This window comes from Blautia luti (assembly GCF_013304735.1).
GTDB lineage: Bacteria > Bacillota > Clostridia > Lachnospirales > Lachnospiraceae > Blautia_A.
Map to the genome: position 1 here is coordinate 115344 of NZ_JAAITI010000002.1, position 115343 is coordinate 230686.

The window sequence follows — 115343 nt, forward strand, 5'->3', positions numbered from 1 at the left end:
GACGGATAAGACAGACCACCTGTGGCAACTACCACCGCATCAGCCTCAAAAAAAGTTTCGTCACTGAGTAGTACACCTGTAACTTTTTCATCCTGCGTACATACTTCTTTCACTTCTGTATGAAGATGGATCTGCGCTCCGGCTTTTTTAAGCTCCCGCTCCAAAGCCCGGATAATATCTGATGAATGATCAGATACCGGAAAAACACGGTTTCCACGCTCTGTTTTCAGCGGCACACCTGCCTTCTCAAAAAACTCCATCACATCTCTGCTTCCATAGGTGTAGAAAGCGCTGTAAAGAAATTTGCGGTTTGACATCACTGCCGGAAAAAGTTCTTCTGTATCTGAATCATTGGTGACATTGCACCGTCCCTTTCCTGTGATGAAAAGCTTCTTTCCAAGTTTCTCATTTTTTTCCAGTATGTGAACCTGATGTCCTCTGCGTGCAGCATATACGCCGCAGAGCATTCCGGCGGCACCCCCGCCTATGATCGCAACTTTGGACATTACCTGTTATCCTGCCTTTTTATCTTTTTTATGCACAAAAGGAGCCTGCATACAGCAAGCTCCTTTTGTTATATTGAAATGCATCTGCATTCCTGTGTGTGCTTTATACCGGGTATGCGCCGTTCTTTGTATCAGCTACAGTCTCGTCAACCTTGGTTTTCTGAGCCTGACGATATTTAAAGAAGTCCATGGCAACCTGTGGGAACAGTGCATATGTCAGAACATCCTCATCCTGCTCCTTGTACTGTGCCATCTCACTCTCAAGCTTATCAAGCTCGTCCTCCAGAAGATCTGCCGGGCGGCATGTGATCGGCTCTACATCACCGATACACTTCTTCTGCACTTCCGGGTTAAACGGTCTGGCTGTTGCGCCATACTTACCGCTTAATACGTCTCTTGTCTCTTTTGTCACAACTTTGTAACGCTCGCCCATGATCACGTTAAATACAGCCTGTGTACCAACGATCTGAGAGGACGGTGTAACAAGTGGCGGCTCACCAAGGTCTTTACGAACACGCGGAACTTCCTCGAGTACTTCGTAGAATTTATCCTCAGCATGCTGCTCTTTCAGCTGTGATGTCAGGTTAGAAAGCATTCCACCTGGTACCTGGTACAGAAGAGTCTTGATGTTTACACCAAGGTTCTTCGGATTCAGAAGGCCTGTATCAAGAGCCTCATCACGCATCGGACGGAAGTAGTCAGCAATCTCAGCAAGGAGCTGCTGATCAAATCCTGTATCATATGGTGTTCCCTTGAATGTCTCAACCATAACCTCTGTTGCCGGCTGGGATGTTCCAAGAGCAAATGGAGACATAGCTGTGTCGATGATATCAACGCCAGCCTCTACTGCTTTCATGTATGTCATGGAAGCAACACCGGATGTATAGTGAGAATGAAGATCGATTGGGATCTTTACAGTCTCTTTCAGGGCCTGAACAAGCTCCGTAGCCTTGTACGGAACAAGAAGACCTGCCATATCTTTGATACAGATAGAATCTGCACCCATATCCTCGATACGTTTTGCAAGGTCTGTCCAGTAATCAAGTGTGTAAGCATCTCCAAGTGTGTAAGCCATTGCAACCTGTGCATGTGCTTTTTCCTTGTTTGCTGCTTTTACAGCTGTCTGAAGATTACGAAGGTCATTCATACAGTCAAAGATACGAATGATATCGATACCGTTAGCTGCGGATTTCTGTACAAAATATTCTACTACATCATCTGCATATGGACGATATCCAAGGATATTCTGTCCACGGAACAGCATCTGAAGTTTTGTATTTTTGAAGCCGTCGCGGAGTTTACGAAGTCTTTCCCACGGATCCTCTTTCAGGAAACGTAAGGAAGCATCGAAAGTAGCACCGCCCCAGCACTCTACTGCATAGTAGCCGACTTTATCAAGCTTCTCAATGATCGGAAGCATCTGCTCTGTGCTCATACGTGTAGCGATCAGGGACTGATGAGCGTCACGCAGGATCGTTTCCACAACTTTCACAGGTTTTTTCTCTATTTCTGCCATAATTATTCTCCTTACAAAATTTTATAAGACAATGGGTTAGACGCCAAAGATCGCCATGAATGTACCGGCAGCAACTGCTGTACCGATAACACCTGCAACGTTCGGTCCCATCGCATGCATCAGCAGGAAGTTTGTAGGATCTGCCTCAGCACCAACCTTCTGGGATACACGGGCTGCCATAGGAACGGCAGAAACACCGGCTGATCCGATCAGAGGATTGATCTTTCCGTGAGTAACCTTGCAGAGAAGCTTACCAAGCATAACACCACCAAAAGTACCGCAGGCAAAGGCAACAAGACCAAGAACTACGATCTTCAGTGTATCTACGTTCAGGAACGCCTCAGCACTTGTGGAAGCACCTACAGATGTTCCGAGAAGGATTACTACGATGTACATAAGAGCGTTGGAAGCTGTTTCAGAAAGCTGTTTAACAACTCCGGACTCACGGAACAGGTTTCCGAGCATCAGCATACCAACAAGGGGAGCTGTTGTCGGAAGGATCAGGCAAACAACGATTGTGATAACGATCGGGAAAAGGATCTTCTCAAGTTTTGTAACAGGACGGAGCTGCGCCATTTTGATCTTACGCTCTTCCTCTGTTGTGAACGCCTTCATGATCGGAGGCTGGATGATCGGTACCAGGGACATATAGGAATATGCTGCCACTGCGATCGGTCCCATAAGAGAAGACTGTCCAAGCTTACCTGCAAGGAAAATGGAAGTCGGGCCGTCAGCACCACCAATGATAGAGATCGCTGCTGCTGCTTTACCATTAAATCCAAGGAAAATTGCAAGGAAGTATGCAAGGTAAATACCAAGCTGTGCAGCTGCTCCCATCAGGAAGCTGATCGGGTTTGCGATCAGCGGACCGAAGTCTGTCATCGCACCGACACCCAGGAAGATCAGTGAAGGAAGAATACTCCACTCATCCATTAAGTAAAAATAATGAAGAAGTCCGCCAACGCCATTGGATGAATCCTCAATGCTCAGCATAATGTCCGGATAAATATTTACCAGAAGCATACCAAAAGCGATCGGAACCAACAGCAGCGGCTCAAAACCATGTTTAATGGCAAGATATAAGAACACACATGCCACTGCGATCATCAGGTAGTTTCCCCAGGTAAGGTTGAAAAATGCTGTCTGATGGATCAGGTTTGACAGGGTATTTGTTACATAAGACATTTGTCTACCTCCTGTTTAGTTCATTGTTGCAAGAGTATCTCCATTTTCAACGGCAGCACCCTCTGCAACATCGATGCTGGCGATTGTTCCGTCCTGAGGAGCAACAACCGGGATCTCCATCTTCATGGACTCAACGATCACTACGCTGTCACCAGCTTTTACGCTCTGTCCAACAGATGCAACGATTTTTACAACTTTTCCAGGAACGGCTGCGGAAACCTTAACAGAACCTGCGCCTGCTGCCGGAGCTGCTGCCTTTGGTGCTGCCGGAGCTGCCTTAGGAGCCGGAGCTGCTGCTTTTGGTGCTGCTGCAACTGGAGCTGCTGCGTTTCCGTTCTCTTCTACAGTAACTTCATATGCTGTTCCGTTAACAGTAATTGTATAACTCTTCATTTTAAAATCCTCCTAAATAATGATTATCTTTTTCTGCGGTTGACTTTGCGGATGGAACGTACTACGAATCCGTCTGTGCTTGTTTTGCCTTCAGAAGCAGCGATAGCTGCAGCGATCACGGCAATAAGCTCACCATCATCTGTCACATCCTCAACAGCAGGCTCAGCAACTGGTGCTGCAACCGGAGCCGGTGCTGCGGCTGCCGGAGCCGGTTTGCTCTCTTTTTTCTTTCCTTCCACAAGTCCGGGAATATATTTGAAAAGAGAGATCACGAAGATCAGGAATACCAGGATCACAAATACTGTTCCGAGACCCATCACTGTATTCATCGCTGCCTTCTCCATGTTCTGTGCCAGTGTATAATTCACATCAACTGTAAGAGAAGTCGGGGTTCCTGATTTATCAAATACATAAGTGAAATTCGCTTTGTTTTTCTCGAAGGATACCGGAACAACAACGGTATACTGATCATCGGAATACTCCACTGTGATATCTTTCTCCTCGATATCACCTTTTTTCTCACCAAGCTCTTCTCTGGAGCCATCCCATGCACTTGCAGCACTCTGTGTGAAAGCATCCTCTGATTCCAGATATCCCTGGATATCATCCTCGGACATTGCGATGATCGCATCCGTCAGGCCCTTGGTTGTTGTGACAAGCTGACTCTTTATAGAATCATCAATCTCATCAGCAGCCCATGCAGTAGCTGTGCATCCGATCAGAAGTGCAGCTATGCAAAGAAGTGCCATGCAGACAGAAGAGATCTTTTTATAAAACTGTCTCATACGCTCACCTCACTTAGACTGTTCCATGCTTTTTGGATGGACGGTCTTCCCTTTTTGTGAACAGCATCTCAAAAGCACCGATTACATATTTTCTTGTATCCTCTGCTTTGATCACAGTATCCACATATCCTCTTGCTGCTGCAGATGCGATACCATTCTGGAGTTCTTTGTACTCAGCTGCCTTCTCATTCAGTGTAGAAGCGTCAGCTCCCTCATACATGATCTTTGCTGCAAGGGAAGCATCCATCATACCGATCTCAGCTGTATCCCATGCATAAACCATATCTGCTCCGACAGATTTGCTGTTCATGGCAACGTATGCAGTTCCGTATGCTTTACCAATTACAACATTTACCTTCGGTACAGTCGCAGATGCAAAAGCATGTACCATCTCACCTACAGATTTAGCCATCATCTTCTCATTGCAGAGTGTAGCTTTAAATCCTGTTACATTAGTAAGAGTAAGTACCGGAATCTCAAAAGCATCACAGAATTTTACGAAGTCTGCTGCTTTTCTTGCACCTCTTGCAGAAAGAGTTCCGTCGGAAATCTCTGTCTTATTGCCATCAGCATCGTAAGATTCGCTTCTGTTTGCAACAGCGCCAACGGTAGCTCCGTTCAGACGAAGGAAGCCTGTTACGACATCCTGGCCGTAAGCTGCCTTTGTTTCAAAAAACTCACCATTATCAGCGATTCTTGAAAGCGCAATAGCTGTGTCGCCTATGCAGCCTGCAATATCATCACATACTCTGTTCAGGTCATCTGTGCATTCCTTGAAGCTGTCATTGTCTTCATTATTCTCCGGAAGCATGCTGACCAGTGTACGGATCTGTCCAAGGATCTCCTCTTCTGTTCCGATGCCGTCAACAAGTCCTGTCTCCTCACTCTGGAACTGTGCGGAAGCTGAATCGCATTTTTCCACTCTGTTTCCTTCCAGCGCATTTGGAGTGTTTACAAACAGTCTGCCCTTCTTCTCCTCTACAAATGTAAAGTCTGTAAGAGCCGGTACAACTGCCATTCCACCGCCGCATGTTCCGAAAACAGCAGTGATCTGTGGAATAACACCGGATGCCAGTGTCTGTTTCAGATAGATCTCACCAAATGCCTCAAGTGCATCGGTAGCCTCCTGAAGACGAAGTCCCGCACAGTCTACAAGACCGATAACAGGTGCTCCAACTTTCAGAGCGAGATCATAAATTTTGGCGATCTTTTTGGCATGCATCTCACCAACTGTTCCGTTCAGTACAGATGCATCCTGGCTGTATACATACACCAGACTGCCGTCAATCACACCATATCCGGTGATCACACCGTCTGAAGGTGCTTTTTTTTCAGTCATGTTGAAATCTGTAGCTCTGGCTGTAACAGCCTGTCCGATCTCAACAAAACTGTTGGCGTCAAGCAGGGAATTAATCCTTGCAGCCGCTACGCTTTGTGTCGCATTACTCATTATACTATGCCCTCCATTTTTTTATTAATATAACCAAAAATTCAGCCGAGTATAATTGTACCTTTTTTTAACCGAAAATTCAATACTTTTCGTCATGAATGTTAAAAAATTAACCCCTGACAGATGCCAGGGGTTGACGGATTAGTGAAAATAATCCTGAAAAACCTTATTTACATACCATTTATAGGTAATCCTGCCGATTTTCTCATTCGCTGTCACAGAACAGGAAGTTATTTCTTTTCCATTCAGCACTGCTCGAAGTGTACCGATCTTCTGGTTTTCCCTCACTGGTGCCGCTATTTTATCTGGGAGATCTGTTTTCCAGATAATTGTTTCTGTTTTTTTCAGAAGATATCTTTTCACCTGCTCCTTTTCCGGCAGAGACACATGTACTTTTAATCTCCTATATATTTCCGAATATCCTGACCCTTTCTTTTTTTCCGGGTATGGACTGTTTTCCTCCGGCACGGCATCTGTCACTGTAATTTCCGGCAGATCCGGCAGATCCGGCAGCAGCACATAACTGTAATTTTCCCTGCCATAAGATAACAGTTTTTTTGTATCAGACCATTTATAATTTTTGTTTCCAGGCCAGCCACATCCCAGCAGTGCCACGACAAACAATTTTTCATCCTGCCGTACAGCGCAGACATAACAGTAACCGGCATTTCCGGTAAAGCCGGTTTTTCCGGAAATCACGCCGGTCTCCATATCCAGAAAAGCATTGGTATTATGAACCGAATAATGTTCCTTTCCGGAAATATCCGAAAATGTATAATCTCTGGTCTGCGTGATATGAACAAAGGTCTCATTTTTTATGGCATACGCCATAATCAGCGCCAGATCCCTGGCAGTCGTGTGATGAATTCCCCCTTCATCTTCTGCATCCAGACCATTCGGTGTCACAAAATGTGTATCTTTGCATCCCAGCACCTTTGCTTTTTCGTTCATCAAAACTGCAAACTTTTCCACAGAACCACCGATATGTTCTGCAATAGCCACCGCTGTATCATTATGACTCTTCAACATCAGCGAATACAGAAGGTCTTCCAGATAAAACTGCTGACCTTCCCGCATCCCCAGGTGCGTCTGTGGCTGTGATGCCGCATTCCTGGAGACCTGTACATAATCATCTCCGGAGGCCATCTCAAGAGCCAAAATACAGGTCATGACTTTTGTAGTGCTGGCATTTGGCCGTCCTTTATAAGCCTCTTTTCCATACAGTACCCGTCCAGTCTCTCCATCCATAAGAACTGCCGAAAGCGCATAAAGCTGCTCTTCTTTCGCCCAGACAGGAAATATCTGCAGAATAATAAGGACCGCTGTCATCAGCACGACAGCGGCCATACGCCTGTTTTTCATACTATCACCCCGCATACATTTCTATAGTTGTTTGCAGCAACCACTATATTTTTAATTTTATGCAGGAGTATCCCAGTGATATAACTTTCTCTTTTTATCCGTCAAATTCATTATCCATTAAAGGTCAAATTCCATCGTTCAGAAAGATGTCCCGGACGAACTGCCAGCGCAGAGAGTTCTTCAAGCATATCCGGTGCTTTTTCCAAAGCTTCTTCCATAAGGCTGTCCAGTTTCAGAAGTTCTTTTCTGCAGTCCACCTCCGGTTCCGGGCTCATAAAAAACTCTGTGATAAAAGCAGCCCGTTTCCGGCCCGCCGGAGAAAGCGCATGCTCGGAAAGACGTTTTTTTCTTCCTCCATCATCACATACCAGAATGCAGGTGAAAATTTTCATCATTTTCAGGGAAAGGTAAATATTCCATGTACGGATCAGTGGAAGCACCTGATGAATGGTTCTGGCACTGTAAAAGCTGGCACGGATACCATGCGACGGATAAAAACGTAAGGGATTTTTTCCGGTTTCATACATCAGCATACGGTCAAATTCCTTTTCCAGAAGCGTATGGGAGATTTTTCCCTCTGCCGCCACCTGATTTACATAAGGATGGCAGGTGGAATCCAAAATATAATGGCAGCCAAATCCCAGCATATATGCCATAAGTGCAGGATTTTTCTCCTCCCGGACTTTTTTCATTCCTTTTTCAAAGAAATCCCTGGCCTTCTGGCCATGCATACGCACTCCGTACTGCGTCACCGGATTTTTGGATATGAAATAATAAAACAGAATATCCGGTCCATGCTGTCCAATTCGGTACAGATTTCCGTTGCTTCGAATCAGGTGCTGCAATTTTGCAGGAAGCTTCCGATAAACCCTTTTTCCAAAAAGATCATGTGTATATGTCGTAGGCATTTTCTGTTCCTCCTCTTCTGTTCCCATAGATCTGTCCGGCCGTTCCCGATGTTCTGGTATCTGTCAGTGTTTTCCTTTATACATCCAGTTTCAGCTGAATTTCTTCCTCTGCTTCTGCCTTGAAATCTTCCAGCTGAACAGGATCCATTTCCGGAAGTTCATCCAGGCCCTGAACACCAAAGCAGCGCAGAAATTCTTCTGTGGTGCCAAGCAGAATCGGACGTCCCGGCGCATCCAGTCGGCCCAGTTCCCGCACCAGATCATAATCCATCAGTTTGTTAATGGCATGGTCACATTTCACTCCTCTGATTTTCTCAATCTCTGCTTTTGTAACCGGCTGTTTGTAAGCAATAATAGAAAGAGTCTCAAGCATAACATCCGTTAATGTCGGTTTTTTGGGCTGTGCGGCAATTCTTATAAGAGAATCATAATATTCTTTTTTTGTACAGAGCTGAAAAGAATTTTCAAGTTCAATAATCTGAATTCCCCGATCCTCTTCCTGATAACGAATCATCATATTTCGAATGATGTTTTCCGTTATAGTCATATCCTGCTGAATTGCTTTGGCAATACGGCTTAACTCCACAGCCTCACCCATTGCAAAAAGAATGGCCTCTATCTCTCCTTCAATTCGTTTAATTTCCACTTGTTATCCTCATTCCTGCTGTATTATTCGTCTGCAAACTCTGTCAGATTCTTCCATGTTTCCGGATCTGTAACTACTTCTACATGAATGTCATCAAAAAGATCTGCCTGCTGTGCATGGACATGTCCCATTTTCATAAGTTCCAGAATTGCCAGAAAAGTAACAATCAGCTGTATCTTTGAATGCTGGTTTTCCATCAGCTGGCGAAAGCTGAACTTTCGGTTAGTCTTGGCATACTCCCACATCTCAAGAAGCTTATCTGACAGGGATATTTCTTCCTTTTCAATCCGCCCGAATTTACTTCGAATCGGATCGATTTTATTTTCCTGTCTGCGAATCAGTGCCTGATAAATCGCACTCATTTTTTCCAGTGTCAGTCCTCGAAGAAGTTCCTGTGGATCTGCCGGCGGCGTATACTGCATCACTTCCTCTGGAAGATCCTGTTTCCGGTAATAAACTCCTGCCGCGTCTCCAAGCCGGTCTCTCAGCTCATAGGACATATATTTATACATTTTATACTCCAGAAGTTTCTGCACCAGTTCTGCTCTCGGATCTTCCTCTTCTCCTTCTTCGTTGATCTCTTTTGGAAGAAGCATCCTGCACTTGATATCCAGAAGTGTCGCCGCCATAACCAGAAATTCGCTCATAACACCAAGATCCTCTTTTTCCATGGAATGCAGATACTCCATATACTGGTCGGTAATCTCTACAATAGGAATATCATAAATATCTATTTTATTCTTGTCAATCAGATGAAGCAGAAGATCCAACGGACCTTCAAATACATTCAGCTTAACAGATATTGCCATATGGTTTCCTCATTTCGTTTTTTCGAAAGGTTTCACATCGATTACCAGCAGTTCTCTGGGATTATGAATCCGCAGAGGAATCGTGTGTTCCCCAAGCCCGGCACTGACAAACATATGCTGCTCTCCCTTATGAAAATCTCCGCAGCAAAAAGGAGGCAGCACCAGGTACTGTGGAGAGGAAAGACCGTGATGCTCACTTAAGCGGACAACCCCTCCATGATAATGTCCTGACAGGATGATATCTGCTCCCCAGTCAAAATATGTTTTTCCATATTTGGGATTATGGGCCAGAAGAATCTGCATTCCATTTTTTCCGGATTTTCCAATCAGTTCTTCCATCATTTCTGTCTTAAGTTTCGGAGATTTGGGTTTGTGATAATACTCAATGGGAAGTTCAAGACCCCAGAAGCAGAAATGTTCTCCCTTAAAAATTGCGTGCTCATGGGTATTTCTCAGGATATGCACGCCTGCCGCTTTCAGCATTTTTTCATATTTTTCATAATATCCCCGATATTCCTCCGAAAGAGCCATTTTATACTCATGATTTCCCAGTGCATAATATACCGGAAAATCATGTTCCAGTTTTTTCAGTAATTTGCATGCCGTGACAAGCGTATCAGGCTGCGTACGCACAGCCATATCACCGACAGAGAGTACCCCATCCGGATTGAGCCTGCGGATTGTTTCCACAAGTCGTATATTGTCCCTCCCATAGGAAATCCCATGAAGATCTGCCAGCAATACGAAACGCACACCTTCCGGATTTTGAATCTTGTCTGTATGAATCTGATATTTTTTAACTCTGAAATCTTTCATCCTATTTTCCAAATCCGCAATTGGGGAATGTACATACCGGACAGTTCAGGCACAGTCCGCCTTCTCCCAGTGACGCAATTTCCTCTGCCTTTATTTCATCATCCGCCATCACCCTTGGCAAAACCAGGTCAAACACTGTTCTCTTTGCATACATAACACATCCTGGAAGTCCAAGAACAGGTATGGTCTTTTCATTTCTTTTAAGATATGAAACCAGAAGCATTGCCCCCGGAAGTACCGGTGCTCCGTACGTCACAATTTCGGCTCCTGTATCACGAATTCCTCCAGGTGTACGGTCATCCGGATCCACACTCATCCCACCAGTACAGACAATCAGGTCCGCTCCCCTGTCCGCAAAAGAAAGAATTTCCGCTGTAATCTGTTCTTTATCATCTCCTGGCATTACCTGACCCAGAATCTCTGTTGGAAACTCGGAAAGCTTTTCTTCTAATACTGGAGTAAAAGTGTCCTGTATCAGCCCCTTTTTAATTTCGCTTCCAGTTGTGACAATTCCCACTTTCTTTTTCTGATAGGGCAGAATATCAAAAATCGGCGTTTCTCCTGCTGCTGCCTTTGCAGCATCCATTTTTTCTTTTTCAATTACAAGCGGAATAATTCTGGTTCCTGCAATTTTTTCTTCTTTTTTTACCGGAAAATCCCCATGCCTGGATGCAATCATCATCTCTCCCAGAGAATTCACTGCCATAAGTGCTTTTCGGCGAATTTTCAGAACACCGTCTATTTTTGATATTACTTCAATCTTACCCTCTTTAATATCAGTTCCATGTACTTTGGAAGAATTTCCCGCACAGATCTTATAAAGAATCTCCGCCGCTTCATTTTCATGAAGAATTCCCTCTTTTTTCTCCCACACAAAAAGGTGTTCTTTTCCTACAGAGAGCAGAAGTGGAATATCTTCTTCTTTTACTACATGCCCTTTTTTGAAAAGAACGCCTTTTTTTTCATCTTTTATGATCTGCGTGATATCATGGCATAAAATATGTCCTACCGCATCTTCTGTTCTGATTTCTTTCATCCAAAATCCCTTCTCTGCGCTGTTATTTCTTCAATCTGTTATATTATACATCCTGAGATACCTCTTTGTCAAAATATGTGTGTCAGCAAGGTGTCTATTCACAACAAATTTTCACAGCAAAACTGCCTGCACGGTCCGCTTCAGCCAGTCATAATATCCTGCTCTTTTTACGGTTTCCCCATACAGAATATCAATGCTCCCTAGCTTTTTTCCATCCTGATAATATTCCTGTTCTCCGGCTTTTTCTCCTTTTATCACCGGAGCAGTATGTTCTTTCGGAAGAATCACTTTCTTTTTTACATGATCTGGTTTTGTTCCATCTGTGCTGAGATATCGAAATTTATTTTTGTATACAAGCGTCACCTCCTGTTTTACTCCTCTTCGAATTTTCTGGGGTTTTAATGGTTCCAGCGCCTCATCCAGATATAAGGTACATTTTGAAAAGCCATAATTCAAAAGTGCCGCTGCATCCCGGAATCTTGTTTTGGGATCCGGTGCCGCCATCACAGCTGCAATCAATGTAATCCCATTTTTCTCTGCCACCGCACTGAGACAGTATTTTGCGAGACTGGTACTTCCTGTTTTCAGCCCCTTGCAGCCATCATAACTACGTAACAGTTTATTGGTGTTCGTCAATGTAAATGTGGAAGAACCTTTTCTGGTAACATGAGTGATATCCTCCATCCATACGGATGAATATGTAAGGATCTCCGGATATCGAAAAATCAGTTCCCGGCTCATGAGCGCAATATCGTAAGGGGTTGTATAATGTTCTTCCGATTCTGTCAGTCCGCAGCAATCCACAAAGTGGGTATTTTTCATCCCCAGCCCTTTTGCCCTCTCATTCATCTGCTCTACAAAAGCCTGCTCCGTTCCCGCAAGATGTTCGGCCATAGCCACGCTGGCATCATTTCCGGAAGCTATCACAATGCACTTGATCATGGTTTCCGCTTTCTGGGTTTCCCCTTCTTCCAGAAAAACCTGGGAGCCTCCCATGGATTTTGCATAAGCACTGGTTGTTATGGTATCCTCCAGATGCAGTTTTCCGCTCTGTATTGCATCAAAAATCAGAATTAATGTCATAATTTTCGTAATACTGGCCGGACTTCTTCTGGTATCCGGATCTTTTGAGTAAATCACAGTTCCCGTTTCTTTTTCCATCAGTACAGCTCCTGGTGCCTCCACAAGATCCTGCTGTACTTTTTCCTGATTTTCTGTGATTTCTCCCCATGTTTTCTGCGGAGCAAAAACAAAACAAAAAATCATAATCCAGACCAAAATATTTCTTCGAACTTTTCTGATGTCCATAGACCCACTCCTGACCTGTTTCTCTCTGTTCTATTGTAAAAAGTTTTTCTCTGAAATATACCTGAAATCCCAAAACAGACCGGAAAGGACAGAATCTGCTTTCTGTCTTCCGGTCTGTTTTATCAGGAAAATAACAACGGGATTGTGTTTTTTATACAGTCCGTATGAGAAAATTTGTCGTATCTGGCTTTTTCATTTAAAAAAGTAAGCGCTGCGTCCGGTTTTTCCACCGTTAATGCTGCAGTTCCCACTGCTGTCTCCTTTGGATCTTTTCCATAAGCCGCTTCTGCTTTTTTTGTGATCCGTACATTTTCTGTATCTGCCCACACATCTTTCAGATAATATCTGAGAACTGGTTTCTCCCAGATTGTATACTGTCCCAGCGGAATATTTCGAAGTGTAACAGAAACTGTTGCATAGCCGTTACCATCTGTTTCATAGTTATCCGGCACAAAAGTCACATAATCCTCATAACGATGAGCAGCTCCCGACAGATCGGTTCCCTCTGCTACAAAGAAAAAGGTCGGATTTCCATGAGCCCATGTAATATCATTTTCTTTTATTTTTTTGGTTACAGTTATTGTTCCCAGTGGTAATATCATTGGGGTATTTTCTGCCTGAAGCAGAATTTCGTCTATATCCGTATCCGCTTTTTTCTGAAAAACAACATCTTTTTCATATTTTCCTGTATAATTTGCAGGATTTCTGGTTTCTATAATCCGGAACTTTCCAAGATTTTCATCTGTGATCATCAAAGCCTCCGTATAATAATAGCCGTCTTCTCTATCATATTTCAAAAGTCTTTTTTCACCCAGATTATCTTCATAAAATCCTTTCCTACGGTTCCACTGATATACGGTAAACTCCGCATCTTCCAGAGATTTTCCTGTATAAACATCTGTTTTTTTCAGACGTATCCGGCCTTTATACTCCGGCAATGGTCTGTTGGTTACATGAAATGCAAGACTTTCATTTTTGTCTGTGATATCAATTTCCTGTTCCCAGCTACCCTCATAGCCCGTCGGAATTTTGGTTTCCACAATTTTAAATTTTCCATTATTGTCCGAAGTTACCAGAAGTTCCTCACTGACATAAATCTGACTTTCTTCTTCATATTTCAGTACAATCCCTTCTGCCTTGTAACCATTTTGAGAAATACTGTACTCATACAGTGTAAACTGTGCATCTTTCAGAACATCCCCCGTATTTTCGTCTGTTTTCCGAATTTCTATCCTGCGTTTATCTGCCTGATAATTCAGAACTTCAAAGGAATATTTTTTATGCGTACCGGGTTCTGTAAGCTGAAAATCTTTCTGCCAGTTTCCTGTATAATTTGCGGGAGCTTTTGTTTCACGAATCCTGAATTTTCCCTGATTGTCTTCTGTATAAAAAAATTCTCCCGACTCATATACCCGATTCTGGCTGTTGTATGTAAGGAGCGTTCCTGTCTTTCCATAACTTCCGGTCTTTTTGCTCCACTCATACAACGTAAATTCCGCACCGGCAAGAGGATCACCAGTATCTCCGTCTTTTTTTGTAATAACTGCCGTTCCGCTTATATTCATAATATCTGTCACTGCAACAGATGCTGTCTTACTAGCAGTTACCGTAACATTTTTTATTACTGTGCTCAGTACATAACCAGAAGGGGCTTTTATCTCCTTTACATAATACTGTCCCGGCGGCAATTTCAGATATGTGATTTCTCCATTCTGATCCGTAATTCCGGTTTCAATTCTCTGATCTTTTTTGTACATAACACGATAACCAGATTTCACATCCTCCCCTGCATAGATTGCGTATTTGGCATTTGCAACTTTTTTTCCTGTATTTGCTTCTGTTTTTACCAGTTTGACACTTCCATATGTAGAAGGTTTTACCGTAAAATCAACCTTTCCTCTTGTCCCCTGGTATACATATGCCCCAAAATCCTGCATTCCGTCTTTTCCGGACTGTGCTTTTCCATCTACAAGAATATATGATACCGGCTGGAGCAGCATTTTACATGAAAATTTTCTGGATGCTGTCGTATTCAGAGGAAAAATCAGATACAAATACGCACCTTCTTTTAAACTAAGACTGGTTCCTGTCATCATTTTGGGGCTGGTTCTCTGGGAATTATACTCTGACGCGCTTGTCCAGTAAGCCAGCTGCCATTTTTCTGTGGAATTCCTGGTTATGGTAATCCCGTTCCCGGCCTTTGCACCATCGGTAACTCTCATAAGGTTGCTCATCTGAAAGCCGTCTTTCATGCTGTCCGGTATATAAGGAAGTGTATCCGGCCTGGAACGGTACACGCTCAAAGGAACCGTCTGTCCTACTGCAGACACCCATCCGTTTTCACCTTTCACAGACACAGATGCCTTGTTTCTCGCAGGGATTGTCAGTGTTTTTATCTTGTCGATGAGGCGGTTAATTCCCACATGTTCCACTTCCGCTTCTGTTGCATATCCACGGTCATTGAAATAAGCTATGGAAAGGGCGATATGTGTAAAAACATATCGGTTTTGCCATTTTGACCAGCTTATATGGCTGCAGGATGGATCATACCCCGTTCCAAGATCTCCGGGACCACCATATCCAAAGTAAAGAAGCTTTTGAATCACAGCATTTTTCAATACTTTAACTGCTTCATCTTTCAGCATGGTACTATCCATACCATCTTTGGTTGCCTTCAGGCAGTACAGCGGAGAAACTTTTTCTGTTCCTGTATCATCAATATAATGTACCGAACGATAAGTACATCCCATACGAGTTTTGTTTCCGTTTCCTATAAAATCATTTGCCTCTGTCCAAACCTCATCACAATAAACTCTCGTCCAGACATCCAGATAATACTGTGAAGGGTCTAAGGCTGTGGTGGAAAGGTTTTCTTCATCAGAAGCAGACACTGTAACACTTTCTGATCCTGTAAAACTTTCCGGAAGTGCCGGAGAAAGTGCAAAAACTTCTCCGTTTTCAATTTCCTGAATCAGCTGATCAGCTTCTTCGCTGTCACCTGTCAGTATTTCCGCGTTCTCCTCAGAAAACAAAGTAAATTCAGGCTCTTCCTCCACATCTGTTTCCTCATCATAAGAAAAAATCTCTTCATCCAGAACACTTTCTGATCCTGTCCCTTCCGAAAACTCTTCCTCCACATCTGTATTGCCGGAATCTGTCTCAACATTTTCCTGACTGTTTTGATCTTCATCTTCTTCCAGAAACATGCTTTCTGAATGTTCTGCCGCTTCATTTTCCAGAGCACTTCCCATTGTGGAACTGTCTGACACTGCAAGGGAGGAAGCCAGAATCAGCAGTGACATCACAGCCCCTGTCATTCTTTTTTTCAAATTTTTCTTCCTCCTTTCCTAAGCACCAGAATTGCTGTAAAAAACGCTGTACTTCCTATAAACAGGAAAAACAGAATTCCGGTCTCGTCTCCGGTTTTTACAGGAGCTGACTTTTCTGAGGAAATGTTTTTTTGTGAATCACCTCTGTCAGACTTTTCTTTTTTTTCAGTCTGTCCGGGCGTTGGAGATAAAATTGTGTTTTCTTTTTCTTCTTCATTTACAGAAAAAATCCATTTTACATCTCCGTCACGAAGAGCATATGTATTATCAAGTTCTTTGGGAACTGTAACCTGAAATTTCATGCTTTCTCCTTTTCCGGACTTAATTTTTCCGAGCGAAACCGGCTTATTTAAGGATGCTGCAAGAAGATCACCCGAATACAGTTTCTTTTCACCTACGGATATTTCCAGTTTCAATTTTTTCAGAAATTCCTGGTCCTTCACAGATTTACACTCCGGTGCTGTTCGAAAATAGATCTCTGCTGTATGTTCCGTAGTATTTCGTATTTCTACGGAATCCTCAAATACATCTCCTGGCATAGCTGCGGAAAATCCGGCAAAAAAATCCTCCGGCGCCGCAATCAGTTTATGTGCATTTCCCTCAAATTCCACATTCAATTTTACCGGTTTCTTTTTTTGTACAATCCGTCCACTGGTATCATGAATACATCTTAATATTTTCTGATTTCCCCATGGAGTCATATCTTTAAAATCCGGCGAAAAGTTTGCCGCCTGCACGGCATCTGCAACAATTGTAATTCCCAGTTTCTTTTCCTGATATGGCTGCTCCCATTCTTCCGGAACCGAAATCCCTGTAAAAACGTCTATGCTGTCTCCCTGTTCAAGTTTTCTGGTGCAGTAAAAATATTTTCCTTTTTTTATCCAGTATTTTGACATGCCGGTAAGATTACTGTCGTCAAGCCCTTTCCTGTTTTCCAGATTATCTGTATATGTAATCTTTACCCTTATCCAGCAGGGCTCCGACTGATTGGTAATTCTTGGGATTTTGGATATTTTATCTCCGGGAAGGATTGTTTTATTATCCTGATAGACAATTTCTCTGCCATTCTTTTTCTCCAGTTCTTTTAATGAGATATTGATATCTCCCGTGGAGATATGATTGGTTACCGTTACAGAATCTGAAAATTTTCCGTAGGCAACAGCACAGACTGCGATACTCCCAGCTGCAAACATTCCCGCAAGCAGAACTTTAAGAACTCTTTTCAACCATTCCTCCCCTTTCTGCATTTCCAGATATCGGATTATCAAAATATCTCCATGCACTTTTAAAATCCTCAAATCCTTCTGCCTGTACAGATTCTTCGTATATATTGATTGCAAAATCTGAAAGACTATTTTTATATGTATCATCAATTTTTGCTGAATCAATCCGAAAACCTGTACATAAGGGCGTCGTCTTTTCTCCTTCCGCAACCACATTACGGTAGTAATAATAGCCATCCTCATTGCTGTACACCCAGTTTACTGTATCCATTCCCAGAATTTCTACTCCTCTTCCTATATCATCATCAGAGTAGGAAACCATCATCCTTACATAACAGTCTGCGTTAAATCCTTTTTCACTGCTGGAAAAATTTCCTGTCCAGATTTCTTTTCTGTAAGATGGATTATTCTCCATTGGTGTGGGGGTAGGGTCCGGAAAATTTTCTTCAATTTCTGTTGTCACAGTTCCCACAGCAACTTCATTTATCCTATTATCGGAATCCGAAAAATATGCCGCTGTCCCTGCTGCACAGATAGTTCCGGCTATAAAAAGAAACAGCACCGGATTTTTCAGCTTTCTCATTTAGTGACACCACCAGCCTGTCCTTTGTTCTGATTTACATATTTCTGATAAGCAGCTTTGGCCTGTTCCAGAACAGTTGTACTGCCGTCTCCTGTATTGGTAGCCTGAATTGCATAGGCTCTTACAGGCATATCCAACTGCTGCATATCCAGCTGCCCTTCAATAATATTGGCAAATGTTACAGTGTCAAACAGTGTTGTTGTTTTTTCCCCGGGATTCAGAATATGATTATAGGCATATGTATACACCATATTCTGTCCGATTTCTTTTCTCTCCATCTGTGTCCAGTCACTGTTCTTGGAATAACTGAACAACTCCGTTTTTTCCAGATTATTTCTGGTTCCATCTGCGGCTGCGGTAATGATTTCTCTCACAGGAACAGATACTTCCAGGTATACAAAAGCTTCATTTACTCCTTTGTTTTCCACATAAGGATCTTTTTTGATTACCTGAGTAGGTACAATCTTGGTGTTTTCTTCCGGTTTCCATCCAGGTTCTTCCAAAGCAATATCTACTTTTCCTACGGTAAAACTGTTGGTAGCAGTTTCAAAATCTGTAAGATAAGCCGCAGTTCCTCCTGCTGCCAGTGCTGCGATCATTGCTCCAAGTGCGATTCCTTTTACCATTTTTTTATTTTTCATCATAATTTAATCCTCCAGATATTTCTTTTTTAATTTTTTTAGGGGTATATGCCAGATCAGAGATCACTGACAGACCTGCCGCAATACATACGGCAGCAAACGGAATCCGGGCTTTCAGAAAATAAAGTACATAGCCCAGATAAGGCAGGCAAAAGACTACCCGCCCGATAATCTGCGACTCTTCCACAGGGACAGGGTCCGCAGTTTTGTTCGCATCACCTTTTGTGATCCAGGTACCGTTTTGTTTCTTTACCACTCTGTGCGTGATAACGGTATCCCTGTTGCGAAACGTAATAATATCTCCTTTTTCAGGAGATAACTTCTCCACCTTTGTGAAAACAACAGCTCCTGTTTGGATTTCCGGCTCCATGGAACCGGAATAGACCACATATGGCCGAATTCCAAAAAGACCTGGAAAGAGAAGAATGAATGCAGTCACAAACATTATTCCCAGAGCCGTGTTAAAAATACAGCGAAAAAATTTTTTCATGATAATGACTTCCATTTTTACGGAAAAAGAGTATCTTGATTTCTGCCCGTCTCCAAATGGTGGCGATCTGCTCCCAACATAGCAGTACATAAAAAATCCTCTTTCTTTTTCAAATACAGATAATAAATGGTTACTTAATAATAAATCAGGAATTTTATGGAACGGAACCGTTCCGGAATGTCCGCCTGGTAAAGACGGTATAGAAAATTTAAAAGATCTTTTTCAGATGTTGTCATTATAAAACTTGTTTCAGGAGAAGTCAATGAAATTCGTCCGACAGAATTCGACATTCCCCAAATCCGCCGCAAACTGTGAGATCTGTTTGCGGCGGATTTCTTTATTGTGTAAGAGAATAAATATATTCTAATGGAAGCAGCATCAGTTCCTGTATTTCCATTTTCTCCTCTTCCCGGTTTTTCCCTGTAACAGGAATTTCGATCCGGAATGCCGGCTGATGAATAATCTCTCCATAAAACTGTTCCGGTCTTCCAGTACTTCTTTTTTCATTCTCTGTATGAAACCGCTCCAATTTTCCATCTGTGCATTTCTTCAAATGTCTGGCAAGACGATGACATCGTGGTCCTGTGGAAAATTTCTGGTCCTGTCGATAATACACAATTTTTTTCCCTGATCCGCAAAAAACAAGCAGCCCTCTGCCTCCATATTCCTGAAAAATCCTTATCAAAGCTCTGGTTTCATTTTCACTTGCCGGCTGCTGATGAATCTTTTTTCTGCTGCTGAAACTGGTTGGGAAATTTAAAACCGGATTCATTCCTCTTGCATTGCACACAAACTCATCACATGGAATATCCTGCATTTTTAACATTTGACGGAAAATTGGATTCCGCACAGCACCATATCCTCTGCGACAGATTTCATAACCATCCGGATTTACTACCGGAATGATACATAACCTTGTCGTATCCAGAAGTTTTTTTACTTCATAAAACTCCTTTACCATCCAACCACATTCGTAATTCCTGCAAAGTTCCATTGTCACCTCTGTTAGCCTGTCCGACATCATCCAATCTACACCCGAAAAACCGGCCACACAAAAAATGCAGGTATCTCCTGTTCCTATTTCCAGCATGGGAATCATTCTGTCGTCATGGCTTTTTCCAATTACACGAAATTGTGTAAAAGTTTTATATCGCTGTGACAATTCCCATAGCTGATAATAAATGCTCTCGTAGGTTTTCTCCTGTATCATATCCATTTTCTTTCCTCCGATCCATAAAGCCGCAGTTGGATATTTTTTCTTTTTTCCATTTCCGTACTGCCATTCTATTATCTATGTATGCGGAAACACATAAAAAAAGAACCGGCTCAGCACCGATTCCTTTTATTTACGAAATAATTCAATATTCCTCCACCGACAATAATTATCAATGCAACTGCAACCACTCTTTTTGCAGCTTCCTGGGGCAGCTGTCCTTTTGATCCGATGGAATCTTCATAAAAAGTCAGCGTATAATTAATCTCATGAGGTGCTCCCATCGCCAGCGTATCCGCAATTACTTCCATTTTATCATCCAGCACCGTGATCGGTACTGTAAAAACAGAATTTCTGCCTTCTTCGCTTTCATTGAGAAATTTCTCACCATCTACAATCATATAATCATAATTGGAACTGCTCCACTGAAGCTCTGCATACATTCTGCCATCTTTCACCAGCATCAGTGTCGGTGAAGAGACACTGGCTTTACCACTTCCGCCTTCCAGATCTACCTGTATGGAATATTCTCCATTCGTAAGATCTGTTTTCACTCCGCTTATCCCTTCTGCCGCCAGTATCTGTGCCGGACATAACAGCATCACCGCCAGCATCACAAGCGTCAGCATTCTTATTCCTGTTCTGTATTTCATCTCTCATTCCATCTCCCATAAGTCATTTTGTACAACTATATCACACCGGCTGTTTTCTGTAAAGAACCCACCAGGGTTGTTGAAATATCCTTTTCTTTCAAGTATAATAGAGAGAAATTTGTATACAAACGAAAGGAAATGAACAGAGATGATCGAAACCAAAAATCTCACCAAAAAATTCGACAATTTCACTGCTGTGGATTCTCTGAATCTTCGTATAGAAACCGGCGAATTTTTTGGACTTCTGGGCCCCAACGGTGCAGGAAAAACCACTACGATCAGTCTGCTTTCCACTTTGCTTCTGCCCACGGAAGGAGAAATCCAGATTGACGGGCAGACACTTGGACGCAACCGACCGGATCTGAAACGCAAAATCAGTGTCATCACGCAGGAGTATTCCATGCGTCAGGACATGAACATGGATGAAATTATGGAATATCAGGGCCGTCTGTATTTTATGCCCCGGAAGGAAATCAAGGCAAAAACCGAGGAACTTCTTGATTTCTGCGGGCTTCTTCCTTTCCGGAAACGAACGGTGCGTAAACTTTCCGGTGGTATGAAACGTAAACTTATGGTATGCCGCGCACTTCTCACCAGCCCGGAAATTCTTCTTCTTGATGAACCGACTGCAGGAATGGATGCCCTTTCCAGACGACAGATGTGGAATCTTCTTCGTCAGCTTAACGGGAAAAATCTCACAATCCTTCTTACTACCCACTATATGGAGGAAGCCCAGTCTCTCTGCAACCGGGTTGCTCTTATGGACCATGGCAAACTGGAAGAAATTAATACTCCATCCGGTCTGATCGAAAGTCTTGGAAAATATACCGTTGATCAGGAAACTTCTTCGGGAGCCAAAAGCCATTATTTCCATAGCAGAGAAGAAGCTATTACATTCCTGTCCGCTCTGGACGGACAGTGCACACTTCGCGAAACAACTCTGGAAGATGTTTTTGTGGAACGGGCAGGCAGACATCTGATGCAACGATAACATACTTATATACAATTTAATAGAATGGACGATGAATTATCATGGGTATACTTACTATTTTATGGGAAAAATGGGTCGAATTTCGAAGAGATTTCTATAAGATCACACTGGCTGCCATGATTGCACCTCTGATGTATCTTATTGTCTTTGGGATGGGAATTCAGACTTCTTCGCACGGAGAACCTTATCTGAACTTTCTGATCCCCGGTGTGGTTTCACTGACTACCATGAACGGAAGTTTCAATGCAATTGCACAGAATCTGAATGTGCAACGTCTGTATGAAAAAGCCTTTGATCAGGTTATGATCTCACCTACACCTCTCTGGCAGTTTATTGCCGGACAGATTATCGGCGGCAGCCTTCGTGGACTTTATGCAGGTGGCATTATTCTTCTTCTGACTATGCCTATCGGAACAGGCCTTGTATTTAACGGATGGTCTTTTCTGGTAATGTTCCTGAATGGAGCTGTCTTTTCCGCTATTGGAGTGGTCGTTTCCTTCCTTGCAAAAAACCATGCTGATGTACCACGTTTTTCCAACTATATCATTATGCCAATGGCATTTTTATGTAATACTTTCTTTTCTACGGAAAAGATTCCGGGAATTCTTGGAAACTTTGTGGCAGCACTTCCCCTGTCACAGACCAGCCATTTAATCCGGACTATCGCTTCCGGAGGAGCCGTCAATTACCTCAGTATTCTGATACTGTTTGTTTATCTTGCTGCTTTCAGTGTGGCAGCATCCTGGTTTATCTATAAGAAAAAAAATCTGTAAAAAACATTTGCATTCATTTCATAAAAAATCACCGGTTTCCCTGAAATACAAGAAACCGGTGATTTTCTTTTATCTTTTTATGCTATTCTGGCTATTGTGCAATCAATTCTCTTTTTTTCTTCTTCTGACAAGTACATAACCTCCTGCAAGAAGGGATGCGCCTGCAAGTGCAGCCATGGTTCCAATCGGTGAATTATCTGCTGTGGATACTGCATTTCTGGAGCTGGTTCCATCACCATTGGCAGAAGTTGCGGATGCCTCTCCTGTTACCGTTGCATCCGGATCAGAACCGGTCTGTCCGCCGCTTCCATCTGTTCCGTCTGCTCCCGGAGTTCCGGATGGCGTCAGTGTTGCGGATTTAAACTGGTATACTGCGGATTCTACCGTATCCATTGCGTTCCACTGGCCACCTGTATAAATATATTTCTGGAAGAAGATATACAGATTATAAGTAGCCTCTTTATTGATTCCGGATGTGGAACCAATCTTCCATGCAGTATGCTGCTGTTTGGAAGTTGGATTTGCAACCGTGCTCCAGTAAATCGGAACCCATTTTACATCTCCCTCATTAGGATTCTCGTTAGTTGTTCCTGCACCGATAACAGTAAACTCATAGAATGTATTCGGATAGAACTGTAATGCATCGTCAAGTCCCTGTACGACACTTTCTTTGACATCCGGTACATAGGCATCCGGCACATTTGTCGGAGACGGAGTCGGAATCGCCGGTCTGCTGCTTTCAGATAACGTAATCTTAAAGGATTTCGCAGTTTTTACAACGCCGTTAATGGTCGGCTGTAACAAAATGTCATTTCCTTTGGAATCTTTTGCTGTAATATACAGCTCAATTTCTTTATCTGGAAGATTATTCAGCTCAATGGCAAAAGACTTATCCTTTTTCATGCTTACTTTTCCACTTCCGCCATCTTTATTGGAGTCTTTTTCCTTCCAGGTATAATTACAGGTACCATCTGCTCCGATAATCAGATTAACAGTTGCAGAAGAGTGATCTCTCCAGCTGAAGCCTGTCCAGCGAAGGGACGCTTTTGTCTGCGTTTCTGCCTTCGGACGTCTGGACTCATTCAATTTTATCTGCTTGGAAACTTCCTGTCCGTCATTGTCTACAAACCATACCCACAGATCAATGGCGCTGTTTGCATCAAGATTTTCCAGAGTAACTTTGAAATTACCAGCCTTGCTGACAGAAACTTTATTCTTCTTATCGTTCTTGGCTGAAGCATTACGTTTCACCCATTTATAATAGCAGGTACCGGCCTTGGTGGAATTCAGTGTTACAGTTACATGTGTACGGCTTGCCCATTTGGAGGTAACTGCCTTAATCACCGGTTTGACTACCGGATCTGCTGCTTTTGTGATGGTTGTCTTTGCAGGTTCTGCGTTTACTGCACCATCATCCGTTTTTACCCATACATACAGATCAATGGCACTGTCTGTAAGATTATCAAGTTTAATTGTGGCTGTTCCATTGGCATCCACGTGTCCGCCTTCGGTACTGTTCTCAATAGATGGAGCTGCCGCGCCCTTCTTGACATACGCATAACAGTATGTACCTGCCTTATCAGAACTGATGGTTGCCGTTGCAGTGGCTGCACCGCTCTTCCACTCTGTCGCTGTAATCTGAACAGTCGGTCTGTTGGAAACCAGTTTTCCTTCGGAATCGACTTTATAGTTCTTATCTCCCTCATACTGGGATGCCAGAATTGTAAGTGCACTGGCAAAATCACTGTCTGATACATCGTCTGCTTTTGCAACTGCCACATAATTCTCAGCCACATTTTCAACAGAAAAACCAATCTGTGGGGAGGTAAGCGCTCCACTTACAACGATCTTTCCATCGGTACCTGCCAGAACAATGTTCGCCGGAGTCTGTCCGTCTGTCATTGTATTTCCGGTAACAGCAGGCTCTGTATCCGCTGCTCCGTCACCTTTTTTTACAAAGATGGAACCAGTGCTGTAAATGGCACCTTTATCAGATTTATTGCCTGTAATGGTACCACCTGTAATCTGAACAATTCCGCCTTCATTGAAAACAGCCGCACCAGATGCGGAAGTTGTATTATTGATAAGTTTGATTCCTGTTGTCATGGAAAACTTCGCACCGGCAGCTACATGAATCAGGGAGCCTGCCACCTGTGTCGAATCTCCAACAGATCCATCAACAGAAAGAGTTCCTGCACTTTCGGTTTCTGTTGCGTCTTTTTTTGCCATATAAAGGGCACCATTTACAGCAAAAAGATCACCGGCAAATCCATCTGCACGATTAATCTGGGCATTCTCATCTGCACCTAAAATCACAATTCCCTTTCCTGCCGGAACTGTAATTGTATTGGTAATCGAAATGGTCCCGCTGACAACAATTTTGGTAAGGTCTGCTTCAGCAGCGTTATTTGGATCTTCCAGATTGGCTGCAGAATTAATGGCAGCAACCAGTCCGGCTTCGTCTGTAACAACATTTCCTTCCGCAGCTGTCTGCTCCTGCTGAACTTCTTCCTGGGTCTGTGCAGCTTCTTCCACTGCGGCCTGCTCTTCCGCCTGGGCCTGTTCCTCCGAAGCGGTCTGCTCGCCGGCATCACTCTGTGCCTGTGTATCTTCTGAAGGAGTTTCTTCTGCAGCCTGTTCTCCTGCATCTGCTCCTTCTGCAGCTTCTGTATTATCATCTGCAGTCTGCTGTGCTTCCGTAACTGCTGTATCTTCAGCAGCAAAGGCAGCGGCCGGTGCCATTCCCACTGTCATGGAACCGGCAAGCAGAACTGCAAAAAGTTGCTTTTTTTTCATTTATATGTCCTCCTGTTTGAGTTAGTCTCTCTCTCAACCCCCAGTTAACTGGGAAAAGTATAGCACAACACTTCAAAAAAGTAAAGCGGACGCAACAATCCGCTTCACTCTATGTATTCTTATGGACGCACCTGTCCATTACCATATACGATATATTTGGTTGTTGTCAGTGCCAGCAGTCCCATAGGTCCTCTGGCATGAAGTTTCTGTGTACTGATTCCAATTTCAGCCCCAAATCCGAACTCATTTCCATCTGTGAATCTGGTAGATGCATTGACATAGACAGCTGCCGCATCTACCTCGTCCAGGAATTTCTGTGCATGAGTATAATCATTGGTAATGATCGCCTCTGAATGTTTCGTATTATATTTATTGATATGAGCAATGGCTTCTTCCACGGAATCCACCACTTTTACGGAAAGAATATAATCCAGATATTCCGTTCCCCAGTCCTCTTCCGTTGCAGGAACAGCTCCAGGCATCAGGGCACCGGCTGCCTCATCTGCGCGGACTTCCACGTGTTTCTCATCCAGACGTTTTGCCAGTACCGGCAGGAAAGCATCTTTCACTTTTCGGTTTACAAGAAGGGATTCACATGCATTGCAGACTCCCACACGCTGTGTTTTTGCATTGATGACAATATCTGCTGCCATGGAAAGATCTGCTGTCTCGTCCACATAAATATGACAGTTACCAGTTCCTGTCTCAATTACCGGAATTGTGCTCTGGTTTACAACAACCTTGATCAGCCCTCTCCCACCTCGTGGAATCAACACATCCACATACTGATTCATTTTCATAAATTCCGCAGCTGTCTCTCTGGAAGTATCTTCGATCAGCTGAATTGCGTTTTCTGTAATGCCACAATCTTTTACTGCCTCACGGATACATTTTACAATTGCAGTATTGGAATGAATGGCATCACTTCCACCTTTCAGAATCACAACATTTCCGGTCTTAAAACAAAGTCCAAACGCATCAGAAGTTACATTCGGCCTGGCTTCATAGATAATTCCAATTACCCCTAACGGAACACGTTTCTGTCCAATAAGAAGTCCGTTGGGACGTTTTTTCATACCGGTTACTTCTCCAATAGGATCTTCAAGACCTGTAAGCTGGCGAAGTCCGTCCGCCATTCCCTCAATACGCTCCGGTGTCAGCATCAGACGGTCAATCAGACCTTCCGGCATCTGGTTCTTTTTTCCATTTTCCACATCCAGCGCATTGGCTTTGAGAATTTCTTCTGTATGATTTACCAGAGCTGATGCTACAGCCTCAAGAGTTTTGTTTTTGTCGTTTGTAGAAAGATTTCGAAGGACAGTTTCTGCATCTTTTGCATTTTGTCCCAGTTTTTCAAGCATTTCATTCATTTCCAAATATTCCTGCCTTTCTTTCTGTTCATATCAATTCTATGTCCATCTTACTGAATATCCCGGTATACTTGTTCTTCCGTGACAATAACCTGCGGACGGATATCCGTTGGTTCTGTAGGTACTTCCGGAAGCATCTGGAAAGAAAATCCAACCGCAACCCGCTGAATCTTCGGATGTTTTTCCAGAAAACGGTCATAAAAACCGCCGCCATAACCTACACGGTTACAGTTCACATCAAAAGCCACCCCTGGCATGACCATCATTGCCTCTTCCCAGGAAACAACCTGTCCGTCTTCTCTCGGCTCCGGAATACCAAAATAACCGGCTTCCAGCTGAGAAAAATCCGTCAGCCTGTAAAATATCATGTCTTTCCCGAAAACTTTAGGTACCGCAACTTCTTTTCCGTCTTTCCAGGCCTGCTCGATAATATAACGGGTAATTACTTCATGGTTATAATCCGCATAGGCCATAATACGATCTGCGTTTCTGTATTCCGGAAGCTGTGTCAGAGTTTCCGTAATTTTGCGGCTTTTTTCTTGAATCCAAGCATCCTCATGCTCTTTTCTGGCTTTAAATATTTTTTTTCTAATTTCCTTTTTTTCTTCCATATTTTTCTCCCAGGTTGGTAATGCTGCCATCCTTTTCCCTGATATCAATGTTATTCAGATGCGCCCGGAGATTTCCTTTCACCGCATCCAGATATTCTCTGCGAAGTTTTGCCTGTTCCACTTTCTCTTCTTCTGTAAGGCCCACACTCTTCTGTTTGTGTGCCAGTGCATTAATTCTGTCAATTTTGATATTATCCATCATAATATTTCTGTTCTCCTTAAAGCAGTTTCTCAATATAATCAATGAGGAAAAATTCCTCTTTCTTGTTTCCTACAAACAAAGTTCCGCAGTTTTTCCCTTCCATAATTCTGTGGATATTATGAAAATCATTTCCGTTTGCGATTACCATATCCGCACCTGCTGCTGTCGCAATAATTGCAGCGGTAAGTTTGGTTGCCATGCCACCGGTTCCCACGTTACTTCCTGTAGAAGATTTTCCAAGCTTACGCATATTGTCATCCATGTTCTCCACAATATCAATAAACTCCGCATCCGGGTTGGAATTGGGATCATCGGTAAAAAGTCCGTCAATATCAGACATCAGAATCAGAAGATCCGCACCGATCAGCGCCGCAACCACGGAAGAAAGTGTGTCATTATCTCCGAATTTTACCAGATTCTGGAATTCGTAGGAGGATACCGAGTCATTTTCATTTACAATGGGAATGACTCCTTCTGCCAGCAGCTGATTGAATGTATTCTGTGCATTCCGGCGATTGGTGTTATTGACCATGGTATTTTTTGTCATAAGGATCTGCGCTACCATCTGGTTGTATTCTCCAAAAAGCTTCTGATATATGGTCATCAGCCTTGCCTGTCCTACCGCCGCACATGCCTGTTTCTTTTCCAGTTCTGCAGGCTTGCCTTTCATCCCAAGGGCCGCAGCTCCTACAGCAATGGCACCGGAGGATACCAGAACCACATCCTTCCCCTGGTTGTGAAGATCGCTGAGTTCTCTTGCAAGAATTTCCAGTTTACGGAAATCCAGTCTTCCTGTTTCTGAATGGATCAGTGATGAAGATCCAATCTTGATTACAATACGTTTCTTGTCTTTCAGACGTTCCCTGTAGTTTGCATTCATGTTTCTGTTTCTCCTGATAGCTGTATATTTACTGATAAGTGACGGAATCTATCCGGTCATTCTGTATAATCTCCACCCAGGTAGTTCCCGGATTCAGACGGATCTCCTGTTCATTTCCATCATAATAATGTGTGATTCCCCACGGGGAATCTTTTTCCCAGCGGATATCCATAGCTTTTCCTCTGGTAATATATTTTCCCTCGCCACCGGAAATGGCATCAATATTCAGATAACCATTGCCGTCATATGCCGGGCAGGAAGAATACTGAAGGATAATATTATCACAGGTGAGCTGTTCATTATCCAGCTGGTCCACATGCTCTTTTCCATACTGGAAACGGCGGTATTCTCCGGATTCTGCATCATATTCATACCACGGATGATTATCTGTGAAATTATCAAGTTTTACAATTGCCGCAGTAATTCCATCCGGAACTGTTTCCGTTCCATCTTCCGCAAATAGATAATGGCCGGTATAGTCTTCCTTATATTCCTGACTGTATCCCATGGCATCAATTCCTGCCTGAAGATGAGCTGCATCGGTATAGGCATTGTGGGGGGCTTTTCTGTCTGTTGTTCGGAAAAACGCCAGATTTCCCATCTGAATCCCGTTAAGATTGTCAATTACGTGCTGCTCCAGATAAGGCAGTGCATAGGCTGCCTGTCCATAATGTGCATAAATTGCCTGAAATTCATTGGCATAAAAGAGATAATAATCGCGACAGCTACGCACGGAGCCAATCCGTTCCAGCTCATCGTAATCTTCGAGAATTCCCATAAGACGGGTAATATTTCCTTCCACAGGTGCTTCATATACTACACCTGCGTGTCCGATTCCACTCTGTGGCGCACCGGAAATGTTATTTCCCATCATTACGGCAACAGGTCTCCGACGTCCAATGCTCTCGGGAACACTCTCGCCTGTAAGATAACTCTTTACCTGCGTTTCCGTCTGGTTTCCCTCACTGGGGACAAAACCAACCAGATCCTGCTGTGCCCCAAATGCCGGAACACTCTGGGCAATACAGATGCATGTTGCCATGATACCTGCCAGAATACCTGTCTTTTTCATTCTCATATATTACCTCCTTTTCTTCAGGCGGAAAAAATTTTCCGCTTTCCTTCTCTCTTATACCGGTTTACCCGGCATTTTTAACGGTTAATCCCAAGCTCTTTAAGTGCCGCAGCCTGTTTGGCTTCCATAACTTTCGCCTCATCTTCTGTCATATGGTCATATCCCAGAAGATGCAGCATGCTGTGTGCAACCAGAAAACAGAATTCCCTCGTTACACTGTGTCCGTATTCTTCTGCCTGTGCAAAAACCTTGGGCACGGAAATCATAATATCTCCAAGCAGAAGTTCGTCACTGTCCAGATCAAAATACGATTCATCCTCTTCCACCACAGAATAATCTGCCGGAGTTTCGAAAGGGATCATCGGAAAAGACAATACATCGGTAGGTGCCTGAATATTCCGGAATTCTGTGTTTACTCTCTTGATCTCCTCATTATCTGTGAGAACCAGATTGACCTGTCCATCATAAGGACATTTCTCCATTTCCAGAACTTTATCCGCAACCTGGGATGCAAGGGCAGCATAATCGATCCCGAGTTCCTGGTCTGTTTCATATTCGATATTTATGGTCATCTTCTGTACTCCTTATTCTTCACAGCATACCTGTCATCCTTCCGGGACTTGGCAGGTTTCTGTTTTTTCTCATAATCATCATAGGCCTGCACGATCTGCTGTACAAGAGGATGACGCACAACATCCTTGCTGGTCAGCTGGCAGAACCCGATATCATCAATCTTCTTCAGAACCTTCATGGCCACATCAAGGCCTGACGCCGCATCTTTCGGAAGGTCTTTCTGGGAAGCATCGCCTGTGATGATAACCTTGGACCCAAAACCGATTCGTGTCAGGAACATCTTCATCTGTGCAGGAGTGGTATTCTGTGCTTCATCCAGAATGATAAATGCATTATCCAGAGTACGACCTCGCATATAGGCAAGAGGAGCAACCTCGATCAGGCCTTTTTCCATATTTTTTGCAAAGCTGTCTGCCCCCATGATCTGATAAAGTGCATCATACAGGGGACGAAGATACGGATCGACCTTACTCTGGAGATCTCCCGGAAGAAATCCCAGTTTCTCGCCGGCTTCAATGGCAGGTCTGGTAAGAATAATCCTGGAAACTTCTTCATTGCGGAATGCGGTTACTGCCATAGCCATGGCAAGATATGTCTTACCGGTTCCTGCAGGCCCCACACCGAACACGATCATCTTCTTACGGATCTGTTCCACATAATCCTTCTGTCCAAGTGTCTTGGGTTTAATTGGTCTCCCCTGTATGGTATTACAGATAAAGTCCTTGTCGATCTCTTCCATCACGGAACCGATCTTCTCCATTGCAAGGGAAAGTGCGTAATTCACATTCTGCTGTGTAATGGTATTGCCTCTGCCTGCAAGAGTATTCAGCTCTTCCACGATCGCTCTCGCCTGTGTGGCTCCCTCCTGGCTTCCCAGGATCTTCAGAGAGCCATCCCGGAAAATCATCGTTACATTCAGAGTACGTTCGATCAGCTTCAGATGCTCGTCAAACTGTCCGAAAATATTCGCCTGGCGGTCTGCCGGCACATCCACATATAATTCGATAATGCTGCTAGCCATCCTCTGGTGTCCTTTCTTTCGGCTGCGTCTTTCTTTCTGTAGACCCTTCCTTTCCTGTCTTTTCTATGACAGTAAGGGAACCTCTGCTGACGCAGTCCTGATGTTTTATTTCTATTTTAACATTATTTTCAGATATTTGAACCCCTTTTTCTATTAATTTTTCTTCATAAATATAAAGCCTCTGAATGGCCTGTTTTTTTGCGGCCTTTTCTGTCAGTTTTTCTTTTCTGATCTCATATTTTCTGGTGGTGATGATTCCCGCGGAAATGGGGAGTCGAAAATTTTCAGAAGGTACAAACGGATATTCACAGATCAGACGATCCTCATTCTTCTTCGCAGCAGGAGACAGATCCAGGATCCAGTTTTTATTTCGGATAAAAAATCTCCTTTTTTCTTTTTCCCTGTAAACTTTTTTCTCTATAGTAAGTGGAAATGTATCATAATAATCAATGGTATAGCGTACATAAACATCTGCATCTGCCTGAACATACTCATAACGGACTACCTCCTGACTGTCATCTGTAATGTTGACAATACCGGAAATCAGTTCCTGTCCCTTTTTTACTTCTTCACCACTCTTGATCAGGGGAGTGCCCTGTCGTGTGACCACAGACTCTACAATTCCATCCACAGTTGAAAAAAGGCTGCAGGCAGCTTTTGATGTTTCTTCAGATAATTTCGTATCGCCTTCCCGGATTTCAAAACTCAGCCTGGTCCCGGAAAGTTTTGCCGATACCCAGGTAATTTCCGGAAACTCCCGCCGCATCTCTTCTGCCAGTGCATTGCAGTGGATCTTCTTTTTGAATACTCCACAACAGATGCCTTTTTCTTCCAGAAAGTCTACCAACTGTGGCGTAGGATTTAAAATATTCCCCTCTATATGAATGTTCCAGACCCTCCCGGACAGAAAAAAAAGGACTCCGATCACAGTCAGAACTCCTGCCGGCAGGAGTTTATTCCGTCTGCACGCCAGCAGAAAAAAAACAGGTCCTCTTTTTTTCAGGATATGAATATGTACACCCGTTTTCCTCCGAAGAGGACCGATCAGAAAAAAATCTTTCACCCGCATTGTCAGCAGAAGTTCTTTTTCTCCTGTCTGAACGATTCTCCTGAACATTATCCCACGGCTTTTGCACAGATTCAGGAACCGTTCACGCTGTTCGCCTGTAACGGACAGTCTTACAAAACCAGGAATCATTTTTTCTTTCCCTCCTCAAGCAGAATGCTTTCGATCCGTCCGCAGACACACATTTCAAATGCTGTATAACAGGAAATTTCCAGGCGTTTTCCATGGATCACAAGTCTGCCGGACGGAGTCAGAATTATGATCTCCTCTCTTGTATAGCGCTGAAGATTCCTGTAATTTTCAACGATCGCCCGGCGTTTTCCGGTAAGGATCACCTGTGTTTCACGAAACGCCGGTTCCACCGGCAGATCCAGAAACTCCGACATTTTTTTCATAAAAAAATCCTCCGGCATTTATCATTAATCTATGCCAGAGGATTTCTTCATATGTATTATTTGCGGATCAGAACCATGGAAAACCAGAGAATGGTATTTCCCCCCAGATTATATTCCATCTGTTCCCGTTCCACGATCTCATTTACCACGACACCATAGCTTTCCAGACAGGGATGCATATGTTCCGGAAAACGGCAGGGTTTTCCATCCAGATACGCACATCGTTTACAGTAATCACAGGATTCCGTGGAAAGAGTAAAGGTCTCATATCCTTCTCCCTCCAGAAAATCCCGGACTTTTTCTGTAAGATCTTCGTGTGCCATTCGTGTGGAAAGCATCTCTTCCATATTCATCATGTCCGATACTTCCGCCACACTGGAAAAAAAGATTGCCTGGGGAAAACTGTGAATCTTTTTCTCACATTCCGGAAGTTCTCCTACTGCCGGGGGACAGGCCCAGGTGCTGCCATAGCGCTCACATTCCTGTTTGCAGATTGTCCGTACACGTTCCTGCACTTTGATATCAGCTGTGTCCAGCAGACGATACTCAAAAATCGGATACTGGGCAATAAAATCTTCGAATTTTTCTTTTATATCCATACTTACAAAATCTCCTGTTCTCCAAAAAGGCTCATAACTGCCGCCTCATAGTCACCCAAATGCTGGGATTTTTTGATCTTTTTGAGGTATTTTGCGTAATTGGTAAATCCCGGTGCCATATAGTTCCACAGTTCTTTCATACGAAAAAGCACATTTCGTTCTCCGGAAAGGTACTCCTGATACTCCCGATAAAGACAGTCATGGAACTGGCGCATTTTCTGCTTATACTGAGACTGACGGTCTTCTTTTTTCATTCTGGTTCCGCACATAATTTCATCCAGAAGGTAAGGCCTTGCAATGATCCCCCGTCCGTACATGAAGCTGTCCGCATCCGGAAATTTTTCCTGGATTTCCTGATAAGCTTCCACGGAAAAAATATCTCCGTTATAGCCCAGCGGAACTTTGATTTTTCTCTGTGCCTCTTCGTATAATCCATACCGCGGAGTTCCCTTATAATGGTCCTTCAGAAGGCGTGGATGGATGATCAGCTCCTTTATTGGATATTTGCTGTAAATTTCAAGAAGTCTTTCCCAGTCTTCCTCGTAATCGGTGCCCACGCGCGTCTTAATGGAAATCTCCATCCCTGTGTTAGCAAAGATCTCGTCCAGAAAACGGTCAAGCTTTTCCGGTTCTCCCAAAAATCCGGCCCCTTTTCCCTTGGCTGTTACGGTTCCTGAAGGACATCCAAGATTTAAGTTCACTTCTTTATGGCCATATTCATCCCGAAAAATATGTGCGGTTTTGACAAAGTCTTCCGCATTATTGGTCAGGATCTGGGGAACCACCGGAAGCTTTCCGTTTGTGTCAGGGGACACTTCTTTAATTTCCTTGCTGCTGAGTCTCTTGTTTGGCTTGGCGGTAATAAAGGGGGTAAAATATTTATCCATGGGATAAAAGCATTCATGATATGCATTGCGGTAAACCCAGTTGGTAACACCTTCCATGGGTGCCATATAATTCTTCATTACCGTTCCTCCTTCATACGGAAATAAATCTGTTTCCTTCCGCCACTGCCGGTAGGAATCCTGCCGGTTTCATAACTGCCCAGGGATTTGATAAACGGAGTCAGCTTGGAATACCCGTAATTACGCACATCAAAATCCGGAAGACGTTTTCCCAGCTGATCGCCCAGCTGTCCGGAAGACAGCCAGCCTTCCTCGTCAGAAAATTTCTCGATGATGGCATTAATGGTTTTCCGTACTTTTTTTAAGTCTTTATTTTTCTTTGAACCGGAACTGTTCTGTTTATTATTACTGCTTCCTGCTTTCTTTGCCTCCGCCGCAGTTTCCAGATCTTCTTTTTTCTCTTCTTCCTGCTGATTGCGGTAAAGAAGATCCAGATATTTAAACTGATTACATGCGGAAATAAAAGGTTTGGGCGTCTTTTCCTCGCCCATGCCCAGCACCAGCATTCCGGATTCCCGGAGCCTTGCTGCCAGCCTGGTAAAATCACTGTCCGAAGAAACAATACAATATCCGTCCACATTTCCGGAATAGAGAATATCCATGGCATCAATGATCATGGCCGAATCCGTGGCGTTTTTTCCCGTAGTATAGCTGTACTGCTGAATGGGAATGATAGAATCCTCCAGAAGAACATTTTTCCAGGAAGAAAGCCTGGCACTGGTCCAGTCTCCATAGATCCGTTTATAGGTAGCGATGCCAATGTTCGCCACCTCGTCCACAATGATCTTGATATATTTGTCTGATACATTATCAGCATCGATCAGTATTGCAATTCTTAATTCATTGTCCATAAATCCAACCTTTTCTTTGTCAAGCGGATAAAAGCATCCGCATTCGGTTAATCTGTGCCGTCTCCGCCCCGGCGTCTTTTAAGAACAGTATAACTGAAATTTCATCAGTGTTCCAGCATGATCTTAAGGATTTCCCGGTCTGTTTCTTTCATTCCGTCTTTTCCGATCTGTCCCACACAGCTGATGGTTTCTGCTGTTTCTTCCTGAAGAATTCCTGTATAAGGAGCATAGGACTGACCGTTCATGGCAAGATGGTGAGCAAGAAACGCCGCATCCAAGCTGGCCGCGATCTTGGCAGCACAGGAGATCTTTGCTCCATCACAGATGATTCCCGGAATATTGGCCAGGGTGTTCTCGATAGTCTTTTTGATCTGGGAAATACTTCCCCCTACCATATAAGTGATGGCTGCTCCTGCCGCACAGGATGCAGACACCGCACCACAGAACGCCGATAGTTTGCCTATATAATGTTTCTGATACACGGTAAGAAGATTGGAAAATACAAGTGCCCGGTACAGACTGTAGTCCGGCAGCTCCATTTCCCTTGCATAAACGATCAGTGGAACGGAACAGGCAATTCCCTGATTTCCGCTTCCGGAGTTAATGACAACCGGCATGTCACATCCGCCCATACGCGCCTCGGAAGCCGCCGCGGTAAGGCTTCGCATTCTGGTAAGCATATCATGGGAATAGTTTTCGCGGATCACACGTCCGATCCCAAGTCCGTATTTTCCGGTCATTCCCTCATGGGCAATGGCCATGTTGCTTTTGATCTGGGTATCCAGAAGAATTTTTACATCAGAAAGTTCTACGGTATCAGCAAACTCCCGGATATCTTCCAGATTTAAAAGACTGCGATCTGCCGCCTCTTTTTCTTCCAGCGCACGGTCCGCATCCAGAAGGATTTCTCCGTTTTTTTCAATTCTGGTCACATTAATGTGATCGTATTTGATCTCCAGACAGACGGTATCCTCTCCTGCACTCATTTCAATCACAATATGAAGTACAACCGGAGTATCCAGAAGTTCCACTTTACAGATATCCGCATCCAGAAGTTCCCGGCAGCGTTTTCTTCCCTCGTCTGTTACTTTTGAGAGAACCTCCATATCAAGCGCTGCATCGCCTGCCACCGCACCAAGAACCACTCCTGCGGGGATCCCCTTTAATCCCCCGGAGTTTGGAATGATGACACAGCGCACATTCTTTATGATATTTCCGGAGCATTTTGCCACAATGTGCTCCGGTTCTTTTCCAAGAACTTCTCTTGCCCTTGCTGCACCGTAAGCCAGAGCAATCGGCTCCGTGCATCCCATGGCAGGAACCATTTCTTCCCTCAGAATAGCCAGATAATTATCATATATATTTTTTTCCACCTTTTTCTTTTCCCTTCTCGTATTGTCCGAAATTCCTGATATCAGTATTTATGGCAGGCTACCAGATGTCCTGGCTCTGCTTCCCGAAGCAGTGGAACTTCCTGCCTGCATCGCTCTTCACACCACGGGCAGCGGTTATGGAACCGGCATCCGCCAATGGAGCGGGACTGTACGCCGGTATCTGTCACGATCTGATCCAGCGTTTTTACTCTCGGGTCCGGTACCGGAATAGAAGAAATCAGCATTTTTGTATAAGGATGCAGCGGATTGGAATAGAGCTTGTCCGCATCTGCGATTTCCATAAGATTTCCCAGATAGAGAACTCCGATCTCATCGCAGATCTTCTGTACCACCTGCAGCTGATGGCTGATAAACAGGTAAGTAAGTCCGTATTTTTCCTGAAGATCCTGAAGCATCTGAACGATCTGTGCCTGGAGAGAAACATCCAGCGCGGAAATGGGCTCATCGCAGACCACAAACTCCGGCTGCACGGAAAGTGCCCTGGCAATGGAAATTCTCTGTCTCTGTCCGCCGGAAAACTCATGAGGATATTTCAGAAGATCCTGCTCTTTAAGGCCAACAACCCGGATCAGTTCTTTTGCACGTTCTTTCCGCTCTTTTGGCGTATACAGTTTATGGATTTCCATGGGCTCACAGATAATATCCTGCACGGTATGACTTGGGTCCAGGGATGAATACGGGTCCTGAAAAACAGACTGCATTTTTTTGCGGTATGGAAGAAGCTCTTTTTCTCCCATGGCTCCAATTTCCGCTCCTCCGTAAAAAATCCCCCCTCCTGTAGGCTTATGATAGCGCAGGATTGCTTTTCCGATGGTAGATTTTCCGCTTCCGGACTCTCCTACCAGACCGAAAGTTTTTCCCTTTTCAATAGAAAAACTCACCTGATCTACAGCTTTCAGGATACCCGGCTTAAAAGACAGAAGTTTCGGAGATTTCTGTTTAAAATATACTTTCAGATCTTTTACTTCAATTAAAGAATTGCTCATTTTTCCTCCTCCCTTCTGTGGCAGAGAATCTTATGTCCCTCCGAAGATTCATAATATTTCGGAAGACAGGCCTCGCAGGTTTTATCCGCATATTTGCAACGGTTCAGAAACGGACATAAATTTCCGCTTCCGTCAGAAAGATCTCTTTCCAGAAACTGTTCAAAAGTTCCTCCCACACGTGGCATACTTGCAATCAGTGCCTGGGTATACGGATGGCCCGGATTAAGAAAAATCTCTTCTACCGTTCCTTCTTCCACCACGTAACCACCACACATAACAGCCACTCTCTTACAGGTCTGTGCCACAACACCCAGATCATGAGTGATCAGAATAATACTCATATTGTTTTTTTTCTGAAGTTCCAGAAGAAGATGAAGGATCTGTGCCTGAATGGTTACATCCAAAGCTGTCGTCGGTTCATCGGCAATGAGAACTTTCGGATTACTGCTCATGGCCATGGCGATCATTACACGCTGGCGCATACCACCGGAAAGCTCATGGGGATAACTACGCATGGCTTTTTCCGGATCTGTGATCCCTACTGCTGTCAGCAGCTCAAGCACCCGGGCCTTTGCCTCTTTTTTTGTTATGGAAGTATGGCGGCGGATCAGCTCCACCATCTTGTTTCCTACGGTATAAACCGGATTCAGTGCAGAAAGAGAATCCTGAAAAATCATGGCAATCTCACCACCACGAATTTCCCGGAGCTCTGCCTCACTTTTTTTCAGAATATCCTCCCCCTGAAACAGGATTTCTCCGCCCATAATCTTGCAGTTGGACGGGCCAAGACGGAGAATGGATTTCGTTGTTACACTTTTTCCGCTTCCAGATTCGCCTACAATTCCGAAAAAATCTCCCTCTTCAATGGCAAACCCGGCATCTTTTACTGCCTGTGTTTCTCCAAGATCCGTAAAGAAAGACACTTTCAGATCTTTTACTTCCAGTAATTTTTCCATTTGTGCATGTCCTCCTTACTTGGGCTCAAATACTTTTCTCAACACTTCTCCCAGATAGTTGAAACTGATAACCGTGATCAGGATCAGAATACCCGGAAAGATGGCAAGGTACGGAGCCTGCTGGATATAACGCTGTGCATTACTGAGCATGCTTCCCCAGGAAGCTGTGGGTGGCTGGATGCCCAAGCCGAAAAAGCTCAGTGCGGACTCCATCAGGATCGCATTTGCGATATTCATAGTTGCGGCAACAATAATGGTTGGCATGATGTTGGGAAGAATATGATGCACAATTGTGGAGAACTTTTTCTGTCCGGAAATCTTTGCATAGATAACATATTCTCTCTCATTCAGGGAAATCGTCTCGCCACGGACAATCCTGGCAATGTTCATCCAGGTCAGAAATCCGATAATCAGGACAATATTCTGTAATCCCGGTTTCAGAAAAGCGTTCATAACGATCATGATCAGGAAAGTAGGAAGACTCATCAATGCATCTACCAGACGCATCAGCACTGCATCCACGGTTCCTCCTACAAAACCGCTGATAGAGCCCACAATCACTCCAAGGGCTGTGGAGAGGATCATGGACAGAAATCCTACCAGAAGGGAAGCTCTTCCACCATAAATGCAACGTGCCAGATAATCCCTTCCCATATCATCGGTTCCAAAGAGATGTGCCATGGAAGGGGCGTTCAGTCTCTCTGTAGCGCTGATGGCGTTGGGGTCCACCGGATACAGAAAGGCAAAAATAGAGATCAGTGCCAGAAGAAGGATAGCCACTGCTCCTGCAACTGCCAGTTTATTTGTCTTAAAACCAAGTTTGATATTTTTCCAGATATTTTCTCTCATGTCCCTTCACCTCCTAACATCCGGCCTTGCGGATTCTCGGATCAAAGACAGCATACAGAACATCTGCCAGAAGATTTCCGAGCACCACAAGAAGTGCCGTAAACATGGTAATACCCATGATCAGGGGATAATCATACTGCATAACCGCAGTAACCGCCAGCTGTCCGATTCCCGGCCATGCAAAAACCTGCTCTGTAATAATGGCTCCGGAAACCAGTGACTGCAAACTCATTCCAAGAACTGTGATCATTGGAAGCATGGCATTTTTCAGTACATGGCGGAACAGAATCCCGGACTCTTTCATTCCATAGGCTTTCTGCACCATAACATAGTCTGAGGACATCTCTGTGATGGTACTGCTTCTCAGATACCGGATATACTGGGATGCATTGGCAAAAGTCAGCACCGCACAGGGCATCACCATATGAAGCACCAGATCCCCGAAAGAGCGGTCCCCGTCTGAATGCATACCAATACTTGGAAGGATATGAAGATGTACACTGAACAGGTAGATCAGCATGATACCGAACCAGAAAGTAGGGATGGAAATTCCCACATAGCAGAAAAGGCTGGTGATTTTATCCAGAATTCCGTTTTTATTCTTACCGGAATACAATCCCAGCACAATGGCAATGAGAAATCCCAGTAACATACTGGTTCCCATCAGGATCACTGTTGCGGGAAGACGCTCCAGCATCTGTGTCAGTACCGGACGGTTATTCATCAGGGAATTTCCGAAATTCCCGTGAAAAATCCTTCCCAGCCACAGAAAATACTGTTCATAAAGAGGCTTGGTAAGACCCAGGCTTTCCCTTAAATTCTGAATGTATTCTTCACTCATATTCGGCTCCACATAAGTCAGGACCGGATCTCCGGGCGCTGCTTTTGTCAGTGCAAAACAGAGAACGGAGACAATAAACAGTGTCAGAATACACTGCACCAGACGGTTTGCGATTTTCTTCAAAATGTACCTCCTTTATTTTCCCCGAAAACAGGAAATCGGCTGGCGCGAAAAACGCGTCAGCCACTTCCTTTCCGTGATTATCTTTTATAAATTTGTGTTTTATTTCTCCAGTGTGTAGATCTTCGAATAATCATAATAAATCGTCTTTAACAGACATTCATCAAATCCGCCAAAATCCTTATTTACCGCATAGAATCCATTGGAATACGCGATCGGATAAATATACATATTATCGTTGATGGTATTCTGAATTTCTTTATATATGTCACTGCGCTCTGTCTCATCTGCTGTACTGTTTCCTTTTTCCCACAGTGCATCCAGATCCGTATCTTTGATTCTGGAGTAGTTGGAACGGCTGTCGGAAGAGCACATATCCGCATAAAGACTCGGTTCCTCACCTAAAGTATAAAAGCTTAATACCAGGTCATAATCTGTACATTCCGGATCCTTGGTTTTATTCTTGAATGTTGATTCGTCTGTCGGAACAAGATTTACCGTGATTCCCACATTTGCAAGTGCAGACTGTACATACAGGGCCTCACTCTCCATAGTCTTGTCTGTGGAGATATACATCAGATTCAGAGAAAGAGATGTCTTTCCTGCTTCGGAAAGAAGCTGCTGTGCCTTGGCCGGATCATTGTCATAAGTATTGTCCGGTTTTGCATAATAAAGGGTATCCGGTGTAAACAGGGAATCCGCCGGTTCTGCATAATCTTCGGAAATGAATGCAAACTGACAGAATTCCTCTTTATTCAGTGCGTATGCAATAGCCTGACGTACCTTTACATCCTGAAGATCTTCATTCAGCTCATTCATGAACATGGCATTAACACGTCCGGAATTGTAGGTATTGATATTTACGTTGTCGTATGCACTGACTGTATCGTAATCATCCGCGCTGATCAGACGTGCATCCAGATCACCGCTTGCAAGTGCCGCATTGGCGGAACTGGAATCTTTAACGATCTTGAAAGTGATGGAATCCAGATTTACATCTTCATAATAATCATCGAATTTTGTTACTTTAAGGTACTCACCGGATTTGTACTCCTCGAACTTAAACGGTCCGTTTCCTACCGGCTTATTGTTCAGATCGCTCTCTCCGATATTCTCCACACCTTCATAAATGTGTTTCGGAATACAGTAAACCTGGCTTAAACCGCCAAGAAATCCTGCGGAAGAAGATCCAAGGGAAAGTTTTACAGTAAGATCATCAATTTTTTCTGCCTCTACTGCCTTATCATTCACATATCCGTAAGAAGAATATGGCACATTCTGTTTCTCATCTACCAGAACCTGCATGGTAAATACCACATCATCAGCAGTAAGCGGCTCACCGTCATGCCATTTCAGTCCGTCCTTCAGCTTCAGAGTAAACTCGCTGGCATCCTCATTGGCTGTCACGCTCTCACAAAGTCCGTTTCCGTAATACATCTCTCCGTTCACTATCTCAAAAAACGGGCTGTACAGTGCCTGCATCATATCAAAACTTGTCTGATCCACAACATACAGTGGATTGATATTCTGAGGATCTGTGGTTTCTGCAATTGTAATATTACCGCCGGCAGCCTTGGCTCCTTCGGTGTTCTCTGCCGCAAATACTGCTGTTCCTGCCATAACAGTCGTTCCTGCTACTGCAGCTGCCAGAAGCGCTGCCAGTACTTTTTTTCTCATCTCTTTGTTCCTCCTCTGGCTCAGCGGGTATTCCCGTTTTCCCACTGAGTTACTATGATATATGTACGATGGTACTATATCCTCATATTTTTGTCAAGCTTATCCTGAAATTCTATCCGGAATTTCCCTTTCGCACATAAAACCTTATCTTTTATTCTACCTACAGGGAGGATAGGCGTCAAGAAATATTTGTCATGGTTTTGATCCAGTGCCCGTAATGGCATTTCAGAAATGCGGGTACACACTTAAAAATCTGATCTGCGTTAAGGCAGCACACCACGATGGCCGGTGATGCTTTGACCACAAATGCCATGAACATGGATAACGGGATCACAATCGCCCAGGTACTAATTAGATCCACCTTCATGGAATAGGCAATACTGCCACTTCCCCGAATAATGCCTCCATTGGTAGGCATCTGATAAGACATTCCCAACATCACCACGCTTAAGATAATAAGAAATGTATTCGCCATTTCTCTGGTTTCCGGAGAAAGCTGGTAAAGGCTTAAGACCGGAATACGGATAAAGAAAAGCAGCACACCACAGATAATTCCCATGACTACAAAAAGTTTCTGAAGTTTTTTGGAATAGAGTTTTGCAAGCTTCAGATCTCCGGAACCTATGGTTTTTCCCATGGTAACCGATGCGGCGGAAGCAGCTCCCACAGCTGCGGATTTTACCATCAGAAACAGATTGGACGCTGCACTGTTGGCTGCAATGGCTGCTGCCGTCATGTGGCCCAGAATTGCTGTCTGAAGCGCTGTATTTACACCCCAAAGTCCCTGGATCACAAGCAGAGGGCATACCACTTTATAATATTTCCGTCCGAACTTCCAATCTGCCTGCAGATAATCCTGGATACGGATACCGATCCAGCTCTGTTTTTTAGAAATATAAGTGATCAGTACGCAGATCTCCGCAATACGGGCCGTCAGTGTTCCCACCGCTGCTCCTGCCGCACCCATCCTGGGCGCACCAAAATGTCCGTAAATCAGAATCCAGTTAATGCTGCAGTTAATTATCAGAGTCATGACAGAAAGCCCGAAAGCGATCCCCGCGATTTCCACACAGCGCAGCGTAGCCAGCAAAATCTGTGTCACTGCAAAGAAAAAGTAGGTAAAACGGATGATCGCAAGATAGGAAAGACCGGCTTCAATAATTGTCTGATCTGTTGTGAAAAGCCCCAGCAGCTGACGCGGAAAAAAGCTTGCCAGGATAAACAGAATGAGAGCAATAAAAATGCCTGTGCACATGGCCCAGGCACTGATCTTTCTCACCGGTTTTGTCTCTTTCTTTCCCCAGTACTGGCTTCCGAATATGACAAGTCCGTCTCCCAGCGCCATAAGTAGCTGCTGAAAGACGAACTGTACCTGATTTACAGTGGTTACTCCGGATAATGCAGTCTCGCTAAATGCGCCAAGCATAATATTGTCAGCAAGGTTGACACTTAACGTTACTACATTCTGCAAAACCAGCATGGAGCATAATTTCAGAAAATTACGGTAAAAATTCTTCATCAGTCTTTTACAATGGCAATAATATCATCCGCATTGATAACCAGATATTTCTCACCTTCGTATTTGATCTCAGTTCCTGTGTATTTTCCGTAGATTACACGGTCACCAGGTTTTACCTGTACCGGTACTTCTTTTCCGTCTACAATCTTACCGGAACCAACAGCAATAACTTCTGCCTGCTGTGTCTTTTCCTTGGAGCTGTCCGGAAGAACGATACCGGATGCTGTCTTATCCTCTGTCTCAAAATATTTCACGATCACTCTGTCTGCAACTGGTTTTAATGCCATGTTTATTTCCTTCTTTCTGTATTTATTAGCACTCTTTTCTTATGAGTGCTACTCTTTTCTTATCATACTACAAATCTGGAAATTGTCAAGATATTTGCAGGAATCCGCCTGACTCTCTCTGCTGTTATCCGGCAGAATTCCGGTCATTATTCTTCCTCGCTGACTTCGATTGCTTCTGTCTCATAAATAAATTTTACACTTCCATCCATATCCTCTGCACGCTGTGTGAAACTGTCATAAGAAACCGCCTCCGATTTCAGTGCACGGAAACGGTCTATCACATTTTTCAGATCTTTGTTTACTGCATCGTCCAGTTTTTTCACACCTTCTTTATAGAACTTTTTCTGACCGTCACTTAATGTCTTTGCGCCATCTGCAAGTTTGCTGATTCCCTCCTGCACCTGTCCGCTGGCCTCTTTCAGTTTATCCGCTCCGCTCTGCAGAGTTCCTACGCCAGATGCAAGAGCGGAAGTTCCGCTTTTTAAAGTCTGCGTTCCGGACGCAAGGGTGCTACTTCCTGCAAAGAGCTGTCCTGCCCCCTGTTCCAGCTGACTACCCGAAGAAACCAGCTGATCCGCTCCATTGTTAAGTGCACTGCTGTTTGCGGAAATCGTCTGAATGCCTTTTTTAAGCTGTGTAATTGCCTCCTGTATCTGGCTGCTTCCCTCGGTCAGTGTCTTTCCTGCTTTTTTCAGAGATTTTGCACCTTTTAACAGTGCACTGGCATTGGCATTCTTTTTTCCCTGAAGGTCTGTAATTCCGGAATTCACAGCACTTCCCATAGCATTCAGATCCTCGGAATTTTTCTGAAACTGCTCATTTGCATTGGTCAGATTCTGCTGATAACCGGACTGAAGTGTTTCATTTGCACTGGAAAGAGCATCTGCCGTATCCTTTAATTTATTGATCTCTGACTGAATTTCCGGAATCTGTTCACTTAAGCTACCAAAAGCATCGTCCATATTCCGGGCCGTGTCTGATAATTGTCTGCCGGTATCAGAAAGTGTATTTCCTGTATTTTTCAGATCCTGATCCTTTTCTGTCAGATTCTTCACATCTTCTTCCAGCTCACTGACTGCTTTCTGAAGATCTGACAATGCACTTCCCGCAGAAGCAGATGTGTGATTCAGCGCAGTGAGATTTTCTACTGCGGACATTGCTTTCTGTTTTGCACCATCGGCTTCTGATGCCGAACTGCGTAAAGCTTCTGCCGCGTTTTTCAACGCTGAAGTATCCGCCATCTGTCCGTTTGCAGAAGAAGTATCTATTCCATCGGCCGCGCTTCTGGCTGCTGAGATAGCGCCAAGGGCTTCCTGAACTGCCGCTGCGGTTCCTTCATCCATGGTACTGTAATCAATTCCCGAAAGTGCATTTTCTGCTGCTGAAAGATTATTTTTCACACCGGAAAGGCCTTCTTCAATTGCAGTCATATCTGTCGTTGTTTCTCCGGCATTGTCTGCCCAGTTTTCTATGATATCCGCCTGTGCATTCATGGTATCTGCATTATTTTTCAGAGTATCTGCCGCTTCCTGAACGTCGGATGTTATCTCTTCTGTACTTTCTGTATCTGTTGTCTTTGCGATCTGTTCCCGAAGTGCTGTAATCTTCTCTCCAAGCTGTTCTACACCGGCCACATATTCCTGCATCTGTACATTATAAGCGGAAACTTTTCCGGCATATTCTTCCATATTTCCGGAAAAATCGTTCAAAGTATCACTGTCCAGAGAATCTGCCATTGCTTTCATTTTTTCCACAGCCGTCTTTGCACTTTTTACTGTCTCATCTGTCTGCGGAATTACGGTACCCATACCGGAAAGCAGTGTCTGTATAACGTTTAAATATTTAAGCATTCCTCCGGTAAGTGCATCACTTCCCTCTATGTATTTCTTCATATAACCGGTCAGTGTGGAAGCACCGTTTACATATGCCATTGTTCCGTCTGACAGACTGCTTCCACCGGAAACATAACTGTCGACCCCTTCTGTATAGGAATTGACTCCGTTTGCAACTTTATCCATACTGTCGCTGACAGTATCGACTCCGCCGGTGTACTGCTTCAGTCCTGTCGCAAGAGTTCCGGTTCCCGCAGTATAAGCGGAAATTCCCTGTGCCAGCTGCGACGCGCCTTCGCTGAGAGCAAAAGCACCGGTACTTAAAGTTCCCACTCCGTCATCCAGTTTCCCAGCCCCTGATTCCAGTGCGGAAACACCGGTACTTAATGCGGCAATTCCCTCATCAAATTCTTTATATTTTTCATCAAGGGTGTTCACACCTTCTGAAAGTGATTTTGTTCCTTTTACCAGTTTTGACGCTGCTTTTGTCATCTTCTTTATGGAATCCTGCAGATCATCCACACTGTCCAGATCATCCAGATCAACTTCATCCAGCACATCTGTCATTGCCACTGTAAAAGAAGAACTCATTTCACAGTCTGTCACATCTGCTTCCACAGTAAAATCTTCCGGAATGCTGAGATCCTTTTCCACATCTTCCGTAAGATCCAGGCTTTCCTTTAATCCGGGCATTGCAATTCCAAGTACAATATTTCTGGAATCATCTTCCACTACTTTGCCATTATCAACCGTTACATTGGAAAAATTATCTGTAGACAGAATCATCCCTGTAATCATCATAAAAGGAGAATATAATTTTTCTGTTTTTCCATTAATTTTTTTTGTGGTAACTGCACGGTTTTCATAGGTTACATGAATTTTCAGATGACCGGTTTTTCCTGCAAGATCTTCCGGTTTTATTTCTTTACCGTCCAGTTCATAGGTAAAAGTAACGGTTACAGGAAGCTCCTTATCTGTTTTTCCTTCATAATGGATATCCCTGCCATCGGTTTCCCAGGTAATATTTTTTCCATCCTGAGTAAATTCCTCGTCCCCTTTTGTATTCTTGATTTCACTTAATTCTGAAACATCCGCAAGCGTGGAGCCAGATGCTGCCTTTACATTTTTCAGCCACTCTGAAACTGTAACTTCTTTTACAGTTCCATCTGCTTCTGTATTTACATATACCGTTTCTTCCCTGCTGATCTTGTTATTATCCGTCTGTTCTGTAGCACCTGCAATTGTACCGGCCCCCAGGAGTACAGACATCCCTGCCGCCAGTGCAGCAGCTGATTTTCGTTTTCTGTTTTTCATACCAGATAACTCCCTCTGCTATAATTGTTATATCTCTATAACTTTGTTATACAATAATGAGTTAGTCTCGTCAATCTTTTTTGCAAATTTTTACTTATTCGGTAAAATTTCTCATGCAGTACAGATTCTTCATCCATATTGCGAAATTTCCCACACATAAAAAGCCTTCCACTGTTACTTAAAAGTAATGGTGAAAGGCTTCCTTTTTAATTTTATTTATGATAAGGTTCTCCACTTATGATCCGGTAACTCCGGTAAATCTGTTCCAGCAGAATCACCCTCATCAGCTGATGAGGAAATGTCATTTTTGAAAAGCTAAGTCCATAATCGGATCTTTTCAGCACCTCTTTTCCAAGTCCAATGGAACCTCCAATTACAAACTGGATATAGCTGGTTCCCCGGATGCCAAGAGTATTGATTTTCTCTGCAAATTTCTCAGATGTCAGCTGTTCTCCTGCAATTTCCAGTGTAATTACAAAAGCATCGTCCCGGATATATTTCAAAAGGCGCTCACCCTCTTTATTTCTGATTGCCTCTTCTACCGTTTCGCTGGCATTATCCGGTGTTTTTTCATCAGATACTTCTATAATCTCCAGTTTGCAATAACGGCTTAAACGTTTGGAATACTCTGCAATGGCATCTCGTAAATATTTCTCTTTTATTTTTCCTACTGTCAGAACGCTTATTTTCATCCGCCATTCTCCTCCAGATAATTCTCAAATTCTTCCGCAGACATCAGAACTTTCCTTGGTTTGGTTCCTTCCTCCGGACCTACGACTCCTGCATCGCAGAGCTGATCCATGATTCTGGCCGCACGGTTGAAACCGATTTTAAACATACGCTGAAGCATGCCAATGGAGGCCTTCTCTTTCTCAATAATAAATTTGCCGGCTTCTGTAAAATATACGTCTCTGTCACCGCCACCTGCTCCTCCGGGAACCGTGGCAGTATTTACCTGCTTCTCAATGGCGGTATCATAAACCGCTCCCTGATTTTTGTCGGAAACATATTCCACAACAGCGCTGACTTCCTCGTCAGACACAAAGGCGCCCTGAAGTCTGGCAGGTTTCTGATATCCCTGTGGATAAAACAGCATATCACCTTTTCCGAGAAGTTTTTCTGCGCCGTTCATGTCAAGAATTGTTCTGGAATCCACACCGGAAGATACGGAAAATGCAATTCTGGACGGCATATTTGCCTTAATCAGTCCTGTAATAACATTAACCGAAGGTCTCTGTGTGGCAATAATCAGATGAATGCCGGCTGCACGTGCAAGCTGGGCCAGACGGCAGATGGCATCTTCCACTTCGCCCGGCGCTACCATCATAAGATCCGCAAGCTCGTCTACAATAATTACGATCTGTGGCATCTTTTCGGGTGCTTTTTCCCCTTCCGGTACACGCATATTCGCAACTTTTTTATTATATTCTCCAAGGTTACGTACACCATACTCCGCAAAAGCATTATAACGGCTTGTCATCTCTGAAACCGCCCAGTTCAGTGCTCCGGCCGCTTTTTTCGGATCTGTAACTACCGGAATAAACAGATGTGGAATTCCATTATATACACTTAATTCAACAACTTTCGGGTCAATCATAATCAGACGAACTTCATCTGGTGTTGCCTTATAAAGAATACTGATAATCAAAGTATTGATGCATACCGATTTACCGGAACCGGTAGCTCCTGCGATCAGAAGATGCGGCATCTTTGCAATATCTGCCACAACCGGTTTCCCTGCAATATCTTTACCTGCCGCAAAAGAAAGCTTTGACTTGGCATTTTTGAACTCCTCAGACTGCAGAAGATCTCGAAGCATAACCGGACTGTTTTCTTTATTTGGAACTTCAATTCCCACAGCAGCTTTTCCGGGAATCGGTGCCTCAATACGAATATCCGGTGTTGCAAGATTCAGTTTAATATCATCCGAAAGACCTACAATCTTGCTGACTTTAACACCCATCTCCGGCTGCAGCTCATAACGGGTTACTGTCGGGCCGCAACTGACATTGGTAATCGTTACATTTACGCCAAAATTGTGCAGTGTTTCCTGCAGCTTCTGAGCTGTTTTTCTTAAGTGTGCATCAGAATCTCCCTGAGATCTGCCATCACCTCGCTTCAGAAGTTTCAGTGGAGGATACTGATATGGTTTTTTCTCTGCAACTTCCTTCTGACTGATCTCATGCTGAATATTTTTGATCCCATGTTCAATTTCTTTCTGTGAAGATTTGGGGTTATTTGTGGAAGCTTTTTTTTCTGTTTCCAGAACCGGAGACATTTCCGGAACCGCAACATCTTCATAACCGTCATACTCATCTTCTGAGACTTCCTGGATATCTTTTTCAAAATCTGGTTCTTCCACTTCTTCAGTCACTGTCTGCGGCTGAGATCTGTGAATCTGAAATTCCATGTTCTCATGGGAAGCCGGCCGGATTTCCTCCTGTCCCTCTGTTTCCTCTGCTTCTGGCAAATCTGTATCCGATGGAAGCGCAGCCTTCTCCTCATCCAGAAAAGAAGGCAGATTAAATTCCCCTTTTCGGTTGGCTTTTACAGCTGCCTGTCTTTTATTTTCTTCTTTTTTTGATTTTCCTTTACGTTTTCTGGATGTTTTCTTGGTGGTTTCTTCCGCAAACGCCAATTCTTCCTCTTCCAATTCCTCTTCCAGCTGACGGATCTTTTCTGCTCTTCTCTCAGCACGGATTTTCCTTCGGAGTTCTTTTTGCTTTTCTCTGTCCGGCTGTGCCTCCAGATATGCCTCTCTTCCCTCCCGGGCAGCATCTGCAAACAGATCCAGAATTTTATTCATAAACCCGAAAAAAGATCTCTGCGTAATAATAATCATGGAAACCATCAGTACCAGTACAATGATCACCACGCCTCCAACTGTACCAAATGCGGAAGCTGTGGAAATACATACTGCACCTCCAATCACGCCTCCTCCTGTATGATACTCCGAACTGAGTGCATAATAATCCGCAAAAGTTGTACTTGGTGTGTAACCTTCTGTAAGAAGCTGTAAAAGTCCGCATAAAAAGGCAAAAAACACAATTCCGGCAAAAATCTTCTTATAAGCAAGACGGTTCTTATTATTGACAATCAGAAACGTAACTCCCCCAAACAAAACTACTGGAAACAGATATGCACACAATCCCATGATTCCAAAACAGATGCTGCTGATGGCATTTCCTACGATACCACCCATGCCAAACGCACTGATCATCAGAATCAGGCAGGCTGCAAACATAACCAGAATCAGTATTTCTGTCTGAAATCGGTTTCCAGCGCTCTGCTGTTTTGTCGCAGTTTTCCCTTTTCTTTTTTTTGTTGTTTTTGAAGCTGCCATTGTCAGACTCCCTCCAGTTGATATCAAATATAATTTGCTGCCAGAATAAGGATACCGGCTGCAAAGGAATAAAATGCAAAATAACGCAGTCTGACCTGATTCGAAAGCTTAAGCATGAACCGGATTACCAGATACCCTGTAATTCCGGCCACCAACATTCCAAGGACATAGGTAAATCCTTTTCCCACCGTCATACTTACCGCTGTAAACTCGCCCATTTCTACAAAAAAAGCTCCAATCACAGCCGGTATACTCATTAAAAGAGAATACTTAACCGCAAATTTCCGGCTCAGTCCGCAGAAAAGTCCAACGCTCAGTGTAAGTCCGAATCTGGAAAGTCCGGGAAATACTGAAATTCCCTGACAGATTCCCATCCACATGGCATCTCCGAAATTTACTTCCCTTGTACCCTTGTTCCCGTTTATATTGCTGTAATCCACAACAAGAAGAATTACTCCTGTAAGCAGAATTCCAATTCCCGAAAACATATGTGAAGACGCACTGCGTACAACAAGGCGCTTACACTGATATCCAATTAATGCTGTAGGAATTGTTGAAACAAGGATCAGAGCAGTAAGTTTCCGGTAAGTTCCGTGCACAATTTTTGCATAGGTCAAATTTTTACCGGTTCTTCTGTTATAAAGAAAAATATTGGCATTTCCGATCAGATCCAAAATCATTCCGATCAGTTCGATTCCGATTTTTTTGATATCTTTCAGAAAAACGAGAATCAGAGCTACCATGGTTCCCAGATGAAGCATTACTTCAAAAAGCACCCCGGAACCTCTTGATCCGTTAAGAAGATCCTGGGCTGCACAAAGGTGTCCAAAACTGCTCACCGGCAAAAATTCTGTAATTCCCTGAAGAATTCCCAATATAATCGCATGTATCACTGACATAATGATATTTCCTTTTCTAAAAATTTTTCCAACACATTATAGCATAATTACCGGAAACTTACAATCCACACTTAAGCAATCATTCAAACAAATGTTCTTTTTCTTAAAATTATAATTGTATATACAAAAAACTTCCGGTTACTGTGAATCAGCAACCGGAAGCCTGGATCTAAAAACGAATCTTCTTTTTATTTGTTTTTCAGATATTCGTCGATACCTCTTGCACCAGCTTTACCTGCACCCATAGCAAGGATTACAGTAGCTGCACCTGTAACGGCATCACCACCGGCATATACGCCGTCCTTGGATGTCTTACCGGTTTCTTCCTCGGCAACGATACATCTTCTCTTGTTGATATCAAGGCCTTTTGTTGTGGAAGAGATCAGCGGGTTCGGTGAAGTACCAAGGGACATGATAACAGTATCTACGTCCATCTCATACTCGGAACCAGGAATCTCTACCGGGCGTCTTCTTCCGGAAGCATCCGGCTCGCCAAGCTCCATCTTGACAACCTTCATACCATTTACATGGCCGTTCTCATCTACAAGGATCTCCTTCGGATTGGTAAGAAGATCAAAGATGATACCCTCTTCCTTAGCGTGATGAACTTCCTCTGCTCGTGCAGGAAGCTCTGCCTCACTTCTTCTGTATACGATATGTACCTCAGCGCCAAGTCTCAGAGCTGTTCTTGCAGCATCCATAGCAACGTTACCACCGCCGACAACTGCAACTTTCTTGCCTGCTGCGATCGGTGTATCGTAGGAATCATCGAATGCTTTCATGAGGTTACTTCTTGTCAGGTACTCGTTTGCGGAGAATACACCACTTGCATTCTCACCCGGGATACCCATGAACATCGGAAGACCTGCACCGGAACCGATGAATACGGCCTCAAATCCCTCTTCCTCGATCAGCTGGTCGATGGTTGTAGATTTACCGATGACAACGTTTGTCTCGAATTTAACACCAAGCTCTTTAACTTTCTCGATCTCTTTCTTAACGACTTTCTGTTTTGGAAGACGGAACTCCGGAATACCATAAACAAGAACACCGCCAAGCTCATGAAGAGCCTCGAATACAGTTACATCGTATCCTGCCTTTGCAAGGTCACCTGCACAGGTAAGTCCGGAAGGACCGGAACCGATGACTGCAACTTTATGTCCGTTCTTACCCTCTGCTCCTGCAGGTTTGATGTCATGCTCCAGAGCATAGTCAGCAACGAATCTCTCCAGTTTACCGATGGAAACAGCCTCACCTTTTTTACCACGGATACACTGTCCCTCACACTGGGATTCCTGTGGGCAGACACGGCCACAGATAGCTGGAAGTGCGGAAGATAATCCGATCACTTTGTAAGCTTCTTCCATGTTGCCCTCTTTGATATGTTCAATAAATCCAGGAATGTTGATGGATACCGGACATCCCTCTACACATTTCGGTTTCTTACATCCGAGACATCTCTGTGCCTCTTCCATTGCCTCTTCCTGATTATATCCAAGACATACTTCCTCGAAGTTTGTCGCACGTACCTTCGGATCCTGCTCTCTTACAGGAACTTTTTTTAACATTTTTGCATCTGCCATTACTTGTCACCTCCGCACTGTCCGCATCCACCGTGGTGGGTATCGCCTTCCTGAAGTTTCAGTAATGCACGTCCCTCCTGGGTCTTATACATCTGACTTCTCTTCATAGCCTGATCAAAGTCAACGAGATGTCCGTCGAACTCCGGTCCGTCTACACAGGCAAATTTAATCTCATCACCGACCTGAAGACGACAAGCGCCGCACATACCGGTTCCGTCAACCATGATCGGGTTCATGCTGACAATTGTGTGGATACCAAGTTTCTTGGTAAGAAGACAGACGAATTTCATCATGATCATCGGTCCGATTGCTACACAGACATCATAATGTTTGCCTTCGTTTGTTACAAGATCCTCAAGAGTCTTGGTTACCATACCAGAACGTCCATAAGAACCATCATCAGTTGTGACGTAGAGATTGGAAACAGCGCCGAGCTCTTTCTCAAGAATAACCATATCCTTTGTCTTGGAACCAAGGATAACATCTGCTGTGATACCGTGCTCATGAAGCCATTTAACCTGCGGATAAACAGGTGCGGTACCAACACCACCGGCAACGAATACCAGTTTCTTCTTCTTGAGTTCTTCGATATCTTCGTGTACGAACTCAGATGGACATCCGAGAGGTCCTACGAAGTCACGGAATGAATCTCCTTCTTTCAGTGCAGACATCTTAATTGTAGATGCTCCGATCTCCTGGAATACGATGGTAACTGTTCCAGCCTCGCGATCGTAATCGCAGATGGTAAGAGGAATTCTCTCACCCTTCTCGTCAAGTTTCACAATGATAAATTGTCCTGGCAGACAGTGGCTTGCCACACGTGGTGCATGCACAACCATAAGATGGATCTTAGCTGCCAACGTTTCAGCTTTTAAAACCTTATACATGGTCTTCCTCCTCGCGCAAATTATAAACCTCTATTAATAATACGCTAAAAATCTGCATATGGCAAGGGGAGATTTACAATTTCTGTCGATTTTCTTTACCACAGCACAGCGTAACCACGTTAGTTATGTTTAACCAATATAACCAAAAGCCACATAAAAAAGCGATCATTTCTGTGATTTTTTCTCTTCAATCAGGGCATACAGTTTGTCCAGGGCATCCCGGATCCCGCCGACTTCATCAATCACACCTTCCTTCACTGCCTGCTCTCCTTCCAGCATGGTTCCCACATCTTTTACCAGTTGGGAAGTATCCAGCATCAGTTCTTCCAGCCGTTCTTTGGTTATATCAGAATGCTTCGATACAAAGGCAGTGATACGGTCCTGGATTTTCTCCATATTGCGGTACGTCTGTGCCACACCGATGAACATCCCGTTCTGCCTCACCGGATGGATGACCATGGTAGCACTTGGCACGATAAAAGAATAGTCCGCGGAAACCGCCATGGGAACGCCTATGGAATGTCCGCCGCCCAGCACAAGGGAAACCGTGGGAATACTTAAAGACGCGATCATTTCCGCAATCGCCAACCCCGCTTCCACATCGCCACCAACTGTATTTAAAAGAATCAGAAGTCCTTCAATTTCCTCATCATCCTCGATCAGAGCCAGTTTTGGCAGTACATGTTCATATTTGGTGGTTTTACTGTGTGACGGGGCCGATTCATGACCTTCGATCTCCCCGATTACCGTCAGAAGTTCCACCTTATGTTTCCGGGAATTTCCATCCAGCACTACCTGTCCTGTTTCCTGGATCTGCTTGTCCTGGCTTTCTTCCCGATCCAGTTCCTTCTGTTTTCCCTCTTCTTTATTTTTTTCCATAAAAATACCTCCGGAATCTAAAATTCTGGAGGTATTATATGCAAAATATTATTTTCTATTCTAAGATCACTCGTCCCAGTTTGTCCATACGTCTGTAACGTCATCATCCTCATCAAGAAGATCCAGTGTTCTGTGGAGATCCTTGATAGCCTGGTCGTCGGTAAGTTCTACGTAAGTCTGCGGAATCATGGCGATCTGTGCTTCCATAAGCGGAATTCCGGCTTTCTCAAGAGCTTCACGTACAGCGCTGAAATCATCCGGATCTGTAAGGATCTCGAAGCTGTCCTCTTCCTCGCTGAAGTCCTCAGCACCTGCATCCAGAGCTGTCATCATCAGCTCGTCCGCATCCATCTCGCCGCACTCATCCTCAAGCTCTTCCTTGTCGATGATGATCTGGCCTTTCTGATCGAACATAAAGGATACACATCCCTGAGTTCCGATGCTTCCGTTACCCTTGGTAAAAGCGTTACGTACGTTACCTGCAGTACGGTTCTTATTATCTGTAAGAGTCTCTACGATAATGGCAACACCGTTCGGGCCATATCCTTCGTATACAGCTTTCTCGTAGCTGTCTGCGGAGTCAGCACCTGCTGCCTTCTTGATTCCACGGTCGATGGTATCGTTCGGCATGTTGTTTGCTTTTGCTTTTGCAATGACATCACGAAGTTTGCTGTTGTTTGCAGGATCCGGGCCGCCGGCCTTTACTGCCATAACGATCTCACGGCCGATGACTGTGAAGATCTTACCCTTCTTGGCATCATTTTTCTCTTTCTTATGTTTGATGTTGGCAAATTTTGAATGTCCTGACATGTTATCTTCCTCTCCTTGTTACCGTATATTTTCTTTCGTGCCCCTGCCTGTTACAAAGGTACCGTTTTACATAATTGCAACTCGGTTAAATATAGCACTTATGGAAGATTTCGTCAAGAATCAGAATCCAAACCTGTCAAAAATCCCATGAAATTGCCCTAAAATGTAAGCTCCAGGCTGATTTCAAGTGCATGATTTACCTTATCAAGCATGACACTGTCCAGATGACACACCTTATCTTTCAGCCGCCGCTTATCAATGGTACGAAGCTGTTCCAGAAGAATTACGGAATCCTTCTCAATTCCATAGGCAGATGCATCAATTTCAATATGTGTCGGCAGTTTCGCCTTGTTCATTTTTGATGTAATGGCCGCGCAGATCACAGTAGGGCTGTGCCGGTTGCCCACATCGTTCTGAATAATCAGTACCGGCCGGATACCGCCCTGTTCACTGCCTACTACAGGCCTTAAGTCCGCATAAAAAATATCCCCTCTTTTTATAACCACACAATTCACACTCCGATTCTGGTCCGGCTTATTTATAAGCCGTATTCCTTTTTACAGATAAGTATTTCCATAATTTCCTTGTGTATACCATGAGTGGTACTTTTTTATCGGTCTTACGCCTGATCCGGGTTTTCTGTCACCCGAAATTTACTGATTTACTGAAAAAAGCTCTCTTCTTCTCCGCATTCTTTTCCGTCTTTAATATAAACCCTCGGAACACGTTTGCTGATCTCACAGACAAACTCGTAGGAAAATCTTCCAGAAAGATCTCCCAGTGTTTCCACACTGATAAATTCTTCTCCGTCTCTTCCCATCAGTGTTACCTCATCTCCGGCTTTTACCTCAGGAATATCCGTAACATCTACCATAAACTGATCCATACATACGCGTCCAAGAATAGGAGCTTTTTTGCCATGGATCAGAACCCATCCTTTATTGGAAAGCTGTCTGGGATATCCGTCCGCATAGCCTACCGGAATGGTTGCCATTCTGGTAAAACGTTCTGTAACAAAAGTTCCACCATAACTTACCGCAGTTCCACGTTCCACATTTTTCACATAGGACACATGGCTTTTCAGTTCCATGGCTGGTGTCAGTTTTATCACATCCCGTTCCACCTCTTCCGACGGATAAATACCGTAAATGGTAATTCCCGCACGGACAACGTTAAGATTTGCCTCCGGCACACGGATAATTCCCGCACTGTTGGAACAGTGGCGTACCGGAATATGGACTCCTCTCTTTTCCAGAAGATCCGCAAAACGAAGATATCTGTCAAGCTGTACAAGTGCCGGAGAACGGTCAAACTCATCTGCTCTGGCAAAATGCGTAAACATTCCTTCAATTACAAGATTCGGAATTTTGGAAACTGCTTCAATCTTTACTGCATTTTCCGGAATATCCGCATATCCGATCCTTGTCATTCCTGTATCCAATGCCAGATGAATATGTACATTTTTTCCGATACGCTCTCCTGCCTTCGCATATTCCACTGCTGTATTCAGATCTGAAATGGTAATCCGGATGTCATTGGCAGCCAGCTCCTCATAATATTCTTCGAATACAATGCCAAGAATCAGGATTGGTTTGGTAACGCCTGCATGACGCAGTTCCAGCGCTTCTTCTGCCGTTGCTGTGGCAAAACCCCAGATATAATCATAATCGTGAATCAGATGTGCAATTGCTCTCGCACCATGGCCATAGCCATCCGCCTTGATCACTGCAATGATTTTTGTTCCTTCTTTCACATTTCTGTGCATTTCCTCAAAATTATGAGCAATGGCATCCAGAGATACCAGTGCCTTGACTCTCTCGTATTTTTTCATGATTTTGACTCCTCTTCACCTATCGCTAAAGCCTGGGGCAGATATTCAATGATATCGCCTGCCAGCATACTGCGCTTTCCTTTTTCAGCGGCTGCAAGATCGCCGCAAAGTCCGTGAAGATAAACACCTAACGCGGCCTTTAAAACCATGGAGGGATGTTCCTCCGTTTTCAGATACATACATAATACTCCTGCCAGAAGCCCGGAAAGCACATCTCCGCTTCCGGCAGTTGCCATACCGGAATTACCGGAAAGGTTCAAATACAGATCGCCTTTCCCATCTGTAATTACTGTACAGGCATCTTTCAGGACACATACGGTACCGGTTTCTTTCGCATAGTCCACTGCGGTCTGTGCAATTGTTCCCTGGATTTCCGATATGGTTCTTACACAAAGTCTGCTCATCTCACCGATATGCGGCGTCAGAATAACATTTTCACCCAGGAATTCCTTCCACTGAGGATGCATTGCCAGAAGATTCAGTCCGTCTGCATCCAGAATCAGTGGCTTTTTCTCCCGGGCGGCTGCCGTAAGAAACCACTGTTCTCTCTCACGGCTGGCCCCCGATGTTCCCAGTCCCGGTCCAATCACAAGGATATCACACCAGGAAAGAAGCTGTTCGTTGGATTCCTCATCAAACCGGGTGCATACCATAGCCTCCGGAAGAAGAATCTGCAATGGAATCCTGTTTTCTTCTACTGTCTGAATTTTTACCATTCCCGCCCCGGCATGAAGAGCAGCACTGGCGCTTAAATAAGCAGCCCCGCACATTCCCTCGCTTCCGGCAACAAATAGAATTTTTCCAAAAGTTCCCTTATTTCCGCCGGGATCACGCTCCGGAAACAGTTTCAGGTCTTCCTGCTCCAGACAACATGCAGATGCCTTTACAGCTTCCTGCTCATAGATTCCGATATCAGCGGTAACAATCTTTCCTGCATACAATCTGCCCGGATAAAAGCAAAGTCCTCTTTTCCGGTAACCAAACGTAACAGTCAGATCCGCGCTGAAGGCAATTCCCATTTCCAGGCCTGTATCTCCGTTTACTCCTGATGGGATGTCAACAGCGATCTTTTTTGCCCGGGCACTGTTCATCTCATGAATAACTTCCGCATAATGTCCCTCGATCGGACGCACCAGGCCTACGCCAAACACGGCATCTACTATAGTAGTATATTCACTCCAGTCCGGGTTATTCACTTCCGGGACCTGATATCCTGTGGCAATTTTATACTGAAGCACCGTTTCTCTGGTCATTTTGTCTTTGTTTCCGACCATGCAGAATTCTGCCCGGATTCCCTTCAGATAAAGCAGTCTGGCAACGGCAATACCATCGCCTCCGTTATTGCCGCTTCCGCATACAACCAGTATTCTTTCATTTTTTTCGAGATATTTCTCTATTTCTTCTACTACTTTCAGTGCTGCCCGCTCCATCAGAACTTCTGATGCCACTCCGATATGATGAATGGTGGCACCATCCAGCTTCTTCATCTCCTCGCAGGTAACAATTTTTTTCATGCTGTGCCCTGCCTCCCCTCTTAATAGAGAAAGCTGCCGTTTCCGGCAGCTTAACACTTTCTACTTTTCCACATGCTCCTGCCTGTATTTACTCAGATTATAAGACAGTGTCATAAGACTTTCGGAAAGATGCACGTTCTCCACAATTACATCATCCGGTGTCTCCAGATCAAGATGTGCAAAATTCCAGATTGCTTTGATTCCGTTCTCCACCAGAATATCTGCCATTTCTTTGGCTTTGTTCTTCGGAAGAGTGAGAATTGCAATCTCTACATTATTTTCTCTCAGGAAAAACGGAAGTTCACTGAGCATCTGAATCTCAAGTCCGCGGACTGCAATACCCTCAAGCACAGGATTTACATCAAAAATTCCCACCAGCTTGAAGCCACGTTTCTCAAAGTCCACATAATTGGCAAGTGCCTGTCCCAGATTACCGGCACCTAAAATGATCATCGGATGAACGATGTCCAATCCGAGAATTTTACCAATTTCCGTATAAAGATAATGTACATTATAGCCATACCCCTGCTGCCCGAAACCGCCGAAATTATTGAGATCCTGACGAATCTGGGAAGCTGTGGTATGCATCTTCTTACTTAATTCATTGGAAGAAATACGCTCCACATTGTCTTCCATCAGCTCTCCTAAGTAGCGGTAATAGCGTGGCAGACGCTTAATCACCGCTTTCGAGATTTGTTTTGTCTCCACGATAGTTCTCCTCCTTACCTTACACTAGGTTAATTATACCGAATTGACATTTTCCTGTCAATTAAAGTTGTGAGTTCTGTACAAATTTCTTCATATTTTTTTAAAAAAATGATTTTTTCTTTGAAATCCTGGCGGTTTCCGTTATAATAGGTGGAGGATTTTCCCTGTTTTATGACCAGACAGAGACAATTCTTTATACAGGAGGACAGTTTTTATGATTTTATCATGTCAGAATATATGCAAAGCCTTTGGCGAAAAAGTAATTTTAAATGACGCATCCTTCCACATTGAAGACCGGGAAAAAGCGGCCCTTATCGGATGCAATGGTGCAGGAAAAACAACCCTTCTTCGGATCATCATGCAGGAAATTTCCGCTGACTCCGGCAATGTTGTTCTTGCACGTGACAAAAATATCGGCTATCTGGCCCAGTATCAGGACATTCACGGGCACCATACAATTTATGAAGAACTTCTTACTACCAAGCAGCACATCATTGATATGGAACGCCGCATCCGTAATCTGGAGCAGGAAATGAACCATGTACAGGGCGAGGACCTGAACCGTCTGATGGAGACTTACACCCGTCTTACCCATCAGTTTGAACTGGAAAACGGTTATGCCTACAAAAGTGAACTGACCGGTGTTTTAAAGGGTCTTGGTTTTACAGAAGAGGATTTTGACAAACAGATCGAGACGCTTTCCGGAGGGCAGAAAACCCGTGTTGCCCTTGGCAAGATGCTTCTCTCCAAACCGGATATCCTGCTTCTGGATGAGCCTACCAACCACCTGGATATGGAAAGTATCTCATGGCTGGAAACCTACCTTCTGAATTATCCGGGAGCTGTATTTATTGTCTCCCATGACCGTTATTTCCTTGATAAAGTTGTCACAAAGGTAGTGGAAATTGAGGCCGGACAGACCCGTGTCTACAGTGGAAACTACTCTGCTTATGCTCTTAAAAAAGCCCAGCTACGCGATGCCCAGTACAAGGCATACTTAAATCAGCAGAGAGACATCAAACATCAGGAAGCAGTCATTGCCAAACTGAAGTCCTTTAACAGAGAAAAATCTATCAAACGTGCCGAAAGCCGTGAGAAGATGCTGGATCGTGTACAGCGTATCGAAAAACCTCTGGAAATTCAGGATCGTATGCGGATTTCCCTGGAACCCCGTGTATTAAGTGGAAACGATGTCCTGCATGTGGAGGAACTCTCCAAGGCATTTCCGGGACAGACTCTGTTCTCCGATATTTCTTTTGATATCAAACGTGGCGAACGTGTGGCACTGATCGGAAACAACGGAACCGGCAAAACTACCATGCTGAAAATTATCAATGGTCTTCTCGAAGCAGATGCCGGAAAATTTTCTCTTGGTTCCAAGGTGCAGATCGGTTATTATGACCAGGAACATCATGTTCTTCATATGGATAAGACTATTTTCCAGGAGATTTCCGATACGTATCCGACTCTTACAGAGACCGAAATCCGAAATATGCTTGCAGCATTTCTTTTTACCGGAGACGATGTATTTAAAGAAATCTCCGCACTTTCCGGTGGAGAACGAGGCCGTGTTTCCCTTGCCAAGCTGATGCTCTCCGAAGCCAATTTCCTGATTCTGGATGAGCCTACCAACCATCTGGATATCGCTTCCAAGGAAATCCTTGAAGAAGCACTGGTAAGTTACACCGGTACTGTCCTTTATGTCTCCCATGACCGTTATTTCATCAATCAGACCGCAACCAGGATCATGGAACTTACCAATCAGGCTGTGGTCAATTACATTGGCGATTATGATTACTATCTGGAGAAAAAAGAAGAACTGACCAGCGCCTATGCTCCGGGAATTGATTCTCCCGAGGCCCCTCAGGAAGAAAAAACGGTTTCCGAAAACAAACTTTCCTGGCAGCAGATGAAAGAAGAACAGGCGAAGAAACGAAAACGGGAAGCAGAACTGAAAAAAGTGGAAGCCCGCATTGAGGAACTGGAAACAAGAGATAAGGAAATTGACGATACCATGGTTCTCCCGGATGTCTGCACCAACGTGGCAGAATGTACCAAATTAAGCCGTGAAAAAGCTGCCATTTCGGAAGAACTGGAAGAACTTTATGAAAAATGGGAAGAGCTGGCCTGACGGCCAGCTCTGTTATAATCATCCCGGAGGAGGAACCTGTGAAAAAGAAGCGCATTTATTTTTCTGCATTTGGTCTTACTTTTGCAGTTTTACTGATTTTATTTATCACCTGTGGCTATGCCCCTTTTGGCAACAAATCACTGGCTGTGGATGATGCCAGCATTCAGTATCTGGATTTTTATGCTTATTTCAAGGATGTTCTGGCGCAGAAAAACAGCATTTTTTATACATTTGGAAAAACACTGGGAGGTACCAATATCGCTGTTTTCAGCTATTATCTTTCCTCCCCGTTTATGCTTCTGAGTGTCTTTTTTCCAAAAGAAAATCTCCATTCATTTTTTGACATCCTGGTACTGCTGAAATTATCTCTGGCTTCCATGACCTTCAGTATTTTTCTTGTAAACCGCTTCCGGAAATATCTGACAGAAAACACGGAATCTGCAAGAACTTTTTTTGTTGTCCTTTTATCCTGCTGTTACGGTCTTTGCCAGTATACCATTGCCCAGAGCAGTAATATCATGTGGATTGACGGTGTCTATCTTCTTCCGCTGATTCTTCTGGGAACCTATCAGATCATACATGGATCATCCATCTGGAAGCTTTCTGTCTGGGTGGCATTGTCGATTCTTTTTAACTGGTACAGCGGTGGTATCAACTGTGTATTTTCCGCCCTGTGGTTTCTTTTTGAACTTGCCTTATATTTTCTGGGATCATCAAGAAAATACAGCCATATTCCACGAAAAGCCCTGGTCATGATATTCCGTTATGGCCTCTCTATGTTTCTGGGGCTTATGTGCAGCGCGGTTCTGTTTTTACCCACTGTACTTGCCATGGGAAATTCCAACCGTGGTTCTCTGGACCTTGCAGCATTGAAGGATTTTTCTTTCGTCGGACAGCTTCCCACCATTCTGGAAAGTTACCACCTGGGCGCGCACAGTACTCCAAACAGTACTTCTCTGTTCTGTGGTACTCTGGTAATCCTGGCGGTTATTGCCCTTTTTCTTTCTTCTACGTTATCTGCACAGAAAAAAAGTATGCTGGCCTGTTTTCTTGCTGTCATAGCACTGATTTTTTACTGGAAACCTTTTTATATGGTATTTTCATTGTTCAAAACTGTGGAAAGTTACTGGTGCAGATATTCCTATGTGGGAATTGCCGCTCTGATCTTTCTGGCTGCCTGTTTTTATCTGATTTACTTGGATGACCATACCGCAGTTCTTCTTTCCAGAGGATGGATCATTTTTTCGGTTCTTCTGTTTTTTCTGGATAATATTCACCCCGGTGAACATACATCAAAAATCTATCTGACCGTTTTTTACGCTGCAGTTACCTTGATTTCTGTGAGACTTTTTATGTACAGCCGGAATTTCAAATCATGGAAAAAAGCAGTTATCACTCTGCTTTGTACAGGAATCATCCTTTCAGAACTGGCAGTTAACGCCAGCTTTCTGATGAATGATTACCATGCTGACGAAAACAGCCAGTACACCGCTTATTCTCTGGGTTCCCAGAAACAGATCGGCGAAATCAAGGAATCGGACAGTTCCATTTACCGGATTTCACAGACTTCCACAAAGATTCAGTACACTGACGGTGCAACTGCAAATTATAACGAAGCTCTGGCTTATAATTACCGTTCCATTTCCGGTTATACTTCCTCCCCGGACGATACGCAGAGAGAATTTCTGGAACGTATCGGTTACCGTGAAAACGGTCTGAATATGAACATTACCAACTCTCCTGTCATTGCTGCAGATGCTCTGCTGGGAGTAAAATATACCTTGTCTGCCTATCCCGTTAACGGACTGACAAAACTGGATTCTATAGAGGCGGAAAACGGAAAGTCCGTATACTGTAACCCGTCTGCACTGCCGATGGCTTTTCTCTATCATGACAATTCGGAATCTATACAGACTCCGCAGACCGATGACCCGTTTGTATACCAGAATTATCTGTACAGCATTCTGTGCGGACATCCGGTTTCTCTGTATCGGCCGTTATCCTATACCTGTTCTTCCAAAGGAGATTCCGATTCCGGCACTGACCAGGTATACACCCTTTCTGTTCCAGAGGGAAATTACGCACTATATGGAAACATACCCTGGGATTCCCCTATGGAAAATGCTTCTTTAAATGTAAATGACTCCTATATCAGCCGTTATTCCTGGTGGCTCAGTCCCTCAGCTTTTTATATTCCAGCAGCTTCCGAAGCCGCTTATGCAAAAGTTTCCATCCATTCAGACAATGGATATTTCATCCGGGATGGGGGCGAACAGTTTTACGCGCTGGATCTGGATGCCCTTGCCGCTGTTTCCAAGGAGATTTCAGGCAGAGCTGTGGAAGAGTTCCAGCTGGAAAACGGGCATGTTTCCGTTTCCTGTACTGCTGCTGATTCCAGCTCCCTGCTTTATCTATCCATCCCTTACGACAAAGGCTGGAAAATATACAGAAACGGCCAGCAGATTACTGCCGGCCTTCTGGATGACTGCATGTATTCTATTCCTCTGACAGAAGGGAAAAACCAGATCGAGCTTCGTTACATCTGCCCGGGAATCCGCGCCGGAATTCTTCTCTCTGTTTCCGGAATCCTGCTCACGCTGCTGATCTCCCTTTTTGAACACAAAAATCGGTTACAAAAAAATAAATTATAATTCTTTTAGAAGAATTTCCGCAAACTGCGGCGCACAGGCGAGGATGTCCTCATTTTTCAGATAGGACGGTTCCTCGCCTTTCCAGTTCTTCACAATACCGCCTGCTTCACGAAGAATAATGGTTCCCGCAGAATAATCCCAGGGTTTCAGGTCACGTTCAATATATCCATGCTCCCTTCCACAGGCAACATAACACATATCGAGTTCTGCAGATCCGGTACGACGGAAATCCGCACATTTCATAAAGATGTGATAAAAAATCGGAAAAAGATTTTTTGCTTCTTCTTTTGTGTAAGGAGTGGAGCCATAGGAAATTACCGCATCCCCAAAATCTTCGGTATCGGATACATGGATTCTCTTTCCATTGAGATAAGCGCCCTCTCCCTTGGCTCCGTGGAACAGTTCATCGGAAAACGGATTGTATACAATACCGAAAACAATCTCACCGTTTTCATAAAGTCCCAATGCAACTGCGCTCATATGAAAATCCAGAATAAGATTTGTAGTACCGTCAATAGGATCCAGAATCCAGTAAGTTTTTTCTCTGGAAAGTCCCAGGTTTTCTTTTTCTTCCGCGATCAGGGAAATCTCCGGAAATGCTTTTCCAAGTTCCTCTTTCAGAAAGTTCTGCACGGCCAGATCCACATTTGTCACATAGTTAGCAGCTCCCTTTACCATTACTTCTTCGTTATTCATCTCTTTTAAAATCAGTTCTTTTGTCTGTTTTACAAGAGCAATTACTTTTTTCTGTTCTTCTGCTGAAATCATGATTTTTCCCCTTTTCTTTATTATGAAAGTAACATACCTAGATGCGCTTCAAAGCATACCCCGTCATTACGGTCTGTTCCTTCTGATACTGCGTCTCTGATTGATGTGGAAATAAACTCCACCGCCATATGTGCACAGGTTTCCATAGAATATCCTTTCACCAGCCCGGCACTGAGCACTGACGCAAAAAGATCTCCGGTTCCGGAATAACTTCCACCGGATTTTTCGGCAAATACCCAGGAGACCTTCTCTTTTTCCAGGACAAGATTTCCCATTTTCGGTGTCTGGCTGTTTTCTCGGTAACTCACACCTGTAATCACCACTGCGGAAAGAGAAAATTCAAGAACAAGGCGCTGTCCGATCTCCTGGATTTTCTCCAGCCTTTCTGCCTCCGGCATAGTTTCCAGAACTTTCCATTTTTTCTCCATTTCTTCTTTTCCGTAAAGGAGCAGCAATGCCTCTGTAAGGTTTGGGGTAATTACATAGGAACGGCTGACCAGTTCGCGGAAACGGCTTCGAAGTCCCTCTGTATAAATCGGGTAGACTTCCCCGTCATCGCCCATTACCGGATCAGTAAGAATCAATGTCTCCTCACCGGCAAACAGATCCATAAATTTCAGGATCTTATCTGCCTGCTTTTCATCCGAGAGAAAACCTGTATAAATTCCATCCGGGATAAATCCCCGCTTTTTCCACTGTTCCATATATGGCGTCATCTGCCGAGTAAGATCCTCGCAGAAATAAGTTTCATATCCTGTCTGATTACTTAAAACAGCGGTAGGAAACGGGCATGCCTGCACTCCCATCACGGAGATTACTGGAATGGCTGCTGTCAGCGAGCATTTTCCCAGTCCGGAAAGATCATTGATCACGGCTATTTTCTTCATCATAATTCTCCAGTCTTGTGTTTTTTTCTGTATTATTATAGAATGAATTGTCAGGTTTACGCAATCATTTTTGGAAGGAAATTACCATACCTATGTTGAATATATCCGTAGAACACAAAAAAGAACACCTCTATCTGGAGGTTTATCATTATTACCGGAAGCTGATTCTGGAAAACCGTCTGCTCCCGGGCAGCAAGATGCCTTCACTCCGTAAATGTGCCCAGGAGCTGAAGCTGAGCCGTACCACCATCGAAAACGCATATCTTCAGCTTGCGGCAGATGGTTATATTATCGCCCGGGCACAGAGCGGTTATTACGTTACCGATATTGCAACCAAACAGCATCCTCCTGCTCCGGAAAAACATGCGGCAGACGTCCCTCCCTGTCTTTATGATTTCGCCTCCTCCGGCGTAGACCGGGAAAGTTTCCGCTTCGATCTCTGGCAGCGTTACATCAAAAGTGCACTCCGTCAGGGTGACCGTATGCTTTCCTACGGTGAACCCCAGGGGGAAAAAGATTTCCGGGAAGTTCTCGCCGATTATATCCGGGAACGCAGAAATGTGATCTGCTCTCCGGATGATATTGTTGTGGGCGCAGGCCTGCAGAGTCTTCTCCAGATTCTCTGCCCTCTGCTTCTGGAACAAAAAACCGTTTCTTTTCCCACCCCATCCTTTATTCAGGGAAGTACCATTTTTGAAGATTATGGATTTGATGTCCACTACAGGGATAAAAACTGTGATGTAATCTATGTTTCTCCTGCCCATATGACCAAATGGGGTGAAATCATGACTGTAAAACGCCGTCTGGAACTGATTCACCATGCACAGGCCAACGGCCACCTGATCATTGAAGATGATTTTGAAAATGAATTCGTTTATCTGCAGAAACCAACACCATCTCTTTTCGGTCTTTCCGGAGGCGAAAACGTTGTATACATCGGATCTTTTTCCAGACTTCTTCTTCCATCCATCCGTGTCAGCTTTATGGTACTTCCGCCCACCCTCCGGGAACGGTACCAAAAAAAAGCAGACTTTTACAACCAGACTGCTTCCAAGGCAGAACAGATTGCTCTCTGCCAGTTTATCCGTGACGGCCACCTGGTTTCCCAGACAAGAAAACTCCGCCGTCTGTATGCACAGAAACTGAAAGCCCTCTCCACTGCTGTCCGGGAAACCTTCGGTACAGACTGCCAGATCAAAACAGGGGCTGCCGGAACCAGTCTGGCTCTTACCATTCCCTGCACAATTTCAGGCAGCGAACTGAAAAAAAAAGCACGTGAAAAAGGCCTCCGTCTGGAAATTCTGAAGGAAACCCCGGAAGATATCACACTGGTTCTTTCCTGTTCTTCCATTCCTGTAAAAGATTTCCTGCCTGCATGTCAGCTTCTGAAAAGTGTTGTGGAAAAAAACGCCTCCGCTGCCTGTTTTTAACAGTTGCGGAGGCGTTTTTACATTCTTAATCTCTTCGGTTATCAATCATATAAAGCAGTGCATTTACAATACACGCCGCAATATTGCTTCCACCCTTTCGTCCTTTTGCCACAATATACGGAACATCTGCATGCATAATCAGTTCCTTTGACTGTACCACATTTACAAAGCCTACCGGTACGCCAATAATCAGTTCCGGAGAAAGTTTTCCATCCTCAATCAGTTCATAGAGACGAACCAGGGCAGTTGGTGCGTTTCCAATAGCAAAAATCAGCTTCTCATCCATCTCGGCAGCTTTATCCATACTGGCTGTAGCTCTTGTGGTTCCGTTTTTCTTTGCCAGAGCTGCCACATCCTCATCGGACATGAAACAATATGCCTCACCGCCGTAACGCGCAAGAGCACGTTTGTTGATGCCTGCTTTTGCCATCTGCGTATCTGTAACAATGCACGCACCATTTCGGATCGCTTCCATTGCCTTTTCTACCGCACCCTCAGAAAAACAGAGATTTTTTGCATAATCAAAATCCGCACTTGTATGAATACAGCGTTTTACAATCAGCTCTGTTCCCGGAATCAGAGGAGTGTCTCCCAATTCTTCGGTAATGATCTCAAAACTTCTTTTTTCGATCTCCATGGGTTTTACATTTTCAAGCTCAACTTTCATTTTTATTCGTCCTCCGTAATCCCGTTTTCCAGTATCTCATAGATTTTTTTCATATCCAGATGTTTTCTAAGCTCTGCCGCCAGGATATCATACTGCTGCTCTTTAAATGCGGCAAAATCCACTCCTGTCATATTTTCCACATCAATGCCCTTTTTCTCACCGATCACACGGATAATCGCCTCTGCAGATGCCTCTTTATCAAAGACTCCATGTATATAGGTTCCGCACACATTTCCGGAAAAAGCGCCTTCCTCTTTGGTCTCACCACTGACACTGTCCGTAATTTTTGTGGCTGTACCCGCATCTTCCTTTCGAATACTCTCTCCCATATGGATCTCATAACCTTCAATTTCTGCTCCGGAAAGAGGTGCAAACACACCGGAAAGCTGTCCAAACTGTCCGTGAACCCTTGTCCTTGTTTTCTTTTCCGCAAATATGGTATCCATGGGAAGAAGGCCCATTCCCTTCATGGAGCCGCCATTTTCCACTCCATGAGGATCGCTTAAAGTTTCTCCCAGCATCTGATAACCACCACAGACACCAAAAATCAGCTTTCCTCTGGAAGCCTCTTTCAGAACTGCCGCTTCCATTCCGCTTTCCCTCATCCAGATCAGATCGCCCATCGTGTTCTTGGTTCCCGGAAGAATAATCATATCCGGAGAATGGAGATCTCTTGGATGTTTCACATAGCGAAGTGAAACGCCCGGAATGCTTTCGAAAGGATTGAAATCTGTGAAATTGGAAATCCTAGGAGTTCGAATCACCGCGATATCAATCACACCGGCTTCCTGTTTTCTGTCAAAGCGTTCCGTAAGGCTGTCCTCATCTTCTACCTGAATATCCAAATATGGAGCCACTCCCACAACCGGAATTTTGCTTCTCTCTTCCAGCATCGCAACACCAGGATCCAGAATGGTCTTATCCCCACGGAATTTGTTGATGATCAGGCCTTTCACCATAGCCTTTTCATCTTCTTCCAGAAGTTCCACCGTACCGATCAGCTGTGCGAAAACGCCACCACGGTCAATGTCACCTACAAGAAGAACCGGCGCCTTGGCCATCTTTGCCATTCCCATGTTTACAATGTCCTCATCCTTGAGATTGATCTCTGCCGGACTTCCCGCACCTTCGATTACAATGATATCATTTTCTGCCGCAAGGGCATTGTAAGCTTTCATTACATCCGGAACCAGTGTCTTTTTATATTTAAAATAATCTCTGGCACTCATGGTTCCAAGAACTTCTCCGTTAACAATTACCTGGGAACCTACATCATTGGTTGGCTTCAGAAGAATTGGATTCATCAGTACCGATGGCTTGATCCCGGCTGCTTCTGCCTGCATGACCTGGGCACGTCCCATTTCAAGCCCATCCTCTGTAATAAAAGAATTCAGGGCCATATTCTGTGATTTAAAAGGAGCCACTTTATAGCCATCCTGCTTAAAAATTCTGCAAAGCCCTGCTGCCAGCAGACTTTTTCCGGCATTGGACATGGTTCCCTGTACCATTATTGCTTTTGCCATAATATACCTCCCTCAAGTACCTGGATCAGTTTTACATTTTCCTCATGGCGCTTTACCGCAATCCTGTAAAAGCCTTTGGTGAGCCCCGGATAATTGCTGCAGTCCCGGATCAGGATGCGTTTCCGAAGACAGAACTCATACAGTTCTTCCGGCCCTTTAAAGAAAATATAATTTGCTTCCGACGGAAATACTTTATACCCAATGCGGGTCATCTCATTTTTCAGCCATTGTGACTCCCGAAAAACAAGCTGTCTTCCTTCCTCTACATATTTTGTCTCTGTCAGTGCCTGGATTCCCGCAGCCTGCGCCATGGTGGAAACATTCCAGGGCTGAACATGAAGTTCCATTTTCTCCATCAGTTTCCGGTTGGAACAAAGCCCATATCCCAGCCGCACGCCGGCCATGGCATATCTCTTTGTAAATGCTTTCAGTATAAAAAGATTGTTAAATCCCGAAAGTGACCGTTTCAGAGAATATTCCTCCGGTTCTTTCACAAAATCCAAAAAACATTCGTCTACCACCAGAAGAATCCCAAGTTTTCTGCACTTTTCCAGAATCCGTTTCAGAAGCCTGTGAGGAATCAGCATACCGGTGGGATTATTCGGATTGCATAAAAATGCCATATCCAGTCCTTTGTGAAGAATATCCAGATAAGACTCCCCCAGCACAAAACCTTCATTTTCCGTCAGCATATAATATTCCAGTTTACAATCCGTGCTCTCCAGTGCCTGTCCGTATTCTGCAAAAGTCGGCGCGGGAAGCAGCGCCTTTTTGGGTTTTACCGCACGGCAGAGGGTAAAAATCACTTCTGCCGCACCATTTCCACAGACAATTTCTTCTTTTTTTACGCCTTCATATTCTGCAATCTTTTCCCGAAGAAGATCACAGCCTACCTGAGGATACTGTGCAATATGATCCAGACTGCCGATAATCGCCTGTTTTACGCTTTCCGGTGTTCCCAGAGGATTCAGATTCGCTGAAAAATCAAGGCAGTCTTTATGTCTGTATACATCTCCTCCATGTACGTGTTTTGTCATTGGTTCCTCTCCTGTCTGTTATGTATTATCTGCATCTTTTCCGGGTCAGAACGTTTCTGCGCCGGTCAGAAAAACAACATACGAATGCCTGCACTGATCAGACAAAATATAAGAATTCCCAGCACAGATGCCGCATACATCAAACGGTTGGCTCTTTTGATATCCTCCGGCTCCACCGGGCGGATCGGATCACCAATCGTAGGTTTTTCATATAATTTTCCAAAATAATACGCATTTCCCGCAAGCTGTACTTCCAGAGCACCTGCCATAGCTGCTTCCGTCTGTGCGGAGTTGGGGCTTGCATGGTTTCTCCGGTCTCTTTTATAGATCCTGGCTGCATTTTTTGTGTTCATTCCTATCAAAACCGTTCCCGCTACCATCAGCCAGCCGGAAATTCTGGCGGGGATATAATTGGCCACATCATCCAGCTTTGCGGCAACTCGTCCAAAATACAGATATCTGTCATTTTTATAACCCAGCATGGAATCCATGGTGTTGATTCCCTTGTACAAAAACATCAGCGGTACTCCGCCGACAGCCATATAAAGCATAGGGGCAATTACGCCGTCTGATGCATTTTCTGCCACGGTTTCCACTGCTGCTTTTGTCACACCGATCTCCGTAAGTTCTTTTGTATCACGGCCGACAATCATGGATACCGCATAACGCGCTTCATCCAATGTTCCATTTTTCAGACGGTCATAGACTTTCATGCTTTCATCTTTCAGGGAGCGGGTGGCAAGAAGCTGGTAACACCAGAAAGTTTCCAGTATAAATCCAGCCACTGTTGAAAAACGGTAGAGATAATGCAGAACCAGAAATGGTACTCCGCCACTGAACAGACAGATCAGCACCACAGTCACAAAACCGCCGGCAAGTTCCCCTCCATGACTTTTCGGAAAAATTCTGCGAATTCCTTTTTCCAGCAACGCAATCAGATTTCCGATGACACAGATAGGATGATACAGCCATCTGGGATCTCCGATAAGAAGATCCAGGACAAATCCCATAACCAGTGCAGGAAGACTATATTTCAACATCTTTCTTCATCCTCCGTTCTTTCTTGTATTCCAGCGCATCTGTCAGAAAACGCACCGGAACCTTCGGATTTCCATAATAATAAAGATGAGGAAATCCTGCCATCATGCGGTCCTTTTTGTGGATACAGTCCCAGCCTCTTTTGGATGCCGGTTTTGACGCATGGAACGCGGCGCCACAGTCCGTGGAATCAAAATAATGAAACTCATGGGCAGGTATTTCACCAAGTCCGGTATTTTCTTTTTCTGTAAGAGTAATATATCCAAATCTGTTAAGTCTGGGTGTCCGAAAAGATCTTCCCCGGATTACACCGCAGACCTTACGGAAATGGCCTTCCATGTCCTCCATCTCCTGATGAAGATACATAAATCCGCCACATTCTGCCAGGCAGGGCATTCCTTGTTCCATCGCATTTCGAATCGCCAAACACATCTTCTGATTCTTTTCCAGCGCTTCTCCGTTCAGTTCCGGATATCCGCCGCAAAGAAGAAGTCCATCCAGATCTTCCGGAAGTTTTTCATCATGGATCGGAGAAAACGTTACCAATTCTGCCCCCATCTGTTCCAGAAGATTTAAATTATCCGCATAAAAAAAGCAGAAAGCTTCATCGTCTGCCACACCAATCCGTACTTTTTCCTCTGTATGATAGGCAAATGCAGCGTCTTCCTGAATCAGCTTTTTCAAATCCGGTGCCTGAAGTTCCGGTGCAGTTTGGGCAAGTTCCAGAATTCCGTCAATATCCAGTGTCTTTTCCAAAACTTCCGCAAGTTTCTGTAAACGGTTTTTCAGTTCCGGAATTTCTTCCGGAAGCACCAGTCCCAGATGACGGCTTTCAATAACACAGTCTTCCACTTTTGGTACATATCCCAGAACTTTTACGGAAAGCTCTTCTTCCAGAAGCTGTTTCATCCTCGGATACAACATCGGAGACATCTGATTAAAAATCACTCCACAGATATGGCTGTCTTTCTTATATTCCAGAAATCCCTTCACATAGGCAGCCAGTGATACACTCATCCCACGGCTGTTTACAATCAGAATCACCGGTGTATCCGTAGTTTTTGCAAGATCATAGGCACTGGCTCTGGATGTCGTTCCACCCACACCATCATAATAACCCATGACACCTTCCATCACCGCAATCTCACAGTCTGCGGCATTTTTTGCCAGAAGGTATCTGGTCCTGTTTTCATCTGTAAAAAATGTATCCAGATTCCTGGATTTCGTACCGATTACCCGGCTGTGGAACATAGGATCAATATAATCTGGTCCACATTTAAAAGAGGCAGTCTTTAAATTCCGGTTTACCAGTGCCTGCAGAAGGCCGCAGGTAATCAGGGTTTTTCCACTTCCGCTTGCACCTGCCGCAAGAAGCACTCTGGGAATTTTCACTTTGGTTCCTCCCCTCTTCCACTGCAGGAAATAATATAAATCGGGTTTTCTCCCATCATCATATGGTATCTTCCAACAGATTTGGATCTTGCAACTCCAAGCTGTACAATATCCACGTCTTCCAGATCAAATTTGCGGATGGCTTCCATGGCTTCCGTAACCGTTTCCAGAGTAATACAGTTAATCACAATACGTACTTCCGGGTTCTTTTCCAGAAGAAGTTTTATAATTGCATCCATATTTCCGGAGGAACCACCGATAAATGCATGAGTCGGAACCTCCAGTTCCATCATAGCCTCCGGTGCCATTCCAGATATGATCTCCAGATTATCTACCGCAAATTTCTGTTTATTCTCTTTCAGAAGTGCAAGGGCGTCTTCTTTTTTCTCAATGGCATAGACCTTTCCGTTCCATGCACGAAGAGCCATTTCAACAGATACAGACCCTGTTCCTGCCCCCACATCATAACAGATGGAGTCTTCAGACAGATGAAGTTTGGAAAGAGACACGGTCCGTACCTCTTCCTTTGTCATCGGCGCCTTTCCCCTTTGAAATTCTTCATCTCGGATTCCATGAACTGCCGGCAGAGGCCGGGCATTTTCGTTATACGCTGTCACCACACTTAATGCATCTCCATGGTATTCCGTAAGATTTTCTGCCTTATCGTGAAAAATTTTCTCCTGGTCATAGGAAAGATTCTCTCCTACATAAAGTGTCACATCCCCCATGTTGTAATCTACCAGTTTTGATGCAAGTGCCGCCACTCCATCCTCGGTTCCAAGAATGGAAAACACTTTTCGATTGTTCCGGATCAGAGAGACCAGATTACAGTCTCTTCCGTGGGCACTGACAATCTTTGCGTCATCCCAGGAAAGTCCGATTTTTGCCATAAAATATACCACAGAAGAAATTCCACAGATCACCTGAACTTCCTCTCCCAGAAGATCCAGAAGTTTTTTTGCTCCGCTGTAGAATCCCACATCCCCCGAAAGCGCAATGGCAACCGTCCGGTATTCCGGATGTGCTTTGATATATTCTGCAATCTTTTCGCTGCGGTATTCATGAAGAACCGCCTGGCCTGGTTTCTGCACGGCTTCCGTCATACGTCTGGCTCCGATCAGAAGCTCCGCCTCCTCAAAAGCTTTCTTTCCCTCTAAAGTCAGCGTTTTTTCTGCCCCCATGCCGATTCCCACAAGAGAAATCTTCTGTGACAGACTCACCCCGAAGAATTTTGCCAGAAAAACCCTGGCTTCTAAAAGAGAGAGCCCTTCTTCCTTCAGTGGTCTTCCAATAATCACCGGAATAACACCTGCGCGCCGGCAGGCCTCCATTTTTTCCGGAAATCCTCCCGCCAGCCCGGTATCTTTCGTCACCAGATAACTGCACTGATACTGGCGCAGCATTGCTTCATTGATTTCCGTCGAAAACGGTCCCTGCATACCGATGAGATGTTTTCCCTCAACTCCAAGTTCCGCGCAGGCACTGATTACAGAAGGAATTGAGAGAACCCTTGCAAAAAGCCTCTCTTTATAATCCGGAATTACTGTGAATTTGGCCAGTTCCTTACTTCCCGTAGTAAGAAAGATATTTCCTTCTGTGCCGCAAAGAAACTCTGCCGCTTTTTCCGTACTTTCCACATAAACTGCCGTTTCACTTTTTTCTCCCTCTGGACGAAGAACCCGCTGATAACGAACTCCCGTATTTTCACAGGCTGCCCGGATATTTTTTGTTACTTCCGCAGCATAAGGGTGTGTGGCATCCAGAACAATTTCCGGTGTTTCCTTTCGGAAAAGTTCCTCCATATCTTCTGTTTTCAGCCTTCCTGCACTGACATGAAGGAACTCATTTTCTTTAAGAAGAGAGCCACCGTACTCTGTAGCTGCACAGGCATACACCGAAACTTTATTTTCCGCAAGAAACTCACAGAGTGCATAACCTTCTGTGGTACCTGCAAAAACAATGGCTTTATACATTCTTATATCCTCTTGGCGTTACCATCTTGCCATCTATGTTCTTTGTCTGGGAATTTCCCACAAAAACAGTAGTAAACATATCCACTTCTGTGTCTCGAAGTTCTCTTAACGTCATAACCTGCGCGGTTTCTCCCTCTCTTGCGATCTGAGCAACTGTACCGCATACTGTATCCGGAGACTTGTATTTCATCATCAGGTCACAGGCTTTCTGAAGATAATCTTTGCGCTTTCTGCTGGATGGATTGTAAAGGCATACTACAAAATCCGCCTGTGCGGCTGCCAGAAGCCTTGCCTCAATTTTTTCCCATGGAGTGAGAAGATCACTTAAGCTGATCAGACAGAAATCATGAATCAGCGGTGCTCCCAGGACTGCAGCCCCACCGGTTGCAGCTGTTACACCTGGAATAATGTTAAGCTCCACATCCGGATAATTTTCTCCCACTTCATACATCAGACCTGCCATGCCATAGACACCGGCATCTCCACTGCAGATCATGGAAACAGTTTTTCCTTTTTTTGCTTCCTCAAAGGCAAGTACACAGCGATCCACCTCTTTCTTCATCGGGGTGGTCATAAATTCTTTTCCTGCAAAATATTCTTTTACAAGATCCACATATACAGTATAGCCAATGATCACATCGCTTTCATTTAATGCACGGATCGCTCTTCCAGTCATCTGGTCGTATGCTCCCGGGCCAATTCCAACAACATAAATTTTACTCAAAACGTATCCTCCGATTTCCGGCTGCAAGGGCGGTGGTTACACCGTCCCGGCCTGTTTTTTTTCTGATCAGGGTACCCTGTCCGCAACCCAGAACCGCGCTTCTTTCACAGACATTGTCTACACCTGTTATTTTTTTGACAAATTTTGATGGAGTAAAATCTCCTTTTACTGCTCTCAGCTCTTCTTCGGTAAAAGTCCGAAATGGAAGGTTCCAGGTTTCTGCCAAAGACAGTAAACCTTGCTCCTCTTTTTTCAGATCAATACTTGTGACCGCCTGCAGTGCTTCTTTATACAGATCTGCTTCTTCCAGACATTTCTCCGCCGCTGCCTGGATTGTTGCAGCATCTTTACCCTTTCTGCATCCCATTCCCAGAACTACGTCAGGTGGTACTACGTGAACGGTATTTTTAAATGGCAGACAGCTTTTATGAAACGTCACCGCAATACCGGTTTCCGGCACTTTGCCTGTTTCTGAAGCTGTCTGATCCTCTTTCTTATTTAAGGGGCTTCCGTCTTTTCCGCAAAGCATCAGTCCCTCCGGCAATTCGCCTTCCCATGGAAACTCACTGTAAAACCCAACCGTCTCTCCTGCAAGCAGTGCTGCTGACGCTTCTTTCGCAGCCTTCATATGAAAAATCGCACACCCGTTTTTTTTTGCAAAAACATCTACCGCAAAACGGCTGTGAAGATCTGTCGCTGTAGTTACCACAGGTACTGCCTGGAGATCCTTCGCACATCGGATGGCCAGTTCATTTGCTCCGCCCAAATGACCGGAAAGAAGTGAAATCACGAATTTTCCACATTCATCCACTACCAGCACAGCAGGATCTGTTTTTTTTCCTGCAATATAGGGTGCAATGCTTCGAACCGCAATTCCACAGGCACCTACAAAAATCACTCCGTCTTTTCCGGACTGAAACTGCTCCTCTGCCCATTTTGAGACAGATACAGAAATCGAATCCGGAAGATAACGGCTCTTTTTTGCCAGCGTAACCTGATCTCCTTCTTTTTCCAGTGCCCTTTGAAGTTTTTCCCCTGTCTCCAGTCCTGTCATACTGAAGCAAATAACGGAAATATTCATGTTCTATTTCGTAGCCTCACGGAACTCTGTTGTAAATCCGGGATCATAAAGCTTGGAGCGGTCATAATGTGCCGCATTTACTGCATCTCCCACCAGCATCAGAGCTGTCTTTGTGATATTGTTCTCCTTTGCTGTCTGTGCAAGAGTTCCCACTGTACAGATAAATTTCTTTTCATCCGGCCAGGTTGCCTTATAAACAATAGCTGCCGGTGTATCTTCCCGGTAACCGCCCTCTACCAGTCTGCGGCTCAGTTCTTCCAGCATACCTGTACTGAGGAAAATTACCATTGTTGCGTTATGTGCGGCAAAAGACTGAATACTTTCTTTTGTCGGAACCGGTGTTCTTCCTTCCATTCTGGTAATAATTACACTCTGAGAAATATCCGGAAGAGTATATTCCAGATTCAGTGCTGACGCTGCTCCGCAGAATGCACTGACACCTGGACAGGAATCATAAGGAATCCCCTTTTCATCCAGAATATCCATCTGCTCACGGATTGCACCGTAAATACACGGGTCACCGGTATGCAGACGAACGGTCATTTTTCCTTCTGCTTCTGCTCTTTCCATAACGGAAATCACTTCCTCAAGAGTCATCTTTGCACTGTTATGAATGGTGCAGACATCTTTGGAATACTCCAGAAGCTGCGGATTTACAAGAGAACCTGCATAGATAATTACATCTGCTTCCTCCAGATACTGTTTTCCTCTTACTGTGATAAGATCCGACGCTCCCGGACCTGCTCCTACGAAATGTACCATAACTATTCCTGTGTCCTTTCTTTATTTTCTTTAATGATAATCAGAGAATAATATCCCGCATCCTCCGGAATCTCTTCCACACTTCTGTAGATTTTTTCATCCGGCATTCCGCAGTTTTCAATCATCATGGCTTCCGCACCCTGAGCGAGAAGCTGCTCTTTTACATTTCTCATTTTCTTTCCGGCTTTCATAAGAACCTTGGTTCCCGGAAGTTTCAGTGCATCCTCAATCTGATAGGAAGCCGGAATTACATGGAGAGGCTCTGCTTTTTCCACAAGTCCGGTATTCAGACGTGCAGAAACCGCACAGAAGGATGTGATTCCACAGACAATTTCTGTGTCATACCCCTGCGCTACAAGCCTGTGATGTACATAGAGATAGGTGGAATAAACGGTTGGATCTCCAAGTGTCAGAAATACCACATCTTTCCCCTGATCCAGGACAGCTTTTACTTTCTCGGCACCTGCATCGTGATAACTTTTCAGGACTTCTGGATCTTTTGACATTGGAAAAGGAACTGCAAGGAGTTCTTTTTTTCCAAGTTCCGGATAAGCACCCTCTACAATTTTAAATGCTACCGTATCTTCCGGAATCTCTCCTGGAAGTGCAATTACTTCTGCCTCTTTTACAAGTCGAAGTGCTTTTAAGGTAAGAAGTTCGGGATCTCCTGGTCCTACACCTACACCGTATAATTTACCTGCCATTTTTCTTTCCTCCTGTAATCTATTTATTAACAGAATGATTTTTTTCTGTTCCTGTTATTTTGTAATAAAATTTTTATAATTTTTCGGATTGTTTCTTTATTTCTGTAATGAGTTTTTCCGCATCCCGTGTCTGTCCCAGCAGTCCATATACATTGGAAAACACCACAGCGCCCAGTACAATCTGTTCATAGGAACGGTGGTCCAGATAAAACTGGATTTTCTCCATTACAATGGCCATGGTTTCTTTCAGAATTCCATATCGTTCAAGAACCGCCAGCGCTTCATCTGTAGTTCCAGCTTCCAGAATTTCTTTGGCACATTCCAGAGTGCCTCCTGCACGGATGGCTGCGGCACAGAGAACTTCCATTCTTCCGTCTGCACAGTGGGAATGGGTATTCATAATCCCTGCGGCAACTTTCACGAATTTTCCAATATGGGCCACAAAAAGAATCCCTTTTACTCCCATATCAATGGCCATATCAATGGTTTCCCCTACATAATTGCTGCATTTGATATTATTTTCAAAAGGAATGGTCATATGTTCCCGCAGATAATCTGCACCATAATTTCCGGGTGTCACCAGTATGTAGTTCTCTCCCTGGCAGAAATGCTGTTTCATTTCCACGTGGATGCTTTCAATCAGTGCTTTTTCACTCATGGGTTCCACAATTCCGCTGGTTCCCAGAATGGAAATTCCACCTAAGATACCAAGCCGGGGATTGAAAGTTTTTTTTGCAATCTCCTCTCCTTCCGGCACAGATACCGTAAGTTTCAGTCCACCTTCATAATTATATTCCTGGGCTGCCTCTTCGGCTTCTCTTAAAATCATGGCTTTGGGCACCGGATTGATGGCAGCCTCTCCCACCTTCTGGGAAAGCCCCGGTTTGGTAACTCGGCCTACACCGATTCCGCCGTCCAGAATAATCTGCGGATGTGTACCGGAATTTTCTGTATTTCCTGAAAAAAATTTTTCTGCTTTTACATAGACCAGAATTCCGTTGGTGGTATCCGGATCGTCACCGGCGTCTTTTTGGACTGCACAGGAGACGTAATCTTCCCCACGGGTGATGTCATGAAGAGCCAGAGTAAGAGTGATTCCCTTTGGGGTGTTTAAGGTGACCTCCGAGAAGGATTCACCGGAAAGCAGCATGCGGACTGCACCACGTGCTGCACCTGCCGCACAGGAACCAGTAGTGTAGCCGTAGCGGAGGCGTTTGTTGTTTTTTATGATGTATTTGTTTTCTAATCCATTCAAATTATTGGGGCCTCCTTTGGGAAATGAGATTTTTTGTAGGAAATTTTTTGTTTTTTCGTTTGGTGTTGCTTTTTAAGCAGTGGGAATTTGCGAGGAGGGGAAGCACTCAGAGTTGCGAAGGCCGTTTCCCCTCCTCGCGCTCCTCCCCTCCGGCCACGCAATTGGGCGTACGGTATTGGAAATGATACACCATGGCGGGGCGATGGATTCCACGATATCGGTCCCGATAGTCTGAGCCGATTAGTCGCTCCGGACGGAAAGCATATCTGCTTCGCAGATTGTTCCTGACTTTTAACTTGAATTTTTATTTTCTGGCAATGTTACACTATGTATACACCTTCACTCTTTTTACAGTCTCATCCGTAATCCAGGAACAGGCCTGCCACGCAGGCCGCCTTCCGTCCCTCCCCAGATCGGCTAAGACTCACACATCCAACAAAGTATCATACATCCACCCTCTCGACAAATTCACATTGCCACAATGCGGAAATTTTCTGCGTGCCCAAGAAGGGGGAGTGTGAGGGGGATCTTCGGGCTTCGCAACTCTGAGATGATCCCCCTCACGGTTTTCCTCCCGTTTTCCAAAACGCCCTCGCCCAAAGGCTTTGGGATCCCATAAGGCAATTTCCTAAATTACCTTATGCTCCAACCACTTGCGGCTGTGGAATCTCCATGTAAATATGATTCCGCGTACTGTCCAGTCTGCAAACATTCCGATCCATACGCCCATTGGCCCAAAGCCCAGGACGCGGATGAGAAATACACAGAGACAAAACCGGCAGGCCCACATGGTACAGCAGGAGGTAATCATGGAAAATTTTACATCTCCGGCTGCACGCAGGCCGTATCCTGGTACAAAACCCATTGTCCAGACAAGCGGTTTTACGATCGTGATCCATGTAATCATATGAATACACATTGCGGCACTTTCTTTTTCCATACCTCCCAGAATGGTAACCGGTCTGGCCAGAATGTAAACGACCAGACAGCTTGCGATAATAACAAATTCCGCAATGACACAGAGTTTTTTTATGTAATAGACCGCCTCATCTTTCCGTCCGGCTCCAAGGCACTGCCCTACAATCGTCATCAAGCCGACACCGACACCGATAGCTGCAATTCCATTTAAGTTCTCCAGAATATTAGTCATCGCCTGGGCTGCAATGGCAGTTGTTCCCAGAGTAGATACGGTTGACTGAATCGCAAGTTTTCCAAGCTGGAACATACTGTTTTCTACTCCGGATGGAATGCCCAGTCCCAGAATTCGCTTGATCATACCCCAATCCGGACGGATCTTCAGATAATCACGGACAACAATGGGCTGCCTGTCTTTCCGCAGCTGATAAAGAACTACCACAGCGCAGAAAATACGGGAAACCAGTGTGGAAAGCGCAGCACCTGCAACACCAAGATGAAATACCCAGATCAGAATCGCATTTCCCCCAATATTCATGACATTGGAAATCATGGAAATCGTCATGGGCCCCTTCGTATTCTCCTGAGCACGGAATATGGAAGCCGCAGAGTCATATGCTGCTATAAACGGAAACGACAGTGCTGTAAAAAAGAAATATGTTTCCGAAGCACGCATGACATCTGCTTCTACCGCTCCGAAAATAAACCGCAGCAGAGGTTTCTGAAAAATAAGACAGACTGCCGATACCGCTACCGAAATTGCAGTGATAATAAACAGCACCTGTCTTGCAGACATGTTTGCTTTCTCATAATTTTTCTGACCGATATACTGGGCACATACAATGGCACCTCCTGCTGCCAGCGCCGAAAAGGCCTGGATCAGAAGTATATTGATGGAGTCTACCAGAGACACCGCAGAAAGAGCCGCAGATCCCACATTGCTGACCATCATGGTATCTGCGGTTCCCATTATCGAATTCAGAATCTGTTCCAGCACAACCGGAACCAGAAGATTACGGATCATCCGGTTGGTAAACATATGCTGCTGTTCCATTGTTTCATCCCCCACACTGTCTATAAAGTTATCCTTTATTTGTCTGTATTTTATCAATTCTGCTATCTTTGACATTATACCCTTTTCCGGCACTTTTTCCAATATATTTTCTGTGTTTTTCTGCAAAACTATACAAACTCTGTCTCCGATGCTATACTGTAACAGAAATCAGCAGAAACATATTCCCGCATGCTTCTGCTGCCAAAATTCAGAAAAGGATGTTCTATATGCAGAGAATTATTACGTATACCATTTCTCCGAAGGATTCCGGGATTTCAATTTTATCTTTTCTCCGGAACAACGGTTTTTCCAAACATATCCTGACTACCATGAAACGCGCAGATCATGCCATTCTTCTTAACGGACAACCCTCTTTTGCCAAAACGGCGCTTAAAGAACAGGACGTTCTTCGCATTCTCGTTCCTGAAGAAGCCGGATCAGAAGAGTCCATCCTTCCTGTAAAAATACCCCTGAATATTCTGTATGAAGATGAAGATATTCTGGTTCTCAATAAACCGGCGGACATGCCAGTACATCCTTCTGCCGGAAATTACGAGAACACTCTGGCCAACGGAGTCGCCTGGTACTACCGACAGCAGGGAGAAACGTTTGTATACCGCTGTATCAACCGGCTGGACCGGGACACAACTGGAGTGCTGGTTCTGGCCAAAAACCCTTTAAGTGGTGCTCTTCTTTCCACTCAGATGAAACAGCGCAGAATCCGCCGCACGTATCTTGCACTTACAGACGGAATTCCACCAGAAAAAGGGACTGTCCGTGCACCAATTGCAAGGGTAAATGACTCCGTAATTACCAGGGAAGTCAATTTTGAACGGAGCGAACCTGCTGTAACGCATTACGAGCGTCTGGCAGTCAGCAATGGATACGCTCTTGTTGAGCTCCATCTTGAAACCGGCCGGACACATCAGATCCGTGTTCATATGAACTACATCGGCTGCCCTCTGCCCGGCGATTTTCTCTATCATCCGGTATTTGACCGGATTGGCAGACAGGCACTTCATTCTTTTCAACTGGAATTCGAGCATCCCATTACCAAAGAGCCACTACGGTTTCTGGCACCTGTGCCGGAAGACTTCCGGAAAGCCTTTACCGGAAGCTGAAGATTTATCAAATGAAAATTCCTCTCACAATGCAAAAACAGCTGTCTGTATACAGATTTCCGCATACAGACAGCTCTTTTCTCATTTTTCTTAATTATTTATTCTTTTCATAAATTATAAGCAATCCCTTAAGAAGAAGATCTTCATCCAGGATAATGTCTTTCTTACAGTGGGAAACAATCTTCTTTGCAAGACCGCCGGTTGCAATGACCGTTGCTTTCTCACCCAGTTCTTCTTCCACACGGTCGATAATTCCGTCAATGGCTGCCGCATTGCTGTAAAGCACACCACTCTTCATGCACTCAATCGTATTCCGTCCGATAACATGCTTTGGTGCGTCAATACTGATTCCACTTAACTGGGAAGCTCTTGCAGTTAACGCATCCAGAGATATTCCAATACCAGGAAGAATCATCCCGCCAATATACTGTTTCTTGCCGTTGACAACTGAAACTGTAGTTGCCGTACCCATATCAATTACAATAAACGGAACCGAATACTCCTTCAAACCAGCTACCGCATCCGCAACAAGATCCGCTCCCAACTGCCCAGGATTGTCCATCATAATATTCAGACCGGTTTTTACACCAGGCCCAAGCACCATGACTTCTTTTTTCAGAATTTTCTCGGCCGCCAGTTTTGCAATATTGGTAATCTGCGGAACAACGGATGAGATGATACATCCATCGATATCCGTCTTTTTAATATGATAAATATCCAGTACTGTTTTCAGATCAACGGCGTATTCCAGCTCTGTCTTTGTCCGCACAGTAGCAAGCCGTTCAATAAAATACGTCTTTTTGTCATCAATGCATCCCACAACAATGTTGGTATTTCCAATATCAATCGCTAAAATCATAATTTTTTTTTCCCGTCTTTTTTACAAAATACTTATGCTTTTTCCCGGCTGATCTGTGCTGCAGGTATCAGATGTGCCTTGGAAAGTGCTGCTCCCACTGCACCTGTAATTACTGTAGAAGAGATCATCTCACATACTGCATTGATTCCTACCATCAGACAGCAGCCGATAATAATGTTATGACCACCCATCAGATTTTTCACATAATCGGTATTTCCGAACAGTCCTACAAGCGCTGCCATAAAAAACAGGGTATTCAAAAATGCGGAAAAGAATCCTGTTACGGCACAGGCTACATAGGTATTGCTGATTTTCCGCATTCCCCGGAAAATATATCCAAGGCAGATACCATCCAGAAGACGCGGCACAAAACGCTGAATAAACGCGAATGCCGGATTAATGCCGAAGAGCACAACTCCCATTGCGCTGGAACCTCCTACGCCAATACACTGCAGAAAACTGGTCAGACCGAAAATCGCACCTGCCACGGCTCCACCTACCGGTCCGAGAACCACTGCACTGATTGCTACCGGAATCACATTAAAAGAAATGGCCAGTGGCCCGATATTCAGATATCCCAGGGGTGTGTAAGCCATAAGCAGAAGAATTGCTGCCATCAGGCCAAGTAACGTGAGCTGTGCTGTTGTAAATCTGTTGTTTTTCATTTTTTCTCCTCCTTGTTACCGTTCCGTCCGGGAAACTTCATGGAAACACAGCCTGTTCCATAGTTTCCTTACGGATACAATACGGTGATGGACTTATTAATGATTAATAAGTGAATTAATTTTATCCAGGATTTTAAGAGCTGCATCCTCCTTGCTCATAAGTGGGAGTGATACTTCCTCATCCTGTGTAATCAGGGTCAGAACATTGGTATCTCCCTGGAATCCGGCGCCTTCCACCTTCAGATTGTTGGCTGCCACCATATCCAGATTTTTCTTCTCAAGTTTGGCCCTGGAATTACCGATCATATTCTGGGTTTCCATGGAAAATCCGCAGAGGAACTGACCATCTTTTTTGTGCTGACCCAGATATTTCAGAATATCATCCGTTCTTTCAAGTTCTATGGAAACCCGATCATCTTTTTTCTTAACTTTGTTATCACTGACCTGTTTCGGACGGTAATCCGCCACTGCCGCGGCCTTGATGATAATATCCTGCTGATCGCTTCTTGTGGTCACTGCCTCAAACATATCTCTTGCAGTTGTCACAGGAACTACCTTCACAAAAAGTGGCGGTGCAATCGCAGTAGGTCCGCTTACCAGCGTGACCTCCGCGCCCCTAAGCATCGCCATTTTTGCAATGGCATATCCCATTTTTCCGGAAGAATGATTAGTCAGACAGCGAACCGGATCTATCGCCTCCTGCGTTGGCCCGGCAGTGACGAGCACTTTTTTGCCGAAAAGATCTTTCTCAAAAGCAATTTCTTTCAGGATATATTCCAGAAGAGTCTCCGGTTCCGGCATTTTTCCTGCGCCTGTATCTCCGCAGGCAAGATAACCACTGGCCGGAGTAATCACTTCATATCCATAGGAAACAAGTTTCCTGATATTATCCTGTACAATCGGATTTTCATACATGGCAGTATTCATGGCCGGCGCAAAAATCTTCTGGCACCGGCAGGCCATAACCGTTGTCGTAAGCATATCATCGGCAAGGCCATTGGCAATTTTCCCAATTACATTGGCACTGGCCGGTGCAATCATTACCACATCTGCTTTCTTTGCAATGGAAACATGCTCTACCTGGAACTGAAAATTCCGGTCAAAAGTGTCCACCAGACATTTGTTTCCGGTTAACGTCTCAAACGTAATAGGATTGATAAAATTCGTGGCATTTTCTGTCATCAGTACATGGACATCTGCATGAAGCTTATGTAATGCACTGGCCAGATATGCTATTTTGTATGCAGCAATGCTTCCTGTCACTCCGAGAAGCACCGTTTTCCCTTTTAGCATCCTTCTTCCTCCTGTCAGTCAGTCATACGAATACTTTCGATTACCGGCTGCTGATCTTTTGCTATACTGCCATTGCCATCTGTTGGTGTGACATCCTTACATATCTGATCTACAACATCCATTCCGGAAGTCACATGGCCAAATGCCGCATAATCCCCGTCCAGATATGTGGAATCAGACTGTACAATAAAGAACTGGGAACTTGCGCTGTCCGGAGCAGAACTTCTTGCCATGGAAATCGTTCCCCTTACATGGGAAATATCATTTTTTACACCATTATTGGAAAATTCACCTTTGATGGTCTCATCCGCTCCACCAGTTCCATCGCCCTTGGGATCACCACCCTGAATCATAAATCCGTCAATGATCCGATGGAAAGTCAGTCCGTCATAAAAGTTCTCCTGTACCAGTTTTACAAAATTTGTTACTGTAACAGGTGCCGTATCCGCATCCAGTTCCACATCAATCTCGCCGTAATCTTTCACTGTGATTGCTGCATGATAAGTTCCGGTAAGCTGCTGGCTGGTATCAATTACTGCAGTACCTGCTTTTTTTGCGTCCTCGGAACCATCTGAAAATCTCTCTTCTGTGCTGTCTGCTTCACTTTCTGTCAAAGTGGAATCTTCCTCCAAAGTAGAATCCGAACTGCTCTCTTCCTCCGCAGTACTTTCTTCCTGGTCTGTAAACCCAGCCTTCTCTGCTTCTTCCTCGGAAACGGCTTTCGCTGCAGTCTCTTCATCTACTGCAGTCTGGCCCTGTGTTGTCTCCTCCTCCAGAGATTCTTCCTTCTGGTCGGATGTCTTCTCAGAAGTATTCCCGCTGCTTCCGCATCCTGACAGCATGCCAGCTGTAAGAACGGTCGCAAACAATACAGATAAAACCTTGCGTTTCATAATTTATAAATCCTCCTTATCAGATCCTGAAACCGTTGATTTTCACGTTCTCAGATGAGTTTTTTTACTCTCCCCCTGTAAGCTTTCCTCAGTTTAACATTATCCTTTCACAAAGTCAACTTTACGCAGTCCTTCCCTTGTATCTCGAAAGGTTCTCTGCTAAAATAAAAGCTGCGGTACCTGGGCTTAGAATACTGCAAAAGTTATTTCAGAATCAGAAAGTGAGGAATTATCATGGAAAAAATCACAAGTTTTACCATAGACCACATCAAGCTTCAGCCAGGTGTATATGTTTCACGAAAAGATCCGGTAGGCGATCAGGTAATCACCACCTTTGATATTCGTATGACTTCCCCAAACGAGGAACCGGTCATGAATACAGCAGAACTTCATGCCATGGAACATCTGGCAGCAACTTTTCTCCGTAACCATAAGGAATTCGGACCGAAGATCATTTACTGGGGGCCTATGGGATGCCGTACAGGAAACTATCTTCTTCTTAAGGGCGATTATGAATCCAAGGACATCGTACCTCTTATGATCGAAATGTTTGAATTCATCCGTGATTTTGAAGGTGAGATTCCAGGAGCGTCTGCAAAAGACTGCGGCAATTATCTTGATATGAATCTCGGCATGGCCAAATACCTTGCAAAAAAATTCCTGAATGAAGTTCTCTATGACATCAAACCGGATCGTCTTGTATATCCAGAATAAATCCCGGAAGATTTCACGAAAATAAAGCAGACATTCTCAGTCTGTGAACATAAATAACCCGGTACTCTGCTCTGGTTTCCTTACCAGAACGCAGTTACCGGGTTTTGTTTTTTGCTTTTTTCTTTTACTGTGCTGCTGCCGTATCTGCAGTTGCCGCTCCTACCGGCGGTGTTGTGCTGACATAATCACCGGATGCATAACAGGTCTGTCCATTATAATCTACACGAATCCATCCATTATCACATACACCTGTACATTTCAGCGCTTCTCCGGAAAGTACTCCGGCCACAAATTCCGCATCTGCACTGGCATCTGAACGCAGATTTACGCCTTCAACCGCATAGTAGGTCGCATCCTGAACCTGCACATTAACGCCACTTGGAGTCTGCTCTGTAGCTGCTGCCTGTGTTGTAGAATCTGCCGCTGCTGTAGAATCTGCCGCCGCTTCTGCTCCCGGTGTCGGAGTTGCGGTTGCTTCCGGTGCCTCTGTCGGTTCCGGGGTTGGTGTGGCGTCTACAACCGTTACCACTGCATCGGTACCTTCTGTAAATCCACATCCCTGTGACATAAAAGCTGCCGCTGCTATCAAAGCCAAAATACATTTTTTCTTCATTGTTTATGGTCCTCCCTTATACGCCGGTACCGGAAAACGGTTTTCCTCCCGGCATTTCGTCCAATAACATTATCTCCAAATATACACGATTTTGGCATATTATGCAAGTCCCGGCATATTCTTCCCCGCATTCACAGGCTCAAAAAGGACTCTCACCGTTCCCCCGCAGATCATACCTAGATCCCCTTTTCCCTGTCCAAGTTCATAAATCCTGGTTTCCACAGCCTGCACCTGGGACGCATATTTTCCGGCCTCAAATTCTACTTTTCCACCGCCGATACTTCCAACAGTTCTTCCATCCCGGAATACAAACATCTTGCTTCCGGTTCCGCGTGGAGAAGATCCTTTTTTTTCAATAATAGTAACCATGGTTCCTGCTGCTCCAAGGCGGATCGCCGCCTCCACTTCTTCATCGCAGTAAGTGCGGAAATGTCTGTTTTTTTCCTGGACAATTTCTGCCATAATACTTACCGCAATCTCTGCCGGCATCTGTCCTCCAATTGGCAGGCCGATAGGAGCATGAATGCTGTTCACCTGATCTTCTGTGAAACCCTCTGCCAGAAGTTTTTCCCGGGTAATCCGCACCTTTGTTTTGCTTCCGATCATTCCAAAATAAGCAAACGGTCTTTTTAAAATTGCTCTTGCACAGGCAGAATCCCCGAGATGGCCTCTTATCACAACTACATACCAGGCATTTTCGTAAGGAGGAATTTTCTCCGGTAAAGTTTCAAAATCGCCGGTAATCCTCTCGTCTGCCTGCGGAAAACGTTCTTTCGTTACAAAATCCTCACGGTCGTCCATCACCGTTATATGAAATCCCAGAAGCTTTCCGATCTCCGCTACCGGAATAGATACATGTCCTCCGCCAAGAATAACCAGTCTTGGATTCTTCTCATAGGTTTCCACGAAAATTTCCTGATTCCCCACTTTCACAACGCCGGTCTCCACCGCGTCTGCCACTGTTTTTTTCAGTAATTCTCCGGCTGTTTCTTTCGCCTTTTTTCCATCGGGATAAAAAAAGCAGTCCTCCTCTACCAGATACTTAAGCCCCGTTTCCTCGCCGTTCAGGAAAATTCCTGTCTTTACACGTCCTCTTTTTTCTACCACATCGTATATTTTCTGGTACATACATTCTGTCCTTTCTTTTCAGTCTTCGATCCCTGCTGCCAGTTCTCCAAGTGCCGCAGCTGCCGCGTCAATTTCTTCCTCTGTATTAAAATAGGAAAAACTGAACCTCACAGCCCCTGTTTTTTCTGTACCCAGGGCTTTATGCATAAGCGGCGCACAGTGTCCGCCGGAACGTACACTGATTCCGTAATCCTCTCCCAGAATCATCCCAACTTCCGCGGAACCTTCTCCTTCAAGATTCAAGCTTACTACCGGAGATCGGTCTTCCTGGGAAAAATCCCCATACACGGCGACTCCGGGAATTTTTTTTACCTGGTCATAAAAGCGCCACATCAGCATCTGTTCTCTTTTTCGGATTGTGTGGATTCCGGTTTCCTGTATCCATTCAAGAGAAGCCCTCAGTCCTGCAATTCCGTGGCTGTTCAGGGTGCCGGCTTCCAGTGATTCCGGCATGTCAGACGGATGCTCTTTCTGAAAGGTTAAAATTCCACTTCCTCCCACTTTCAGAGGTTCCACCAAAACACCTGGCCGCACACAGATGGCCCCCGTTCCCTGTGGCCCCATCAGTCCTTTATGTCCGGAAAAACATAAAATATCAATCTGATCTATTTTCATGGAAACAGGAAAAACTCCTGCTGTCTGTGCAGCATCAACAATAAAAAGAATTCTCTGTTTCCTGGCAATCGCTCCTATGGAACGGATATCATTACAGTTTCCGGTAAGATTCGATGCATGCGTACATACAATTGCTTTCGTCTCCGGGCGGATTGCCGCTTCCAGATCATTTACAGAAATCCTGCCTTTTCCATCTACCGGAAGAATGGTCAGATCCATACCTCTTTTCTCCAACGCGTAAAGAGGCCGGAGCACACTGTTATGGTCCATTTCCGTACAGATCGCATGGACTTTTTCTCTTTCCGGATGCAGAGTTCCAAACAGTGCAGTGTTTAACGCCTCTGTGGCATTTGCGGTAAATGCCACACATTCCGGTCCTTCCACATCAAATAACTGTGCAATTTTGCATCTTGTATCAAAAATAATCCGTGAAGCTTCCATAGCTTCTCCACTGCTTCCTCTTCCACTGTTTCCTGCCTGCTGCATGGCTTCCACCACAGCCCTGGCCACACAGTCCGGTTTGTGAAAACTTGTAGAAGCGTTATCCAGATAAATCATGTCAAATCTCCTTGTGCTTTTTATAAAAAAATCTTATAATTGGTTTTGGCTTTATTTTATACTATCAGAGGAGGTTTTCCAATGAAAAAAGGATCTTTTTTCAAAAGTCTGCCTTTTAAACTCCTTGTTGCTGTAATCCTGGGTATCCTAGCCGGGCTTGTTCTGAACCGGTACAGCACAAACGGAATTTCCATGGCAGTTCTCAATATTGTTGTCACAGTCAAGTACATTCTGGGCCAGATCATCACCTTCTGCGTTCCGCTGATCGTTCTTGGTTTTATTGCCCCCTCCATTACCAAGCTTGGAAAAAATGCTTCCGTAATGCTGGGTGTTGCTGTGATCCTTGCCTACGGTTCTTCCATCGGTGCGGCACTTTTTTCTACAGCGTCCGGATTTTTGATTATTCCGCATCTGTCCATTCATTCTTATACTGCAGGACTGAAACAGCTGCCGGAAGTAATTTTTGAGTTGGAGATCCCGCAGATCATGTCGGTTATGAGTGCTCTTGTTTTTTCTGTTATGATCGGCCTGGCTGCCACCTGGACAAAAGCGAAACTGGTCACCGGTCTTCTGGATGAGTTCCAGAAAATCGTTCTGGCTCTGGTGTCAAGGATCATCATTCCGATTCTTCCGCTGTTCATCGGTTCTACTTTCTGCGGACTTGCCTATGAAGGTACGATTACCAGACAGCTGCCTGTTTTCCTGGAGATCATCGTGCTGGTTCTTGCCGGACATTTCATCTGGATGGCGCTTCTGTACATCCTGGCCGGAATCTACTCCGGTGAAAATCCTCTGGAAGTTGTACGACACTATGCACCAGCTTACCTGACTGCTGTAGGAACCATGTCTTCTGCCGCAACACTGGCAGTAGCCCTTCAGTGTGCATCCAGGGCAAAACCTCTTCGTAAAGATCTGGTAAATTTCGGAATCCCGTTGTTTGCAAATATCCATCTCTGCGGTTCCGTTCTTACAGAAGTTTTCTTCTGCATGGCTGTTTCCAAGATCCTGTACGGTTCTGTTCCAACGCCAGGTACTATGGTTCTGTTCTGCCTGCTCCTTGGAGTATTCGCTATCGGTGCTCCGGGCGTTCCCGGTGGAACAGTTATGGCTTCCCTTGGTATCATTACCGGCGTATTGAAATTTGACAGTTCCGGTACTGCTCTGATGCTTACTATTTTTGCATTGCAGGACAGCTTTGGAACTGCATGTAATGTAACAGGAGACGGTGCCCTGACGTTGATGCTTACCGGCTATGCAAAACGTCATAATATTGAAGAACAGAATATTGATATTAAATTATAAAAATTTCAAAAATGCCGCAGACTTCGAAAAATCTGCGGCATTTCCATATTCTATTTTATGGGCGGATTACTTTACCGGCTTTCGTAAGTTTCTCCGCAATGTCATACATGTTTGTCACGGTGCCCACTGCCGGCTCTTTCAGCCCGTAGAAGTTCACACAGGTTCCACAGGTCAGAATCTCACAGCCCTGCTCCTGCAAAGTTTTCAGATCTTCAATGCATGGGGAATCCGAAGCAGTAAGCTTCGCTCCTCCATTGTAAAAGAGCATTACAGACGGCGGTGTCTCAAGCTGTGTCAGAGCATACACAAAGCCTTTGATAAGGATTGCTCCAAGCTCCGGATCTCCGTCTCCCATCTTATCGGAAGTAATGGCCACGGTATAATCTCCCTGTGGTGCAACAGGTGTGCAGACAATTTCCGGTTCTGCGGCAGTTCTGGCCTGTACATCGGATTTCACTACCATACGGATTTCATAACCGCCATCCGTCTTTCTGGAAACAAAACTGCATCCGGTACTTCCGGCAAGTCTGCTTAAGTTGTTTACTGCAGTCTCATTATCCACAAGAACCTGGATCTCATCTCCCTGTTCTGCTTTATCCAGGATCTTCTTGGTCATTACTACAGGAATCGGGCACTGTTTGCCCATGGCATTTACTGTATGTTTCATATTTCTTTCCTCCCTGAAATTTATTTCTGCTCCAGTTCATGTGCCTGTCTGAAAATTTCGCAGGCCCCTGTATTCACACATCGTTCATGTGCACAGTCCATAAAAGTCAGCTCTCTGCTTCCGTCTTCCCGCTGTGTATACTCACAGCATACCGTCTCTCCGCCATTCATAGTGCGGCAGAATCCAGAGATAAATTCTTCTTCAATTTCCATTTCTATCCCTCTGCCGGAGCATCCACAACCTCAGAAGGTGTGATCTCCTCCAGCATTCCAGTCTCATTATACGCTTCAAACTGTTCTTCGATCTTTCCCAGGATATCTGCATACTGACAAAATGCCTCAGCCAGCTCTTCTCTGTGTTCCGGAAGTTTCTTGTAGCAGACACGGTGCTCCATACTTGCCCACAGATCCATGGTCATGGTACGCAGCTGTATCTCCACCGGAAAATATTCCATCGTATCCAGATAATAGACAGGTACGGCAATGATCACATGATAACTTCTGTACCCGTTAGGTTTCGGATTCTGTATGTAATCCTTCTCACGGATAAAAATCAGTTCACTCTGTCTCTTAAGCGCATTTACAAGGTTATAAATATCATCTATAAAATAGCAGATCACACGGATTCCGGCTATATCCCGGAGATAATCCTTGGCATTCTGCACACTGTCCGAATGTCCCAGCTTCTCAAGCTTCTTTTCGATGCTTTTTTTGGCTTTGATCCGTTCCTGGATATTATGGATCGGAGATATGGAAGACTTCTGGTACAGACTTCCGTTCAGCACCTCCAGCTTGGCCCGCATGATCTGGCATGCATTCTGATATGGCTGGATACAATCGTAATACTGTTCGTTTGTCATGAAAACCCCTCTTTCTCATTTGCTCACCATGGTTTATATCTTATAAAATAAATGTGAGCAATCTGTAGTAATTTCCTAAGATTTTCCTGACCATTTTATTAAAATTCTATAAAAACCGGTTGTCAGTCTGAAAGTTTATGGATAAAAAGACCACTTCGAAGCTTCGGCTCAAACCATGTGCTCTTAGGCGGCATCAGTTTTCCCTCATCTGCAATCGCCATCAGTTCTTCCATCGAAGTCGGATACATAGCAAAAGCGGCGCCACCCGTTTCATCTGCAGCCGCAGCCAGATCTTTCAGTTTGTGATTTCCTCCCATAAAACAGATTCTCTCATCTGTACGCGGATCTTCAATCCCAAGTACCGGTCCCAGAACCTTATCCTGAAGAATGGATACATCCAACTGTCCTACGCTGTCTTTCTTGGCATAAATATCCGGATATGCTTTCAGATGAAACCATTCCCCATCCACATAAAGACCAAAGCAATGCTTTTCTACCGGTTTGCATGGAAATCCCGGCATTGCCATCAGTTCAAAATTAAACTTCATACTTCCGATGAAAGCTTTCGGTTCCATACCTTTAAGATCTTTTACAATTCTGTGATATGGAAGGATCGTCAGCTGATCACAGGGAAATACCACAGACAGGAAAAAGTTAAACTCTTCTTTTCCTGTATAATCGGGATGTTCTTTTCTTCGTTTCTGTCCTACTTTTACGGCAGACGCTGCTCTGTGATGGCCGTCTGCAATATAGATGGAAGAAATTCCGCCAAAAAGGCTGTGGATTTTCTGAATTTTCTCCTCCTCATCCACGATCCATACCCGATGTGTAATTTCATCTTCTGAAGTAAAATCATATACCGGTTCATGACTGTTTTTCCAGTTTTCCATCAGTACAAGAAGTTCTTCCGGATATCTGCAGGCAAGAAAGATCGGGCCTGTATTGGCATCGCAGATATCCACGTGATGGATTCTGTCCTGCTCTTTGTCTTCTCTTGTCAGCTCATGCTTCTTAATCACGCCATTCATATAGTCGTCAATGGAGCTGACACCTACAATTCCTGTCTGGGATTTTCCTTTCCGGATCAGTTCATACAGATAATAATTCGGTTTTTCATCCTGTATCAGCGTTCCCTCTGCCTGAAAACGATCCAGATTTTCCTTTGCTTTCTGATAGACTTCTGCATCATAAAGATCAGTCTCCGGATCCAGATCCATTTCCGCTCTGTCTACATGGAGGAAAGAATAGGGATTTTTTTCTCCAATTTCACGCGCTTCCTCTCTGCTTACTACGTCATAGGGAAGTGCTGCCACTTTCTCTGCTTTTCCCTCAGCGGGTCTCACTGCCCGAAATGCCTGAAATAAAGCCATTGTGCTTCTCCTCTCGTTCCTGCCCGCTTTCCCCGGACAGTCATAAAATCATCCTGCTTATTCTAGCACATACAAAAAAACTCTGCAATTTTAATTCTGCATACAGATTTTTTCGCCCTGAAGAACCGGATATCTCACAGGCACAGTCCCATCCAGATCTTCATGGTGCATATCAACTGCAGAAATCTGATGATTTTCGTAAGTTGTATAATAATAAATTCCTTTATCACAGTTACAGCAGGAGGTATAAAGAGTAATCTCATATTTTCCTGGTTCTACCTCACAGCATCCTCTCTGCTGGTCAACAGACCCCAGGATATGAAAGAACTGGCTGACGCTTTCTTCCTCGGAATCTCCGGAAAAAGAATGGTCTTTCACAAACGCTACTCTTGCAAACCTGGATGCAGAAGAAAGATCTCCCGGAAGTCCCAGCGCTCCCATACCACGGCTGTAGGTTTTTAATCCCAGCGATTCAGAAAAATGATTTTCCGGCTGTCTGGGAGAAAGATGCATATAATTATTCAGCATAAACATCTGCTGGTCAAAAGGCGGATTATTGGTAAGGACTCCTGCCGGATTATCCCAGACGTGAAGACCGTCCGCCATAGATTCCACTGTGATCGATTCTTCTTTATCCGCTATGATCCAGTGAAGCTGTGCACAGGGAAGCATTTCACTGAAGGGAGTTTTTACAAGATTGATCTTTTTCAGGAGATCTTTTGCCTCCTGCACAGTGGCACATTTACCAAGGATCCAAGGAATGAATTCAAACTGTGCCACATTTTCTTTTCCATTTTCCACCACATTATATACAGCGTTTCCAACAAAATTAAGGCCTGCCATTCCAAGGCCTTTTTCATTGACAGCATCATAATAAAGTGGATAATCTCCTGCTACGTGAGCCATGCCTATGATCGCATAATGGCTGGAAAGTTTCTCCATATGCCGGAACTCAAATGTATAATTTCTCGGTGTGATGGTGATCTCATCTCCATAAGAGAATTCGTAATCCAGTGTTCTTCCGAAGTAAAAGTCTTTTGTCTTATAAGTTGCTGCTGTACACATAAACTGTTCTCCTTTTTGTTATTTTATATCTTCTGCCTGTTAGTTTGTTTTTCCCCGGTTCCCGGCTTTCCATTCAGTTCCGGCAAAACCGTTGCCAGCATGGTAAAAAAGCATGCACAGCCGCCTACCAGATTGGAAATCGGTTCTGCCCAGAATACACCGTCTGTTCCCAGTCCTCTCATATAGGGAAGCAGGATCGTCAGGGGAACGACGATGATCGCTTTTCGAAACAGTGAGAAAAAGGTCGCTTTTTTTGCTTTTCCAAGTGCTACAAATACACTCTGTCCCGTAAACTGAAGTGCCATAAAGCAGAATCCGAAAAAATAGATATGCAGTGCCGGAACACCCTTTTCAAGAAGTTCCGGATCGCTGTTAAATATACGGATAAAAAATTCCGGCATCACTTTCAGGATTCCCCAGCCTGCCATTGTATAAACAATACAGACTACTGTGATAAATTTAATGGCCTTTTTGATCCTGTCGTACGCCTTTTCCCCGTAGTTAAAACTCATAACCGGAGACGCTCCCGTGGTCAGTCCATGAACTGGCATAGTAAAAATGTCCCTGACAGAGTTTAAGACTGTCATAACACCTACATAGATATCTCCACCCCAGGTCTGAAGTGTTGCATTACAGACCACCTGCACAAGACTGTTGGTAAAAGCCATAAAAAATCCGGACATACCAAGGCTTACAATATCAGCCACTCTTTTCCAGGAAATCTTCATGGCACTTTTTTTGAGATTTAAAACCGCCTTTTTCCCACAGAGGAATCTTAATACCCATACAGCTGAACAAAACTGTGAAATGATCGTAGCCACTGCCGCACCTCGGACTCCCATATGTAATCCAAAGATAAATAACGGGTCCAGAACGATATTTAATACTGCTCCGATCAGAATCGTAAACATTCCTGTATTTCCAAATCCCTGGCTGTTGATAAAAGGATTCATTCCCAGTGTGATCATTACAAACAGTGTTCCCAAAAGATAGATCTTTATGTAACTGGCAGCATAGGGAAACGTAACATCACTGGCTCCGAACGCATAAAGGATCGGCCTGTAAAAAACAAGCCCGATCACGGTAAGGGCCATGCCTGTACCAATCAGCATCACAAACGTATTTCCCATCAGCATTTCTGCTTCTTTTTCATTGCCTCTTCCCCGTTCCATGGAACAAAGTGGAGAACCGCCATTTCCGAACAGATAGGTAAATGCTGTGATCAGTGTTATGATGGGAAAACACAGTCCCACGCCAGTCAGTGCGGTCGCCCCGATCTCCGGGATCCTTCCGATATAGATCCGATCTACAATATTATATAGGAGATTCAGTATCTGCGCGATGATCATCGGTACCGCCACTTCCATGATATTGCGATATACATTTCCTTTCGAAAAATCCGTTTGATGCGTTTGCATTTTTACACCTTCTCAGTAATTTTTAATATTTTTACTATACTATAGATAAAAATCAATGTAAATATCCTGTCGTTTTTTGCCGACATAATGTTTTCTTATGACAGATTCTTTTATTTATTTCTTGTTATTTGTGACGGAATCGTTTATAATAAAACCATAAAAACGGAAATGATTCCACGTACAATCGGTCAAAAAACCACACCACGGAGAATCAACCCCGAACGGAGGTATTTTTATGGATAATAATTACAGCGGCATGGCCGTAGGTGTCTTTGAGCTGGATAACCTGGTTGCCTGTTTCGTTGCCCTTGATGCTGCTTCCAAGGCAGCTAATGTTAAGATTCAGAGTGTTGAACGTAACCGTCTGAAAAGCGGTGCCTGCGTAAAGATGCGTGGTTCTGTCTCTGATGTGAATGCAGCTATGGAGGTTGCGCTGGAAGCAGCTAAGCCTCTTGGTAAGGTCGTTTCTCATACTGTGATCGCTTCTCCTTCTGAGGATACAGAGATTGCGCTGAAAATGACGATCAACAAGTAAAGGGGGAGACTGATTTATGAATTATGGTGCTTTTGGTTTAGTTGAGGTTGTCGGCAGCAGCAATGCGATTCTTGTGATCGATCAGATGTTGAAGACTTCTGATGTTTCTTTTCTTACATGGCAGACGAAGTGTGGTGGCCACGCTACTGTTTTTCTGACTGGTGATGTTTCTGCTGTGACTGCTGCTGTAGACAGTGTGAAGGGGAATCCTCCCTGTGAGATTGTGGCTTCTGCAGTGATTTCCAATCCTTCTGAGGAGACGGTTCGGTTGGCTGAGGAAGAGGCGGCTAGGAATCATTTTATGTAAGTAATAATAAATAAAAGTATGATAGACGTACGCAGGGAACCGCCCTGGCGTATCGGGAAAGGCTTCGTCGTCCGCTGAATTCTAAGGCGCTGCGGCTTCTGCTAAAACCATTCCCAAAAGTTCTGAACTCGCGTCCAGACGCTCAGACAGCAGACCTTTTGGGAATAACGCAGAAACCACACCACCTAAGAATCAGCAGGACTCCTGCAGAACATCCCGATACGCCAGGGCGGTTCCCTGCTGGCTTTCTTTTTTCCGGTAATAAGTCTAGCCGTCTACTTACTTGTTGTAGTTAGTATATCAAAGCGTAAGTTATAACCTAAAGCCCCTCGCTACCACCACTAAATTTCCAGGTGCCGCACGCCAGACGGTACCTCACCGGCGTCCGTCCGCCATCACATCTACATCCATCACTTCCATCCCATCCACCACCCTCATTACCGCCACATCCCCCCGATTCCGCACAACCACTCTCTTCCCACCAACATCTCCCTCAAGTCCCATCAATTCCCCATAATACCTCTCTGAAAATACACAAGGATTCCCAAGCTTCCCACCATACTCCACACATGCAATCCCTTTCCCCTCTCTCAAAAATACCCCAACCAGAGCAAGGATCGTCTCTCCTCGAAGCCACGGCTGATCAGACACCGTAAACAGGCAGGCATCCATCTCGCGATTTCTCCTGAGTCCGATTTTCAGAGAAGAAGATATCCCCTCATCCGGATGTAGATTATAAAGCACCTGTGCACCACATTTTTCCGCTTCTGCCGCTATCTCTTCATACTGCGTTACCACTGTAATCTCACAGCTATGTCCCTGTTCTTTCAGCACTTCCCGCACCTTCATAAGTTCCGAAAGAATATGTCGGTACATTGGTTCTCCTTCAATGGTATACAAAAGCTTATTACTCCCAAACCGTCTGCTGTTTCCTGCTGCCAGCATGATCAGTCCCAGCTTCATCTCTCATCTCCTCCTTATTTCATGAAACTTCCGGCATATTTCCTGTCGGTCGCATCGTCTCTTTCAGACTTCCACACACTGCTTCTATGCCGGCTTCCTGACACTTTTTAATGATATTTTCAGCCACATCTGAAGATTCCAGCACATCAGCCTTGTTAAAATATACCAGAAAACTCTTTTCACCTACATTTTTACGCAATCCATCTTCTGCTGCCGCAATCTTTACAACATCTTCCCACATCACCGGCTCATCTGTCTTTTTCTGCAAAAATTCTGCTACATCATCCGGGCGATGCGCCGTATCACAGATCTTTTTTCCAATACAGTCCAGCCCTGTCACACCCACTACAATATCCGCAAATTCTGGAATTACCGGTTCATGCACAGCAGGAACCTTCAAAGGTAGTCTCTTCGCTCCATCTGCTTCTACAAGAAGAAGATCACAAAAACCGGACAACCTTTTCAGAGTTTCCGGTTCAGGGCCGGAAATCTTCGGCTGTCCGGCTTTATGTTTCGCCGCGATCACATATCCATATTGTTCTATAAGCCGGCAGAGTTCCTCTGTATCCTCTGCATCTGCAAAAGGACGCTTTGGTTCCCATGCCATGTGGGTGGTTGTTGTCACGATCACACGTCTCCCCTGGCTGGAAAATTTTTCCGCCAGATAAAAGATCAGGCTGGTTTTTCCTCCGCCGCCTGTAAAGGCAGCTGTCAGGGATTCTTTTTCTTTTCTGTTCATGACATACCCCACCTGTTTTTAATTTTTTTCTGTTGTGGTATCCGGGAGTATCCCACAGGATAGCAGTACTTCCAGTACACCTCCGGCAATGCATCTTGCCTTATCCGAAATCGTAAAACAGTTTTTCTTCTGTTCCGCTCTCGGATCAATATCTGCAATTTTCATCCCTTTAAAAACAGGATAGCCGTCACGGATCAGTCCCCGGATCACTCCGGATATCGTTGCTTTTACAGGAACATCCCCGACCATGGCAATGATCTGGTCTTTTTCTACGATATCTGCGATCCTGCTGATATTTTTCATTTCACCTGCCGCCGGTGAATGGATCACTCTTTCTTTTCCGATTCCTGCGATTAGACCAGGCACACCTGTGTTTGGAAGTGCACTGCCTTCTTTTATGATCCTTCCCAGATTATGGCCTCTCATGGTTTCGATCACATAATCCACATCTTCCCCTGCAGTAAATCCAGGCCCAAGACCTACGGTCACTGGTGCCATATCTCTGTTTGTCCCAAGATTTTTTTTTGCAAGGATCGCATCGATTACTGCTGCCGGTGAAAGTTCCCGGATATGTTTTCCCTCCGTATCTGTCAGAAGAGGAATTTCTCCTTTTTCCCAGCACCTTCTACACTGTGCCGGAATTTCCGTTTCCGGGATCCGTCTGCACACAACGCCTTCCACTTCCGAAGTTCCGTCATAAACAGCTTCACAGAAAGCCACATGACGACGGATAGCGCTTGGCCGGTCACATTCCAGAATCAGAATGTGATAGCCGCTCTGGTGGAGTTTATGGATCACACCGGTGGCAAGATCCCCGCCGCCACGTACAAGGATCATTTTATCAGTCATAATAGAAGTTTCCATTTTCATACACCTGCTGTCCGTTATTTCCCGGCATTCCTGCTGCCAGAGTATCGTAAAGTTCCGCATAGGTTGCATCCTGATATGGAGATACATAGAACAGACCTACCAGTCCAAATGTGATCGTAGAAAGGATATTCCACGGAATGAAGGAAAGATCCAGAACAAACGTATTCCACTTCTGTCCATACATCATATCACGGCTTCTTGCAAAAACTTCTTTTCTGTCCATATCCGGATATTCTGCAAGAAGATACGGAACCATCTTATATTCATAAGACTTTATGATTCCCGGGATAATAAACAGTAAGGTCCAGAGAAATGTAAACAGATCCCTGAAAAACATGGTCTTTACTACATTTCCATAATATCCGGAACGAAATGCGCTGAGCAGTTTGCCGACACCTGGAACTGCATACAGATTTTCAATATAAAAACTGCGCCCTCCTACTTCAAATACATTGCACACAAAAATTTTAAGTAATATCCCGACCAGTGCCGCCGCAACAACTACTCCGGCTCCTACCAGTGCAAAAATCAGTGCCCACGGAGAATACGATCCGCCAAACATATGGCCTGCATAGGAACTGAAGCCATCGGAATGATAGGTATTGACCTGATAACTGTAATCTGAATTCATCACATTGCCGGCACCACTTTGAGCTGCGCCTTTTCCGCCGGATGCCAGCACGATAGCAAGCACCAGACTGACCAGAACTGCGGACCAGTAATTTTTTCGGAAAGCCTGTTTTGCACGCCATTTCAGATCACTGCGTGTCCAGCTGATTATCCGTCCATTCATTTTTTAACCCTCCATATATGCTTCACAGACTGTAAACTCTCTGCGTTCTTTTTGCCAGAGATCCGGGTCCAGTTCAACCAGATAACCGCCGCCGTTTTTTACATGCCATTCATAAAACGGTCTGTGTCTGTCTGCATATTCTTCCATAATATTCATAATGGTTCCGCCATGAATCACCAGCGCCGCTGTATCCACATTTTTTCGGATACACTGTGTCACAGCTTTCTGAAATCCTGTAAGGCTGCGATATTTAAAGCCTTCTCTGCTCTCTCCGCCCGGAAACGGCATTGTTCCATTGCTGTCTATCCATTTCTGATAATTTTCATTTCCGGCAAGCTCTTTGTAATTTTTATTCTCAAACTCTCCAAAATCACATTCCGAAAGCTCTTCTATAATGTGAAGCTGTTTTCCCGGAAAAAGGATTTCTGCTGTTTCCACACAGCGGAGAAGCGGACTTACAAACAGCTCCTCCGGCATGGGATAGGAAATTTTTTTCAGAAATTCCCGGCCTTCATCACTCAGCGGCTCATCCGTGGTACCGATATAACGTGAAAGTTTGTTTCCCGGAGTCTGGCCATGACGTATCAGATATAATTTAATCATTTTTCAGCACCATCCCGATTCCACATACAACTCTTGTAACCTTGCTGCTTTTTCCCGCAAGTTCCGTACAAACACGGCCTACAGCCTCCCGATACTGCCGTTCAAAAGCATCAGCCGGAACGATTCCGTATCCTACTTCCTCACTGACCAGAACCACACCCGGATTTTTCTCCGCAAGTTTTTCCGTAAGGCCTGACAGATTCGCACCTGCTTTCAGGCACTTTCTTATGTACTGGTGAAAACCGAGAACTCCTTCTGCTTCCAGAAGTTCCTCCTCTGTAAGCTCTGCACCACATTTCCATTTCACATCGGGAAACTGTTTTTTTGCATAACTGCTTTTCCCCTGATAGGCACCGCCGATTATCATTTCCATATCCTTTTACCTCATTCCATTTTCATTTCACAGAACAACTATACCAGTTACGCCCAGCACCAGAGCCATCACAACTTCACAGATACAGAGGAAAAAGCCTGAAAGATCTCCGGTCGTTCCTCCAAAATATTTCATGGCCATATGATGATACCACCAGAATACCAGCAGTGCTGTTCCTGCTGCAAGTACACCTCTTACTGGATTGATCCATATCATCAGTACTGCCAGTGCCGCAAACATCATGACCAGAACATTTCGTGCCACAATCTCTGATGCATTTCTGGAAAATTCTGCTACGGTTCCATCTGTCCTTGCTTTTGGAAATATGATCACACCAATTCCGGAAAGACATCTGGACATCATAAATCCAATGCTCATGATACAGATTCCATCGTGATCACCAAGCAACTGTCTCCAAGCACCCAGCCACAGAATAAAATAAACGCAGGCTGTGATAATGGCAAATGCCCCTGCATGAGAATCTTTCAGAATCTCCAGTCTTCTTGTACGCTCCTGCCAGGAACTTAACGCATCTGAAGTATCCAGAAGTCCGTCCACATGGATCCCGCCTGTGACAAAAACCGGGATCACGGTAAGGATCACTGCAAGAAAAAACGGCTCCATCTGTACATGGCTTCCCAGCACATATCCAACAAGCCAGGTCAGAATACCGATGGCTGTTCCTACAAAAGGAAAGAAACACATCATGTACTTCATGTTTTCTTTATTCCAGTCTACCATAGGTGTGGGAATCTTTGAAAACATGGCAAATGCCGCTTTAAAACTGTTCCATACACTTTTCATGCTTTCTCACCACCTTTATGCCAGACCGGGATTCCGTATACCACTTCTACAACAGCATCCGCCATTTCAGCCAGATTGCAGTTGATCTTTCCCAGCTGTTCCTTATACTTTTCGGATTCTCCTTCATAGAGAATTCCATCGGAAAAAATTTCGTTGGTAACGATCACCACGTGTTCTGCCTGTGAAAGAAGGTTTCTTACTCCTTCTGTGATCTTTTCGGAAACCTCCGGATGGAATCCATCTTCCCGGAACATTTCATTTGCCACCAAATTGGACATACATTCCAGAAGCACGACACAGTTTTTTGGAAGTATCAGCTCATCCAGCTCTGTGTATCTCTCAATGGTCTCAAAACCTTTTCCTGCCCGCATCCGACGATGTCTTCGAATGCGGCGGTGACTTTCCTCATCAAAAGCTTGCATGGTGGCAATATAGATCCTTCTCGCCTCTCCAAAAGAAAGAACCCTGTCCTCCGCAAAAGCAGATTTTCCGCTTCCGCTTCCTCCTGTTACAACAACCAGCATCTTATTTCAGCTCCTCATACTGTTCTACATTGATATCTCCAAAAGTACTCATGGAATTGTATACTGCACAGGAAAGATCCATCAGCGGAAATAATGCAACTGCTCCGGTACCCTCTCCAAGGCACATTCCCGCATGGATGATCGCTTCTTTATCCAGCTCTTTCAGGATCAGATGTGCCGCCGGTTCTTTGGAAACGTGAGACGCAATAATATAATCCTGTACCTGCGGGCAGATCTTTACTGCGATCAGCGCAGACACACAGGAAATAAATCCATCCATCACAACCGGCATACCAAGTGCCGCTCCACCGATAAACACACCGGCCATTCCTGCAATATCCAGTCCTCCTACCTTTGCCAGGACGTCAATGGCATCCGAACGATCCGGACTGTTTAATGCAATCGCTTTTTTGATCGCATTAATTTTTCGTACAAGCCCCTCACCGGAAAGTCCGGCTCCTCTTCCTGTCATATCTTCTACCGGTTTTCCCAGAAGCACTGCCGCAACTGCACTGCTGGTAGTGGTATTTCCGATTCCCATTTCACCGGTGGCAAGAACCTGGTATCCTTTTCCCTTCAGTTCCTCAGCCATGGCAATTCCCGCTTCAATTCCCTGAATTGCCTGTTCTCTTGTCATTGCCGGCTCTTTTGTCATATTTTTGGTTCCGTAAGCAACCTTATGATCTGTACGTACTTTTGTGTCCGTTACCATTCCAACATCCACAGGAAACAGCTCCGCTCCGCACTGACGGCACATTACACAGCAGGTTGTGGTTCCTGCCAGAAAATTCTCGGCCACAATTGTGGTAACTTCCTGCCCGGTCTGTGTCACGCCTTCCTCCACAACCCCATTATCCGCACACATGGCAACCACTGCTTTTTTCTCCACACGGACATCCGGAGTACCTGTGATACCGGCAATCTGTGTCAACATATTTTCAAGTTCACCCAAGGAATGCAGTGGCTTTGCAATACTGTCCCATCTTTTTTTTGCACCCTCCATGGCTTTTTCATCCAGCGGACGGATCTTTTTTACTGCCTCTTTCAAAGTCATCATTTGCTACCTCCCGTCTTTTTACCTGTAGTAAAAATTAAAAATTTACTAAATATATAATTCAGCACCAGCACAAGAAACTGGGTGCAGAATTTTGCAACCATGTCATGAAATCCCATTACAACAGCCAGAAGCCACACACCGCCAACTTCAATAACCATCGTCACCAGACGTGCACTTATAAATTTTACAAATGGCTGTATGTGATCTTTCAGTGTCTCACACGAATCGTGAAATACAAATCTGGAATTTACAACATACGCAAACAGGATTGCCAGTATAATTGATATGATGTTGGCAGCCATCAGAGGAAGCCCTGCAATTCTCATAAGATAAAAACTTACCAGATTTACAAGTGTTGTACAGCCGCCCCAGAAAATATAACGAATGACATCATTTTCATACATCTTTAAAATCAGTTTCTTCACTTATCATTCCTCCATGTATAATTTTTGATACGATATATCTCGGCCGATGCTTTACCTCTTCGTAAATTCTGGCAATATAATATCCGATAATTCCAAGGCTCAGCATAATTGCACTGCCAATAAACAATGTGACAATCAAAAGGGTCGTATACCCTTCTACTGCATGTCCGGTAAAATACCGTATCAGAGAATATATAAGAAGAATCAGCGAACACAGAAAACAGGCACCTGCTCCCGCAGTTACAAACTGCAACGGAATCGTAGTAAATGACACAATATTTCGGAATGCATATCCAATTAACGCTCTTGTAGACCATTTCGTCTCCCCGGCTTCTCTTTCCTGAACTTCAAAAGGTACGGAAGTACTTTTAAATCCAACCCAGGACGATGCCGCCCGGAAAAACATATTTCTCTCTGGCATGGAAAGAACACTCTCTACTGCTTTTCTATCCAGCAGTTTAAAATCCGACGCATTTTTCATATCAAAACCTGTAGCTCCGGACATGATTCTGTAGAAAAATCCAGCACTTTTTCCGTGAATTCTGCTTTCTTTACCCCGGCTTTTTTTGACGCCTTCTATTACTTCAAATCCCTGTCTCCACAACAAAAACATTTTTACAAGCGTTTCCGGCGGGTGCTGAAGATCACAGTCCATCACTGCCACCGCATCCCCGGAAGCCTGTGCAAGTCCTGCAATAATTGCGGCCTCTTTTCCAAAATTTCTGGAAAAATGTATTCCTGAAATATTTCTGTCTTCTTTCGATACTTTTTCGATCACATTCCAGGTTTTGTCTGAGGATCCGTCATCCACAAAAACCAGTTCATACTCTATTTCTGAAAAACTCAAAATTTCTTTCAATGTACGGCAGGTTTTTGCCAGAATCTGTTCTTCGTTATACGCAGGCAAAACCACCGATAATCTGCTCATTTTTTCTGTTTTCCCCTTTCTCCAGATTTCTTTGACTTCCGATATGACACTGCAATCAGCAGAAACAGAAGCAGCCCGGTTGCTGTCAGTATCAATCCCGGTACAATATATGGAGTACAGTAAGTAAGTACAATCTCATGTTTTCCCTTTTTTAATTCAATTCCCATATACATACTGTTGGCTTTTATAAGATCAACCTTTTTTCCGTCTACGTAAGCACGAAATCCCGCACTGTAAGGAATCGAAAATGCCAGAAATTTATCGGAAGATACTTCAATATCACCGATAATTTTATTTGTTTCCATACTCACATTCTCAAGGCTTTCTTTTCCAAGCTTCTCTGTCTGTTTTTCAACAGATTCCATAGGCTGACACACCAGATACAGATCATCAAACGTATATTCTCCTGGCATGGAAAATGTCAGCGTCATAGTTCCCGCACTGTAATTTTTATACCCCATATTCAGAAGAAAATTATGACGGCCACTGTATCCGTTATATTTATCGGTAAAAATCCGAATTGTCTTGTCCACAGACCCCAGTGAAACCTCCACTGCTGATTCTTTGCTTTCCTTCCAGTAGCGCCAGTTATCATCTTCGTAAAGAATCTGGTTCTTTTCGTATTCCGTAAGAGAATTCCATTTTTTATCGCTGACCTGTTCCCGGGGAGAATAAGCACTAAAATCCAGATTTTTGGCAATCAGATAAACTTCTGATTTGGGCTCTCCCCGATATCCGATAGAAATTTTTGCATTTTTCTTTGTCACAATAATTTTTCCATCTTTGATCTTACATCCTTTACCAGCTTCCAGTGTAAAATCTGCTTTCTTGTCATCAAAGGAAAGCTGCGTTTCCGGAAGGCTGCTTTTTTCCACAACTGCTCCCTGCAGCAATGCCTGCTGTTTTTCGGTCACAGAAAGCTTTTCATATTTTTCTCTGGAAATCCAGGAATCGTACGTATAGCCCAGTGGCAGAGAATCCTCATCTTCATAAATTCTGTACTTTTTGGTTGAAGCAGCCTCTTCGTCATATCCGTAAGGAATATATCCATATCCATTTCTTTTGACAGCAAAATATTTCACAGAAGCAAGTCGATCCAAAATCGTTCTTCCATCCAGACTGCTGTAATGATAATCCCACGGCGTATTCAGATACATTTCGTCAAAAAACCGGCTGATATTTCCATTTGCCACACTGAAATAATAGGAAGTACTGTTAGTTCCCATATACATGGCAGTATTTACGTAAGAGCCCGTTTTGTACTGATCATACCTGCTGGAAGAAGACCCATCCAGGGACAGAATCGTCCGATCCGGCCCATCCTGAAGTTCTTCCAGTGCCCGATTCTTTTCTTCAAACTCTGACAGATAATTTTTTTCATAGGAATACTGATAAGATACATTCAGAATAATGCTTGTTACCAGCACCGCAACCAGCATTCCACAGAGATATTTTCCCTGTATGAAAATGTTCCCATAGGAAAGCACTGTAAATACAGCCAGTACCAGCAGCATCACAGCCATACTGTTCCGCTCCGTGCGGGCAGATTTCGAAACCAGCGCAAGAACACAATATACCAGCAGCATAATAAAAATCCGTCGTTTTTCCTGCATCTGCAAAGTAAACAGTTCCGGATATGCCTGCACCAGAATATAGGCGATCAGCATTCCATATGCCCAGATCCAGCGGTTGGAGACATAGGAAAATCCATTGAGCACATGACCAGCAAAAGGAATCAGCAAAAACAGATTCAAAAGTACAAATCCCAGTTTCAGTCCTGTATATTTTTTTCTTTTGGAAAAAATTACAAACACGCCTGCCATGGCAACTGCAGAATATCCAGCCACTCCCCACTGGATCATATTCTCGCCGATCAGGCAGCCGAGATATTTTTCATAATAAATGCGATCATATAAAAATGGCACATAATTCTGTGCCTGAAAACGCTCTGTCCCAAACAGAGTCATGATCACAGGCAAAAAGATCAGTGCAGCAATCATAAGTGCCACCAGATAAAATCCGGCAAATTTCAGGAACCACTGAAATACATCTTTTACGGAACGCTTCCGGAATATGCCGAAATACCGGAAAGCCGCATATAACACCATAAAGACACTGATCATATAAAAGAAATAAAAATTTGACATTGCCGCTACAGCCGTTGCCCAGATAAAAAGGTATGGCTTTTCTTTTTTGTAGACCTTATCAATTCCCATAAGAACAAGCGGCAGATAAATCATGGGATTGGAAAAATAAGGATGTTTCATGGACGCATAAATAGTCCACCCTGCAAATATATAAACCAGGCAGCCGATAAATGTCGCCTGTTTTGGATTTTTTCGATAAAAACAGTAGATACTGAACGTAATCCCCGCAAGATAAATCCGCAGAAAAATCAGGATCTCATATAAGATTTCCGTATTTTTTTCGGGAACAAAAACGGAAAACAAAGTCAGCGGATCGCCGATCACATAATAATGCAGTGTTGTAAGGATATCAGAGCCATAACCAATGTGCATATCCCACATAGGCAGCGATATCTTATGGTCAAATACCAGTGTTTTCAGCACATTCCGCAGATATTTTCCATAATAGGCCAGAGCATTGATATGCTGTGGAACTCCATCATGACTCCAGACCAGTGCTTTTCCATTAAAATAAAAGCAGCCATAAATAACCAGCGAAATCGCCGCAAAAACCATCGTATACAGAATATAAAAATCTGCTTTTTTCTCTTTCCCGGATTTCTCCTTCGAAAAAAATTTTCTCATATATGTCTCTCCTGTATATGAAAAAGGCCTGCGGTGCGCTAAACACCGCAGGCCTGTCACCTAATGCTTAATCAGCAAGCACACTGTATAAACAGTAACTATTGATCAGTAATTAGTCTTCTTTCTTATCTGCTCCGTAAAGAGTGATAAGTTTCTGCAGATACTCATATCTAGCCTGAGCCTCAGACTCGTTCTTAGCGAACAGTCTAGCAGCTTTCTCAGGATTCTGACGCTGCAGAGAGTTGTAACGAACCTCACCGTTCAGGAAGTCCATATAGTTCTCCATATCCGGTGTCTTGGAATCAAGGCTGAACTTGTTCTCAGCAGCCGGGTTGAATCTGAAGTTGTGCCAGTATCCGCACTTAACTGCCAGCTCTTCCTCTGTCTGAGCTTTGCTCATACCTTTCTTGATACCATGGTTGATACATGGAGCATAAGCGATGATCAGGGATGGTCCCGGATATGCCTCTGCCTCTGCAATTGCTTTTACAGTCTGGTTGAAGTCAGCACCCATGGAGATCTGTGCTACGTATACATAGCCATAGCTCATTGCGATAGATGCCATATCTTTCTTCTTAGTCTCTTTTCCGCCTGCTGCGAACTGAGCGATCGCACCTGTCGGTGTAGACTTGGAAGACTGTCCGCCTGTGTTGGAGTAAACCTCTGTATCGAATACCATAACGTTGATGTCGCGTCCGCTTGCGAGAACGTGGTCAACACCACCGAATCCGATATCGTAAGCCCATCCATCACCACCGAAGATCCACTGGGATTTCTTGGAGAGGAAGTCTTTCTGTGCAAGGATCTCATTAGCCTTGTCACATCCGCAAGCCTCAAGAGCTGCAACGAGTTTCTCTGTAGCTGCGCCATTTGTTGCGCCTACAGCGTAAGTATCCAGCCATTCCTGACCAGCTGCCTTAACATCCTCGTTTGTTCCGTTAGCTACAAGGTCTTCGATCTTCTCTTTCAGACCGCCACGGATTGCACGCTGTGCAAGAAGCATACCATAACCGAACTCTGCGTTATCCTCGAACAGAGAGTTGGACCATGCAGGACCCTGTCCCTTAGCGTTTGTTGTGTATGGTGTAGATGGTGAAGAGTTACCCCAGATAGAGGAGCATCCTGTAGCATTTGCAATGTACATTCTGTCACCAAAGAGCTGTGTGATCAGCTTAGCGTATGGTGTCTCACCACAACCTGCACAAGCGCCTGAGAACTCGAGGAGCGGCTGTTTGAACTGGCTGCCTTTTACAGTTGTCTCTTTATATTTAGCGATAACGTCTTCCTTCTGAGGAAGTGTTACACCGTAATCGAAGTATTTCTGCTCTCCTGCGTTAGCTTCAAGTGGAGCCATCTCAAGAGCTTTGTTGCCTTTCTTTCCTGGGCAGACATTTGCACAGGAACCACATCCTGTACAGTCAAGAGCGGATACAGTCATTGTGAATGTATACTCTTTCATTCCTGTAAGCGGAAGTGTCTTGATTCCCTCTGGAGCGTTAGCTGTCTCATCTGCTGTCATGGCAACCGGACGGATTGCAGCATGCGGGCAGACATATGCACAGCGGTTACACTGGATACAGTTGTCCGGAACCCATACAGGAACGTTAACTGCGATACCACGTTTCTCATATGCAGCTGTTCCGGATGGTGTTGTACCATCTACATAATCCTTGAATGCAGATACTGGGAGGCTGTTACCTTCCTGAGCATTGATCTTGCACTGGATGTTGTTTACGAAGTCCTGAGCTTCCTGAGCACCGTGGGATGCGTGAGACATGAAGAGTCCCTCGTCCTCAGCGTTCTTCCAGCTCTCCGGAACCTGAACCTCTACGACCTGTTTAGCACCGGCATCGATAGCTGCCCAGTTCTTCTTAACAACGTCATCACCTTTACGTCCGTAAGTAGCTTTAGCAGCAGCTTTCATAAGCTCGATAGCCTGCTCCTCAGGAATGATTCCTGTAAGTTTGAAGAATGCGGACTGAAGGATTGTGTTGATACGTGTTGGTCCCATGCCAGTCTCAATACCAATCTTAACACCGTCGATGGTGTAGAATTTGATATTGTGGTTAGCGATGAAAGCTTTAACCTGTCCTGGAAGATGTTTCTCAAGTCCTTCCATATCCCAAGCACAGTTCAGAAGGAATGTACCTCCGTCAACAAGCTCCTGTACCATGTTATATTTGTTAACATAGGACGGATTATGACATGCAACGAAGTTTGCTTTGTGGATCAGGTATGTGGATTTGATCGGTTTCTTACCGAAACGAAGGTGAGACATTGTAACACCGCCGGACTTCTTGGAGTCATAATCGAAGTAAGCCTGAGCGTACATGTCTGTGTTGTCACCGATGATCTTGATGGAGTTCTTGTTAGCACCTACAGTACCATCAGCTCCAAGTCCCCAGAACTTGCAGTTTGTTGTTCCCTCTGGTGTTGTAACAAGTGGTGCACCTGTCTCAAGAGAAAGGTTTGTAACATCATCAACGATACCGATTGTGAATTTCTCTTTCTCAGTGTTCTCATATACTGCTACGATCTGTGCAGGTGTTGTATCTTTGGAACCAAGTCCGTAACGTCCTGTAAAGATCTTAACATCGCTGAACTTGCTGTCGCGAAGAGCTGCAACAACATCAAGATACAGAGGCTCGCCAAGTGCTCCTGGCTCTTTTGTTCTGTCAAGAACAGAGATCTGCTTAACTGTATCCGGGATTGCATCGATAAGAGCCTGTGCACAGAATGGTCTGTAAAGACGAACTTTAACAACACCGACTTTCTTGCCAGCTGCCATAAGGTAATCGATTGTCTCCTCGATGGTATCGTTTACGGAACCCATAGCTACGATGATGTGCTCAGCGTCAGCAGCTCCGTAGTAGTTGAACAGTTTGTAATCTGTTCCGATCTTCTCGTTAACTTTGTCCATGTACTCCTGAACAACTGCCGGAAGAGCGTCATAATATGGATTACATGCCTCTCTTGCCTGGAAGAAGATATCCGGGTTCTGAGCGGAACCTCTCTGACATGGATGGTTCGGGTTCAGAGCACGGTTACGGAACTCTGCGATTGCGTCCATATCTGCCATATCTTTCAGATCTTCATAGTCCCATGTCTCGATCTTCTGGATCTCATGAGATGTACGGAATCCGTCGAAGAAGTTGATGAACGGAACTTTTCCTTTGATTGCTGCAAGATGAGCAACCGGTGTAAGGTCCATAACCTCCTGTACAGAAGACTCACAAAGCATTGCACATCCAGTCTGACGACAGGCCATAACGTCGGAATGGTCACCGAAAATACAAAGTGCGTGGGAAGCAAGTGCACGGGCAGATACGTTGATAACTCCCGGAAGCTGCTCACCAGCAATCTTGTAAAGGTTCGGGATCATAAGCAGAAGACCCTGGGAAGCTGTGTAGGTTGTAGTCAGGGCACCTGCTGCCAGAGAACCGTGAACAGCACCTGCTGCACCAGCCTCAGACTGCATCTCTGTAACCTGTACTTCCTGTCCAAAGATGTTCTTTCTTCCCTGAGTTGCCCACTCGTCTGTTGCCTCAGCCATTACAGATGAAGGGGTAATCGGGTAAATAGCAGCTACATCAGAAAAAGCATATGATGCATGAGCGGCTGCATGGTTACCATCCATGGTTTTCATCTTTCTTGCCATTTGTTTATTCCTCCTTAAAGGTTTGTTGAAAATATATTTTTAGGCTGTCAAGGGCCTAAAATTCCATTGGTTATTATAGCATAGATTCCCAGTTATGTCCATTTTCTTTCGCTGTTTTTTGTATATTATCATGTACAAACGTTGTTATCTTTTTGACAAGAAAAAAGAGCCGGCCAGAAGCTTCATTCCTACTCCTTTCCCGCTCTTCTTATTATCTTATCATACGCTTATTTTCACCTGTCACGGCAGTTTACTGCTCCTCTTTTTCAAAAAGATCTTTCATGGATTTCCGCCGGAGCATCGCCCACAGCTGTCCCTGAATTTCTTTCAGTTCATCATGAGCATAACATGGCACACCGTCCTGACCGTTTCTTGTACATTCACATTTTCCATTCAGACACTCAATGATAGACATGTCAGAATCAATCGCACTATATATATCATATAATGTCAGATCCGCAGGATCTCTTTTCAGGGCATATCCGCCATGAACTCCGCGATATCCTTCTACAATTCCCGCATTCTGAAGTTTCTTCAGTATTTTGTAGGCAAAAGGTGCTGTAATCGCCTCCCTCTCGCAGATCTCACTGACGCTTAAACGCGTCTCCCCCATCAATGCGCGGACAACCCGCATCGCATAATCGCTTTCTCTGGTGATAAACATCTCTAACCTCTCTTCTGTTCAACTAAGCTGCTGATTTATGATAATTTCTGCCCCTGCCTGTACCGACACGTTCCCGGGTGTTTCATCCGTGTCAAAATATATCTTTAATTCCAGGCTGCTCTGTTTATCATATACGTCAGTATAACGCATTTTTTTCAATAATAAAAGGTTATTATTTTCCTGTAATTCATTGTAAATCCGCTGTTTTTCCTCTATTTATATAAAAAAGGAAAATACAGCTTGCAAATTTTTCAGTTTACGGTACAATAGGAAACGATTGTAATGTTATACTATGTAATTGAAACGATTTTTATTAATGAAAAAAGAGGTATGATATGATTTCAGCAAACAACATCACACTGCGTGTTGGAAAAAAAGCACTTTTTGAAGACGTTAACATCAAATTTACAGAGGGCAACTGCTATGGATTAATCGGCGCTAACGGCGCAGGTAAATCTACATTCCTCAAAATCCTCTCCGGCCAGCTTGAGCCAACAAAGGGTGATATCGTAATCACACCTGGACAAAGACTTTCTTTCCTGCAGCAGGATCATTTCAAATATGATGCCTATCCTGTTCTGGATACTGTTATCATGGGTAATGAAAGACTCTATCAGATCATGAAAGAAAAAGAGGCCATTTACGCAAAAGAAGATTTTACAGACGAAGATGGTATCCGTGCCAGCGAGCTTGAGGGCGAATTTGCGGAGATGAATGGCTGGGAAGCAGAATCCGATGCCGCTACTCTTCTGAACGGCCTTGGTGTTGACACCGAGTTCCACTATACACAGATGGCAGACCTTACCGGTAGTATGAAAGTCAAGGTCCTTCTTGCACAGGCCCTCTTCGGAAATCCGGATATCCTTCTTCTGGATGAGCCTACCAACCATCTGGACCTTCCTGCTATTGAATGGCTGGAGGAATTCCTGATCAATTTTGATAATACCGTTATCGTAGTATCCCATGACCGTTATTTCCTGAATAAAGTCTGCACACATACTGCTGATATCGACTATGGTAAGATTCAGCTCTATGCCGGAAACTATGACTTCTGGTTTGAATCCAGCCAGCTTCTGATCAAACAGATGAAAGAAGCCAATAAGAAAAAAGAAGAGAAGATTAAAGAGCTCCAGGAATTTATTTCCCGTTTCAGTGCCAACGCTTCCAAATCCAAACAGGCAACTTCCAGAAAGCGTGCCCTGGAAAAAATCCAGCTGGACGATATGCGTCCTTCCAGCCGTAAGTATCCATATATCGACTTCCGTCCAAACCGTGAAATCGGAAACGAAGTCCTTATGGTCGAAAATCTTTCCAAGACTATTGACGGAGTAAAAGTTCTGGATAATATTTCCTTTACTCTCGGACGTGAAGATAAGGTTGCTTTCGTAGGTGCCAATGAGCAGGCAATTACAACCTTCTTTAAGATTCTTACAGGAGAGATGGAGCCGGATGAAGGAAATTACAAATGGGGTGTCACCACTTCCCAGGCATATTTTCCGAAGGACAATACCCAGGAGTTTGATAACGATCTCACTATCACAGACTGGCTTACACAGTACTCCGAGATCAAGGACGCAACTTATGTACGTGGCTTCCTGGGACGTATGCTTTTCCCTGGCGAGGATGGCGTGAAACGTGTCCGTGTCCTTTCCGGTGGCGAGAAGGTACGTTGTCTTCTTTCCAAAATGATGATCTCCGGGGCCAATATCCTGATTCTGGATGAGCCTACCAACCACCTGGATATGGAGTCCATTACAGCATTAAACAATGGACTGATCAAATTCCCAGGTGTGATTCTTTTCACATCACACGATCATCAGTTTGTACAGACAACCGCAAACCGTATCATGGAGATCCTTCCAAACGGCAAACTGGTTGACAAGATCACAACCTATGATGAATATCTCGCAAGCGATGAGATGGCTAAGAAGCGCCATGTCTTCCAGGTTAATGAAGAAGACGCCCAGGATAACTAAATTTTTTCATAACTACTTTGATGCATGTATTTCCCCTGCCTGCTTATAAAAAGCAGATGCAGGGGATTTTTGTCAGTAAAAAAGCTCCTGCCGCAGGTTTTCCCCGCATGCAGAAGCTTTTTAGTATTTCTTTTTTGTCAATCCGTTACTCCATTGTGATCGGAGCAAGTTTTCCCTGTGTCACATCCAGGAGATCTTTAAGTGGAACTTTCAGAGTAAGCCCTACTCTTCCGCCACTCACATAAATTTTCTCAAAATTCTCCGCTGACTGATCAAATACTACCGGATAATTCTTCTTCATTCCAAGAGGACTGCAGCCTCCTCGGATATAGCCGGTAATCTTCGTAAGATCTTTCACATGAATCATATCTACCGTTTTTTCTCCAACGGATTTCGCCGCCGCTTTCCTGTCTACCTCTTTTTCGATCGGAACCACAAATACATAATAGCCACCACTTTTTCCTTCCATAACCAGAGTTTTAAAAGATTGATCATGAGGCGCACCTGTAATATCCGCACAGTGGATTCCGTCAATAAATTCTCCGCAGTCATAGGCGATTGCCTCGTATTTCACTTTTTTTCTGTCAAGCATACGCATCGCATTGGTCTTCGCTTCTTTTCCCATTTCTGTCACTCCCCGAATTTTCTCTTAATTATCTTTCCATTCATCATAATCTTCCGTATCTGTAGCTTCTGTGGATTTCAGATCATCATAATCTGCCATATTTTCAATGTCCATCTGTCTTTTTCTCTGCTGGCGTCTTTCAAAATCATCATATGTATCCACAGGTTCTTCATAAACATCATCATAATAAGAAACGTCACGATCTTCTGGCTCCGAATCATTATAACGGGATCTTCGGCCGCTCTGTCCGCTGTTTCCAGACGAATTACGGCCTTGGCTTCTTCTTGTATCAGAAGAATAATTTCGGCTTGTGCTACTTCGTCTTCGATCCGGGGAACTGTTTCTTTCCGATGCCGTTCTTCTGCCGGCGCTAGCGCTGCTTCTCGCACTTCTTCGGTTGTCCGAAG

The 115343-nt window shown here is 44.4% G+C and carries 107 protein-coding genes (2 of these 107 cut by a window edge); 11 read left to right on the forward strand and 96 right to left on the reverse strand.

Annotated elements, in window-relative coordinates; genetic code table 11:
• From G5B06_RS01845 to G5B06_RS01940, 20 genes are all read right to left on the reverse strand, one after another.
• Window positions 1-506, reverse strand: partial view of an NAD(P)/FAD-dependent oxidoreductase gene (locus tag G5B06_RS01845; protein WP_173761700.1) — the 5' portion only. It extends 724 nt beyond the left edge of the window; only the first 506 of its 1230 coding nucleotides appear in the window; the start codon lies at window positions 504-506; its stop codon lies off the left edge, out of view.
• A gap of 103 nt (window positions 507-609) precedes the next feature.
• Window positions 610-2022, reverse strand: coding sequence for an oxaloacetate decarboxylase subunit alpha (locus G5B06_RS01850; RefSeq protein WP_118062943.1), 1413 nt, complete (start codon window positions 2020-2022; stop codon window positions 610-612).
• Between the two features lie 36 nt (window positions 2023-2058).
• Complete coding sequence (locus tag G5B06_RS01855) at window positions 2059-3207, reverse strand: sodium ion-translocating decarboxylase subunit beta (protein ID WP_118168967.1); 1149 nt, start codon at window positions 3205-3207, stop codon at window positions 2059-2061.
• A gap of 15 nt (window positions 3208-3222) precedes the next feature.
• Window positions 3223-3600: a biotin/lipoyl-containing protein gene (locus G5B06_RS01860; protein WP_118071451.1), complete on the reverse strand. Its 378-nt coding sequence runs from the start codon at window positions 3598-3600 to the stop codon at window positions 3223-3225.
• 23 nt (window positions 3601-3623) lie between these two features.
• The gene (locus tag G5B06_RS01865; RefSeq protein WP_173771183.1) at window positions 3624-4385 is read right to left on the reverse strand and encodes an OadG family transporter subunit; all 762 of its coding nucleotides are present in this window, start codon (window positions 4383-4385) and stop codon (window positions 3624-3626) included.
• A gap of 13 nt (window positions 4386-4398) precedes the next feature.
• Window positions 4399-5835, reverse strand: coding sequence for an acyl-CoA carboxylase subunit beta (locus G5B06_RS01870; RefSeq protein ID WP_173771186.1), 1437 nt, complete (start codon window positions 5833-5835; stop codon window positions 4399-4401).
• Between the two features lie 141 nt (window positions 5836-5976).
• Entirely contained in the window at window positions 5977-7197 is a 1221-nt protein-coding gene (locus tag G5B06_RS01875; protein WP_173761703.1) for a D-alanyl-D-alanine carboxypeptidase family protein, read from the reverse strand.
• Window positions 7198-7307: 110 nt separating this feature from the next.
• Window positions 7308-8105, reverse strand: coding sequence for a zinc dependent phospholipase C family protein (locus tag G5B06_RS01880; protein WP_173771188.1), 798 nt, complete (start codon window positions 8103-8105; stop codon window positions 7308-7310).
• 76 nt (window positions 8106-8181) lie between these two features.
• Window positions 8182-8751 carry an SMC-Scp complex subunit ScpB gene (gene scpB / locus G5B06_RS01885; protein WP_173761704.1) on the reverse strand — a complete coding sequence of 190 codons (570 nt, stop codon included), beginning with the start codon at window positions 8749-8751 and terminating at the stop codon, window positions 8182-8184.
• 23 nt (window positions 8752-8774) lie between these two features.
• Complete coding sequence (locus tag G5B06_RS01890; RefSeq protein ID WP_173771190.1) at window positions 8775-9560, reverse strand: segregation and condensation protein A; 786 nt, start codon at window positions 9558-9560, stop codon at window positions 8775-8777.
• Between the two features lie 9 nt (window positions 9561-9569).
• The gene (locus G5B06_RS01895; RefSeq protein WP_173771192.1) at window positions 9570-10376 is read right to left on the reverse strand and encodes a metallophosphoesterase; all 807 of its coding nucleotides are present in this window, start codon (window positions 10374-10376) and stop codon (window positions 9570-9572) included.
• A 1-nt stretch (window position 10377) separates the two neighbouring features.
• Window positions 10378-11412: a molybdopterin-binding protein gene (locus G5B06_RS01900; RefSeq protein ID WP_173771194.1), complete on the reverse strand. Its 1035-nt coding sequence runs from the start codon at window positions 11410-11412 to the stop codon at window positions 10378-10380.
• 111 nt (window positions 11413-11523) lie between these two features.
• The gene (locus tag G5B06_RS01905; RefSeq protein ID WP_148447952.1) at window positions 11524-12720 is read right to left on the reverse strand and encodes a D-alanyl-D-alanine carboxypeptidase family protein; all 1197 of its coding nucleotides are present in this window, start codon (window positions 12718-12720) and stop codon (window positions 11524-11526) included.
• Between the two features lie 122 nt (window positions 12721-12842).
• Window positions 12843-16049 carry a SpaA isopeptide-forming pilin-related protein gene (locus tag G5B06_RS01910; protein WP_173771196.1) on the reverse strand — a complete coding sequence of 1069 codons (3207 nt, stop codon included), beginning with the start codon at window positions 16047-16049 and terminating at the stop codon, window positions 12843-12845.
• Window positions 16046-17275 (reverse strand): hypothetical protein, encoded by a 1230-nt coding sequence (locus G5B06_RS01915; RefSeq protein ID WP_173771198.1) that lies wholly within the window; start codon window positions 17273-17275, stop codon window positions 16046-16048. The genes G5B06_RS01910 and G5B06_RS01915 overlap by 4 nt, the downstream gene beginning before the upstream one ends.
• On the reverse strand, window positions 17259-17855 hold the full coding sequence (locus tag G5B06_RS01920) for a hypothetical protein (RefSeq protein WP_173771200.1): 597 nt from the start codon (window positions 17853-17855) through the stop codon (window positions 17259-17261). Before G5B06_RS01920 ends, G5B06_RS01915 begins: the two co-directional genes overlap by 17 nt.
• Window positions 17852-18499 (reverse strand): TasA family protein, encoded by a 648-nt coding sequence (locus G5B06_RS01925; RefSeq protein ID WP_148447960.1) that lies wholly within the window; start codon window positions 18497-18499, stop codon window positions 17852-17854. Before G5B06_RS01925 ends, G5B06_RS01920 begins: the two co-directional genes overlap by 4 nt.
• Complete coding sequence (locus G5B06_RS01930; protein WP_173771202.1) at window positions 18486-18986, reverse strand: signal peptidase I; 501 nt, start codon at window positions 18984-18986, stop codon at window positions 18486-18488. The genes G5B06_RS01925 and G5B06_RS01930 overlap by 14 nt, the downstream gene beginning before the upstream one ends.
• A 337-nt stretch (window positions 18987-19323) precedes the next feature.
• Window positions 19324-20202, reverse strand: coding sequence for a M14 family zinc carboxypeptidase (locus G5B06_RS01935; protein WP_148447964.1), 879 nt, complete (start codon window positions 20200-20202; stop codon window positions 19324-19326).
• Between the two features lie 110 nt (window positions 20203-20312).
• Window positions 20313-20852, reverse strand: coding sequence for a hypothetical protein (locus G5B06_RS01940; protein WP_244094520.1), 540 nt, complete (start codon window positions 20850-20852; stop codon window positions 20313-20315).
• Window positions 20853-21000: 148 nt separating this feature from the next.
• On the opposite strand from G5B06_RS01940, the gene G5B06_RS01945 reads away from it, so the two are divergent.
• Both G5B06_RS01945 and G5B06_RS01950 read left to right on the forward strand, forming a co-directional pair.
• Window positions 21001-21843 (forward strand): ABC transporter ATP-binding protein, encoded by an 843-nt coding sequence (locus tag G5B06_RS01945; protein WP_148447966.1) that lies wholly within the window; start codon window positions 21001-21003, stop codon window positions 21841-21843.
• Between the two features lie 41 nt (window positions 21844-21884).
• Window positions 21885-22616: an ABC transporter permease gene (locus tag G5B06_RS01950; RefSeq protein WP_148447968.1), complete on the forward strand. Its 732-nt coding sequence runs from the start codon at window positions 21885-21887 to the stop codon at window positions 22614-22616.
• Between the two features lie 102 nt (window positions 22617-22718).
• Here the strand turns inward: G5B06_RS01950 and G5B06_RS01955 are convergent, their stop codons facing one another.
• From G5B06_RS01955 to G5B06_RS02115, 33 genes are all read right to left on the reverse strand, one after another.
• Window positions 22719-25412 carry a hypothetical protein gene (locus G5B06_RS01955; RefSeq protein ID WP_148447970.1) on the reverse strand — a complete coding sequence of 898 codons (2694 nt, stop codon included), beginning with the start codon at window positions 25410-25412 and terminating at the stop codon, window positions 22719-22721.
• Window positions 25413-25531: 119 nt separating this feature from the next.
• Window positions 25532-26782 carry a glutamate-5-semialdehyde dehydrogenase gene (locus tag G5B06_RS01960; protein ID WP_173771224.1) on the reverse strand — a complete coding sequence of 417 codons (1251 nt, stop codon included), beginning with the start codon at window positions 26780-26782 and terminating at the stop codon, window positions 25532-25534.
• Window positions 26783-26832: 50 nt separating this feature from the next.
• Window positions 26833-27393 (reverse strand): 5-formyltetrahydrofolate cyclo-ligase, encoded by a 561-nt coding sequence (locus G5B06_RS01965; RefSeq protein WP_173761713.1) that lies wholly within the window; start codon window positions 27391-27393, stop codon window positions 26833-26835.
• Window positions 27371-27592, reverse strand: coding sequence for a DUF896 domain-containing protein (locus G5B06_RS01970; protein ID WP_148448053.1), 222 nt, complete (start codon window positions 27590-27592; stop codon window positions 27371-27373). Before G5B06_RS01970 ends, G5B06_RS01965 begins: the two co-directional genes overlap by 23 nt.
• 19 nt (window positions 27593-27611) lie before the next feature.
• Window positions 27612-28475 (reverse strand): glutamate 5-kinase, encoded by an 864-nt coding sequence (gene proB / locus G5B06_RS01975; protein ID WP_148447976.1) that lies wholly within the window; start codon window positions 28473-28475, stop codon window positions 27612-27614.
• A gap of 28 nt (window positions 28476-28503) precedes the next feature.
• On the reverse strand, window positions 28504-29553 hold the full coding sequence (locus G5B06_RS01980) for a DUF3048 domain-containing protein (protein ID WP_243278970.1): 1050 nt from the start codon (window positions 29551-29553) through the stop codon (window positions 28504-28506).
• A 74-nt stretch (window positions 29554-29627) separates the two neighbouring features.
• On the reverse strand, window positions 29628-30122 hold the full coding sequence (ybeY, locus tag G5B06_RS01985) for an rRNA maturation RNase YbeY (RefSeq protein ID WP_015524845.1): 495 nt from the start codon (window positions 30120-30122) through the stop codon (window positions 29628-29630).
• The gene (locus tag G5B06_RS01990; protein WP_148447978.1) at window positions 30119-31144 is read right to left on the reverse strand and encodes a PhoH family protein; all 1026 of its coding nucleotides are present in this window, start codon (window positions 31142-31144) and stop codon (window positions 30119-30121) included. Before G5B06_RS01990 ends, ybeY begins: the two co-directional genes overlap by 4 nt.
• The gene (locus tag G5B06_RS01995) at window positions 31137-32342 is read right to left on the reverse strand and encodes a sporulation protein YqfD (RefSeq protein ID WP_173771204.1); all 1206 of its coding nucleotides are present in this window, start codon (window positions 32340-32342) and stop codon (window positions 31137-31139) included. Before G5B06_RS01995 ends, G5B06_RS01990 begins: the two co-directional genes overlap by 8 nt.
• Window positions 32339-32605: a YabP/YqfC family sporulation protein gene (locus tag G5B06_RS02000; RefSeq protein WP_021977755.1), complete on the reverse strand. Its 267-nt coding sequence runs from the start codon at window positions 32603-32605 to the stop codon at window positions 32339-32341. The genes G5B06_RS01995 and G5B06_RS02000 overlap by 4 nt, the downstream gene beginning before the upstream one ends.
• Before the next feature lie 56 nt (window positions 32606-32661).
• A complete protein-coding gene (locus G5B06_RS02005; RefSeq protein WP_021977754.1) occupies window positions 32662-33204 on the reverse strand; it encodes a DUF2284 domain-containing protein in 543 nt (180 codons plus the stop codon).
• Between the two features lie 2 nt (window positions 33205-33206).
• Window positions 33207-34169, reverse strand: coding sequence for a tRNA dihydrouridine synthase (locus G5B06_RS02010; protein ID WP_173761715.1), 963 nt, complete (start codon window positions 34167-34169; stop codon window positions 33207-33209).
• A complete protein-coding gene (locus tag G5B06_RS02015; protein WP_173761716.1) occupies window positions 34169-34960 on the reverse strand; it encodes an NYN domain-containing protein in 792 nt (263 codons plus the stop codon). Before G5B06_RS02015 ends, G5B06_RS02010 begins: the two co-directional genes overlap by 1 nt.
• 104 nt (window positions 34961-35064) lie before the next feature.
• A complete protein-coding gene (locus tag G5B06_RS02020) occupies window positions 35065-36285 on the reverse strand; it encodes an L-serine ammonia-lyase, iron-sulfur-dependent, subunit alpha (protein ID WP_173761764.1) in 1221 nt (406 codons plus the stop codon).
• Between the two features lie 89 nt (window positions 36286-36374).
• A complete protein-coding gene (locus tag G5B06_RS02025) occupies window positions 36375-37340 on the reverse strand; it encodes an ABC transporter ATP-binding protein (RefSeq protein ID WP_148447986.1) in 966 nt (321 codons plus the stop codon).
• Entirely contained in the window at window positions 37337-38296 is a 960-nt protein-coding gene (locus G5B06_RS02030; RefSeq protein WP_173761717.1) for an ABC transporter ATP-binding protein, read from the reverse strand. The genes G5B06_RS02025 and G5B06_RS02030 overlap by 4 nt, the downstream gene beginning before the upstream one ends.
• Window positions 38297-38311: 15 nt before the next feature.
• Window positions 38312-39145, reverse strand: a complete 834-nt coding sequence (locus G5B06_RS02035) for an ABC transporter permease (protein ID WP_173761718.1) — start codon at window positions 39143-39145, stop codon at window positions 38312-38314.
• Window positions 39146-39158: 13 nt separating this feature from the next.
• Window positions 39159-40109, reverse strand: coding sequence for an ABC transporter permease (locus tag G5B06_RS02040; protein WP_021977747.1), 951 nt, complete (start codon window positions 40107-40109; stop codon window positions 39159-39161).
• A 99-nt stretch (window positions 40110-40208) separates the two neighbouring features.
• Window positions 40209-41783, reverse strand: a complete 1575-nt coding sequence (locus G5B06_RS02045) for an ABC transporter substrate-binding protein (RefSeq protein ID WP_173761719.1) — start codon at window positions 41781-41783, stop codon at window positions 40209-40211.
• Window positions 41784-41961: 178 nt separating this feature from the next.
• The gene (locus G5B06_RS02050; protein ID WP_173761720.1) at window positions 41962-43302 is read right to left on the reverse strand and encodes an MATE family efflux transporter; all 1341 of its coding nucleotides are present in this window, start codon (window positions 43300-43302) and stop codon (window positions 41962-41964) included.
• Window positions 43302-43589 carry a co-chaperone GroES gene (gene groES, locus G5B06_RS02055; RefSeq protein WP_148447992.1) on the reverse strand — a complete coding sequence of 96 codons (288 nt, stop codon included), beginning with the start codon at window positions 43587-43589 and terminating at the stop codon, window positions 43302-43304. The genes G5B06_RS02050 and groES overlap by 1 nt, the downstream gene beginning before the upstream one ends.
• 146 nt (window positions 43590-43735) lie before the next feature.
• Window positions 43736-46735 carry a hypothetical protein gene (locus tag G5B06_RS02060; RefSeq protein ID WP_173761721.1) on the reverse strand — a complete coding sequence of 1000 codons (3000 nt, stop codon included), beginning with the start codon at window positions 46733-46735 and terminating at the stop codon, window positions 43736-43738.
• A gap of 212 nt (window positions 46736-46947) precedes the next feature.
• Window positions 46948-47427, reverse strand: a complete 480-nt coding sequence (gene rlmH, locus G5B06_RS02065) for a 23S rRNA (pseudouridine(1915)-N(3))-methyltransferase RlmH (protein WP_173761722.1) — start codon at window positions 47425-47427, stop codon at window positions 46948-46950.
• Entirely contained in the window at window positions 47424-50078 is a 2655-nt protein-coding gene (locus tag G5B06_RS02070) for an FtsK/SpoIIIE family DNA translocase (protein WP_148447998.1), read from the reverse strand. Before G5B06_RS02070 ends, rlmH begins: the two co-directional genes overlap by 4 nt.
• A gap of 23 nt (window positions 50079-50101) precedes the next feature.
• A complete protein-coding gene (locus G5B06_RS02075) occupies window positions 50102-50977 on the reverse strand; it encodes an undecaprenyl-diphosphate phosphatase (RefSeq protein WP_173761723.1) in 876 nt (291 codons plus the stop codon).
• Window positions 50978-51165: 188 nt separating this feature from the next.
• Entirely contained in the window at window positions 51166-52560 is a 1395-nt protein-coding gene (gene gltA, locus G5B06_RS02080) for an NADPH-dependent glutamate synthase (RefSeq protein ID WP_173761724.1), read from the reverse strand.
• Window positions 52560-53447: a sulfide/dihydroorotate dehydrogenase-like FAD/NAD-binding protein gene (locus G5B06_RS02085; RefSeq protein ID WP_148448001.1), complete on the reverse strand. Its 888-nt coding sequence runs from the start codon at window positions 53445-53447 to the stop codon at window positions 52560-52562. Before G5B06_RS02085 ends, gltA begins: the two co-directional genes overlap by 1 nt.
• Before the next feature lie 165 nt (window positions 53448-53612).
• On the reverse strand, window positions 53613-54326 hold the full coding sequence (locus G5B06_RS02090; protein ID WP_173761725.1) for a ClpP family protease: 714 nt from the start codon (window positions 54324-54326) through the stop codon (window positions 53613-53615).
• 66 nt (window positions 54327-54392) lie between these two features.
• Window positions 54393-55136 carry a YebC/PmpR family DNA-binding transcriptional regulator gene (locus G5B06_RS02095; RefSeq protein ID WP_118064285.1) on the reverse strand — a complete coding sequence of 248 codons (744 nt, stop codon included), beginning with the start codon at window positions 55134-55136 and terminating at the stop codon, window positions 54393-54395.
• Between the two features lie 158 nt (window positions 55137-55294).
• The gene (locus tag G5B06_RS02100; protein ID WP_021977735.1) at window positions 55295-55642 is read right to left on the reverse strand and encodes a type II toxin-antitoxin system PemK/MazF family toxin; all 348 of its coding nucleotides are present in this window, start codon (window positions 55640-55642) and stop codon (window positions 55295-55297) included.
• A 155-nt stretch (window positions 55643-55797) separates the two neighbouring features.
• On the reverse strand, window positions 55798-56967 hold the full coding sequence (gene alr, locus G5B06_RS02105) for an alanine racemase (protein WP_173761726.1): 1170 nt from the start codon (window positions 56965-56967) through the stop codon (window positions 55798-55800).
• On the reverse strand, window positions 56964-58481 hold the full coding sequence (locus G5B06_RS02110) for an NAD(P)H-hydrate dehydratase (protein ID WP_173761727.1): 1518 nt from the start codon (window positions 58479-58481) through the stop codon (window positions 56964-56966). The genes alr and G5B06_RS02110 overlap by 4 nt, the downstream gene beginning before the upstream one ends.
• Before the next feature lie 60 nt (window positions 58482-58541).
• Window positions 58542-59189, reverse strand: coding sequence for a redox-sensing transcriptional repressor Rex (locus G5B06_RS02115; RefSeq protein WP_148448011.1), 648 nt, complete (start codon window positions 59187-59189; stop codon window positions 58542-58544).
• A 214-nt stretch (window positions 59190-59403) separates the two neighbouring features.
• Here G5B06_RS02115 and G5B06_RS02120 point away from each other — a divergent pair, with 214 nt between their 5' ends.
• Window positions 59404-61320, forward strand: a complete 1917-nt coding sequence (locus tag G5B06_RS02120) for an ABC-F family ATP-binding cassette domain-containing protein (RefSeq protein ID WP_148448013.1) — start codon at window positions 59404-59406, stop codon at window positions 61318-61320.
• Window positions 61321-61358: 38 nt separating this feature from the next.
• Window positions 61359-63971 (forward strand): YfhO family protein, encoded by a 2613-nt coding sequence (locus G5B06_RS02125; protein WP_173761728.1) that lies wholly within the window; start codon window positions 61359-61361, stop codon window positions 63969-63971.
• Here G5B06_RS02125 and G5B06_RS02130 read toward each other — a convergent pair.
• Window positions 63966-64739 (reverse strand): inositol monophosphatase family protein, encoded by a 774-nt coding sequence (locus tag G5B06_RS02130; protein ID WP_148448017.1) that lies wholly within the window; start codon window positions 64737-64739, stop codon window positions 63966-63968. The two genes, G5B06_RS02125 and G5B06_RS02130, sit on opposite strands and share 6 nt — an antisense overlap.
• A 20-nt stretch (window positions 64740-64759) precedes the next feature.
• Entirely contained in the window at window positions 64760-65629 is an 870-nt protein-coding gene (locus G5B06_RS02135; RefSeq protein ID WP_243278968.1) for a pyridoxamine kinase, read from the reverse strand.
• A gap of 89 nt (window positions 65630-65718) precedes the next feature.
• Here G5B06_RS02135 and G5B06_RS02140 point away from each other — a divergent pair, with 89 nt between their 5' ends.
• Window positions 65719-67056 (forward strand): PLP-dependent aminotransferase family protein, encoded by a 1338-nt coding sequence (locus tag G5B06_RS02140; protein WP_148448020.1) that lies wholly within the window; start codon window positions 65719-65721, stop codon window positions 67054-67056.
• A gap of 25 nt (window positions 67057-67081) precedes the next feature.
• Here G5B06_RS02140 and G5B06_RS02145 read toward each other — a convergent pair whose 3' ends face one another.
• The 12 genes from G5B06_RS02145 to G5B06_RS02200 form a co-directional block, all read right to left on the reverse strand.
• Window positions 67082-67723 (reverse strand): precorrin-8X methylmutase, encoded by a 642-nt coding sequence (locus G5B06_RS02145; protein ID WP_148448022.1) that lies wholly within the window; start codon window positions 67721-67723, stop codon window positions 67082-67084.
• 2 nt (window positions 67724-67725) lie between these two features.
• On the reverse strand, window positions 67726-69246 hold the full coding sequence (locus tag G5B06_RS02150) for a cobyric acid synthase (protein WP_148448024.1): 1521 nt from the start codon (window positions 69244-69246) through the stop codon (window positions 67726-67728).
• The gene (gene cobD, locus G5B06_RS02155; protein ID WP_148448026.1) at window positions 69231-70283 is read right to left on the reverse strand and encodes a threonine-phosphate decarboxylase CobD; all 1053 of its coding nucleotides are present in this window, start codon (window positions 70281-70283) and stop codon (window positions 69231-69233) included. Before cobD ends, G5B06_RS02150 begins: the two co-directional genes overlap by 16 nt.
• A 65-nt stretch (window positions 70284-70348) precedes the next feature.
• Window positions 70349-71323, reverse strand: coding sequence for an adenosylcobinamide-phosphate synthase CbiB (cbiB, locus tag G5B06_RS02160; RefSeq protein ID WP_148448028.1), 975 nt, complete (start codon window positions 71321-71323; stop codon window positions 70349-70351).
• Window positions 71310-72713 (reverse strand): cobyrinate a,c-diamide synthase, encoded by a 1404-nt coding sequence (locus G5B06_RS02165; protein ID WP_148448030.1) that lies wholly within the window; start codon window positions 72711-72713, stop codon window positions 71310-71312. The genes cbiB and G5B06_RS02165 overlap by 14 nt, the downstream gene beginning before the upstream one ends.
• Window positions 72710-74686 carry a precorrin-6A reductase gene (gene cobK, locus G5B06_RS02170; RefSeq protein WP_148448032.1) on the reverse strand — a complete coding sequence of 659 codons (1977 nt, stop codon included), beginning with the start codon at window positions 74684-74686 and terminating at the stop codon, window positions 72710-72712. The genes G5B06_RS02165 and cobK overlap by 4 nt, the downstream gene beginning before the upstream one ends.
• Complete coding sequence (cobJ, locus tag G5B06_RS02175; RefSeq protein WP_148448034.1) at window positions 74679-75410, reverse strand: precorrin-3B C(17)-methyltransferase; 732 nt, start codon at window positions 75408-75410, stop codon at window positions 74679-74681. The genes cobK and cobJ overlap by 8 nt, the downstream gene beginning before the upstream one ends.
• Complete coding sequence (locus G5B06_RS02180; RefSeq protein WP_148448036.1) at window positions 75403-76491, reverse strand: cobalt-precorrin 5A hydrolase; 1089 nt, start codon at window positions 76489-76491, stop codon at window positions 75403-75405. Before G5B06_RS02180 ends, cobJ begins: the two co-directional genes overlap by 8 nt.
• Window positions 76492-76494: 3 nt before the next feature.
• Entirely contained in the window at window positions 76495-77253 is a 759-nt protein-coding gene (gene cobM / locus G5B06_RS02185; RefSeq protein ID WP_148448038.1) for a precorrin-4 C(11)-methyltransferase, read from the reverse strand.
• Window positions 77254-77255: 2 nt separating this feature from the next.
• A complete protein-coding gene (cobI, locus tag G5B06_RS02190; RefSeq protein WP_148448040.1) occupies window positions 77256-77957 on the reverse strand; it encodes a precorrin-2 C(20)-methyltransferase in 702 nt (233 codons plus the stop codon).
• 73 nt (window positions 77958-78030) lie between these two features.
• On the reverse strand, window positions 78031-79212 hold the full coding sequence (gene cbiD / locus G5B06_RS02195; protein ID WP_148448042.1) for a cobalt-precorrin-5B (C(1))-methyltransferase CbiD: 1182 nt from the start codon (window positions 79210-79212) through the stop codon (window positions 78031-78033).
• A gap of 628 nt (window positions 79213-79840) precedes the next feature.
• Window positions 79841-81181: an MATE family efflux transporter gene (locus G5B06_RS02200; RefSeq protein WP_148448811.1), complete on the reverse strand. Its 1341-nt coding sequence runs from the start codon at window positions 81179-81181 to the stop codon at window positions 79841-79843.
• 227 nt (window positions 81182-81408) lie between these two features.
• On the opposite strand from G5B06_RS02200, the gene G5B06_RS02205 reads away from it, so the two are divergent.
• Window positions 81409-82302 (forward strand): RluA family pseudouridine synthase, encoded by an 894-nt coding sequence (locus G5B06_RS02205; RefSeq protein ID WP_173761729.1) that lies wholly within the window; start codon window positions 81409-81411, stop codon window positions 82300-82302.
• A gap of 94 nt (window positions 82303-82396) precedes the next feature.
• Here G5B06_RS02205 and G5B06_RS02210 read toward each other — a convergent pair whose 3' ends face one another.
• From G5B06_RS02210 to G5B06_RS02225, 4 genes are all read right to left on the reverse strand, one after another.
• The gene (locus G5B06_RS02210) at window positions 82397-83161 is read right to left on the reverse strand and encodes a type III pantothenate kinase (protein ID WP_148448807.1); all 765 of its coding nucleotides are present in this window, start codon (window positions 83159-83161) and stop codon (window positions 82397-82399) included.
• Between the two features lie 32 nt (window positions 83162-83193).
• Window positions 83194-83826, reverse strand: a complete 633-nt coding sequence (locus tag G5B06_RS02215) for an ECF transporter S component (protein WP_148448805.1) — start codon at window positions 83824-83826, stop codon at window positions 83194-83196.
• 96 nt (window positions 83827-83922) lie between these two features.
• Window positions 83923-85119 carry a bifunctional phosphopantothenoylcysteine decarboxylase/phosphopantothenate--cysteine ligase CoaBC gene (gene coaBC / locus G5B06_RS02220; RefSeq protein WP_173761730.1) on the reverse strand — a complete coding sequence of 399 codons (1197 nt, stop codon included), beginning with the start codon at window positions 85117-85119 and terminating at the stop codon, window positions 83923-83925.
• Between the two features lie 14 nt (window positions 85120-85133).
• Window positions 85134-85751: a peptidylprolyl isomerase gene (locus G5B06_RS02225; protein WP_334297578.1), complete on the reverse strand. Its 618-nt coding sequence runs from the start codon at window positions 85749-85751 to the stop codon at window positions 85134-85136.
• 495 nt (window positions 85752-86246) lie between these two features.
• Between G5B06_RS02225 and G5B06_RS02230 the strand changes: the two genes are divergently transcribed.
• The gene (locus tag G5B06_RS02230) at window positions 86247-86726 is read left to right on the forward strand and encodes an S-ribosylhomocysteine lyase (protein WP_173761732.1); all 480 of its coding nucleotides are present in this window, start codon (window positions 86247-86249) and stop codon (window positions 86724-86726) included.
• A gap of 124 nt (window positions 86727-86850) precedes the next feature.
• Here the strand turns inward: G5B06_RS02230 and G5B06_RS02235 are convergent, their stop codons facing one another.
• From G5B06_RS02235 to G5B06_RS02245, 3 genes are all read right to left on the reverse strand, one after another.
• Complete coding sequence (locus tag G5B06_RS02235) at window positions 86851-87339, reverse strand: SH3 domain-containing protein (RefSeq protein ID WP_173761733.1); 489 nt, start codon at window positions 87337-87339, stop codon at window positions 86851-86853.
• Between the two features lie 99 nt (window positions 87340-87438).
• Entirely contained in the window at window positions 87439-88467 is a 1029-nt protein-coding gene (locus G5B06_RS02240; protein WP_173761734.1) for an XdhC family protein, read from the reverse strand.
• 18 nt (window positions 88468-88485) lie between these two features.
• On the reverse strand, window positions 88486-89640 hold the full coding sequence (locus tag G5B06_RS02245) for an aminotransferase class V-fold PLP-dependent enzyme (RefSeq protein ID WP_173761735.1): 1155 nt from the start codon (window positions 89638-89640) through the stop codon (window positions 88486-88488).
• 81 nt (window positions 89641-89721) lie between these two features.
• Here G5B06_RS02245 and G5B06_RS02250 point away from each other — a divergent pair, with 81 nt between their 5' ends.
• Window positions 89722-90942: a dicarboxylate/amino acid:cation symporter gene (locus G5B06_RS02250; protein ID WP_173761736.1), complete on the forward strand. Its 1221-nt coding sequence runs from the start codon at window positions 89722-89724 to the stop codon at window positions 90940-90942.
• Window positions 90943-90997: 55 nt separating this feature from the next.
• Here the strand turns inward: G5B06_RS02250 and yedF are convergent, their stop codons facing one another.
• From yedF to G5B06_RS02280, 6 genes are all read right to left on the reverse strand, one after another.
• On the reverse strand, window positions 90998-91609 hold the full coding sequence (gene yedF, locus G5B06_RS02255) for a sulfurtransferase-like selenium metabolism protein YedF (RefSeq protein WP_173771208.1): 612 nt from the start codon (window positions 91607-91609) through the stop codon (window positions 90998-91000).
• A 20-nt stretch (window positions 91610-91629) separates the two neighbouring features.
• Complete coding sequence (locus G5B06_RS02260; protein ID WP_148448790.1) at window positions 91630-91821, reverse strand: hypothetical protein; 192 nt, start codon at window positions 91819-91821, stop codon at window positions 91630-91632.
• A 2-nt stretch (window positions 91822-91823) separates the two neighbouring features.
• On the reverse strand, window positions 91824-92468 hold the full coding sequence (locus tag G5B06_RS02265) for a GTP pyrophosphokinase (protein ID WP_148448788.1): 645 nt from the start codon (window positions 92466-92468) through the stop codon (window positions 91824-91826).
• 122 nt (window positions 92469-92590) lie between these two features.
• Window positions 92591-93838, reverse strand: coding sequence for a DUF1015 domain-containing protein (locus tag G5B06_RS02270; RefSeq protein WP_173761738.1), 1248 nt, complete (start codon window positions 93836-93838; stop codon window positions 92591-92593).
• A 90-nt stretch (window positions 93839-93928) separates the two neighbouring features.
• Window positions 93929-94903, reverse strand: coding sequence for a choloylglycine hydrolase (bsh, locus tag G5B06_RS02275; RefSeq protein WP_148448784.1), 975 nt, complete (start codon window positions 94901-94903; stop codon window positions 93929-93931).
• 23 nt (window positions 94904-94926) lie between these two features.
• Window positions 94927-96321 carry an MATE family efflux transporter gene (locus G5B06_RS02280; protein ID WP_148448782.1) on the reverse strand — a complete coding sequence of 465 codons (1395 nt, stop codon included), beginning with the start codon at window positions 96319-96321 and terminating at the stop codon, window positions 94927-94929.
• 235 nt (window positions 96322-96556) lie between these two features.
• Between G5B06_RS02280 and G5B06_RS02285 the strand changes: the two genes are divergently transcribed.
• Together G5B06_RS02285 and G5B06_RS02290 are read left to right on the forward strand one after the other, a co-directional pair.
• The gene (locus G5B06_RS02285) at window positions 96557-96856 is read left to right on the forward strand and encodes a BMC domain-containing protein (RefSeq protein ID WP_119238896.1); all 300 of its coding nucleotides are present in this window, start codon (window positions 96557-96559) and stop codon (window positions 96854-96856) included.
• Window positions 96857-96872: 16 nt separating this feature from the next.
• Window positions 96873-97163, forward strand: coding sequence for a BMC domain-containing protein (locus tag G5B06_RS02290; protein ID WP_148448778.1), 291 nt, complete (start codon window positions 96873-96875; stop codon window positions 97161-97163).
• Window positions 97164-97538: 375 nt separating this feature from the next.
• On the opposite strand, the gene G5B06_RS02295 is transcribed toward G5B06_RS02290, so the two are convergent.
• The 14 genes from G5B06_RS02295 to G5B06_RS02360 all read right to left on the reverse strand — a co-directional run bounded on the left by G5B06_RS02295 (window position 97539) and on the right by G5B06_RS02360 (window position 112335).
• Window positions 97539-98126 (reverse strand): nucleotidyltransferase family protein, encoded by a 588-nt coding sequence (locus G5B06_RS02295; RefSeq protein ID WP_173761739.1) that lies wholly within the window; start codon window positions 98124-98126, stop codon window positions 97539-97541.
• A gap of 19 nt (window positions 98127-98145) precedes the next feature.
• Complete coding sequence (yqeC, locus tag G5B06_RS02300; protein ID WP_173761740.1) at window positions 98146-98865, reverse strand: selenium cofactor biosynthesis protein YqeC; 720 nt, start codon at window positions 98863-98865, stop codon at window positions 98146-98148.
• A gap of 18 nt (window positions 98866-98883) precedes the next feature.
• Window positions 98884-99735, reverse strand: a complete 852-nt coding sequence (gene yqeB, locus G5B06_RS02305) for a selenium-dependent molybdenum cofactor biosynthesis protein YqeB (RefSeq protein WP_420314375.1) — start codon at window positions 99733-99735, stop codon at window positions 98884-98886.
• Window positions 99707-100528, reverse strand: a complete 822-nt coding sequence (locus tag G5B06_RS02310; protein ID WP_173761741.1) for a DUF975 family protein — start codon at window positions 100526-100528, stop codon at window positions 99707-99709. The genes yqeB and G5B06_RS02310 overlap by 29 nt, the downstream gene beginning before the upstream one ends.
• 3 nt (window positions 100529-100531) lie before the next feature.
• Window positions 100532-101131, reverse strand: coding sequence for a histidine phosphatase family protein (locus G5B06_RS02315; RefSeq protein ID WP_148448768.1), 600 nt, complete (start codon window positions 101129-101131; stop codon window positions 100532-100534).
• Window positions 101124-101504: a bifunctional adenosylcobinamide kinase/adenosylcobinamide-phosphate guanylyltransferase gene (locus G5B06_RS02320; RefSeq protein ID WP_173761742.1), complete on the reverse strand. Its 381-nt coding sequence runs from the start codon at window positions 101502-101504 to the stop codon at window positions 101124-101126. The genes G5B06_RS02315 and G5B06_RS02320 overlap by 8 nt, the downstream gene beginning before the upstream one ends.
• Before the next feature lie 27 nt (window positions 101505-101531).
• Window positions 101532-102308: an adenosylcobinamide-GDP ribazoletransferase gene (cobS, locus tag G5B06_RS02325; protein WP_173761743.1), complete on the reverse strand. Its 777-nt coding sequence runs from the start codon at window positions 102306-102308 to the stop codon at window positions 101532-101534.
• The gene (locus G5B06_RS02330) at window positions 102305-102832 is read right to left on the reverse strand and encodes a bifunctional adenosylcobinamide kinase/adenosylcobinamide-phosphate guanylyltransferase (RefSeq protein ID WP_148448762.1); all 528 of its coding nucleotides are present in this window, start codon (window positions 102830-102832) and stop codon (window positions 102305-102307) included. The genes cobS and G5B06_RS02330 overlap by 4 nt, the downstream gene beginning before the upstream one ends.
• 1 nt (window position 102833) lies before the next feature.
• Window positions 102834-103886, reverse strand: coding sequence for a nicotinate-nucleotide--dimethylbenzimidazole phosphoribosyltransferase (gene cobT / locus G5B06_RS02335; protein ID WP_173761767.1), 1053 nt, complete (start codon window positions 103884-103886; stop codon window positions 102834-102836).
• Window positions 103886-104314: a GtrA family protein gene (locus tag G5B06_RS02340; RefSeq protein ID WP_148448760.1), complete on the reverse strand. Its 429-nt coding sequence runs from the start codon at window positions 104312-104314 to the stop codon at window positions 103886-103888. The genes cobT and G5B06_RS02340 overlap by 1 nt, the downstream gene beginning before the upstream one ends.
• Window positions 104286-105242 carry a glycosyltransferase gene (locus tag G5B06_RS02345; RefSeq protein ID WP_148448758.1) on the reverse strand — a complete coding sequence of 319 codons (957 nt, stop codon included), beginning with the start codon at window positions 105240-105242 and terminating at the stop codon, window positions 104286-104288. Before G5B06_RS02345 ends, G5B06_RS02340 begins: the two co-directional genes overlap by 29 nt.
• Window positions 105239-108013: a YfhO family protein gene (locus tag G5B06_RS02350; protein WP_173761744.1), complete on the reverse strand. Its 2775-nt coding sequence runs from the start codon at window positions 108011-108013 to the stop codon at window positions 105239-105241. Before G5B06_RS02350 ends, G5B06_RS02345 begins: the two co-directional genes overlap by 4 nt.
• Window positions 108014-108125: 112 nt before the next feature.
• Window positions 108126-111671: a pyruvate:ferredoxin (flavodoxin) oxidoreductase gene (gene nifJ, locus G5B06_RS02355; protein ID WP_148448754.1), complete on the reverse strand. Its 3546-nt coding sequence runs from the start codon at window positions 111669-111671 to the stop codon at window positions 108126-108128.
• Window positions 111672-111921: 250 nt separating this feature from the next.
• Window positions 111922-112335, reverse strand: coding sequence for an RrF2 family transcriptional regulator (locus G5B06_RS02360; RefSeq protein WP_148448752.1), 414 nt, complete (start codon window positions 112333-112335; stop codon window positions 111922-111924).
• Window positions 112336-112670: 335 nt separating this feature from the next.
• Here G5B06_RS02360 and G5B06_RS02365 point away from each other — a divergent pair, with 335 nt between their 5' ends.
• Entirely contained in the window at window positions 112671-114311 is a 1641-nt protein-coding gene (locus G5B06_RS02365) for an ABC-F family ATP-binding cassette domain-containing protein (RefSeq protein WP_021650411.1), read from the forward strand.
• A 145-nt stretch (window positions 114312-114456) separates the two neighbouring features.
• Here the strand turns inward: G5B06_RS02365 and ybaK are convergent, their stop codons facing one another.
• Window positions 114457-114936, reverse strand: a complete 480-nt coding sequence (gene ybaK / locus G5B06_RS02370) for a Cys-tRNA(Pro) deacylase (protein WP_173771210.1) — start codon at window positions 114934-114936, stop codon at window positions 114457-114459.
• Between the two features lie 24 nt (window positions 114937-114960).
• Window positions 114961-115343, reverse strand: partial view of a TMEM198/TM7SF3 family protein gene (locus G5B06_RS02375; RefSeq protein WP_173771212.1) — the 3' portion only. It continues 868 nt past the right edge of the window; 383 of the gene's 1251 nt are visible here — the last part of the coding sequence; its start codon lies off the right edge, out of view — the gene reads right to left on this strand; it ends in the stop codon at window positions 114961-114963.

Excerpts from the sequence above, each read along its gene's own strand:
- G5B06_RS02050 (WP_173761720.1), bottom strand. The coding sequence starts at position 43,302 with ATGAAGAATTTTTACCGTAATTTTCTGAAATTATGCTCCATGCTGGTT.
- gltA (WP_173761724.1), bottom strand. The coding sequence starts at position 52,560 with ATGGCAGATGCAAAAATGTTAAAAAAAGTTCCTGTAAGAGAGCAGGAT.
- G5B06_RS02130 (WP_148448017.1), bottom strand. The coding sequence starts at position 64,739 with ATGATTTCAGCAGAAGAACAGAAAAAAGTAATTGCTCTTGTAAAACAG.
- cobK (WP_148448032.1), bottom strand. The coding sequence starts at position 74,686 with ATGTATAAAGCCATTGTTTTTGCAGGTACCACAGAAGGTTATGCACTC.
- G5B06_RS02020 (WP_173761764.1), bottom strand. The coding sequence starts at position 36,285 with ATGGTTCCTGCCATGGGATGCACGGAGCCGATTGCTCTGGCTTACGGT.
- G5B06_RS02315 (WP_148448768.1), bottom strand. The coding sequence starts at position 101,131 with ATGATTAAATTATATCTGATACGTCATGGCCAGACTCCGGGAAACAAA.
- G5B06_RS02240 (WP_173761734.1), bottom strand. The coding sequence starts at position 88,467 with ATGTACCAGAAAATATACGATGTGGTAGAAAAAAGAGGACGTGTAAAG.
- G5B06_RS01970 (WP_148448053.1), bottom strand. The coding sequence starts at position 27,592 with ATGGATAATATCAAAATTGACAGAATTAATGCACTGGCACACAAACAG.
- cbiB (WP_148448028.1), bottom strand. The coding sequence starts at position 71,323 with ATGTTGAAATATAGTCTTCCTGCACTGGTTATGGGATTTGTCCTGGAT.
- G5B06_RS02095 (WP_118064285.1), bottom strand. The coding sequence starts at position 55,136 with ATGTCAGGACATTCAAAATTTGCCAACATCAAACATAAGAAAGAGAAA.
- G5B06_RS02235 (WP_173761733.1), bottom strand. The coding sequence starts at position 87,339 with ATGAAGAAAAAATGTATTTTGGCTTTGATAGCAGCGGCAGCTTTTATG.
- G5B06_RS02090 (WP_173761725.1), bottom strand. The coding sequence starts at position 54,326 with ATGGAAAAAAATAAAGAAGAGGGAAAACAGAAGGAACTGGATCGGGAA.
- ybeY (WP_015524845.1), bottom strand. The coding sequence starts at position 30,122 with ATGACCATAAATATCGAATATGAAACAGACCAGGAACTCGGGATCGAT.
- G5B06_RS01980 (WP_243278970.1), bottom strand. The coding sequence starts at position 29,553 with ATGAGAATGAAAAAGACAGGTATTCTGGCAGGTATCATGGCAACATGC.
- G5B06_RS02330 (WP_148448762.1), bottom strand. The coding sequence starts at position 102,832 with ATGCTGGTTGTTGTAACAGGAGGAAGCGGAAGCGGAAAATCTGCTTTT.
- G5B06_RS02145 (WP_148448022.1), bottom strand. The coding sequence starts at position 67,723 with ATGAAAGTTGAGCTTGAAAATGTAAAACCCATGGAGATCGAAAAAAGA.
- G5B06_RS01880 (WP_173771188.1), bottom strand. The coding sequence starts at position 8,105 with ATGCCTACGACATATACACATGATCTTTTTGGAAAAAGGGTTTATCGG.
- G5B06_RS02045 (WP_173761719.1), bottom strand. The coding sequence starts at position 41,783 with ATGAGAAAAAAAGTACTGGCAGCGCTTCTGGCAGCTGCAGTAGCAGGA.
- G5B06_RS02270 (WP_173761738.1), bottom strand. The coding sequence starts at position 93,838 with ATGGCTTTATTTCAGGCATTTCGGGCAGTGAGACCCGCTGAGGGAAAA.
- G5B06_RS02200 (WP_148448811.1), bottom strand. The coding sequence starts at position 81,181 with ATGGAACAGCAGCATATGTTTACCAACCGGATGATCCGTAATCTTCTG.
- G5B06_RS01940 (WP_244094520.1), bottom strand. The coding sequence starts at position 20,852 with ATGAAATACAGAACAGGAATAAGAATGCTGACGCTTGTGATGCTGGCG.
- G5B06_RS02210 (WP_148448807.1), bottom strand. The coding sequence starts at position 83,161 with ATGATTTTAGCGATTGATATTGGAAATACCAACATTGTTGTGGGATGC.
- G5B06_RS02215 (WP_148448805.1), bottom strand. The coding sequence starts at position 83,826 with ATGAAAAACAACAGATTTACAACAGCACAGCTCACGTTACTTGGCCTG.
- G5B06_RS01870 (WP_173771186.1), bottom strand. The coding sequence starts at position 5,835 with ATGAGTAATGCGACACAAAGCGTAGCGGCTGCAAGGATTAATTCCCTG.
- G5B06_RS01965 (WP_173761713.1), bottom strand. The coding sequence starts at position 27,393 with ATGGAAGAAAAAAAGGAAATTAGAAAAAAAATATTTAAAGCCAGAAAA.
- G5B06_RS01865 (WP_173771183.1), bottom strand. The coding sequence starts at position 4,385 with ATGAGACAGTTTTATAAAAAGATCTCTTCTGTCTGCATGGCACTTCTT.
- G5B06_RS02260 (WP_148448790.1), bottom strand. The coding sequence starts at position 91,821 with ATGGAAATTGAAGAAGAATTTATCTCTGGATTCTGCCGCACTATGAAT.
- G5B06_RS02140 (WP_148448020.1), top strand. The coding sequence starts at position 65,719 with ATGTTGAATATATCCGTAGAACACAAAAAAGAACACCTCTATCTGGAG.
- coaBC (WP_173761730.1), bottom strand. The coding sequence starts at position 85,119 with ATGCTAAAAGGGAAAACGGTGCTTCTCGGAGTGACAGGAAGCATTGCT.
- G5B06_RS02120 (WP_148448013.1), top strand. The coding sequence starts at position 59,404 with ATGATTTTATCATGTCAGAATATATGCAAAGCCTTTGGCGAAAAAGTA.
- nifJ (WP_148448754.1), bottom strand. The coding sequence starts at position 111,671 with ATGGCAAGAAAGATGAAAACCATGGATGGTAACCATGCAGCCGCTCAT.
- G5B06_RS01900 (WP_173771194.1), bottom strand. The coding sequence starts at position 11,412 with ATGAAAGAAATCAGAACAGAAGATGCGGTAGGACATATTTTATGCCAT.
- G5B06_RS02085 (WP_148448001.1), bottom strand. The coding sequence starts at position 53,447 with ATGTATAAGGTTTTAAAAGCTGAAACGTTGGCAGCTAAGATCCATCTT.
- G5B06_RS01930 (WP_173771202.1), bottom strand. The coding sequence starts at position 18,986 with ATGAAAAAATTTTTTCGCTGTATTTTTAACACGGCTCTGGGAATAATG.
- yqeC (WP_173761740.1), bottom strand. The coding sequence starts at position 98,865 with ATGAACAGAAAAGAAAAAGAATCCCTGACAGCTGCCTTTACAGGCGGC.
- cobS (WP_173761743.1), bottom strand. The coding sequence starts at position 102,308 with ATGAAAAGTGTATGGAACAGTTTTAAAGCGGCATTTGCCATGTTTTCA.
- G5B06_RS02345 (WP_148448758.1), bottom strand. The coding sequence starts at position 105,242 with ATGAGCAGATTATCGGTGGTTTTGCCTGCGTATAACGAAGAACAGATT.
- G5B06_RS01890 (WP_173771190.1), bottom strand. The coding sequence starts at position 9,560 with ATGGCAATATCTGTTAAGCTGAATGTATTTGAAGGTCCGTTGGATCTT.
- G5B06_RS02030 (WP_173761717.1), bottom strand. The coding sequence starts at position 38,296 with ATGGAAAAATTACTGGAAGTAAAAGATCTGAAAGTGTCTTTCTTTACG.
- G5B06_RS01875 (WP_173761703.1), bottom strand. The coding sequence starts at position 7,197 with ATGAAAAACAGGCGTATGGCCGCTGTCGTGCTGATGACAGCGGTCCTT.
- G5B06_RS02015 (WP_173761716.1), bottom strand. The coding sequence starts at position 34,960 with ATGGACAATGAATTAAGAATTGCAATACTGATCGATGCTGATAATGTA.
- G5B06_RS02350 (WP_173761744.1), bottom strand. The coding sequence starts at position 108,013 with ATGAGAAAATTTTTTTCGAAGGAGAAATCCGGGAAAGAGAAAAAAGCA.
- G5B06_RS02110 (WP_173761727.1), bottom strand. The coding sequence starts at position 58,481 with ATGAAAAAAATTGTTACCTGCGAGGAGATGAAGAAGCTGGATGGTGCC.
- yqeB (WP_420314375.1), bottom strand. The coding sequence starts at position 99,735 with ATGAAAATGGAAACTTCTATTATGACTGATAAAATGATCCTTGTACGT.
- G5B06_RS01955 (WP_148447970.1), bottom strand. The coding sequence starts at position 25,412 with ATGAAAAAAAAGCAACTTTTTGCAGTTCTGCTTGCCGGTTCCATGACA.
- G5B06_RS01905 (WP_148447952.1), bottom strand. The coding sequence starts at position 12,720 with ATGGACATCAGAAAAGTTCGAAGAAATATTTTGGTCTGGATTATGATT.
- rlmH (WP_173761722.1), bottom strand. The coding sequence starts at position 47,427 with ATGAAAATAAGCGTTCTGACAGTAGGAAAAATAAAAGAGAAATATTTA.
- G5B06_RS02180 (WP_148448036.1), bottom strand. The coding sequence starts at position 76,491 with ATGAATATTTCCGTTATTTGCTTCAGTATGACAGGACTGGAGACAGGG.
- G5B06_RS01945 (WP_148447966.1), top strand. The coding sequence starts at position 21,001 with ATGATCGAAACCAAAAATCTCACCAAAAAATTCGACAATTTCACTGCT.
- G5B06_RS01960 (WP_173771224.1), bottom strand. The coding sequence starts at position 26,782 with ATGAATGAAATGCTTGAAAAACTGGGACAAAATGCAAAAGATGCAGAA.
- G5B06_RS02365 (WP_021650411.1), top strand. The coding sequence starts at position 112,671 with ATGATTTCAGCAAACAACATCACACTGCGTGTTGGAAAAAAAGCACTT.
- G5B06_RS02280 (WP_148448782.1), bottom strand. The coding sequence starts at position 96,321 with ATGCAAACGCATCAAACGGATTTTTCGAAAGGAAATGTATATCGCAAT.
- G5B06_RS02060 (WP_173761721.1), bottom strand. The coding sequence starts at position 46,735 with ATGAAAAACAGAAAACGAAAATCAGCTGCTGCACTGGCGGCAGGGATG.
- G5B06_RS02285 (WP_119238896.1), top strand. The coding sequence starts at position 96,557 with ATGGATAATAATTACAGCGGCATGGCCGTAGGTGTCTTTGAGCTGGAT.
- G5B06_RS01920 (WP_173771200.1), bottom strand. The coding sequence starts at position 17,855 with ATGAGAAAGCTGAAAAATCCGGTGCTGTTTCTTTTTATAGCCGGAACT.
- cobI (WP_148448040.1), bottom strand. The coding sequence starts at position 77,957 with ATGGCAGGTAAATTATACGGTGTAGGTGTAGGACCAGGAGATCCCGAA.
- ybaK (WP_173771210.1), bottom strand. The coding sequence starts at position 114,936 with ATGGGAAAAGAAGCGAAGACCAATGCGATGCGTATGCTTGACAGAAAA.
- G5B06_RS02205 (WP_173761729.1), top strand. The coding sequence starts at position 81,409 with ATGCAGAGAATTATTACGTATACCATTTCTCCGAAGGATTCCGGGATT.
- G5B06_RS02265 (WP_148448788.1), bottom strand. The coding sequence starts at position 92,468 with ATGACAAACGAACAGTATTACGATTGTATCCAGCCATATCAGAATGCA.
- G5B06_RS01925 (WP_148447960.1), bottom strand. The coding sequence starts at position 18,499 with ATGATGAAAAATAAAAAAATGGTAAAAGGAATCGCACTTGGAGCAATG.
- G5B06_RS02290 (WP_148448778.1), top strand. The coding sequence starts at position 96,873 with ATGAATTATGGTGCTTTTGGTTTAGTTGAGGTTGTCGGCAGCAGCAAT.
- G5B06_RS02075 (WP_173761723.1), bottom strand. The coding sequence starts at position 50,977 with ATGTCAGTGATACATGCGATTATATTGGGAATTCTTCAGGGAATTACA.
- bsh (WP_148448784.1), bottom strand. The coding sequence starts at position 94,903 with ATGTGTACAGCAGCAACTTATAAGACAAAAGACTTTTACTTCGGAAGA.
- G5B06_RS02150 (WP_148448024.1), bottom strand. The coding sequence starts at position 69,246 with ATGGCAAAAGCAATAATGGTACAGGGAACCATGTCCAATGCCGGAAAA.
- G5B06_RS01935 (WP_148447964.1), bottom strand. The coding sequence starts at position 20,202 with ATGGATATGATACAGGAGAAAACCTACGAGAGCATTTATTATCAGCTA.
- G5B06_RS02360 (WP_148448752.1), bottom strand. The coding sequence starts at position 112,335 with ATGTTTATCACCAGAGAAAGCGATTATGCGATGCGGGTTGTCCGCGCA.
- G5B06_RS01860 (WP_118071451.1), bottom strand. The coding sequence starts at position 3,600 with ATGAAGAGTTATACAATTACTGTTAACGGAACAGCATATGAAGTTACT.
- G5B06_RS01950 (WP_148447968.1), top strand. The coding sequence starts at position 21,885 with ATGGGTATACTTACTATTTTATGGGAAAAATGGGTCGAATTTCGAAGA.
- yedF (WP_173771208.1), bottom strand. The coding sequence starts at position 91,609 with ATGAAACATACAGTAAATGCCATGGGCAAACAGTGCCCGATTCCTGTA.
- G5B06_RS01895 (WP_173771192.1), bottom strand. The coding sequence starts at position 10,376 with ATGAAAGATTTCAGAGTTAAAAAATATCAGATTCATACAGACAAGATT.
- G5B06_RS02230 (WP_173761732.1), top strand. The coding sequence starts at position 86,247 with ATGGAAAAAATCACAAGTTTTACCATAGACCACATCAAGCTTCAGCCA.
- G5B06_RS02035 (WP_173761718.1), bottom strand. The coding sequence starts at position 39,145 with ATGAGAGAAAATATCTGGAAAAATATCAAACTTGGTTTTAAGACAAAT.
- G5B06_RS01990 (WP_148447978.1), bottom strand. The coding sequence starts at position 31,144 with ATGGCTAGCAGCATTATCGAATTATATGTGGATGTGCCGGCAGACCGC.
- G5B06_RS02320 (WP_173761742.1), bottom strand. The coding sequence starts at position 101,504 with ATGGAAATGATAATCGGCGGTGCCTATCAGGGGAAAAGCAGTTATGCA.
- G5B06_RS02310 (WP_173761741.1), bottom strand. The coding sequence starts at position 100,528 with ATGAATGGACGGATAATCAGCTGGACACGCAGTGATCTGAAATGGCGT.
- groES (WP_148447992.1), bottom strand. The coding sequence starts at position 43,589 with ATGGCATTAAAACCAGTTGCAGACAGAGTGATCGTGAAATATTTTGAG.
- G5B06_RS02250 (WP_173761736.1), top strand. The coding sequence starts at position 89,722 with ATGAAAAAAGGATCTTTTTTCAAAAGTCTGCCTTTTAAACTCCTTGTT.
- cobT (WP_173761767.1), bottom strand. The coding sequence starts at position 103,886 with ATGACTTTGAAAGAGGCAGTAAAAAAGATCCGTCCGCTGGATGAAAAA.
- G5B06_RS01855 (WP_118168967.1), bottom strand. The coding sequence starts at position 3,207 with ATGTCTTATGTAACAAATACCCTGTCAAACCTGATCCATCAGACAGCA.
- G5B06_RS02005 (WP_021977754.1), bottom strand. The coding sequence starts at position 33,204 with ATGGATATAAAAGAAAAATTCGAAGATTTTATTGCCCAGTATCCGATT.
- proB (WP_148447976.1), bottom strand. The coding sequence starts at position 28,475 with ATGAATGCAAACTACAGGGAACGTCTGAAAGACAAGAAACGTATTGTA.
- G5B06_RS02025 (WP_148447986.1), bottom strand. The coding sequence starts at position 37,340 with ATGAGCAATTCTTTAATTGAAGTAAAAGATCTGAAAGTATATTTTAAA.
- G5B06_RS02245 (WP_173761735.1), bottom strand. The coding sequence starts at position 89,640 with ATGATTTATCTGGATAACGCTTCTACAAGTTTTCACAAACCGGACTGT.
- G5B06_RS02000 (WP_021977755.1), bottom strand. The coding sequence starts at position 32,605 with ATGAAAAAAATGTCGGAGTTTCTGGATCTGCCGGTGGAACCGGCGTTT.
- G5B06_RS02010 (WP_173761715.1), bottom strand. The coding sequence starts at position 34,169 with ATGAAGAATTATATGGCACCCATGGAAGGTGTTACCAACTGGGTTTAC.
- G5B06_RS02135 (WP_243278968.1), bottom strand. The coding sequence starts at position 65,629 with ATGATGAAGAAAATAGCCGTGATCAATGATCTTTCCGGACTGGGAAAA.
- G5B06_RS01995 (WP_173771204.1), bottom strand. The coding sequence starts at position 32,342 with ATGATTCCTGGTTTTGTAAGACTGTCCGTTACAGGCGAACAGCGTGAA.
- G5B06_RS01850 (WP_118062943.1), bottom strand. The coding sequence starts at position 2,022 with ATGGCAGAAATAGAGAAAAAACCTGTGAAAGTTGTGGAAACGATCCTG.
- cobM (WP_148448038.1), bottom strand. The coding sequence starts at position 77,253 with ATGGTACATTTCGTAGGAGCAGGTCCGGGAGCGTCGGATCTTATCACA.
- alr (WP_173761726.1), bottom strand. The coding sequence starts at position 56,967 with ATGAAAAAATACGAGAGAGTCAAGGCACTGGTATCTCTGGATGCCATT.
- cobD (WP_148448026.1), bottom strand. The coding sequence starts at position 70,283 with ATGACAAAACACGTACATGGAGGAGATGTATACAGACATAAAGACTGC.
- G5B06_RS02070 (WP_148447998.1), bottom strand. The coding sequence starts at position 50,078 with ATGGCAGCTTCAAAAACAACAAAAAAAAGAAAAGGGAAAACTGCGACA.
- G5B06_RS02295 (WP_173761739.1), bottom strand. The coding sequence starts at position 98,126 with ATGAAGCTGGGACTGATCATGCTGGCAGCAGGAAACAGCAGACGGTTT.